The 115,343-nt window shown below is 33.5% G+C and carries 111 protein-coding genes and 1 tRNA gene (1 of these 112 running past the window's edge); 57 read left to right on the forward strand and 55 right to left on the reverse strand.

The window, feature by feature from the left end:
* The first annotated feature begins 338 nt into the window (after nucleotides 1-338).
* Nucleotides 339-1,958, forward strand: a complete 1,620-nt coding sequence (gene pafA / locus NU08_RS00005; RefSeq protein ID WP_129744967.1) for an alkaline phosphatase PafA — start codon at nucleotides 339-341, stop codon at nucleotides 1,956-1,958.
* Nucleotides 1,959-2,083: 125 nt separating this feature from the next.
* Here the strand turns inward: pafA and ald are convergent, their stop codons facing one another.
* On the reverse strand, nucleotides 2,084-3,202 hold the full coding sequence (gene ald, locus NU08_RS00010) for an alanine dehydrogenase (RefSeq protein ID WP_129744969.1): 1,119 nt from the start codon (nucleotides 3,200-3,202) through the stop codon (nucleotides 2,084-2,086).
* A 201-nt stretch (nucleotides 3,203-3,403) separates the two neighbouring features.
* On the opposite strand from ald, the gene NU08_RS00015 reads away from it, so the two are divergent.
* On the forward strand, nucleotides 3,404-3,862 hold the full coding sequence (locus tag NU08_RS00015; RefSeq protein WP_008467950.1) for an Lrp/AsnC family transcriptional regulator: 459 nt from the start codon (nucleotides 3,404-3,406) through the stop codon (nucleotides 3,860-3,862).
* 64 nt (nucleotides 3,863-3,926) lie between these two features.
* Here the strand turns inward: NU08_RS00015 and NU08_RS00020 are convergent, their stop codons facing one another.
* Both NU08_RS00020 and NU08_RS00025 read right to left on the reverse strand, forming a co-directional pair.
* A complete protein-coding gene (locus NU08_RS00020; RefSeq protein ID WP_129744971.1) occupies nucleotides 3,927-5,375 on the reverse strand; it encodes a glyceraldehyde-3-phosphate dehydrogenase in 1,449 nt (482 codons plus the stop codon).
* Nucleotides 5,376-5,577: 202 nt separating this feature from the next.
* The gene (locus tag NU08_RS00025) at nucleotides 5,578-6,978 is read right to left on the reverse strand and encodes a trypsin-like peptidase domain-containing protein (protein WP_129744973.1); all 1,401 of its coding nucleotides are present in this window, start codon (nucleotides 6,976-6,978) and stop codon (nucleotides 5,578-5,580) included.
* Between the two features lie 161 nt (nucleotides 6,979-7,139).
* Between NU08_RS00025 and dapF the strand changes: the two genes are divergently transcribed.
* The 4 genes from dapF to NU08_RS00045 all read left to right on the forward strand — a co-directional run bounded on the left by dapF (nucleotide 7,140) and on the right by NU08_RS00045 (nucleotide 10,670).
* A complete protein-coding gene (dapF, locus tag NU08_RS00030; protein ID WP_129744975.1) occupies nucleotides 7,140-7,922 on the forward strand; it encodes a diaminopimelate epimerase in 783 nt (260 codons plus the stop codon).
* Nucleotides 7,923-7,958: 36 nt separating this feature from the next.
* A complete protein-coding gene (locus tag NU08_RS00035; RefSeq protein WP_129744977.1) occupies nucleotides 7,959-8,492 on the forward strand; it encodes a GNAT family N-acetyltransferase in 534 nt (177 codons plus the stop codon).
* A gap of 10 nt (nucleotides 8,493-8,502) precedes the next feature.
* Nucleotides 8,503-9,543: an endolytic transglycosylase MltG gene (gene mltG, locus NU08_RS00040; protein WP_129744979.1), complete on the forward strand. Its 1,041-nt coding sequence runs from the start codon at nucleotides 8,503-8,505 to the stop codon at nucleotides 9,541-9,543.
* A gap of 485 nt (nucleotides 9,544-10,028) precedes the next feature.
* Complete coding sequence (locus tag NU08_RS00045; RefSeq protein WP_129744981.1) at nucleotides 10,029-10,670, forward strand: peptidoglycan-binding protein LysM; 642 nt, start codon at nucleotides 10,029-10,031, stop codon at nucleotides 10,668-10,670.
* A gap of 40 nt (nucleotides 10,671-10,710) precedes the next feature.
* Here the strand turns inward: NU08_RS00045 and scpA are convergent, their stop codons facing one another.
* The 10 genes from scpA to dnaA all read right to left on the reverse strand — a co-directional run bounded on the left by scpA (nucleotide 10,711) and on the right by dnaA (nucleotide 20,973).
* Entirely contained in the window at nucleotides 10,711-12,840 is a 2,130-nt protein-coding gene (gene scpA, locus NU08_RS00050) for a methylmalonyl-CoA mutase (protein WP_165352378.1), read from the reverse strand.
* A gap of 41 nt (nucleotides 12,841-12,881) precedes the next feature.
* Nucleotides 12,882-14,246 (reverse strand): methylmalonyl-CoA mutase subunit beta, encoded by a 1,365-nt coding sequence (locus NU08_RS00055; RefSeq protein ID WP_129744983.1) that lies wholly within the window; start codon nucleotides 14,244-14,246, stop codon nucleotides 12,882-12,884.
* 14 nt (nucleotides 14,247-14,260) lie between these two features.
* Nucleotides 14,261-14,593 carry an FtsB family cell division protein gene (locus tag NU08_RS00060; protein ID WP_091133698.1) on the reverse strand — a complete coding sequence of 111 codons (333 nt, stop codon included), beginning with the start codon at nucleotides 14,591-14,593 and terminating at the stop codon, nucleotides 14,261-14,263.
* Nucleotides 14,594-14,696: 103 nt separating this feature from the next.
* Nucleotides 14,697-15,305 carry a uridine kinase gene (gene udk, locus NU08_RS00065; RefSeq protein WP_008467967.1) on the reverse strand — a complete coding sequence of 203 codons (609 nt, stop codon included), beginning with the start codon at nucleotides 15,303-15,305 and terminating at the stop codon, nucleotides 14,697-14,699.
* A gap of 382 nt (nucleotides 15,306-15,687) precedes the next feature.
* Nucleotides 15,688-16,569, reverse strand: coding sequence for an SDR family oxidoreductase (locus NU08_RS00070; RefSeq protein ID WP_165352379.1), 882 nt, complete (start codon nucleotides 16,567-16,569; stop codon nucleotides 15,688-15,690).
* Between the two features lie 77 nt (nucleotides 16,570-16,646).
* Nucleotides 16,647-17,774, reverse strand: a complete 1,128-nt coding sequence (locus NU08_RS00075) for a methionine aminotransferase (RefSeq protein ID WP_129744985.1) — start codon at nucleotides 17,772-17,774, stop codon at nucleotides 16,647-16,649.
* Nucleotides 17,775-17,822: 48 nt separating this feature from the next.
* The gene (locus NU08_RS00080) at nucleotides 17,823-18,275 is read right to left on the reverse strand and encodes an energy transducer TonB (RefSeq protein ID WP_129744987.1); all 453 of its coding nucleotides are present in this window, start codon (nucleotides 18,273-18,275) and stop codon (nucleotides 17,823-17,825) included.
* Nucleotides 18,276-18,295: 20 nt separating this feature from the next.
* Entirely contained in the window at nucleotides 18,296-19,009 is a 714-nt protein-coding gene (locus NU08_RS00085; protein WP_119792665.1) for an SAM-dependent methyltransferase, read from the reverse strand.
* 60 nt (nucleotides 19,010-19,069) lie between these two features.
* The gene (locus NU08_RS00090) at nucleotides 19,070-19,537 is read right to left on the reverse strand and encodes a low molecular weight protein-tyrosine-phosphatase (RefSeq protein ID WP_129744989.1); all 468 of its coding nucleotides are present in this window, start codon (nucleotides 19,535-19,537) and stop codon (nucleotides 19,070-19,072) included.
* Between the two features lie 8 nt (nucleotides 19,538-19,545).
* The gene (dnaA, locus tag NU08_RS00095) at nucleotides 19,546-20,973 is read right to left on the reverse strand and encodes a chromosomal replication initiator protein DnaA (RefSeq protein WP_008467978.1); all 1,428 of its coding nucleotides are present in this window, start codon (nucleotides 20,971-20,973) and stop codon (nucleotides 19,546-19,548) included.
* Between the two features lie 187 nt (nucleotides 20,974-21,160).
* On the opposite strand from dnaA, the gene NU08_RS00100 reads away from it, so the two are divergent.
* Nucleotides 21,161-21,574, forward strand: coding sequence for an acyl-CoA thioesterase (locus NU08_RS00100; RefSeq protein WP_129744991.1), 414 nt, complete (start codon nucleotides 21,161-21,163; stop codon nucleotides 21,572-21,574).
* Nucleotides 21,575-21,598: 24 nt separating this feature from the next.
* On the opposite strand, the gene NU08_RS00105 is transcribed toward NU08_RS00100, so the two are convergent.
* The 3 genes from NU08_RS00105 to ribD are packed head-to-tail and all read right to left on the reverse strand — an operon-like array spanning nucleotide 21,599 to nucleotide 23,887.
* Nucleotides 21,599-22,231 carry an IMPACT family protein gene (locus tag NU08_RS00105; protein WP_129744993.1) on the reverse strand — a complete coding sequence of 211 codons (633 nt, stop codon included), beginning with the start codon at nucleotides 22,229-22,231 and terminating at the stop codon, nucleotides 21,599-21,601.
* Nucleotides 22,232-22,242: 11 nt separating this feature from the next.
* Nucleotides 22,243-22,845: an HAD family hydrolase gene (locus tag NU08_RS00110; protein WP_008467985.1), complete on the reverse strand. Its 603-nt coding sequence runs from the start codon at nucleotides 22,843-22,845 to the stop codon at nucleotides 22,243-22,245.
* Nucleotides 22,838-23,887 carry a bifunctional diaminohydroxyphosphoribosylaminopyrimidine deaminase/5-amino-6-(5-phosphoribosylamino)uracil reductase RibD gene (gene ribD, locus NU08_RS00115; RefSeq protein WP_129744995.1) on the reverse strand — a complete coding sequence of 350 codons (1,050 nt, stop codon included), beginning with the start codon at nucleotides 23,885-23,887 and terminating at the stop codon, nucleotides 22,838-22,840. Before ribD ends, NU08_RS00110 begins: the two co-directional genes overlap by 8 nt.
* Nucleotides 23,888-23,983: 96 nt before the next feature.
* On the opposite strand from ribD, the gene NU08_RS00120 reads away from it, so the two are divergent.
* Nucleotides 23,984-24,469: a GNAT family N-acetyltransferase gene (locus NU08_RS00120; protein ID WP_129744997.1), complete on the forward strand. Its 486-nt coding sequence runs from the start codon at nucleotides 23,984-23,986 to the stop codon at nucleotides 24,467-24,469.
* Between the two features lie 85 nt (nucleotides 24,470-24,554).
* On the forward strand, nucleotides 24,555-25,421 hold the full coding sequence (gene prmC / locus NU08_RS00125) for a peptide chain release factor N(5)-glutamine methyltransferase (protein WP_129744999.1): 867 nt from the start codon (nucleotides 24,555-24,557) through the stop codon (nucleotides 25,419-25,421).
* 66 nt (nucleotides 25,422-25,487) lie between these two features.
* Here prmC and NU08_RS00130 read toward each other — a convergent pair whose 3' ends face one another.
* Nucleotides 25,488-26,732 (reverse strand): ABC transporter permease, encoded by a 1,245-nt coding sequence (locus tag NU08_RS00130; RefSeq protein WP_165352380.1) that lies wholly within the window; start codon nucleotides 26,730-26,732, stop codon nucleotides 25,488-25,490.
* 183 nt (nucleotides 26,733-26,915) lie between these two features.
* On the opposite strand from NU08_RS00130, the gene hisS reads away from it, so the two are divergent.
* The 12 genes from hisS to NU08_RS00190 all read left to right on the forward strand — a co-directional run bounded on the left by hisS (nucleotide 26,916) and on the right by NU08_RS00190 (nucleotide 37,649).
* Nucleotides 26,916-28,343, forward strand: coding sequence for a histidine--tRNA ligase (gene hisS / locus NU08_RS00135; RefSeq protein WP_129745000.1), 1,428 nt, complete (start codon nucleotides 26,916-26,918; stop codon nucleotides 28,341-28,343).
* 254 nt (nucleotides 28,344-28,597) lie between these two features.
* A tRNA-Trp gene (locus tag NU08_RS00140) sits at nucleotides 28,598-28,668 on the forward strand.
* A gap of 323 nt (nucleotides 28,669-28,991) precedes the next feature.
* The gene (locus NU08_RS00145; protein ID WP_129745002.1) at nucleotides 28,992-29,570 is read left to right on the forward strand and encodes a nucleotide exchange factor GrpE; all 579 of its coding nucleotides are present in this window, start codon (nucleotides 28,992-28,994) and stop codon (nucleotides 29,568-29,570) included.
* A 76-nt stretch (nucleotides 29,571-29,646) separates the two neighbouring features.
* Nucleotides 29,647-30,753, forward strand: coding sequence for a molecular chaperone DnaJ (gene dnaJ, locus NU08_RS00150; protein WP_111363908.1), 1,107 nt, complete (start codon nucleotides 29,647-29,649; stop codon nucleotides 30,751-30,753).
* Nucleotides 30,754-30,914: 161 nt separating this feature from the next.
* The gene (locus NU08_RS00155; protein WP_129745004.1) at nucleotides 30,915-31,844 is read left to right on the forward strand and encodes an ABC transporter ATP-binding protein; all 930 of its coding nucleotides are present in this window, start codon (nucleotides 30,915-30,917) and stop codon (nucleotides 31,842-31,844) included.
* 77 nt (nucleotides 31,845-31,921) lie between these two features.
* Nucleotides 31,922-33,238 (forward strand): ABC transporter permease, encoded by a 1,317-nt coding sequence (locus NU08_RS00160; RefSeq protein WP_129745006.1) that lies wholly within the window; start codon nucleotides 31,922-31,924, stop codon nucleotides 33,236-33,238.
* 96 nt (nucleotides 33,239-33,334) lie between these two features.
* Nucleotides 33,335-34,498 (forward strand): sigma-54-dependent transcriptional regulator, encoded by a 1,164-nt coding sequence (locus tag NU08_RS00165; RefSeq protein ID WP_129745008.1) that lies wholly within the window; start codon nucleotides 33,335-33,337, stop codon nucleotides 34,496-34,498.
* Between the two features lie 102 nt (nucleotides 34,499-34,600).
* Complete coding sequence (locus NU08_RS00170; protein ID WP_129745010.1) at nucleotides 34,601-35,266, forward strand: DEAD/DEAH box helicase; 666 nt, start codon at nucleotides 34,601-34,603, stop codon at nucleotides 35,264-35,266.
* Nucleotides 35,267-35,306: 40 nt separating this feature from the next.
* On the forward strand, nucleotides 35,307-35,927 hold the full coding sequence (locus NU08_RS00175) for a hypothetical protein (protein WP_129745012.1): 621 nt from the start codon (nucleotides 35,307-35,309) through the stop codon (nucleotides 35,925-35,927).
* A gap of 82 nt (nucleotides 35,928-36,009) precedes the next feature.
* Complete coding sequence (locus tag NU08_RS00180; RefSeq protein WP_111363916.1) at nucleotides 36,010-36,228, forward strand: putative signal transducing protein; 219 nt, start codon at nucleotides 36,010-36,012, stop codon at nucleotides 36,226-36,228.
* A gap of 80 nt (nucleotides 36,229-36,308) precedes the next feature.
* Entirely contained in the window at nucleotides 36,309-37,112 is an 804-nt protein-coding gene (locus tag NU08_RS00185; protein ID WP_129745014.1) for a Cof-type HAD-IIB family hydrolase, read from the forward strand.
* 6 nt (nucleotides 37,113-37,118) lie between these two features.
* Nucleotides 37,119-37,649, forward strand: a complete 531-nt coding sequence (locus tag NU08_RS00190; protein WP_129745016.1) for a GNAT family N-acetyltransferase — start codon at nucleotides 37,119-37,121, stop codon at nucleotides 37,647-37,649.
* A gap of 67 nt (nucleotides 37,650-37,716) precedes the next feature.
* Here NU08_RS00190 and NU08_RS00195 read toward each other — a convergent pair whose 3' ends face one another.
* Complete coding sequence (locus NU08_RS00195; protein ID WP_129745018.1) at nucleotides 37,717-38,241, reverse strand: hypothetical protein; 525 nt, start codon at nucleotides 38,239-38,241, stop codon at nucleotides 37,717-37,719.
* 487 nt (nucleotides 38,242-38,728) lie between these two features.
* Here NU08_RS00195 and mtaB point away from each other — a divergent pair, with 487 nt between their 5' ends.
* Nucleotides 38,729-40,063, forward strand: a complete 1,335-nt coding sequence (gene mtaB / locus NU08_RS00200; RefSeq protein ID WP_129745020.1) for a tRNA (N(6)-L-threonylcarbamoyladenosine(37)-C(2))-methylthiotransferase MtaB — start codon at nucleotides 38,729-38,731, stop codon at nucleotides 40,061-40,063.
* 173 nt (nucleotides 40,064-40,236) lie between these two features.
* Here the strand turns inward: mtaB and NU08_RS00205 are convergent, their stop codons facing one another.
* The 9 genes from NU08_RS00205 to NU08_RS00245 all read right to left on the reverse strand — a co-directional run bounded on the left by NU08_RS00205 (nucleotide 40,237) and on the right by NU08_RS00245 (nucleotide 48,185).
* Complete coding sequence (locus NU08_RS00205; protein WP_129745756.1) at nucleotides 40,237-40,743, reverse strand: hypothetical protein; 507 nt, start codon at nucleotides 40,741-40,743, stop codon at nucleotides 40,237-40,239.
* 130 nt (nucleotides 40,744-40,873) lie between these two features.
* On the reverse strand, nucleotides 40,874-41,590 hold the full coding sequence (locus NU08_RS00210) for a 3-ketoacyl-ACP reductase (protein WP_129745022.1): 717 nt from the start codon (nucleotides 41,588-41,590) through the stop codon (nucleotides 40,874-40,876).
* Nucleotides 41,591-41,704: 114 nt separating this feature from the next.
* Entirely contained in the window at nucleotides 41,705-42,292 is a 588-nt protein-coding gene (locus NU08_RS00215; RefSeq protein WP_129745024.1) for a phospholipid scramblase-related protein, read from the reverse strand.
* Between the two features lie 100 nt (nucleotides 42,293-42,392).
* The gene (locus NU08_RS00220; RefSeq protein ID WP_119792632.1) at nucleotides 42,393-42,752 is read right to left on the reverse strand and encodes a hypothetical protein; all 360 of its coding nucleotides are present in this window, start codon (nucleotides 42,750-42,752) and stop codon (nucleotides 42,393-42,395) included.
* Between the two features lie 5 nt (nucleotides 42,753-42,757).
* Nucleotides 42,758-44,878: a vWA domain-containing protein gene (locus tag NU08_RS00225; RefSeq protein ID WP_129745026.1), complete on the reverse strand. Its 2,121-nt coding sequence runs from the start codon at nucleotides 44,876-44,878 to the stop codon at nucleotides 42,758-42,760.
* 70 nt (nucleotides 44,879-44,948) lie between these two features.
* Complete coding sequence (locus tag NU08_RS00230; RefSeq protein WP_129745028.1) at nucleotides 44,949-45,920, reverse strand: hypothetical protein; 972 nt, start codon at nucleotides 45,918-45,920, stop codon at nucleotides 44,949-44,951.
* A 2-nt stretch (nucleotides 45,921-45,922) separates the two neighbouring features.
* Entirely contained in the window at nucleotides 45,923-46,423 is a 501-nt protein-coding gene (locus tag NU08_RS00235) for an RNA polymerase sigma factor (RefSeq protein WP_129745030.1), read from the reverse strand.
* A gap of 192 nt (nucleotides 46,424-46,615) precedes the next feature.
* Nucleotides 46,616-47,239, reverse strand: coding sequence for a hypothetical protein (locus NU08_RS00240; protein ID WP_129745032.1), 624 nt, complete (start codon nucleotides 47,237-47,239; stop codon nucleotides 46,616-46,618).
* 109 nt (nucleotides 47,240-47,348) lie between these two features.
* Nucleotides 47,349-48,185 (reverse strand): DUF6929 family protein, encoded by an 837-nt coding sequence (locus tag NU08_RS00245; protein ID WP_129745034.1) that lies wholly within the window; start codon nucleotides 48,183-48,185, stop codon nucleotides 47,349-47,351.
* Nucleotides 48,186-48,278: 93 nt separating this feature from the next.
* Here NU08_RS00245 and NU08_RS00250 point away from each other — a divergent pair, with 93 nt between their 5' ends.
* The 3 genes from NU08_RS00250 to NU08_RS00260 all read left to right on the forward strand — a co-directional run bounded on the left by NU08_RS00250 (nucleotide 48,279) and on the right by NU08_RS00260 (nucleotide 51,485).
* Nucleotides 48,279-49,157, forward strand: a complete 879-nt coding sequence (locus NU08_RS00250) for a PPK2 family polyphosphate kinase (protein ID WP_129745036.1) — start codon at nucleotides 48,279-48,281, stop codon at nucleotides 49,155-49,157.
* A 255-nt stretch (nucleotides 49,158-49,412) separates the two neighbouring features.
* A complete protein-coding gene (locus NU08_RS00255; protein ID WP_242502464.1) occupies nucleotides 49,413-50,432 on the forward strand; it encodes a sensor histidine kinase in 1,020 nt (339 codons plus the stop codon).
* Between the two features lie 339 nt (nucleotides 50,433-50,771).
* A complete protein-coding gene (locus tag NU08_RS00260; RefSeq protein ID WP_129745040.1) occupies nucleotides 50,772-51,485 on the forward strand; it encodes a LytR/AlgR family response regulator transcription factor in 714 nt (237 codons plus the stop codon).
* A gap of 2 nt (nucleotides 51,486-51,487) precedes the next feature.
* On the opposite strand, the gene NU08_RS00265 is transcribed toward NU08_RS00260, so the two are convergent.
* Complete coding sequence (locus NU08_RS00265) at nucleotides 51,488-52,423, reverse strand: DUF6268 family outer membrane beta-barrel protein (RefSeq protein WP_129745042.1); 936 nt, start codon at nucleotides 52,421-52,423, stop codon at nucleotides 51,488-51,490.
* Between the two features lie 165 nt (nucleotides 52,424-52,588).
* Entirely contained in the window at nucleotides 52,589-53,107 is a 519-nt protein-coding gene (locus NU08_RS00270) for a hypothetical protein (protein WP_111289173.1), read from the reverse strand.
* 189 nt (nucleotides 53,108-53,296) lie between these two features.
* On the opposite strand from NU08_RS00270, the gene NU08_RS00275 reads away from it, so the two are divergent.
* From NU08_RS00275 to NU08_RS00285, 3 genes are all read left to right on the forward strand, one after another.
* Nucleotides 53,297-54,679 carry an MATE family efflux transporter gene (locus NU08_RS00275; RefSeq protein WP_129745044.1) on the forward strand — a complete coding sequence of 461 codons (1,383 nt, stop codon included), beginning with the start codon at nucleotides 53,297-53,299 and terminating at the stop codon, nucleotides 54,677-54,679.
* Nucleotides 54,680-54,748: 69 nt separating this feature from the next.
* On the forward strand, nucleotides 54,749-54,976 hold the full coding sequence (locus NU08_RS00280) for a hypothetical protein (RefSeq protein WP_008468034.1): 228 nt from the start codon (nucleotides 54,749-54,751) through the stop codon (nucleotides 54,974-54,976).
* Nucleotides 54,977-55,022: 46 nt separating this feature from the next.
* Nucleotides 55,023-56,960 (forward strand): LTA synthase family protein, encoded by a 1,938-nt coding sequence (locus NU08_RS00285; RefSeq protein ID WP_129745046.1) that lies wholly within the window; start codon nucleotides 55,023-55,025, stop codon nucleotides 56,958-56,960.
* A gap of 110 nt (nucleotides 56,961-57,070) precedes the next feature.
* On the opposite strand, the gene meaB is transcribed toward NU08_RS00285, so the two are convergent.
* From meaB to NU08_RS00300, 3 genes are all read right to left on the reverse strand, one after another.
* Nucleotides 57,071-58,165: a methylmalonyl Co-A mutase-associated GTPase MeaB gene (gene meaB, locus NU08_RS00290; protein ID WP_129745048.1), complete on the reverse strand. Its 1,095-nt coding sequence runs from the start codon at nucleotides 58,163-58,165 to the stop codon at nucleotides 57,071-57,073.
* 321 nt (nucleotides 58,166-58,486) lie between these two features.
* Nucleotides 58,487-59,128, reverse strand: coding sequence for an NAD(P)-dependent oxidoreductase (locus NU08_RS00295; protein WP_111378401.1), 642 nt, complete (start codon nucleotides 59,126-59,128; stop codon nucleotides 58,487-58,489).
* A 58-nt stretch (nucleotides 59,129-59,186) separates the two neighbouring features.
* On the reverse strand, nucleotides 59,187-59,594 hold the full coding sequence (locus tag NU08_RS00300) for an RrF2 family transcriptional regulator (RefSeq protein WP_129745050.1): 408 nt from the start codon (nucleotides 59,592-59,594) through the stop codon (nucleotides 59,187-59,189).
* Between the two features lie 117 nt (nucleotides 59,595-59,711).
* Here NU08_RS00300 and NU08_RS00305 point away from each other — a divergent pair, with 117 nt between their 5' ends.
* Nucleotides 59,712-60,623, forward strand: coding sequence for an AEC family transporter (locus tag NU08_RS00305; protein WP_129745052.1), 912 nt, complete (start codon nucleotides 59,712-59,714; stop codon nucleotides 60,621-60,623).
* A gap of 111 nt (nucleotides 60,624-60,734) precedes the next feature.
* The gene (locus NU08_RS00310) at nucleotides 60,735-61,373 is read left to right on the forward strand and encodes a peroxiredoxin (protein ID WP_129745054.1); all 639 of its coding nucleotides are present in this window, start codon (nucleotides 60,735-60,737) and stop codon (nucleotides 61,371-61,373) included.
* Nucleotides 61,374-61,556: 183 nt separating this feature from the next.
* Here NU08_RS00310 and NU08_RS00315 read toward each other — a convergent pair whose 3' ends face one another.
* The 4 genes from NU08_RS00315 to NU08_RS00330 form a co-directional block, all read right to left on the reverse strand.
* Nucleotides 61,557-63,794 carry a cation:proton antiporter gene (locus tag NU08_RS00315; RefSeq protein ID WP_129745056.1) on the reverse strand — a complete coding sequence of 746 codons (2,238 nt, stop codon included), beginning with the start codon at nucleotides 63,792-63,794 and terminating at the stop codon, nucleotides 61,557-61,559.
* Nucleotides 63,795-63,963: 169 nt separating this feature from the next.
* On the reverse strand, nucleotides 63,964-65,310 hold the full coding sequence (gene purB, locus NU08_RS00320; RefSeq protein ID WP_066033777.1) for an adenylosuccinate lyase: 1,347 nt from the start codon (nucleotides 65,308-65,310) through the stop codon (nucleotides 63,964-63,966).
* A 69-nt stretch (nucleotides 65,311-65,379) separates the two neighbouring features.
* A complete protein-coding gene (locus NU08_RS00325) occupies nucleotides 65,380-66,072 on the reverse strand; it encodes a sterol desaturase family protein (protein WP_129745058.1) in 693 nt (230 codons plus the stop codon).
* Nucleotides 66,069-66,770 carry an SIR2 family NAD-dependent protein deacylase gene (locus tag NU08_RS00330; RefSeq protein ID WP_129745060.1) on the reverse strand — a complete coding sequence of 234 codons (702 nt, stop codon included), beginning with the start codon at nucleotides 66,768-66,770 and terminating at the stop codon, nucleotides 66,069-66,071. Before NU08_RS00330 ends, NU08_RS00325 begins: the two co-directional genes overlap by 4 nt.
* Before the next feature lie 166 nt (nucleotides 66,771-66,936).
* Here NU08_RS00330 and cysC point away from each other — a divergent pair, with 166 nt between their 5' ends.
* The 4 genes from cysC (at nucleotide 66,937) to NU08_RS00350 (ending at nucleotide 69,853) form a co-directional block, all read left to right on the forward strand.
* Nucleotides 66,937-67,464, forward strand: a complete 528-nt coding sequence (cysC, locus tag NU08_RS00335) for an adenylyl-sulfate kinase (RefSeq protein ID WP_129745062.1) — start codon at nucleotides 66,937-66,939, stop codon at nucleotides 67,462-67,464.
* 5 nt (nucleotides 67,465-67,469) lie between these two features.
* The gene (locus NU08_RS00340) at nucleotides 67,470-68,159 is read left to right on the forward strand and encodes an aspartyl/asparaginyl beta-hydroxylase domain-containing protein (RefSeq protein ID WP_129745064.1); all 690 of its coding nucleotides are present in this window, start codon (nucleotides 67,470-67,472) and stop codon (nucleotides 68,157-68,159) included.
* Between the two features lies 1 nt (nucleotide 68,160).
* Nucleotides 68,161-69,129 carry a sulfotransferase family protein gene (locus NU08_RS00345; RefSeq protein ID WP_129745066.1) on the forward strand — a complete coding sequence of 323 codons (969 nt, stop codon included), beginning with the start codon at nucleotides 68,161-68,163 and terminating at the stop codon, nucleotides 69,127-69,129.
* A gap of 61 nt (nucleotides 69,130-69,190) precedes the next feature.
* Nucleotides 69,191-69,853 (forward strand): TrmH family RNA methyltransferase, encoded by a 663-nt coding sequence (locus tag NU08_RS00350; protein ID WP_129745068.1) that lies wholly within the window; start codon nucleotides 69,191-69,193, stop codon nucleotides 69,851-69,853.
* Between the two features lie 88 nt (nucleotides 69,854-69,941).
* Here NU08_RS00350 and NU08_RS00355 read toward each other — a convergent pair whose 3' ends face one another.
* The 7 genes from NU08_RS00355 to NU08_RS00385 all read right to left on the reverse strand — a co-directional run bounded on the left by NU08_RS00355 (nucleotide 69,942) and on the right by NU08_RS00385 (nucleotide 79,698).
* Nucleotides 69,942-71,537: a PepSY-associated TM helix domain-containing protein gene (locus NU08_RS00355; protein ID WP_129745070.1), complete on the reverse strand. Its 1,596-nt coding sequence runs from the start codon at nucleotides 71,535-71,537 to the stop codon at nucleotides 69,942-69,944.
* A gap of 82 nt (nucleotides 71,538-71,619) precedes the next feature.
* Nucleotides 71,620-73,776 (reverse strand): TonB-dependent receptor, encoded by a 2,157-nt coding sequence (locus tag NU08_RS00360; RefSeq protein WP_129745072.1) that lies wholly within the window; start codon nucleotides 73,774-73,776, stop codon nucleotides 71,620-71,622.
* 85 nt (nucleotides 73,777-73,861) lie between these two features.
* The gene (locus NU08_RS00365) at nucleotides 73,862-74,239 is read right to left on the reverse strand and encodes a hypothetical protein (RefSeq protein ID WP_242502465.1); all 378 of its coding nucleotides are present in this window, start codon (nucleotides 74,237-74,239) and stop codon (nucleotides 73,862-73,864) included.
* Between the two features lie 173 nt (nucleotides 74,240-74,412).
* Complete coding sequence (gene secA, locus NU08_RS00370) at nucleotides 74,413-77,757, reverse strand: preprotein translocase subunit SecA (RefSeq protein WP_129745074.1); 3,345 nt, start codon at nucleotides 77,755-77,757, stop codon at nucleotides 74,413-74,415.
* Nucleotides 77,758-77,844: 87 nt separating this feature from the next.
* Nucleotides 77,845-78,066 (reverse strand): DUF2795 domain-containing protein, encoded by a 222-nt coding sequence (locus tag NU08_RS00375; RefSeq protein WP_007138072.1) that lies wholly within the window; start codon nucleotides 78,064-78,066, stop codon nucleotides 77,845-77,847.
* Nucleotides 78,067-78,352: 286 nt separating this feature from the next.
* Nucleotides 78,353-78,922: a cob(I)yrinic acid a,c-diamide adenosyltransferase gene (locus tag NU08_RS00380; RefSeq protein ID WP_129745076.1), complete on the reverse strand. Its 570-nt coding sequence runs from the start codon at nucleotides 78,920-78,922 to the stop codon at nucleotides 78,353-78,355.
* An 83-nt stretch (nucleotides 78,923-79,005) separates the two neighbouring features.
* Nucleotides 79,006-79,698, reverse strand: a complete 693-nt coding sequence (locus NU08_RS00385) for an ABC transporter ATP-binding protein (protein ID WP_129745078.1) — start codon at nucleotides 79,696-79,698, stop codon at nucleotides 79,006-79,008.
* A gap of 291 nt (nucleotides 79,699-79,989) precedes the next feature.
* On the opposite strand from NU08_RS00385, the gene NU08_RS00390 reads away from it, so the two are divergent.
* Nucleotides 79,990-80,649, forward strand: coding sequence for a DUF6565 domain-containing protein (locus NU08_RS00390; protein ID WP_129745080.1), 660 nt, complete (start codon nucleotides 79,990-79,992; stop codon nucleotides 80,647-80,649).
* A 57-nt stretch (nucleotides 80,650-80,706) separates the two neighbouring features.
* Here NU08_RS00390 and NU08_RS00395 read toward each other — a convergent pair whose 3' ends face one another.
* The 4 genes from NU08_RS00395 to NU08_RS00410 form a co-directional block, all read right to left on the reverse strand.
* Nucleotides 80,707-81,498, reverse strand: coding sequence for an O-methyltransferase (locus tag NU08_RS00395; RefSeq protein WP_129745082.1), 792 nt, complete (start codon nucleotides 81,496-81,498; stop codon nucleotides 80,707-80,709).
* A gap of 22 nt (nucleotides 81,499-81,520) precedes the next feature.
* Nucleotides 81,521-81,991: an FKBP-type peptidyl-prolyl cis-trans isomerase gene (locus NU08_RS00400; RefSeq protein WP_129745084.1), complete on the reverse strand. Its 471-nt coding sequence runs from the start codon at nucleotides 81,989-81,991 to the stop codon at nucleotides 81,521-81,523.
* A gap of 100 nt (nucleotides 81,992-82,091) precedes the next feature.
* Nucleotides 82,092-83,954, reverse strand: coding sequence for an ABC-F family ATP-binding cassette domain-containing protein (locus tag NU08_RS00405; RefSeq protein WP_129745086.1), 1,863 nt, complete (start codon nucleotides 83,952-83,954; stop codon nucleotides 82,092-82,094).
* An 89-nt stretch (nucleotides 83,955-84,043) separates the two neighbouring features.
* Nucleotides 84,044-85,009: a T9SS C-terminal target domain-containing protein gene (locus NU08_RS00410; RefSeq protein ID WP_129745088.1), complete on the reverse strand. Its 966-nt coding sequence runs from the start codon at nucleotides 85,007-85,009 to the stop codon at nucleotides 84,044-84,046.
* A gap of 152 nt (nucleotides 85,010-85,161) precedes the next feature.
* Between NU08_RS00410 and NU08_RS00415 the strand changes: the two genes are divergently transcribed.
* Nucleotides 85,162-86,580 (forward strand): undecaprenyl-phosphate glucose phosphotransferase, encoded by a 1,419-nt coding sequence (locus tag NU08_RS00415; protein WP_129745090.1) that lies wholly within the window; start codon nucleotides 85,162-85,164, stop codon nucleotides 86,578-86,580.
* A 6-nt stretch (nucleotides 86,581-86,586) separates the two neighbouring features.
* Here the strand turns inward: NU08_RS00415 and NU08_RS00420 are convergent, their stop codons facing one another.
* A complete protein-coding gene (locus NU08_RS00420) occupies nucleotides 86,587-87,324 on the reverse strand; it encodes a tyrosine-protein phosphatase (RefSeq protein ID WP_129745092.1) in 738 nt (245 codons plus the stop codon).
* A 111-nt stretch (nucleotides 87,325-87,435) separates the two neighbouring features.
* Between NU08_RS00420 and NU08_RS00425 the strand changes: the two genes are divergently transcribed.
* Entirely contained in the window at nucleotides 87,436-88,626 is a 1,191-nt protein-coding gene (locus NU08_RS00425; protein ID WP_129745094.1) for a DUF5009 domain-containing protein, read from the forward strand.
* A 291-nt stretch (nucleotides 88,627-88,917) separates the two neighbouring features.
* Here the strand turns inward: NU08_RS00425 and NU08_RS00430 are convergent, their stop codons facing one another.
* Complete coding sequence (locus NU08_RS00430; RefSeq protein ID WP_129745096.1) at nucleotides 88,918-89,496, reverse strand: hypothetical protein; 579 nt, start codon at nucleotides 89,494-89,496, stop codon at nucleotides 88,918-88,920.
* 157 nt (nucleotides 89,497-89,653) lie between these two features.
* Here NU08_RS00430 and NU08_RS00435 point away from each other — a divergent pair, with 157 nt between their 5' ends.
* The 11 genes from NU08_RS00435 (at nucleotide 89,654) to ftsY (ending at nucleotide 98,797) form a co-directional block, all read left to right on the forward strand.
* Entirely contained in the window at nucleotides 89,654-90,802 is a 1,149-nt protein-coding gene (locus NU08_RS00435) for a hypothetical protein (RefSeq protein WP_242502466.1), read from the forward strand.
* A gap of 31 nt (nucleotides 90,803-90,833) precedes the next feature.
* The gene (locus NU08_RS00440) at nucleotides 90,834-91,997 is read left to right on the forward strand and encodes a glycosyltransferase family 2 protein (protein WP_129745098.1); all 1,164 of its coding nucleotides are present in this window, start codon (nucleotides 90,834-90,836) and stop codon (nucleotides 91,995-91,997) included.
* Between the two features lie 84 nt (nucleotides 91,998-92,081).
* The gene (locus NU08_RS00445) at nucleotides 92,082-93,437 is read left to right on the forward strand and encodes a dihydrolipoamide acetyltransferase family protein (RefSeq protein ID WP_129745100.1); all 1,356 of its coding nucleotides are present in this window, start codon (nucleotides 92,082-92,084) and stop codon (nucleotides 93,435-93,437) included.
* Between the two features lie 221 nt (nucleotides 93,438-93,658).
* Complete coding sequence (locus tag NU08_RS00450; protein ID WP_129745102.1) at nucleotides 93,659-94,429, forward strand: 3'-5' exonuclease; 771 nt, start codon at nucleotides 93,659-93,661, stop codon at nucleotides 94,427-94,429.
* Between the two features lie 88 nt (nucleotides 94,430-94,517).
* Complete coding sequence (locus NU08_RS00455; protein ID WP_129745104.1) at nucleotides 94,518-95,129, forward strand: fumarylacetoacetate hydrolase family protein; 612 nt, start codon at nucleotides 94,518-94,520, stop codon at nucleotides 95,127-95,129.
* Nucleotides 95,129-95,473, forward strand: a complete 345-nt coding sequence (locus NU08_RS00460; RefSeq protein ID WP_008468078.1) for an Hpt domain-containing protein — start codon at nucleotides 95,129-95,131, stop codon at nucleotides 95,471-95,473. The genes NU08_RS00455 and NU08_RS00460 overlap by 1 nt, the downstream gene beginning before the upstream one ends.
* 183 nt (nucleotides 95,474-95,656) lie before the next feature.
* Entirely contained in the window at nucleotides 95,657-96,910 is a 1,254-nt protein-coding gene (locus tag NU08_RS00465) for a competence/damage-inducible protein A (RefSeq protein WP_129745106.1), read from the forward strand.
* Between the two features lie 71 nt (nucleotides 96,911-96,981).
* Nucleotides 96,982-97,218 (forward strand): 50S ribosomal protein L28, encoded by a 237-nt coding sequence (rpmB, locus tag NU08_RS00470; protein ID WP_008468080.1) that lies wholly within the window; start codon nucleotides 96,982-96,984, stop codon nucleotides 97,216-97,218.
* A 27-nt stretch (nucleotides 97,219-97,245) separates the two neighbouring features.
* On the forward strand, nucleotides 97,246-97,428 hold the full coding sequence (gene rpmG / locus NU08_RS00475; protein ID WP_008253902.1) for a 50S ribosomal protein L33: 183 nt from the start codon (nucleotides 97,246-97,248) through the stop codon (nucleotides 97,426-97,428).
* A 73-nt stretch (nucleotides 97,429-97,501) separates the two neighbouring features.
* On the forward strand, nucleotides 97,502-97,654 hold the full coding sequence (locus NU08_RS00480) for a DUF4295 domain-containing protein (RefSeq protein WP_008468081.1): 153 nt from the start codon (nucleotides 97,502-97,504) through the stop codon (nucleotides 97,652-97,654).
* Nucleotides 97,655-97,843: 189 nt separating this feature from the next.
* Nucleotides 97,844-98,797, forward strand: coding sequence for a signal recognition particle-docking protein FtsY (ftsY, locus tag NU08_RS00485; protein WP_129745108.1), 954 nt, complete (start codon nucleotides 97,844-97,846; stop codon nucleotides 98,795-98,797).
* Nucleotides 98,798-99,039: 242 nt separating this feature from the next.
* Here ftsY and NU08_RS00490 read toward each other — a convergent pair whose 3' ends face one another.
* On the reverse strand, nucleotides 99,040-100,110 hold the full coding sequence (locus NU08_RS00490; RefSeq protein WP_129745110.1) for a serine hydrolase domain-containing protein: 1,071 nt from the start codon (nucleotides 100,108-100,110) through the stop codon (nucleotides 99,040-99,042).
* Between the two features lie 266 nt (nucleotides 100,111-100,376).
* Between NU08_RS00490 and NU08_RS00495 the strand changes: the two genes are divergently transcribed.
* The 3 genes from NU08_RS00495 to NU08_RS00505 all read left to right on the forward strand — a co-directional run bounded on the left by NU08_RS00495 (nucleotide 100,377) and on the right by NU08_RS00505 (nucleotide 101,944).
* Nucleotides 100,377-100,817, forward strand: a complete 441-nt coding sequence (locus NU08_RS00495) for a lipocalin family protein (protein WP_129745112.1) — start codon at nucleotides 100,377-100,379, stop codon at nucleotides 100,815-100,817.
* Nucleotides 100,798-101,094 carry a DUF721 domain-containing protein gene (locus tag NU08_RS00500; RefSeq protein ID WP_129745114.1) on the forward strand — a complete coding sequence of 99 codons (297 nt, stop codon included), beginning with the start codon at nucleotides 100,798-100,800 and terminating at the stop codon, nucleotides 101,092-101,094. The genes NU08_RS00495 and NU08_RS00500 overlap by 20 nt, the downstream gene beginning before the upstream one ends.
* 130 nt (nucleotides 101,095-101,224) lie before the next feature.
* Nucleotides 101,225-101,944 carry a hypothetical protein gene (locus NU08_RS00505; protein ID WP_129745116.1) on the forward strand — a complete coding sequence of 240 codons (720 nt, stop codon included), beginning with the start codon at nucleotides 101,225-101,227 and terminating at the stop codon, nucleotides 101,942-101,944.
* 65 nt (nucleotides 101,945-102,009) lie between these two features.
* Here NU08_RS00505 and NU08_RS00510 read toward each other — a convergent pair whose 3' ends face one another.
* The 3 genes from NU08_RS00510 to bshC form a co-directional block, all read right to left on the reverse strand.
* Complete coding sequence (locus NU08_RS00510; protein ID WP_071634812.1) at nucleotides 102,010-102,429, reverse strand: nucleoside-diphosphate kinase; 420 nt, start codon at nucleotides 102,427-102,429, stop codon at nucleotides 102,010-102,012.
* A gap of 173 nt (nucleotides 102,430-102,602) precedes the next feature.
* Nucleotides 102,603-103,874, reverse strand: coding sequence for an acyltransferase family protein (locus NU08_RS00515; RefSeq protein ID WP_129745118.1), 1,272 nt, complete (start codon nucleotides 103,872-103,874; stop codon nucleotides 102,603-102,605).
* A gap of 124 nt (nucleotides 103,875-103,998) precedes the next feature.
* The gene (gene bshC / locus NU08_RS00520; RefSeq protein ID WP_129745120.1) at nucleotides 103,999-105,588 is read right to left on the reverse strand and encodes a bacillithiol biosynthesis cysteine-adding enzyme BshC; all 1,590 of its coding nucleotides are present in this window, start codon (nucleotides 105,586-105,588) and stop codon (nucleotides 103,999-104,001) included.
* 267 nt (nucleotides 105,589-105,855) lie between these two features.
* On the opposite strand from bshC, the gene NU08_RS00525 reads away from it, so the two are divergent.
* The 3 genes from NU08_RS00525 to NU08_RS00535 all read left to right on the forward strand — a co-directional run bounded on the left by NU08_RS00525 (nucleotide 105,856) and on the right by NU08_RS00535 (nucleotide 108,154).
* A complete protein-coding gene (locus NU08_RS00525) occupies nucleotides 105,856-107,133 on the forward strand; it encodes an MFS transporter (RefSeq protein ID WP_129745122.1) in 1,278 nt (425 codons plus the stop codon).
* Between the two features lie 103 nt (nucleotides 107,134-107,236).
* Nucleotides 107,237-107,491, forward strand: a complete 255-nt coding sequence (locus NU08_RS00530; RefSeq protein ID WP_129745124.1) for an autorepressor SdpR family transcription factor — start codon at nucleotides 107,237-107,239, stop codon at nucleotides 107,489-107,491.
* Nucleotides 107,492-107,494: 3 nt separating this feature from the next.
* On the forward strand, nucleotides 107,495-108,154 hold the full coding sequence (locus NU08_RS00535) for an SdpI family protein (RefSeq protein ID WP_129745126.1): 660 nt from the start codon (nucleotides 107,495-107,497) through the stop codon (nucleotides 108,152-108,154).
* A gap of 113 nt (nucleotides 108,155-108,267) precedes the next feature.
* On the opposite strand, the gene NU08_RS00540 is transcribed toward NU08_RS00535, so the two are convergent.
* The gene (locus NU08_RS00540) at nucleotides 108,268-110,868 is read right to left on the reverse strand and encodes a T9SS type B sorting domain-containing protein (RefSeq protein WP_129745128.1); all 2,601 of its coding nucleotides are present in this window, start codon (nucleotides 110,866-110,868) and stop codon (nucleotides 108,268-108,270) included.
* 134 nt (nucleotides 110,869-111,002) lie between these two features.
* Between NU08_RS00540 and NU08_RS00545 the strand changes: the two genes are divergently transcribed.
* Entirely contained in the window at nucleotides 111,003-113,228 is a 2,226-nt protein-coding gene (locus NU08_RS00545) for a B12-binding domain-containing radical SAM protein (protein WP_129745130.1), read from the forward strand.
* Here the strand turns inward: NU08_RS00545 and NU08_RS00550 are convergent.
* Nucleotides 113,225-113,989, reverse strand: coding sequence for an MBL fold metallo-hydrolase (locus tag NU08_RS00550; RefSeq protein ID WP_129745132.1), 765 nt, complete (start codon nucleotides 113,987-113,989; stop codon nucleotides 113,225-113,227). The two genes, NU08_RS00545 and NU08_RS00550, sit on opposite strands and share 4 nt — an antisense overlap.
* A gap of 95 nt (nucleotides 113,990-114,084) precedes the next feature.
* Here NU08_RS00550 and NU08_RS00555 point away from each other — a divergent pair, with 95 nt between their 5' ends.
* Both NU08_RS00555 and NU08_RS00560 read left to right on the forward strand, forming a co-directional pair.
* A complete protein-coding gene (locus NU08_RS00555; RefSeq protein ID WP_129745134.1) occupies nucleotides 114,085-114,390 on the forward strand; it encodes a GIY-YIG nuclease family protein in 306 nt (101 codons plus the stop codon).
* A gap of 240 nt (nucleotides 114,391-114,630) precedes the next feature.
* Nucleotides 114,631-115,343, forward strand: the 5' portion of a protein-coding gene (locus tag NU08_RS00560; RefSeq protein WP_129745136.1) for an integrase core domain-containing protein. Its footprint extends 262 nt past the window's final position; 713 of the gene's 975 nt are visible here — the first part of the coding sequence; its start codon is at nucleotides 114,631-114,633; the stop codon falls past the right edge of the window.

Consider the following 115,343-nt stretch of genomic DNA (forward strand, 5'->3'; position numbering starts at 1 on the left):
ATGTGGGAGAGTATGTCGTCGCCTTTCTTTTGAAAACCCTATCCAAATCGGATAGGGTTTTCTGTTTTTATATGGTTTTGGAAAAAAACTGTTTCGGCCAGCCGCGTTAGTGATGGAAGCGGCATCCTTTTGCGGGACTTGAAAGCTTCTTTCTTCCTTATGTGTTCTCCCGCAAAAGATACAGCGGACAGCACGGCCCGAAGGGAAACGCCATAAGTATCTGCAGTCTTGAACCTATAAGTGTTAAATTATAGTCAATTGTTGACGGTTAAATATTGATACTTTAGACTTTTTGAATTTGAATGAGTATTTTTGTGTTTCAATTATTTTATTTAAACATGAAGAAAAATATTTTATTGTTAGCACTTCTTGCTATTACAGGCTTAAGTGCGCAACAACGTCCAAAACTAGTTGTGGGTATAGTTGTCGATCAAATGAAAATGGAATATTTATATCGCTTTTCAGATGATTTTTCTCCTAACGGCTTTAAAAGATTAATGAATGAGGGATTTACTTTCCAGAATATGCATTACAATTATATGCCAACTTACACTGCTCCTGGACACGCTTCAATCTACACAGGTACGACTCCAGCGACTCACGGAATTGTTGGTAATGAATGGTTCAGTAGAACTCTTGGTAAAGAAATGTATTGTACAGATGACGCTGGTGTTAAAACTGTAGGTGATGGTACGGCGGAAGAAGGTGCAATGTCTCCTAAAAATCTTCAAAGTACTACAATTACAGATGAAGTTAGAATGGCAACTAATTTTACTGGAAAAGTTATTGGACTAAGCTTAAAAGATAGAGGTGCTATATTACCAGCAGGACATTTTGCTAACTGGGCATTCTGGTATAGTAAAACTGGTTCTTTTATTTCTAGTACTTTTTATGGTGAAAAACTGCCAGAATGGGTTATTGAATTCAATAATGAAAAAAACTACTTAAAATATATTAATAAAGGATGGGATTTGTATAAGCCTGCTTCGGTTTATAACGAAAGTCTTCCAGATAATAACCCATACGAAGGTAAACTATATGGAAGTGCTGCTCCTGTTTTTCCGTATGATTTAAAATCAATGTATGAGAAAAATGATGCTGGAGTTATAAGAGCTACTCCTTTTGGGAATGATCTTTTAGCTGAGTTTGCAAAAAGAGCTATTGAGAAAGAAGAATTAGGGAAGGATAATGTTACGGACTTCTTAACAGTTAGTTTTTCTTCTACAGACTATGTGGGACACTTACTTGGCCCAAGATCTATGGAACTTCAAGATACTTACTTGAGATTGGATCAAACGATTGCTGATTTTTTAGCTTATCTTGATAAAACAGTTGGTAAGGGTAATTATTTACTTTTCTTAACGGCTGACCACGCTGGTGCTGAGAATGTAATTTACTTGAAAGACCGTAAATATAATGTAGATAATTATCCTTCTAAAGAGGTTAAGAAAAGCTTACAGGATTTCTCTACTAAGACATTTGGTGTAGATTTGATTCAAAATTACTCAAACTTTAATGTTTTCTTCAATAAACAAATTATCAAGGACAAGAAATTAGACCTTGATAAAGTTAAAGATGCTTTTAAAAAGTTTTTAATCACTCAACCACAAGTTAAAAAAGTTTATACAGAGGAAGAAGTTTTGGCTAATGCTGGAAATGATTACGCTCTTAATTTTGTAGCAAAGGGTTATGATGTTACACAAAATGGTGATTTAGTTATTGTAGATAAACCTGGAATGATAGAATATACACCAACAGGAACATCACATGGTACTATTTATAGCTACGATACGCATGTTCCAGCTATTTTCTATGGTTGGCACATCAAAAAGGGTGAATCGTATGATAAAAAAGCGATTACGGAAATTGCTCCAACAATTGCTCAAAAAATTAAAGTTACTTTTCCTAATGGAACCGAAGCTAAAGTTATGACTGAAGTTCTAGATAATAAAAAATAAAAGATTATACTATTTTAAAAAACCTGTCTTCGTGACAGGTTTTTTTATGCCATAAAAAAAGGCTTTTCAATTAAGAAAAGCCTTTTGTAATAGTGACTTAGTAAGCACTTGTTTAAGTATTAGCACTATGCGTTTGCTAATACTATTTCTTCGTTAAAAGGAAGATTCCAAGCTTCTGCAACTCCTTTGTAAAGGATTTTTCCATTAGCTACGTTTAATCCTTTTTTCAATTCTTCATTTTCTGTACAAGCTTTTTCCCATCCTTTGTTTGCTAATTGTACAGCATATGGTAAAGTTGCGTTTGTTAATGCTAAAGTAGAAGTGTAAGGAACAGCTCCTGGCATATTAGCTACACAGTAGTGAACGATATCGTCAATAATGAATGTTGGGTTTTCATGAGTTGTTGGAGTACAAGTTTCAATACAACCTCCTTGGTCTACAGCTACGTCAACAACAACAGTTCCTGGGCGCATTAATTTAAGCATATCACGAGTGATTAAGTGAGGTGCTTTTGCTCCTGGAATTAAAACTGCTCCAACAATTAAGTCAGCATCTTTAATTGCTCTTGTAATGTTGTAGTGGTTAGACATTTCTGTGTTTACGTTTGCTGGCATGATGTCATCTAATTGACGTAAACGTGGCAAGCTTAAGTCCATGATAGTAACTTGAGCACCTAAACCAGCAGCCATTTTAGCAGCTTGAGTTCCTACGATTCCTCCACCTAAAACCAATACTTTTGCTGGCGGAACACCTGGAACACCACCTAAAAGAATTCCTCTTCCTTTTAATGGTTTTTCAAGGTATTTAGCCCCTTGTTGAATTGCCATACGACCAGCAACTTCAGACATTGGAACTAATAATGGTAAACTTCTATCTGTTTTTTCTACAGTTTCGTAAGCTAAACAAACAGCTCCTTTTTCTAACATTGCATGAGTTAATTCTTCTGAAGAAGCAAAGTGGAAGTATGTGAATAATAATTGATCTTTTTTGATCAATGGGTATTCAGAAGCAATTGGCTCTTTTACTTTGATAATCATTTCTGCAATAGCATAAACTTCTTCAATAGTTGGTAAAACAATTGCACCAGCTTCAGCATATTCTGCGTCAGCGAAACCGCTTCCTAAACCAGCAGTAGATTGAACATACACTGTATGTCCGTGTTTTTTCATTTCAGAAACACCTGCAGGAGTTAGGGCAACTCTGTTTTCATTATTTTTTATTTCTTTAGGAACACCTATTATCATTTTGTTATATTTTTTTGTTTTTATTGAAATTGTTTTACAAATCTACAGATAGAGAATAAATTATGGTTTAATGCTTAATAAATAAGAAAATATTATTTTATTTTTTACTTTTACAGAAAAATATTCTGTTTTGGGTCTGAATTTATTCTTTAAAAAGAAAAAATGACTAAATCGGACTAATTTTAATAAAACGTTTTCGTTATGGCTTTAGATGAAATTGACAAAAAAATCCTACGTCTATTACAAGAAGATGCGCACTACACTTTAAAAGACATCGCAAACAAAATAAATTTGTCTTTGACGCCTGTTCATGATCGGGTGAAACGTCTTGAAAAAGATGGTATTATAGAAAAATATGTGACACTTTTAGACAAGAAAAAATTGGGGAATAATTTGACCGTTTATTGTCAAGTTACACTGACAAAACAGACTTATGACACATCAGAGGGATTTAACCAATCGATTTTGAATTTACCTGAGGTTGTTGAATGCAATTACGTTTCAGGAAACTTCGATTATATGCTGAAAATCATAATTCCAGATATGGAAAGTTATCATCACTTTCATCAGAAAAAATTATCTGTTTTACCTGAAGTTTCTTTAATAAATACCGTTTTTGTAATTTCAGAAGTAAAGAGTACTACTGTTCTTCCTATTTAAACTAAAACAAAAAACCATCAAGAAAATCCTGATGGTTTTAAGAAAAAAAGTTAGTTTGGTTGAATTAATAATATGTATAACGTCTTACTTTGGCAATATATTTTGCTAAACGAATAACTTGATGACTATATCCATATTCATTGTCATACCAAATATATAGCACTATATTTTTTCCATCCTTTGAAACAATGGTAGCATTACTATCATAAATAGATGGAGCAGAAGTTCCAACTATGTCAGATGAAACCAATTCGTTATTTAAAGAATACTTAATCTGCTCTACAAGTTCTCCTTCAAGAGCATATTTCTTCATAATTTTATTGATTGCAGTAATCGATGTCGCTTTCTTAACTTCTAAATTTAAAACAACAAGAGAGCCATTAGGAACAGGAACGCGAATCGCATTTGAAGTTAATTTACCTTCCAATGATGGCAAAGCTTTTGCCACAGCACTTCCTGCGCCAGTTTCGGTAATGACCATGTTTAAAGCAGCAGCTCTTCCACGACGATATTTTCTATGCATATTATCAACCAGATTCTGGTCGTTGGTGTAGGCATGAATGGTTTCTAAATGACCTTTTACAACACCAAGAGTTTCTTCAACTACTTTTAAAATTGGAGTAATAGCATTTGTTGTGCAAGATGCCGCAGAAAAAATATTTACTTCATCAGGATTAAATTCATTGTGATTAACACCGTGTACAATATTTGGAACACCTTTTCCGGGAGCAGTTAGCAAAACTTTACTTGCTCCATTTGAAGTTAAATGTCTTCTAAGGGCTTCTTCAGTTGTAAATGCACCAGTGTTATCAATTACTAAAGCATCATTGATTCCGTAAGTAGTGTAATCAATTTCTTCTGGAGAATTGGCAGTAATGATATGAACAGTTGTTCCGTTTATAATTAATGCATTATTTTTAGTGTCTGCAATTACAGAACCTTGAAAATCGCCGTGAATTGAGTCATATCGCAATAGAGAAGCTCGTTTCTCTAAGCTTGTTGCATCATTTTTATCACGGGTTACAATGGCTCTCAGACGCAATTGATCTCCTTTTCCAGTTTTAGACATTAGCTCTCTCGCCAACAAACGTCCAATTCTTCCGAAACCGTACAAAACAATATCTTTTGGTTTGATTTCTTTTGAAGATTTTGCTTTTTTCAATTTTTCAATAACAAAATATCTCGCATCAGGATATTTTTCATCTTCTAAACGATATTCATAAGTTAGTTTTCCTAAATCTATTTTTGCTGGTGGAAGATCTAAAGATAAAACGACTTTTGCGATTTCAACCGAATCAAAAATGGTGATTGGTTTACCTACGAATTCTCCAGCATATTGATGAAGATTGATAATATCGCTCACGTTTTTATCCAATAACTGATTCTTGAATAAAACCATTTCGATTGATTTGTCATACCATAAATCGCTTATGACTTTAATTAATTCTACACCGGCTTTTCTTCGGTCGACTTGTAATGATACCTCTTTTTGGTACAATGATTTGTTACTCATAATTGAAAAAATAAAATGCTCACTATTTTAAAATTTTGCGCAAAAGTATCTATTTCAATCGATTTCGTAAACTATTTTAGCATTTATTTTTGAAAATAAAAAAGCCACCTTAATTTTCTTAAGATGGCATTTTTTGAAGTTTTCAGTCGCAGTCACAGTTTGCAGTTTTTAGTAATTGAAAACTGTGACAGAAAACTGAGATTTAAATTATAATTCTGAAAATCTCTCCATTTCTGTTGATCATTTCAATTCGAACGCTTTGTCCTTCGTCTTTTTTACTTAAAAGTTTTGAAACTGTTTCAACGTTTGTTGCTTTTACATTGTCAATACTTAGGATAATATTTCCTACTAATTCGTTTTGATATTGCATTAAATTCTCATTGCTGATGTTTTTAATTTTAACACCGTAATCGATTCTGAATTTTTTCTTGTCAGCAGCATCAATGTTTTCTAATTCAATTCCTTTAAATTCAGCGCTGTAAAACTCATTTTTGCTTAAAGTTACAGGAACTGTTTTAGTTTTTCCTTCTTTAATATAAGTTACTTTTACAACATCGTTTGGACGTTTTGTATTGATATAACCTGATAAATCTGCATAAGTTGCAATGTTTTGATCATCTAGTTTTACAATGATGTCACCTTTAGTTAAACCAGCTTTTTCTGCTCCAGAATTTTTAGAAACTCTATTAATATAGAATCCTTGTGTTTCTGTCACTCCCAATTCTTTAGAAGCTGTTGCATTCAATTCGCCTCCTTCAACTCCAAGAATACCTCTTTGAACATTTCCGTACTCCATAATATCCTCAATAATTTTTCGGGCAATATTAGAAGGAACAGCAAAAGAATATCCGACATAAGAACCCGTCATAGAAGAAATCATGGTATTAATTCCGATTAATTCACCTCTTGCGTTTACTAACGCTCCACCGCTATTACCAGGGTTTACCGCAGCATCAGTCTGAATGAAAGATTGGATTCCGCTTTGATCTAAATTTCTCGCTTTTGCTGAAACAATTCCGGCAGTTACAGTAGAAGTCAAGTTATAAGGATTTCCAACAGCCAATACCCATTCGCCAACTTTTACGTTATCAGAATTTGCAAAAGCAGTGTAAGGAAGTTTTTCATCAGCATTGATTTTCAAAAGAGCAATGTCCATTTTAGAATCAGTACCAATTAACTTCGCTTTGTATGATTTTTTATTGTTTAAAGTAATTTCTATTTCTGTAGCGTCTTTAATTACGTGATTATTAGTAACAATGTATCCGTCTTCAGAAATAATTACACCAGAACCAGTTCCTACTTGTTCTTGTTGCTGTTGTCCGCCATAGCCATAGAAAAACTCAAGCATCGGATTGCTTACAGTTCTTCTAGAAACATTTTTTACGTGAACGACAGTATGTACAGTTTTGTCTGCGGCTTCGGTAAAATCTAATGTTTCAGCACCTAATCCAACATTTTTTCCATAAGTGTTAGGGGCAAGAGTTACAACAGAATTTCCTTTTCCAAAAAAAGAATTGTTGCTTTCAAATAATAACTTGTAAGCACCAAGAGTAATAGCACCACTTAATAATGACACTAAAAATAAGGCTGAAAATCTTTTCATATTAGAATTTGTAATTAAGTTATTAGAATTTAAGTTTCATGTTTTATTTAACGTAAAATTACTTCAAAAAATTATTTGTAAAAACGGTTTAACGCTCTTTAACAATGATTAACATTTCATTAATTAATAGTTCGTACTTTTGTATTTCTAACAACTAAAAAATGCAAATAGAATTTTATAAATATCAAGGTACAGGAAACGATTTTGTAATGATAGATAACCGTACAAATTTCTTTCCAAAAGAGGATGTAAAACTTATTGAGCGTCTGTGTGACAGACGTTTCGGAATTGGAGCAGACGGATTAATTTTACTTGAAAATGATTCTGAAACTGACTTCAGAATGGTTTACTATAACTCTGATGGAAATCAAAGTTCAATGTGCGGAAACGGTGGTCGTTGTCTTGTCGCTTTTGCTAATCAATTAGGAGTAATTGATGACAAAACGACTTTTATTGCAACCGACGGATTACATCATGCTTCTGTAAATGCCGATTCGATTGTTTCTTTGCAAATGATTGATGTAAACGAAATTCAGAAAAAAGATTCTTATACTTTCCTAAATACAGGTTCTCCGCATCATGTTCAAATTGTTGATGATTTGGAACATTATAATGTAAAAGAAAACGGAGCTGCAATTCGATATGGTGAATTGTATGGCGAAAAAGGAAGCAATGTCAATTTTGTTAAAAAAGTAGACAACGACACTTTTTCATTAAGAACATACGAAAGAGGTGTTGAAGATGAAACTCTTGCGTGCGGAACTGGAGCGACAGCAGTTGCGATTGCGATGAATGCGATTGGAGAAACAGATAAAACTTCGATAAACTTAAATGTTGAAGGAGGAAAACTGGTAGTTTCTTTTGATAAAGATAATGATGGTTATACAAATGTTTTTTTAACAGGTCCTGCGAAATTTGTTTTTAAAGGAACAATCGAGATTTAAATCTAAAATCTGCAATCAAAAATCTAAAATATCCAGATGATTACATTAAAAGGCGATTCGATTTATTTGCGTGCACTTGAACCTCAAGATTTAGAGTTCATTTATTCTATAGAAAATGACGAAAATATTTGGGAAGTAAGCAATACGCAAACTCCTTATAGCCGTTTTTTGATTAAACAATATTTAGAAAATGCACATCAGGATATTTATGAGGCAAAACAGCTTCGTTTAGCAATTTGTCAAGATGAAGATTTTCCTGCTATCGGATTGATTGATTTATTCGATTTTGATCCGAGAAATAATAGGGCAGGAATTGGCATTGTCGTTCAGAAAGAAGAAAATCAAGGAAAAAAGATTGGTTCTGAGGCTTTAGAGCTTTTAATAAAATATTCTTTTTATAATTTAAATCTGCATCAATTATATGCAAATATTGGAGTGCAAAATGTAGCGAGTATTGCACTTTTTACTAAATTTGGTTTCAAGAAAATCGGAATAAAAAAAGACTGGATTTTGTATCATAACCACTATCAAGATGAAGCAATTTTTCAGCTAATTAACAAACAAATTTAAATTTTAAGCTTTGAGTCTAAAAAAAATAATCACAATAAGTGCCGTAGCCATTATTTCAGTTTTATTGATTTATGGTTTTATATTAATCAGTAAAATATTTAGTTCGAACACTAAATTTGAAGAAAAAGAAGTGTACGTTTATGTGCCAACAGATGCAAATTATGCTGATGTAAAAAAGATTTTGGCGCCTTACATCAAGAATTTTGACAACTTTGAAATGGTTGCAGAAAAAAGAGATTATCCAGAAAATGTAAAATCTGGTCGTTTTCTTTTGAAAAAAGACATGAACAACATTGACTTAGTGCGAGCAATGCGTTCTAATATTCCAGTTAAGTTGGTTTTTAATAATCAAGAGCGTTTAGAGAATTTTGCAGGAAGAATCGGAAAAGAAATAGAAGCGGATAGTTTATCTTTATTAAAAGCGATTAAAGATTCGACTTTCTTAGCAGCAAACGGATTTAATGAAGAAAACGTTTTTGCAATGTTTATTCCAAATACTTATGAGATTTATTGGAATACTTCAGCTGAGAAGTTCCGTGATAAAATGATTAAAGAATATCACAATTTCTGGACAGCTGATAGAATCGCTAAAGCAAAAGCACAAGGTTTAACACCAGTGCAAGCTACTATTTTAGCATCAATTGTTCATAAAGAATCGGTTAAGAAAGACGAAAGACCGCGTATTGCGGGAGTTTATCTAAACCGTTTACGTTTAGAAATGCCTTTGCAAGCTGATCCAACCGTCATTTATGCTTTAAAATTAAGAGATAACAATTTTGATCAAGTTATAAAAAGAGTTTTTTACAATGATTTGGTAATGAGATCTCCATATAATACTTATGTAAACAAAGGACTTCCTCCTGGACCAATTGCAATGCCTGATATTACAGCATTAGAGGCGGTTTTAAACCCAGAGAAGAACGATTATATTTATTTCTGTGCAAGTGTTGATCGTTTTGGATATCATGAGTTTGCGGCAACATTGGCAGAACATAACGTAAATGCAAAAAAATATTCTGATTGGATCGCAAGTCAGGGAGTAACGAGATAATTTTATTATCGATTTAAATATTTAAAAACCGAAGTAAATTTTACTTCGGTTTTTTTATTTCTTTTTAATGCAAAATTGTTCTTGAAATCGAATAATTACGAATTTGCTATTTTGGATATTTTTTAGATTGAAGTAATAAAAAAATAAACATTTTTTAATGTTGATTTTTATAAAATTCAAAAACTGGTTTTCAAGATTTGCATAAAAAAACAAGATTTTATTATAAGAAAATTCTTTCTTTTTAATAGAATTTGCTTAAAATTTATATAAAATACGATTTTTTTTTGGTCTTAATTGTTGGTTTTTAAAGTGAAAAAACGAGAACTAAAATCTCTCGGAATCCATTACTATAACTGGGATGGAAGCAGTTTACGATTTTACGTAAAAAATGCTAAACGATTGATTTTAAGCATATTTTTAAAATAACTTATCTTTGCACCGTAGAAATTTCAAGAGGGTGACAGTGTCTTGAAGAAAAACAATTTATGATAAAGAAATGGTATTTTTATGCGAGTTTAGTCGTTATTATTACATTTTTAAGTTTGGGATTTATTCCCTCTAACAACGAAACCAAACCTTGGTTTTTAATTGAAAAAACAGATGGATCAGAATACATTTTTCCATCTAAAGAAAAAGATGATTATCCTAAAATCGCAAATGTCCCATTCACAGGAAATCGTCTAATAGGATTTAAAGAAGCAGTCGCTTTTAAAGAATCACAAGGGCAGTACAGATTAGTAAATACCCTTGGTTATATGGGTAAATATCAATTTGGTTCTAAAGCTTTGAGAGCAATTGGAATTAATGATACTAAAGCCTTTTTAAAAGATCCTGCTCTACAAGAAAAAGCTTTTATGGCTTTACTAGCCAAAAACAAATGGATTTTACGTAACGAAATCGAAAAGTACGAAGGCAAAATCGTCAGCGGTATTGAAATTACCGAATCTGGAATTTTAGCAGCGGCACATCTAGGTGGTGCAGGTTCTGTAAAGAATTTTTTCAAAAACAAAGGAAGCAGACATTTTAGAGATGCTTTTGGAACTTCATTGAAAAGCTACATGAGAGATTTTGCAGGTTACGATCTTTCTTTTATAGAAGCTGACAGTAACGCAACAGTAAACGACTAAATGAAAAAAGAAAAATCCCTTGTAAAAAGGGATTTTCTTTTTAATCTATTAAAGCTTCTAAGATTTTTATAGCCGCTTCACTTATTTTAGTTCCAGGTCCAAAAACGGCCGATGCACCTGCATCAAACAAGAATTGATAGTCCTGAGACGGAATAACACCCCCCACAATTACCATTATATCTTCGCGGCCATGTTTTTTTAATTCTTCTATAACTTGAGGCACCAATGTTTTATGTCCTGCAGCTAGAGATGAAACACCTAAAATATGAACATCATTCTCCACAGCTTGTTTTGCTGCTTCTGCTGGAGTTTGAAATAATGGTCCTATATCAACATCAAAACCAACATCGGCGTAACCCGTAGCGACTACTTTTGCGCCTCGATCGTGACCGTCTTGCCCCATCTTTGCAATCATAATTCTAGGACGTCTTCCTTCTTGTTTAGCAAAAACATCCGCAAGTTGTTTTGCCTTTTCAAAATTCTCGTCATTTTTTATTGCTGCACTATACACTCCGCTAAAAGATTTAATTTGTGCTTTAAAACGGCCAAAAACTGTTTCCAATGCATTACTGATTTCGCCTAATGTTGCTCTGTTTCTAGCGGCTTCAATAGCATTTTCTAATAAGTTTCCTTGTCCAGTCTGAGCACAATGGATTAATTTTTCTAGTGACTTATTTACTTTTTCAGAATCTCTGCTTCGTTTTATTTCTTCAAGACGTTCAACCTGTTGCTTGCGAACCAATTGATTGTCTACATCTAGAATATCCAACGGATCTTCTTTTTCTAAACGATATTTATTTACACCGACAATAATATCTTGTCCGCTGTCAATTCTAGCTTGTTTTCTTGCTGCAGCTTCTTCAATTCGAAGTTTCGGAATTCCAGCTTCAATTGCTTTGGTCATTCCACCAAGCTCTTCTACTTCTTCAATTAGCTTCCAAGTTTTTTCAACAATGTCATTTGTTAGACTTTCAACATAATAACTTCCAGCCCAAGGATCGACTGTTTTGGTTATTTTAGTTTCTTCTTGAAGAAAGATCTGAGTATTTCTCGCAATTCTAGCAGAGAAATCTGTTGGAAGTGCGATTGCCTCGTCTAAAGCATTTGTATGTAAAGATTGTGTTCCGCCAAAAACGGCAGCAGCTGCTTCAATACAAGTTCTGGCAACATTGTTAAATGGATCTTGTTCTGTCAAACTCCATCCGCTGGTTTGGCAATGTGTTCTTAATGCCAAAGATTTATCACTTTTTGGATTAAACTGCTGTAATAATTTAGCCCAAATCATTCGGCCAGCTCTCATTTTAGCGATTTCCATAAAATGATTCATTCCGATTGCCCAAAAGAAAGATAATCTTGGCGCAAATTCATCAATCGTCATTCCTGTTGATAATCCGGTTCTGATATATTCTAAACCATCTGCCAAAGTATACGCTAATTCAATATCAGCTGTTGCACCAGCTTCTTGCATATGATACCCAGAAATAGATATCGAATTGAATTTTGGCATTTTTTTGCTCGTAAATTCAAATATATCAGCGATAATTTTCATCGAAGGAGTAGGAGGATAGATATAAGTATTTCTAACCATAAACTCCTTTAAAATATCATTTTGGATTGTTCCCGCTAGTTTTTCTGGACTAACACCTTGTTCTTCGGCAGCAACAATATAAAAAGCCATAATAGGTAAAACAGCACCATTCATGGTCATGGAAACCGACATTTCGTCCAACGGAATCTGATCAAAAAGCACTTTCATGTCTTCAACAGAATCAATGGCAACTCCAGCTTTTCCAACATCACCAACAACTCTTTCATGATCTGAATCGTAGCCGCGATGCGTTGGTAAATCAAAAGCGATCGAAAGTCCTTTTTGGCCTGCAGCTAAATTTTTTCTATAAAAAGCATTACTTTCTTCTGCTGTAGAAAATCCAGCATATTGACGAATAGTCCACGGACGTCTCACATACATCGTTGCATATGGTCCGCGTAAATTTGGTGCAAAACCAGCTCCGAAATCAAGAAAATCTAAATCTTCGATATCTTTCTCAGAATAGTTTTTTTTAATTTCGATTCCTTCAGCAGTCGTAAAGTTATCTGCCAAGTTTTCTTGACTTTCAGCTTTCAGTTTTTGACTTTGAAGAGTAATATGTTTAAGGTCTTTTCTGATCATTGAGACACTTTTTTTGAATTTTTAATTAATTACGTTAGAGATTATTCTAATTCCAATCGTTCTTGCTCCATTTTTTCAGCCAATCTCTTTTCGATAATCGGTGTAATTAATGTTTTTCTTGGTTTTATTTTTACAAAAGGAAACAATTCTAAATCGTGTTTCATTCTGTCTTCTTTGTTTGGATATTTATTTGTGCCTAAAAGGATTTCCTTTTTAGAATCGAATAATTCCTGTTCTTTATTAGCACTTTCCTGAATTTTCTTTTTGATTGTGCCATCATTTAAAAGTTTTAAGAAACCACCATTGGCTTCAATATCTTTAAATAATGCCAAACTTTTTTCTGCCAATTGCATTGTTAAACTTTCGATGTAATAACTTCCGTCAGCTGGATTGTCTACTTTGTCAAAATAACTTTCGTGTTTTAAAATTAAAAGCTGATTTCTAGCAATTCGGTCTCCAAATTCATTGTCTTTATGATATAATGCGTCGTAAGGCAAATTGGCAATCGCATTTGCACCGCCTAAAATTGCTGACATACATTCGGTTGTCGTACGCAACATATTGACATTATAATCGTAAATGGTTTTATTGCGTTTTGTTGGCGTTACCAATAAATGGCATTTTATTTTTGAATTATATTCTGAAGCAATTAAATCAAAAAGCATTCGAAGTGCACGAAGCTTTGCAATTTCGAAGAAATAATTTGTTCCAACAGAAACTTGAAAAACAATAGACTTTGCGGTTCCAGCAAAACGATTTAAATATTCGTTTGCATGCGCTAAACTATAAGCGATTTGCTGAGTGATGTTAGCGCCAGAATTTTGGTACAATCCCAAATCTACACTGAGAAGATTTAAATTGGTTGTATTTTTTAAAAGCAAATCTAAAGTTTCAAAATTATTTTTCTCTGAAGTGGTAAACCAATTTCCTTCTCGTGCCAGTTGTCCGATTGGGTCAAAATTACAGTAAAAATTAGATTTTTTCTGAATCGAAATTGTGTCTAATTTTTTAACGAAATCGATTGAGATGAAACTGAAATTAAAGTAAACGTTTTTGTTTTCTAAAGGAAGATTTTCCAATAGTTTTTCAACATCAATTTTATCATTTTCAATTGTAAAACGAAGACTTTCTGCACCTCTTTCTAAAGTGTTTAAAGCGCGTTCTATAGATTTTTCTACATCGAAAACAAAGATATTTTGGCAGATTTTAAAATCTGAGGCTTGCGTATTTACATTTGCAGCTTTTGTAAACTCATCACTGTGATAAAAAGGTTTTACCTGAATATCTTCTGGAGAATTCCAAATAACAGTTTGATTGTAATCGGCTCCATCTAATTCAAACTGAATTTTTTGTTTCCATTGTTTGGATGAAATCGGATTAAAATCGTCGAATAGGTTAGTGGCCATTGTAGTTTTTTTGATTATTCTTTTTCTTGAATCGTGTCTCCTTCAAATTGTATGATATAAATATCTTCGCTGTCCTTTTTCATAAAATACTTTTCGCGAGCGTATTTCTCAATTTGTTCTGGATTTTTGAGTAGCTTAATTTGCTCCTGATCTTTTTTGATTTCTTCCTGATAATACTTTTTATTATCTTCTAGTTCGTGTATCTGCTGATCTAGAAAGCGATGATCAAAATAGGAGTAATTGTCTAAAAATAACATCCACACTATGAAAAACAGCAAAACCCAAACATATTTATTGCCTAGATATTTAAACCACTTTTTGTCTTTATATGGATTCTTAAATTTCATATAAGATAATTTCTTTTGAATTGTTTTTTTTAGACCTGTTAGAGAGCAAACCCGACCTTCGCCGGGCTGCATATAATTTTATGGTTTAAATTTACGATAAAAATTATGAAATTCTCTGATTAATTACGGCACGAACGACATCAATTGCTACCGTATTATATTTGTCATTCGGGATGATAATGTCTGCAAAAGCCTTCGATGGTTCGATAAATTGCTCATGCATAGGTTTTAAAGTCGTTTGGTAACGGTTTAAAACTTCATCAATATCACGTCCGCGTTCTGAAATATCTCTTTTTAAACGACGAATTAATCTTTCGTCAGAATCTGCGTGAACGAAGATTTTAATATCAAACATATCACGCAATTCAGGATTTGTCAAAATTAAAATTCCTTCCACAATCATAACTTTTCTTGGATGAGTCGAAACAGTATCGTCTGTTCTATTGTGTTGGATAAAAGAATAAACCGGCTGATCTATTGTTTCTCCTGCTTTTAAAGCTTTTAGGTGTTTTACCAATAATTCAAAATCGATCGCACGCGGGTGATCAAAATTGATCAATGCTCTTTCGTCAAACGATAAATTATCGGTTTGCTTGTAGTATGAATCCTGAGAAATTACCCCAACTTCTGTGTCTGGTAATTCATTCATAATTTGGTGTACTACTGTAGTTTTTCCACTTCCTGTTCCTCCTGCAAGTCCGATAATGAGCATAAAATTTTTGTTTGATATTTGTTTGGCAAAAATAATAATTTAACTGAATCGCTAAACATATAATGTAATTTAACCATATAAGTAATGTAAGTAAATGTAAGCTAGAAAATATTTAAACAAAATGTTACTTAACTGAAATTACTGCTGTTATATTGATAAAAGACCGAATTATTTGTTTTAAATCATTTGAGCATTATAAGTAAATATAAATAGTGCTTTTTGACCTAAACGAGCTTTAAAAATTTCCACTAAACTTATAATCTCTTAAATGAACTTACATGGTGAAAAATATAAAAAAAAAATCCCGAAAGTGGGACCTTCGGGATTTCGTGCAATCAGTATAGTTTAAAAAAAATATTCTGAATTTAGTAAGCACTTGTAATTATTTATTCTTTTTTGCTTTAATCATCATTTCAAGCTGATCCCAAAGTTCTTCTGGAATTGCTTCTAATAAATTGAATTGTCCGGCACCTTTTAGCCATTCGCCACCATCAATTGTGATGACATCTCCATTAATGTATGAAGAGAAATCTGAAACTAGATATGCTGCCAAATTGGCTAATTCTTGGTGATCTCCAACTCTTTTTAATGGCACTTTTTTCGCCATGTCAAATTTCTCTGAAAGATCTCCAGGCAATAATCTGTCCCAAGCACCTTTTGTAGGGAATGGTCCAGGAGCAATTGCGTTAGAACGAATTCCGTATTTTGCCCATTCTACAGCAAGACTTCTTGTCATGGCTAGAACTCCTGCTTTTGCAGTAGCACTAGGAACAACATAAGCCGATCCTGTCCAAGCGTAAGTAGTTACTATATTTAAAATCGTTGCCGAAGTTTGTTTGGTATCAATCCAGTGTTTTCCAAAAGCAAGCGTACAGTTTTTAGAACCTTTCAGTACTATATCTATCACAGTATCAAATGCATTTGCGGATAATCTTTCTGTTGGCGAAATGAAATTTCCTGCTGCATTATTTAAAAGAACATCTACTTTTCCGAAAACTTTTAAAGTTTCTTGAAGCATATTTTCTACTTCCTCGTAATGACGAACATCACATTGAAGAGGAAGACAATTGCCTCCAGTTTGGCTTTCCAGTTCGGCAGCAGTAGTTTTTAACTTATCTAAATCTCTAGAAGTTATCGCTACTTGAGCTCCTAATTCGAGAAAATATTTGGTCATAGCTTTACCTAAACCGCTTCCGCCGCCTGTAACGACAATGACTTTACCTTTTAAAGCATCATCACGTAACATTTTATCTGTGTAGCTCATATTTTTTCTTTTTTTTACAATATTAATTAAATAAAATAGGATGCACGCATAATAATGTTATAAAATTTCAATAAATTTTATATATCACATAATTTTTTTGCTGCAGATTCTAACGTGAAGTCGTCTTTTGCGAAACAAAAACGAATTAATTTTTGATCTTTATGATCTGAATAAAAAGTTGAAATTGGAATTGCCGCAACACCATGATCGATAATCAGATTTTTACAGAAAGTAACATCATCTTCATTTGAAATAGTGGCATAAGAAGCAACTTGAAAATAAGTTCCCTGGCAAGGTTTCAATTCAAAACGGCTATTTTGGAGTAGTTTCTGAAAATAATCTCGTTTTTCTTGATAGAATTTTCCAAGAAGATTAACGTCAACAACATCAAGATATTCGCTAATTGCAAACTGAGAAATGCTGTTTACGCTGAAAACCAAAAACTGATGCACTTTTTTGATTTCTTTCATTAAATGTTCTGGCGCAATGGTGTAGCCAATTTTCCAACCTGTAATATGAAATGATTTTCCGAAAGAAGAAACCATTACACAGCGGTCTAAAAGAAAATCTTTTGTATGTGCCGAAATATGTTTTTCTTCAAAAGTAATGTATTCATATACTTCATCAGACAAAACGATAATGCCTGGATATTTTTCAAGAAGATTTTTTAACTGTACAAAATCATTTTCAGTTAAAATTTTTCCCGTCGGATTATGCGGATTATTGATAATCATCATTCTTGTTTTGGTAGAACAAGCTTTTTCAATTCTTTCCCAATTTGGTGTGTAATCGTCATTCAAAGCTACTCGAACAGGTTTTGCTTTGCAGAGTAAAACAGGAGATTCATAAGAATCATAACTCGGATCGAGAATAATTACTTCATCATTTTCTTTTACTAAAGCTAAAATTGTGGTGAAAATTCCTTGAGTTGCTCCAGCTGTAACCAAAAGTTCTGTATCTGGATTGATTGTTCTATTATAAGAACTCAGAGTTAAATTCGCAATTTTGTTCATCAACGGAGGATAGCCTGCCATTGGTGTGTATTGGTGAACATTTTCTTTCGCTAATCTTGCTACAATATCTGTCAGTCTTTCGTCAACAGGAAAATTTGGAAATCCCTGCGAAAGATTTATAGCATTGTATTCTACTGCCATTTTTGACATTACCGTAAAAATGCTTGTGGTTACGTTTGGGAGTTTACTCATGATAAAGTTTTTTGATTAGGGAAAAACTTGGGAGTGAATAAAATAAACTTAATTGATTGTCATAGGAATGGAATACAGAACTCTAACAATTTTATTATTTTGTTTTCCTGGATTCCATTTAGGAAATAGTTTTAAAACTCTGATAGCTTCGGCACCTGTTTCATATCCAAGGTCTCTTAAGATTTTAATATCGCTTAACGATCCATCTTTTTCAATAATAAAAGTGGCATATATTCTTCCTTTTAAGCCTTCCTTACTGCTTTTGAAATTTTGTTTTATAAAGGCGTTCATTGCGTCTACTCCGCCAGGAAATTCAGGTTTTACTTCTATGCCAGCTGTGTTGTATACAGGGTTTTCTTCCTCTACGACCACTCCGATAGGTATATAAGGTATTTCTTCGGTATTCTTAGAAGGTGTTTTATTTGAAGAATCTTTTGTTTTTGTTTGAGAAAATATATTTTGAGAGCAAAAAATAATGATTAAGATTAAAAGTTTTTTCATAAGGTGGTTTTAAGGTTAGCTTACATTTTATGAATAATAAAAATCGCAGGACGTTTATCAATGTCGATTTTTAATTTTTTCCAATCAGAAACTTTCATCGTTTTTATGAATTCTGTTGGCAAAGTAATATCTGCTGCAATACAAAGATGAGTTGCCGGACTTAAAATCTGCAAAAGATCTTCAATCAGTTTATTGTTTCTGTATGGAGTTTCAATAAATAGTTGAGATTGATTTTTATCATAAGATAATTTCTCAAAATGACGAATTGCCGATTTTTTCTCGTCTTTATCAATTGGCAAATATCCGTTGAAAGTAAAACTCTGGCCATTCATTCCAGAAGCCATCATGGCCAATAGGATAGAAGATGGTCCAACCAAAGGCACAACCTGTATTCCTTTTTCGTGCGCCAATTTCACAATTGCAGCACCAGGATCGGCAACGCCAGGACAGCCTGCTTCACTCATTAATCCCATATTTGTTCCTTCCAGCAAAGGTTTAATGAAATCATTGTGTTCGCTGGTTTCTGTTCTTTTGTTTAAAGTAAAAAGAACCAGTTCAGATTGCTTTTTTTCTGGATAAACGGCTTTTATAGATTTTCTTGCAGTTTTGTCGTTTTCAACAATATAATGGTCGATAACTTCTATCGTTCTTCTAACGGTTTGAGGTAAAACATCCATCGGATCGCTTTCGCCCATTGTTGTTGGAATTAGATATAATTTTCCGAAAGATTTCATGTGCTTTTGTTTAAAATTAAAAAATTCAATTATCTCTTTTTTAGAAACAATTGAATCGAATTAGGAGTGTTTTTTAAGAAGCTGATCTGCAATTAAATCAGTCACTTCGTCCAGCATTTTGTAAACGTTTTCAAAACCGTTGGCAGAACCATAATACGGGTCAGGAACATCTACATTTTCGTCTGGAAATAAATCGTTTAAAATCAAACGGACTTTATTTTTGTGTTCTGGAGTTTTGGCTAAATGAATAACATCGCGAAAATTCGAATTATCCATTACATAGATATAATCAAACTCATCAAAATCGGAAACTTTTATTTGTCTTCCTTTTTGTTCGCCGATATTGATTCCGTATTTTTTGGCAACTTCAATAGAGCGTTTGTCAGGGCAATGGCCAATATGCCAAGAACCTGTTCCTGCAGAATCTACCAAGAATTTGTCTTCAGGAAGCTTAGAGGCCAAAATCCCTTCTGCTAAAGGAGATCTGCAAATATTTCCTAAACAAACCATTAAGATTTTTACAGGCATGGCGCGTCTTAAAGCGTTAGTTTTTTATTGATGTCTTCAACAAACTTTTTAAATTGTTTGTCTGTAGAAACTAAGTTATCGACTGTTTTACAAGCGTGAAGAACAGTTGCGTGATCACGATCTCCAATTTGCGAACCAATATTGGCCAAAGAAGCTTTAGTGAATTTTTTAGCAAAGAACATAGCTAATTGTCTTGCTTGCACAACGTGCCTCTTTCTGGTTTTAGATTGAAGTGTTTCAATGTCTAATTGGAAATAGTCTGAAACAATTTTTTGAATATAATCGATAGAGATTTCTCTCTTAACATTTTTGACAAATTTCTCTACAACGCTTTTTGCGAGTTCAATCGTAACTTCTTTTTTGTTGAAAGAAGACTGAGCGATCAATGAAATAATAGCTCCTTCAAGTTCTCTTACGTTTGTTTTGATGTTACGGGCAACGTATTCTAAAATATCTTCTGGCATTTCTACACCATCGCGGTATAAAATATTTTTTAAGATTGAGATACGAGTTTCGTAGTCAGGCTGATGCAATTCTGCAGACAATCCCCATTTGAAACGAGATAATAATCTTTGCTCGATATCCTGCATATCAACAGGAGCTTTATCAGAAGTCAAGATTACTTGTTTTCCGTTTTGATGCAAATAGTTGAAAATGTGGAAGAATACGTCTTGCGTTCCTGATTTTCCAGATAAGAATTGAACATCGTCAATAATCAAAACATCGATTAGCTGATAAAAATGAATAAAGTCATTACGATTATTCTTTTTTACAGAATCAATGTATTGCTGTGTGAAAATCTCAGCAGAAATATATAAAACGGTCTTTTCTGGATATTTATCTTTTACTTCTACACCTATAGCATGCGCTAAGTGTGTTTTTCCTAAACCAACTCCTCCAAAAATCAATAACGGATTAAATGAAGTTCCTCCTGGTTTGTTGGCAACTGCCATACCAGCAGAACGAGCTAATCTATTTGAATCTCCTTCTAAGAAATTGTCAAAACTGTAGTTTGGATTTAACTGAGACTCAATTTTTAAATTTCTAATTCCAGGAATTACAAAAGGATTTTTAAGTTCAGGATTTAAGTTTTTAAACGGAGCGTCAACTTCTTGCGGTTTCATTGGCACTCTGTTGGCACTTGGCAGCTGCTCGGTAAACGGCTGTTTATTGCCATAAGTGTTCTCCATTTTAATTTTATAGAGTAACTTTGCGTTTTTTCCCAGTTCTTTGGTAAGCGCAACTTTCAATAATTTTACGTAATGCTCTTCGAGCCATTCGTAGAAAAATTTACTCGGAACCTGAATGTATAATGCGTTATCGGTTAGCTCAACTGATTTGATTGGTTCGAACCAAGTTTTATATGCTTGGTCTTGAATATTATCCTTTATAAAGGACAAACAGTTTTCCCATACCGATTGAGCAGTTTTAGTCATAGATTCAGATAAATTTTTATTATTGTTATAAAGATTCTCCTAATAAAAATGGAGCAATTTTATTCCGTATTTCGGGATAACAAATATGTGAACAAATTTCTGTAAAAAAAAATATTTTGGTATCTAATTTTATAAAAAAAAGTTGTAAAGAGCCTTTTTAAATTCGAATTTTTTTAATATTTTATAAATGAAAAATCACCAGACTCAAGTACGAGTTCGTTACTCAGAAACTGACCAAATGGGAGTCGTTTATCACGGAAATTATGTGCCTTATTTTGAGATAGGACGCGTGGAATGGCTTAGAAATAAAGGGGTTTCGTATAAAAGCATGGAAGAAAGCGGAATTGGCCTTCCAATTGTCAACATGAATATCAACTACAAAAAATCGGCGCGCTACGACGAACTTTTGACAATTCACACCACATTCAAAAGTCACTCTTCTGTTAAGATCGAATTTGACTGCGCAATCTTTAATGAAGCAAATGAGTTATTAACAACGGCAACGTTTATTTTAGTATTTGTTGCGTTAAAAACGGGTCGTCCAACAGCTCCTCCAGAATACATTTTAGACATATTCAAATCACTTGAAGAAAAGTGTTAAAACTGCCTTCATTTTGATGTTAAATTATATAATTTTAATATCAATTTCGAACATTAAATCAAAAATGCTGAAGATCGTTTCGGCATTTTTTTTTCTCGTTTTTGTCACAATTTTACCAATTGGCAATCCAGAAACTTCATCCATTTCCATTTCCTGAGATACGATTTCTAATTTTTTTTCTTTGATCACTCGCATTACTTTATTCATGTTTTTGTAATCAAATGAAATTAAAAACTCGACGTCAATAGTTTTTTCAACTATTTCACAAATTTCCAAAGTCTGTTGTGCAGTTGTTCGATATGCCGAAATTAAACCGCCAACGCCTAATTTTACTCCGCCAAAAATACGAACAACTACAACTAGAACGTTAGTTAATCCAAAAGATTGTATTTGGCCATAAATTGGTGCTCCAGCCGTGTTGCTTGGTTCGCCATCATCATTGGCGCGATACGAAATTTTATTTCCCACACCCAATTGGTACGCATAGCAATAATGCACCGCATGCGGATGCTGCTTTTTTAGCTCTTCAATAATGGGCTTTACTTCATCTTCGTGATCTATTGGAAAAGCATAACCAAAGAATTTACTGCCTTTTTCCTTAAACAGTATTTCTTCAGATGCAGCCGCAATAGTTTGATAAGTATCGTTAATTTCCAAAAGCAGTATTCTTAAAGTATATTTTTTTTATAAAGATCGACCACATCTTCTTTCCCAACTTGAAGATTCCAAACTTTGATTCCTAAAGCCGCGGCGCTATCTGTATTTTCTGTCTTGTCGTCAATAAATAAGGTGTTTTCAGCAACTAGATTGTTTTGTTCAAGAACAAACTGATAAATTTTCGGATCTGGTTTTCTCATTCCGATATCAAAAGAAAAATATACTTTTTCAAAACAGTCATAAAAATCCTTATAAAAAGAAACGCCACTTTTTTCTTCAAATGTATTGATGTGAATAGAATCGGTATTGCTTAACAGAAACAATCGGTATTTTTTTGATAATTCCTGAAGAAATTCCAAACGATAAAATGGAAAATCTGCCAAAACAGCATTCCAAGCTTTTAGAATATCTTCCTTTGAAGCATTTGGCAATTGTTTTTGAAAACCGCCGATGAAATCTTCTGGAGAAATAGCGCCTACTTCAAAAGAAAGATTTAATTGTTCAAATTCATTATTCCACTCCTTCATTCCTAATTTTTGTAAACCAGAAATTGTGGCAGGTTTGTCTAAATTGATAAAAATGTCTCCGAAGTCAAAAATTATCGCATTAATCATGATTTTTAATCTGTATTAGTTCGTCGCTTAAAATGTTGGTTTTGATGCTGTTTTTTCTTGAAATATTTGGAGCTTTCGTTCCTTTTTCAAAACTTGTTTTTCCAATAAAAATTCGTGCCTCGTCCCAAAGATTTTCATCGATAAAAGATTGAAGCGTTTGTCTTCCGCCTTCAATAATTACAGATTGAATTTGATTTTGGTATAAAACATCTAAAATCTGAGGCACAATATTTATGCTGAAATCAATTGCCTCAAATTGTGTGTTTTCTTTTGATGAATTTTCTGTTTCACTAGAAAAAATAATAGTTTTCACAGTATCATCAAAAATAAAACTATTTGGATCAATTCTATTGTTTCGATCTATAACAACTCTTGTCGGATTATTTCCATCCCAATCTCTGGCATTTAATTTCGGATTGTCATCAACTACGGTTTGTGTTCCAACCAAAATAGCTTGTTCTTCAGTTCGCCATTTGTGCACTAATTGCCTCGAATATTGATTTGTAATCCAAACTGGTTTGCGTTCTTGATCGATTTCTTTTTCTGGAGCCAGAAAACCATCCTGACTTTCTGCCCATTTTAAAATTACGTAAGGTCTCTTTTTCTGATGAAAAGTAAAAAAGCGTTTATTCAGTTCGTTGCATTCATCTTCTAAAACTCCAACCGTAACATTTGCGCCTGCTTCAATTAATTTTAAAATTCCTTTTCCAGCTACTTTTTCATTCGGGTCAACCGTGCCTACAACTACATTCGGAATTTCATTTGCAATTATTAAATCGCAGCAAGGAGGAGTTTTGCCAAAATGACTGCAAGGTTCTAGGCTTACATAAATTGTGGCCTTTTTTAGCAATGATTTATCTTTTACAGAATTCACCGCATTTATCTCTGCATGTGGCTCACCAGCCTTCTTATGCCAGCCTTCTCCAATAATCTGTCCATCATAAACAATCACACTGCCCACCATCGGATTCGGATACGTTGTTCCAAGTCCATTTTGTGCTAGTTCGATGCAGCGTTTTATATATTTTTCATGTATATTCACAGTGCAAAAGTAGTTATTTTTGAGTTTATCACTAAGTTAAGGAACTATAGAAAAAGTATATTTACTTTTGTATTTATAATGATTTAGAATAAAAAAATGGCAAATTGGCTTATACGAGAAATTAAAGAAGAAGACAATCAGGCAGTTGCGAGTTTGATACGTTCGGTTTTTGATGAAATGGAAATTCCAAAAGTAGGAACCGCATACGAAGATCCTTATCTAGATTTAATGTTTGAAGAATATAATAAACCCCAATCGGTGTATTTTGTTGTAGAAAATGATGGAGAAATTGTTGGATGTGCGGGAATCGCGCCTTTAGAAAATGGAGATCCTGAAATTTGCGAATTGCAGAAAATGTATTTCCTTCCAAAAACAAGAGGGTTAGGAATTGGAACTCAAATGATGGAAAAATGTTTGGAAAAGGCTAGAGCTTTTGGTTTTAAAAAATGCTATATCGAAACCATGCCATTTATGCATGCCGCACAAAAACTTTATAAAAAATCGGGTTTTGAGTATTTAGATGATCCAATGGGATGTACTGGGCATAATTCTTGTCCTGTTTGGATGCTAAAAGTTTTGTAACTTTAAAGTAACAAATTTAAACAAACAAGACTTATTGAAAGATAAATGTCAGTTTCGGCTGATGTAAAATGCTCAAAAAATAAAAATGAAAATTAAACAATATCGTACTCAGTTTATTAAAGAATTATCTCCTTTTTACGATGCGTACGAAGCAGAGAGCTTTTTTTATTTAATTCTAGAAGATAAACATAAACTTCGCCAAATTGATTTAGCCTTAAATCATGAATTGGTATTTGAAGAAAATGATTTTATGATATGGGACGAATTGCTAAAACAGCTTAAGAAAGAAGTTCCAATTCAATATTTGCTTGGGAAAACAAACTTTTATGGTTTGGATTTTGAGGTAAATGAAAATGTTTTAATTCCGAGGCCAGAAACTGAGGAATTAGTCGAATGGATTATTAATGAAAATGTAAGTCCAGATAAGAATAAAAAAATAAGAATTCTCGATATCGGAACAGGAACGGGTTGTATTGCCATTTCGTTGGCGAAAAATCTCCCGAATGCTGAAGTTTTTGGTGTTGATGTTTCTAAAAAAGCGATTGAAACAGCAAAAAGAAATGCAGTTAGGAATGATGCTGATGTGACTTTTATGTTTTTGGATATTTTAGAAACAGAAGAATTTACCTGTCAGTTCGATATCATCGTTTCCAATCCGCCATATGTTCGAAATTTGGAAAAAATAGAAATAAAAAAGAATGTTCTGGATTACGAACCGCATTTGGCGCTTTTTGTAGAAGACAATGATCCACTTATTTTTTATAGAAAAATTGCTTCCTTGGCACAAAACGGACTTCTGAAAAACGGAAAACTATATTTTGAAATCAATCAATATCTTGGAAAAGAAATGATTGATTTGCTGGAAAGTATGAGTTTCGAAAACGTGGAGCTTAGAAAAGATATTTACGATAACGATCGTATGATTTCCTGCAAGGTTTCAAAAACCTTGTAGGTCTTTTTTTAAATATCTATAGTTTAAACTTACAAGGTGAAACCTTGCAGGAAAGTGAGTATGAAGTTATTCGTAGCGCAACGCTTCAATAGGATCTAATTTTGATGCTTTAATAGCTGGATATAAACCAGAAACTATTGCTACGCAAAAACTTGTTGCAAAAGCGGCAAAAATCGCCATCCAAGGAATTACAAAAGAAAAACTCATTGCAGTTGCAATTGCAAAGCCAAGCAGAATTCCTAAAATAATTCCAACCAAACCTCCAATTTGTCCAATCAATAAAGTTTCGATAAAAAACTGAAAAGCAACAGTTGATCTTTTGGCTCCCAAAGCTTTACGGACACCAATTTCGCGGGTACGTTCTGTAACCGAAACAATCATAATATTCATTAAAGCGATTGACGATCCTAAAATAGTGATGACAGAAATAGTCCAAGCTGCTATTCCTAGATATTGAGTGATGCTTAGAATACGGTTAATCAAATCATCGCTTCGAACTACGCCGAAATTGTTGTCTCGAACAGGGCTCAATTTGCGGACTCTTCGCATAGTGCTGGTCGCATTATCTATGGCTTCGTCTAAAACTTCTTTTTTAGAAACCATAACGCTAATAGTGTAATTGATATTTGGAGCTGTAAATAAAGATCTTGCCACTTGAATCGGAATTAAAACTCGTAAATCCTGGCTGTTTCCAAATGTTGAGCCTTTTTCTTTCAGAACTCCAATTACTTTAAATCGTGCGCCCCTAATAGAAATTACTTTGTCAATTGGGTTAACATCTTTCAAAAGTCCTTTTTCAAAATCAGAACCTACAATGCACGAATATGTGTTGTTTTCAATATCAAACTGATTAAAACTTCTTCCTAAACTGGTTTCCAATCCTGAATTGGTAATAAAATGTTCATCAACTCCAACAATGGTAATTTCGGGATCTGTTTTTTCGCCTAAATATTTTACTTCTGCTGTTGTAGTTGCAGTAAAAGACAAAGAAGTTTCGGTAAACGGATATTTGTATTTGTTTTTGAATGCCACCGCTTCCGGATACGAAATTATCGGATTGATGACTTCTCGTTCTCTTCCGCCACGGTTTCGAACTTTATTTTCGTATTGATTGATGTTAAAAGTATTCGCTCCCATAGAAGCAAAATCGGTAGAAATAGTATTTTCTAAAGCAGAAACCACGGTCAAGATGCCAACCAAAGCCGTAATACCGATAGCAATAATTAAAACGGTAAGAATAGTACGCAGAATTTGTGTTTTGATAGAACCAAAAGCAATTCGGATATTTTCTTTAAATAATTTTAGCATCATGACCAATTTGTCACGAAAATACGGTTTTTGTTACAAGTTTGTTTTCCAAGTGTTATTATTTATTTTAAAAAGTAAGATATTTGCATTCGCTTAAAATTAAAAGAAATAATGTCAAAGAATTTTAGGCTTTTAGTTTTCAAAGGAAATCTAAAATCTAAAATCAACAATCTAAAATAAAAAAAGATGGCTTCAAAACCAAGTATACCAAAGGGAACAAGAGATTTTTCACCAGCTGAGGTGTCAAAACGTCAATATATTATTCAGACTATAAAAGCTAATTTCGAGAAATTCGGTTTTCAGCCAATCGAAACGCCTTCGTTTGAAAATTCAGATACCTTGATGGGGAAATATGGAGAAGAAGGAGATCGTCTGATTTTTAAAATTTTAAATTCAGGTAATTTTTTCTACAATAAAAGTAAAATTGAATTGCCAGAATCAATCGAAGAATTACAGCTGAATTCTGCTGAAAAAATAACTTTAGAGCAAAGAATCGAATTAAATAAATTCACAGGAAAAATTTCTGAGAAAGCTTTGCGTTATGATTTGACTGTTCCGTTTGCAAGATACGTGGTACAGCACCAAAGTGAAATTGAATTTCCATTCAAAAGATATCAGATCCAGCCGGTTTGGAGAGCAGATAATCCGCAGAAAGGACGTTTTAGAGAATTCTTTCAATGTGACGCCGACGTTGTGGGTTCAAAATCACTTTGGCAGGAAGTAGAATTGGTTCAATTGTACGATACTGTTTTTACCTCGTTAGGTTTAGAAGGCGTTACAATTAAAATCAATAACAGAAAAATTTTATCTGGAATTGCTGAGGTTATTGGCGCTTCAGATAAATTAATTGATTTTACAGTTGCTCTTGATAAATTGGATAAAATTGGAGAAGACGGCGTTAAAAAAGAAATGATCGAAAAAGGAATTTCTGAAGAAGCGTTGGTAAAAGTGCAGCCACTTTTCAGTTTCTCGGGAACTTTTGCAGACAAAATTGAACAGCTTTCAGACTTATTGGCATCTTCTGAAGAAGGAATGAAAGGTGTTGAAGAATTGAAATTTATTTGCGACAATGTGGCCGATTTAGGTTTGTCGACGGCAACTTTAGATTTGGATGTGACATTAGCGCGTGGTTTAAATTATTACACAGGAGCTATTTTTGAAGTTGCAGCTCCAAAAACAGTTGCAATGGGTTCTATCGGCGGCGGTGGAAGATACGACGATTTGACGGGTATTTTCGGATTGAAAAATATGAGCGGTGTCGGAATTTCTTTTGGATTAGATCGAATTTATCTGGTTTTAGAAGAATTGCAATTATTTCCAGAAACGGTAGCGGCTACTTCAAAAGCAATATTTTTAAATTTTGGAGACAAAGAAGCTTTGTACGCTTCGCAGGCAATTCAGAAATTGAGAAAAGAAAATATAAAAGTAGAATTATATCCTGATAATGTGAAAGTTGGAAAGCAATTTCAGTATGCAGACAAACGTTTGATTCCGTTTGCAGTGTTGGTTGGAGATCAGGAAATTAATTCAAATTCGTATGCGCTTAAAAATTTAGTGACAGGAGAGCAGGTTTCTGTTGATTTTGAAGGATTGAAGAATGCTTTACAGGCATAATTAAATTTTTGTTTCACGCAGATTATAGAGATTCGAGCAAATTTAGTTTGATTTTTATATTGAAGAAATCTCCTTTAATCTGTCTAAATCTTTTTAAATCTGCGTGAAATATTAAAAAATATTTTATGAAGTAACTGTCTGGAACAAAAGTTTTTGCTTTAGATTCCGCAGATTTAAAGGGTTTTCTTTTAAAATCTCTTCATGAAATAGTTGCTGGTGAAGAAAAAAAACTCTTAATTTGCCAACCTTAAGTTACGGGCGTAGTTCAAGGGTAGAATAGCGGTCTCCAAAACCGTTGATGGGGGTTCGAATCCCTCCGCCCGTGCAAAAATATAAAATGACAACCCGTCATTGAAAGCATAAAAAAAAGCTTCGTCTCTATAGGCGAAGCTTTTTTTAATATAAGGTAAACTTGAATTAATAATTATTTAGAGGCCAAAGCCAACCCTTAAATTCAATTTTTGGTGGTAATAATTTATGTTTTATTGGCCTCAAAGATAAGATAAACTAAAACGTAATAGTCTTAAAATTATAATAAATTTTTTCTGTGCAATTATGTTTTTTAAATGTCTCATAATTAATAAAGTGACAATTTGACATTTTATAAGATTTGGCAGTACTTTTGCAATCCAACAGAAAGAAATAAAAATGAAGTTTAAAAATATTTTTAAAAATAAAAGTAATATGACTACGGAAAATACAGAATTCGATCAGGAATTAGATGATGTAACGTTAGAGAACAATGCCAACGGAGAACAGTTAATTGTTGAAGAATTAAGTGTTGAGGAGCAATTAGCTAAAGACTTGGCTCACGAAAAAGATAAGTTTTTGAGATTATTTGCTGAATTTGAAAATTACAAAAAAAGAACTTCAAAAGAGCGTCTTGAATTATTTAAAACAGCAAACCAAGAAGTTTTGTTGGCTATGCTTCCAGTTTTAGATGATTTTGACAGAGCGACAGTAGAGATCAACAAATCTGAGGATGAGAATTTGAAAAAAGGTGTTGAGTTGATCCACGAAAAATTGAAAAGCACTTTAGTTTCTAAAGGTTTAGAGCAAGTTGAAATTCAAGCAGGAGATGCTTTCAATGCTGATATTGCTGAAGCAATTACCCAAATTCCAGCTCCGTCTGACAAATTAAAAGGGAAAATTGTTGATGTTATTGAAAAAGGATACAAATTAGGAGACAAAATTATTCGTTACCCTAAAGTTGTAGTTGGAAACTAAAAGCAATTAAGATTCTGAAATTTAGTTTTTTTAAAATTGAAATTTGGAATTTTAGATTTGGAATTTAACCTAAATTATGAAAAAAGATTTTTACGAAATACTTGGCATTTCAAAAAATGCTGATGCTGCCGAAATAAAAAAAGCGTACAGAAAAAGTGCTTTAAAATATCACCCTGATAAAAATCCAGGCGACAAAGAGGCAGAAGAAAACTTCAAATTGGCGGCAGAAGCTTATGAAGTTTTAAGTGATCCGCAGAAAAAAGCAAAATACGATCAGTATGGTCATCAAGCATTTGATGGTTCTGGCGGATTTGGCGGTCACGGAGGTATGAATATGGATGACATTTTCAGCCAGTTTGGTGATATTTTCGGAGGTGGATTTGGCGGTTTCGGAGGCGGAGGTGGAGGTCCTCGCCGCGCGAAAGGAAGCAATCTTCGAATTAAAGTAAAATTGACTTTAGAAGAAATTGCAAATGGAGTTGAGAAAAAAGTAAAAGTAAAACGTAAAGTTCAGGCAAAAGGTGTAACGTATAAAACTTGTACGACTTGTAATGGTCAAGGACAAGTAATGCGTGTAACCAATACCATTTTAGGAAGAATGCAATCTGCATCTACTTGTCCTACTTGTGGTGGTTCTGGTCAGATTTTAGATAAAAAACCGTCGGAGGCAGATGCTCAAGGAATGGTTCAAGAAGACGAAACAGTATCAATCAAAATTCCTGCGGGAGTTGTTGACGGAATGCAGTTGAAAGTTGCCAACAAAGGTAACGATGCTCCAGGAAACAGCATTCCAGGTGATTTAATTGTAGCTATTGAAGAAATTGAGCACGAATTCTTGAAGCGTGAAGGTGAAAACGTTCACTTCGATTTGTATATCAGTTTCCCAGAAGCAGTTTTAGGAGCTTCAAAAGATATTGAAGCAATCAACGGAAAAGTGCGTATCAAACTAGAAGAAGGAATTCAATCTGGAAAAATCTTAAGATTGAAAGGAAAAGGAATTCCTAGTTTAAACGGTTACGGAAGCGGAGATTTATTGGTTCACGTAAATGTTTGGACTCCAAAAACTTTAAATAAAGAGCAAAAACAATTCTTTGAAAATGCTTTAACAGACGAGCACTTTGCTCCAAGTCCAGAGAAATCAGAGAAATCATTTTTTGAGAAAGTAAAAGATATGTTCTCATAATCTTAACTTTTTTAAAATACTATAAATAATCAAAAACCCATTCTAGCATAAAATAGAATGGGTTTTTTGCGTAATATGACACAGATTCGCTAGTAATTATTTACTTTTACAGTCGCTGAACCGTAATGGGAGAAGCAACGCAGTAAATCCTTAAAAATAACATGAGTAACTTACTAGAAGTACATAAAGTCATAAAAAAATATGGCGACTATGTAGCACTTAACGAAGTTTCATTAAATGTGCCAAAAGGCAGTATATATGGGCTATTAGGTCCGAATGGAGCAGGAAAAACTTCCCTTATCAGAATTATAAACCAAATTACAATGCCTGACAGTGGCGAAGTAATTTTGGATGGAGAACGATTACAGCCAAAACATGTGCAGACAATTGGCTACCTTCCAGAAGAAAGAGGTCTGTACAGTTCAATGAAAGTAGGCGAGCAGTGTCTGTATCTGGCGCAAATGAAAGGTCTTTCTAAAGCTGAAGCTAAAAAACAATTAGATTATTGGTTTGACCGATTAGGAATTCAAGGCTGGTGGAATAAAAAAATTCAGGAGCTTTCTAAAGGAATGGCGCAGAAAATTCAGTTTGTGGTTTGTGTATTGCATAAACCAAAATTGCTGATTCTAGACGAACCGTTTTCAGGATTTGATCCCGTAAATGCAAACATTATTAAAGACGAAATTTTAGCATTAAAAGAGCAAGGTTCTACGATTATTTTTTCGACTCACAGAATGGAAAGCGTAGAAGAACTTTGTGAAAATATCGCTTTAATTCATAAGTCTAATAAACTGATAGAAGGAAAAGTCGTAGATGTAAAACGTCAATTTAGAACTAACAGTTTCGAAGTTGGAATTTTGACCAATAATGTTGAAGGATTAATGTACGATATCACTCAGAAGTTTACTGTTTCGCCTGCTAACTTCAAATCATTAAATGACGATTTAAAATTAAATATTCAGATCGGAAATGCTTCTCCAAACGAATTATTGAATGTCTTAACGCAACGCGGACAAGTAACGCACTTCGTTGAAAAAATTCCGAGTATAAACGATATTTTTATCCAAACGGTTACTGAAAACAAAATTTAAAAATTCCAATATAGAAATTCCAAATTTCAAGCTTATAAATTGGAATTTGGGATTTAAAATTTGAAAATTAATTATTTATGAGTATTATCTCGTTGATTATAAAAAGAGAATTTATCGCAAAAGTCCGCAATAAATCTTTTGTTGTCATGACTTTCTTGAGTCCGCTTTTATTTGTGGCTATTGCTATTTTTATTGGGTATTTGAGTACCATGAAAGCAGAAACAAAAAGAATTGCGATTCATGACGAAACTGGACTTTTTGCTTCAGATTTTTTAAAGGAAAATAAAAAGGGAGCAGAATTTAAATATCTCAATCTATCTGAAATTGATGTAAATGCTTTAAAAGACAGTATTACAAAAGAAAATTTCAGCGGATTAATTGTTATTCCGAAAACCGAAAATAGAAAAGATTTAGAAAGTAAAATTGAATTTATTTCTAACAATAGTCCTAGTATTTCTTTTATTGAAAACACTCAGGATATTATCGGAAATAAAATCACAAAATTAAATCTGGAAGAAGCAAAACTAGATACTCTTGCGATTCAGAAAGCACAGTCAGATGTAAATATTCATTTGGTTAAAGCCTCTGGAGAAGAGAGTTTAAAAGGATTAAACGAAATTAAAATAGGAATCGGTGGTGCATTTGGTTATTTGATTATGATGTTCATTATCATTTACGGAAACATGGTAATGCGAAGTGTAATCGAAGAAAAAACAAATCGTATTATCGAAATCATTATTTCATCAGTAAAACCATTTCAGTTAATGATTGGAAAAATTGTCGGAACTTCACTAGCAGGAATTTTGCAATTTGTAATCTGGGCAATTATCGGTTTAGGGTTAATGTTTGCCGCTTCGGCATTCTTTGGCGTAAATGTTGGTCCAACCGCTAGAATTTCTCCAGAAATGATGCAAGCGGCTCAGCATGAATTTTCAGGTTCAGCGCAAATGTATATTGCCGAATTATGGAATCTGCCAATTGCAAGCATTATAATCGGATTTGTGATTTATTTTATTGGAGGATATTTTTTGTACAGCTCATTTTATGCGGCAATTGGAGCAGCTGTAGACAATCAAACCGATTCTCAACAGTTTTTGTTGCCAATTTTAATGCCTCTGATTTTAAGCGTTTATATCGGATTTTTTACTGTAGTAAATGATCCTCACGGAAGTGTTGCGGTTATCTTTTCGATGATTCCGTTAACCTCGCCAATTGTAATGCTAATGCGTATTCCGTTTGGCGTTCCGTGGTGGCAAATTGCAATTTCGGTATCATTATTGTTTGCTACATTTTTCTTTGTGGTTTGGTTCGCTGCCAAAATCTACCGAATTGGTATTTTAATGTACGGCAAAAAACCGACTTGGAAGGAATTGTATAAGTGGCTAAAATATTAACTTGAGATTCTAAGATTCTAAGTTTCTGAGATGCTAAGATTTTAGCAAAAAAACTCAGAATCTTAGCATCTTAGTATCTTAGTATCTTTAAAAAGAATGAGTAAAATACTAATTGTAGAAGACGAAGCAGCAATCAGAAGAGTTTTGGTAAAAATTTTATCAGAAGAAAATGATTCGTATCAGGTTGATGAAGCAGAAGATGGAGTTGCAGGACTTGAAAAAATAAAAAACAACGATTACGATTTGGTTTTGTGCGATATCAAAATGCCAAAAATGGACGGTGTTGAGGTTTTAGAAGAAGTGAAAAAGATAAAACCAGAAATTCCGATGGTAATGATTTCGGGGCACGGCGACATGGAAACGGCTATTCAAACCATGCGTTTAGGAGCTTTTGATTACATCTCGAAACCGCCAGATTTGAACCGTTTGCTCAATACAGTTCGTAATGCTTTAGACAAAAAACAATTAGTAGTTGAAAATAAAATCCTAAAGAAAAAAGTTAGTAAGAACTACGAAATGATTGGTGACAGCGAATCGATTAATCATATAAAAGTGATGATTGATAAAGTGGCTCCAACCGAAGCTAGAGTTTTAATTACAGGTCCAAACGGAACTGGAAAAGAATTAGTGGCACATCAACTACACGAAAAAAGTGAGCGTTCTAGTTTTCCTTTAATCGAAGTGAACTGTGCTGCGATTCCAAGCGAATTGATCGAAAGTGAATTATTCGGACACGTAAAAGGCGCTTTTACATCGGCAGTGAAAGATCGTGCAGGAAAATTTGAAGCTGCTGATAAAGGAACTATTTTCTTGGATGAAATTGGAGATATGAGTCTGTCAGCTCAGGCAAAAGTTTTGCGTGCACTTCAGGAAAATATGATTACTAGAGTTGGTGCTGATAAAGACATAAAAGTGGATGTCCGTGTCGTTGCTGCAACCAATAAAGATTTAAAAACAGAAATTGCAGAAGGACGTTTCCGTGAAGATTTATACCATCGTTTGGCAGTAATTTTAATTAAAGTACCGCCATTGAATGAAAGACGCGATGATATTCCGGCTTTGATTTCTCATTTTACGGAGAAAATAGCTTCAGAACAAGGAAATGCGGTTAAATCATTTTCGGCGCAAGCCATAAAATTATTACAGGAGTATGACTGGACAGGAAACATTCGCGAACTTCGAAATGTGGTAGAAAGATTAATCATTTTGGGAGGAAACGAAATTTCTGAGACAGATGTAAAAATGTTCGCAAGCAAGTAAGATGCTTCGCGCAATAAGCTTTAAGCTTTAGGCTTTAGGCTAAAAAAAACAAAATAATTTTGGCCTAAAGCTTATTGCCTAAAGCCTAAAGCTCAAAAAAAAATGAAACTAAAAAAGATAAACGAGAAATTACAAGATGGTTTAATTGAGAATGGTCTGACAGAAGCCAATGCTTTACAGATGGAAACTTTTTCAACCATAAAAAGTGGTGCTGACTGTGTAATTGTTTCGCCAAAAGGAAGCGGAAAAACTACGACAATTGTATTGAATGTAATTCAGCAATTAGCAGGAAAAACAGAAGAATCGCCTCGTGCTTTAATTATTGTTGAAGACAAAGCAAAGGTTTTGGAAATGGTTGCGCTTTTTGAGAAATACGGGAAATATACCAATTTGGAAGTATATGGCGTAAACGAAAAAGGCGATATGGATTACGATAAAAACTATGTTTCTACAGGAATTGATGTTTTAATTGGAACACCAACGAAATTAAACGATATGTTTAGCACAGCGGGTTACAACGTAAATCGTCTTAAAATGTTTATCATAGACGATGCCGATCCGATTTTGAAATTACGTCATGATGCTAAAATCACTCGTATTTCAAACAGTATTGCCAAAGTGCAGCGAATTATTTTTACAGAAACTCTGACAGAACGAATTGAAATTTTGGCAGACAAAATCATGATCGAACCTTATTTATTTGATATGGATGAAGAAGGTGAAGAGGAACTTGATGAAGACGAAGACGATATTGAAGAAGAGGAATAAGAATGTTTGAAATAAACTTGAATTTTGTAATAAACATTGAATGAGAAAACATACTCTATATTTTTTAACTACAATGCTTATTGCTGCAAGTTTTTTGGGCTGTGCCAGATTTTCAAAAAAGACGTTTCGTAATGAATTGCAAAAGCTGGAGCGTAAGGATATTTCTGGACTTGAAGGAAATTATTCGCTTAATCCGGGAATAGAATATAGATATGATAAACCGGAAGAGCTAGATTTAGAAAGTAAAATTCCAGATACATTAATCAACAATAATGCTTACCAATTTATGGTAACGCCAAATCTAAGCTCAAAAAAGAATTTGCATCAAAGAAAAACTGAAAATACTGATCGTTTGATTAATCTTAAATTTCAAAATGAAAATTTATTATCCATAAAAGTCTACGAAAAAGGAGCTGTTATTAAAGATACGGTGCTTTCTGGAAAATATAAAAAAGGAATGTTTTACCTCGATAACAAGTTCGTAAAATGCAATGGCATTCCGTTTCTTTTTGGTGGATGTCAAAGCAATAAGAGAAGAATTGGCTTGAGTAAAAATGGTGGTCTTTTAGTAAATGAAGCTTATGATAACACTGGTGCTTTTTTATTTTTCTTCTGGGCAGGAAATGATTATAATGCAGCTTATGAGTATCCGAGGAAATAATTGCGGTATTCTTTTTAATTTGACGAATTGCCAAAGAAATTTCCATATCATTTTAAAATAATAAATATAAAAAAATAACGTCATGGGATTAATGAAAGTGTTTTCGGGAAGTGAAGTATTAGCAATCGCTTTGCAGGAAAGATTAGAAGAAGCGGGAGTAGAAACAGTTAAAAAAGATAATATTCAATCGGCACGTTTAGGAGGTTTTGGACAGACAGATTTGGCAGTTGAGGTTTTTATTCAAGAAACCGATTTTGCAAAAGCAAATCCTGTTATAGAAAATTTTAGAATGAGTCTTTAAAAAGTATTCAGTCGCAGTTTTCAGTTTTCATTGTAAACTGTGACTGAAAACTGTGACTGCGACTGTAAACTAAAAAAAAAATGCAATACAAAATGTTAGTGCTCGACATGGATGATACCTTGTTGACAGACGATCATAGAATTTCAGATTTAAATAAAAAAGTAATATTAGAAGCACAAGCTAAAGGTGTTTATGTAGTTTTGGCTTCAGGAAGACCAACTATGGCAATGACAGCTTACGCAAAAGAGTTGAAACTCGATTTGAACGATTCGTATATGATTTCGTTCAATGGAGCGATAATTAGTCGTGTTAAAGACGATTTGGTTTTGTTTGAGCAGAAATTGACTGTAGAGCAAATTCATGCGTTGTATGATTATAGTGTGAAGAAAAATGCACATATCATTACCTATTTAGATGATCAAATCATTAGCGAAACAGATTCTGAGTTTATTGAAGTCGAAAAAGAAATTACAGGAATGGCGCATCATAAAGTTTCAAGCTTTAAAGATTATGTAGACAGACCAGCGGTTAAATGTATTTTGTTGCAAGATCCAGCGTATTTAAAAACGTTAGAAAATGATTTAAAAGATACTATGCCACATTTAAGCGTTTCGATGTCAAAGCCATTTTTCTTAGAAGCCGCACAGCAAGGAATTGATAAAGCGGCAAGTTTGAAGTTTTTGGCTGATAAATTAGGAATTCATCAAAGTGAAATTATCGCGGTAGGAAACGCCGGAAATGACTTAACAATGATTGAATATGCCGGTTTAGGAGTTTGGGTTGATAATGTGACTCCCGAATTACGTGACAAAGCCGATTTAATCGTAGCTTCAAATAATGATGATGGTGTTGCTGAGGTTGTAAATCGTTTTATTTTAAACTAAACTAAAATGAAGAATCAAATAGAAACGGAACGTCTTATTTTAAGGCCACTTGAGCTTTCAGATGCCGAAGGAATGTTTGAATTGGATTCTAATCCGAATGTGCATTTGTTTGTGGGAAATAGACCCGTAAAACATATTGATGAAAGCATTGAATACATCAAGTTTGTTCAAAAACAATACAAAGATCTTGGAACAGGCCGATGGGCAGTTGTTCTCAAAGAAACAAATGAATTTATTGGCTGGTCTGGAATTAAATTTATTACAGACGAAGTTAATAACCACAAAAACTTTTATGAGTTAGGATATCGTTTTATCGAAAAGCATTGGGGAAAAGGTTATGCTACTGAAGCTGGAAAAGCTTTTATTGATCATGCCTTTAACAAAATGAAAGTAGAGATGCTGTATGCTTATGCAGATGCAGGAAACGAAAATTCTAGAAAGATTTTAGAAAAACTAGGTTTCCATTTTGTGAATTCTTTCGAATATCAAGAAGAATTAGAGGTTTGGTACGAACTTAAAAATCCAAACTCCAACTAAGAAATGTGTTCCAAATCTTTACATACTTAAAAGTCAGTAAAGATTTGGAAACAAATCAGAGTTATAATTATTTTTTAGCTACAGAAACAAAGTATTTATTTCCGTCACCCATAGTTAATTTTACACGCTCGTCGCAAAGATCGATTGCAAAATTTGCACTTTCGTAACAGCTGCAAGTTGTATTTTTGTCTTTAGACATTTCAGTTTTACAGTTGTTGTTTTTAAAGCTTGCCAATTGTGGAGTGTATAAACTAACCAAATCAGTAGAAGCAGTTACTAAAGAAATGATACTTGCAGAATTATTGTTTGTAATTCTGTATACAATTCTATCCGTATAGTTTACATCGTTAACAGTTACTTTACGAATGTAGGTATAAGCTGTAGATCCTTCACCTGGTTCTTTAACTTCAAACTTAAACCCAACAGCACGAATAGCAACATCAAATTGCTGTTGTGAGTTAAAGCTCGCCCAAGTCGTCAATGTACTGATAGTAGGAAATGGATTTGCATTTGCGGCTGGAGTATTAGTTTGCGCTTGCGAACTAAATAGGGTTAAGAACATCAAGCAGATCGTGGGTAAAAATGCTTTCATAAAGCGTGGTATTTGTAATTTAATTTTGCCTACTCTCTTTGGTTTTCGGCTTTCCCATTTCATTTTGTAACACAAAACAACAACATAACGAGTAAAATTCAAAATTGTTATGCCTGAATTATTATTAAATTAATTAAAGCTTATTAAAATTCTTTAATATGAATTTATTGGCAACTGGATTCATAACAATGGTAAATGTAAGAAATTTTGAATTTAAAATCGATAAAAATGTATTTAATCGATGAAAATTGCATTTAGTCGATTATTTTGTCATTTTATTCTTATCTGAATGCTAAAATCTGATAAATTGAAAAATTTTACTTTTTAAAAATAAAACAAAAAAGGTTAACTTTTAAATGTTTCTAAAATTAATATTACTTCAAATTATTGATTCGAAGTGCATTAATTGTTTTCTTTTGATGAATATTGTTTGTAAATTTGCAGCCTTAAATTTTTTGACAACGATTTCATCAATTTAAGACAAATTATGGAAAATAGAAAAAAAGTTGCCTTTTATACGCTGGGTTGTAAACTGAATTTTTCAGAAACCTCTACAATTGCCAGAAGTTTTAATGACGAAGGTTTTGACCGCGTCGATTTTGAAGATGTTGCAGATATCTATGTGATTAATACCTGCTCTGTAACAGAAAATGCCGATAAACAATTTAAACAGGTTGTCAAGAAAGCAATGAAGCTTAACGAAAAAGCTTTTGTTGCTGCTGTTGGTTGTTATGCACAATTGAAACCAGAAGAATTAGCCTCAGTTGATGGAGTTGATTTGGTTTTGGGAGCTACAGAAAAATTCAAAATCACAGACTATATCCATGATTTGAGCAAAAATGATATGGGTGAAGTTCATTCATGTGAAATTGCCGAAGCCGATTTCTATGTAGGAAGTTATTCTATTGGAGATCGTACTAGAGCATTTTTGAAAGTTCAAGATGGTTGCGATTATAAATGTACCTATTGCACAATTCCGCTGGCAAGAGGAATTTCTAGAAGTGATGCTTTAGAAAATGTATTGAAAAACGCCAAAGAAATCTCGGCTCAAAATATACGTGAAATTGTTTTAACGGGTGTAAATATCGGTGATTACGGAAAAGGGGAGTTTGGAAACAAAAAACACGAGCATACTTTTCTAGATTTAGTTCAGGCTTTGGATAAAGTAGAAGGAATTGAGCGTTTACGAATTTCGTCAATCGAACCAAATCTTTTGAAAAATGAAACAATCGAATTTGTTTCTAAAAGCCGAACTTTTGTACCGCATTTTCATATTCCGCTGCAATCAGGAAGCAATGATATTTTGAAATTAATGAAACGCCGTTATTTGCGAGAAGTATACACGGAGCGCGTTGCTAAAATTCGCGAAGTAATGCCTCACGCTTGTATTGGTGTTGATGTTATTGTTGGTTTTCCTGGAGAAACAGATGAGCATTTCTTAGAAACCTATCATTTCTTAAATGATTTGGATATTTCTTATCTACACGTTTTTACATACTCAGAAAGAGACAATACAGAAGCGGCAGATATGGAAGGCGTAGTTCCTTCAAATGTTCGTGCTAAACGCAGTAAAATGCTACGCGGTTTATCAGTAAAAAAACGCCGAGCTTTTTACGAAAGCCAATTAGGAACCAACAGAACGGTTCTTTTTGAAAGTGAAAATAAAGAAGGATACATTCACGGATTTACTGAAAACTATGTAAAAGTAAAAACACCGTGGAATCCTGAATTGGTAAATACGCTTCAAGAAATCAATTTAACTAAGATTGATGAAGATGGAAGTGTTCGTATAGAGTTTTTGAATAAACTGGCGGAAGCTTAAAAAAAAATAAACAGACAAAGTATTGTCATTTCGACCGAAGGGAGAAATCACACTAGTTTGTCGACAAAGATTGGAGATTTTCTATGCGTAATTGCTAGTGCGATTTCTCCCTTCGGTCGAAATGACAAAAAAATCCCTTTTCGTAAAAAAGGGATTTTTTTGTTTTATAAGAATTACTCATTATCCTGAACAACCAATTTCAAAGAATTAATATAATCAGTATCAAATTCTATAACTCGAATTTTTTCTGGATTAAAACCTAGTTCTCCTCCAAACTGACCTCTTGTATCTAAGAAATCTATAGTCAGTTCTTCTTCATTCAATGCTATTAGTTTTCCTAAGTAAGCAGATTTAGATGATTTTTTCGCAATTTGAAAAATGCCGTATTTCTCTGAAACGTAATTAATAATCGAACCTAAATCTTTGATTGGGATAATATCATCAGAATTAATTTTTAATCCCTTCAAACGAATTACTTTTTCTGTAAAAGCTAGATCATGATCTCGGTTTACGGCTTCAATATTTTTATTTCTCAGGATAACAAAACCATCCAAAACAAAATCTACAGGATTATTTCGAAGCAAAATCCAATCATCAGAATAATCAATTAAAAACCCGCTGAAGATTTCTTTTTTATCCTGAAATTCTATTTCGACCAATTGTCTTAAATATTGTTCCATCATGTTTTTTTGAAATTCCAATAATTAAATTCCAAACACTAAACTCCAAAAATCAAATCCCAAATTCCAAATGCTATGAGATTGGAATTTGGAATTTCATCCCGATAGCTATCGGGATGGAATTTGTTTTTTAAGGATTAGTAGACCAAATACTGCTGTTTTTGATAAACACTCTTCGGTTTAATTTTAACTGTGCAATAATTAAATCTGCCATATCTTCAGACTGCATTACTTTTTCTGGGTTTCCGTCAGTTAAGTTTAAGTCTTTTGCCATATCTGTTGCTACAGTACTTGGCGTTAACGCCGTAACTCGAATATTGTGTTTTCTCATTTCCTGCATTAAAGAATCGGTTAAACCTAAAACAGCAAATTTAGAAGCGCTGTAAGCACTTGTCAATGCATTTCCGTTTAATCCGGCAGTTGACGAAATATTGATGATATCTCCAGTTTGTCTTTCGATCATGTTTGGAATAATCGCTCGAGTTGTATAATACGTTCCCATTAAATTTACCTGAATAATTCTTTCCCAAGCTTCTGGTTCCAATTCTAAGAATTTTCCAAAAGAAGCAATTCCGGCGCTGTTGATTAAAATGTCGATGTGTTTAAATTCAGCGATTGCTTTTTCAGCAGCAGCATTTATAGAATTGATATCAGATACATCAGCAGACAAAGCCAGAGTTTTTACACCCAATTTAGCAGTTTCCTCTGCTAATTGATCAATATCACTTTTGGTTCTAGAGACCAAAATTAGATTTACACCTTCTTTTGCCAAAGCAATTGCTACAGCTTTTCCTATTCCTTTTCCTGCGCCGGTAATAAAGGCATTTTTATTTTTTAAGTCAGTCATGATTGTGTTTTTAGAAATGCAGAAAGCATCATTTTAAGTCTTACAAAAATAAGCTTTTGAAAACTAAAATGATGCTTTAAAAGGTATTCTTAATCTAAGTTTAACAACTTTTTGTTATTCTTTCAGAACCATATCAATACACATGACAGCTCCTAAAATCAATTGTCTCAACGGACTGTCAGCAGCAACTGTTTCTTCAATTTGAAGCACATAATTGTCGGCACTTGTAAAAAACTCTTTTCCTAATCCTGCCCATTTTTTACTTACTTGTGCCAATTGCTTGTTTTCGTGTGAGAATTTAAAATCCCAGCCAGTCCATTTTCCTTGCAAAGTAGCCACAGGTTTTTCATTTTTATCTAGGATGTTAAATTTTCCTCCGATTGAAAAGAATTTCTGTTTGAAAGTTCCAATCAAACGATCTTTTTCGTCTAATACTTCAACAGTAGATCTAAAGATGGCAACACCTCTTCTTACTGTAATTAACTTTTCTCCAGAGGCAGTTGTAATTTCAACATTAAACGGAGTTGCTCTTTTGTAATCTGTAAAACGAAATACTTTTGTGAAGAAGCCAAGATTGTTCTCTCGGCAGTTCATGATGATTTGATTGGTTTCTGGATGATAGATATCGTAGTTGTTTGCGGCTTTGAACATTCCAACATGTTCTTTTACTAAAAATAGATTTTGGCTTAAAATAGGATTCATACGTGTGTAAAATAAGTTTTAGAAATAAAGCCGCAAATGTAATACAATATTTATTAATTGCTAATTGCCCAATCAGACAAAGAACTTCAATAAACCATCTTTAATCTGCCTTCTTTTTACTAATTATGACAATCGCACCATTTGCTCCTTGGTCTCCATAAATTAATTTAGCTTCATTTGGTTGTAATGCTTTCATAGACTCAATAGCATCGGGTTTAATTTTGCTAATCTTTTCTTTATCAATGATTTTTCCGTCCAAAACATATAAAACTTGAATGAGTGAAGCTCTGTTAGGTCCGCATATAATTACTTTAGCTGGCTGAACTTGCTTGGAATCACTAATGGTTAGTTTTTTTGTTTCTTGAATCGTGTCTTTTTCTACCTTGGAAGCTGTTTTATCCTGAGCCTTTGCTATATAGCTTATCAGAAAAAGGAATGAAAGAAATTTTATTGCTCTCATGTTTATTAATTATACTGTTTAGAAGTTTCAACCAAACGAATAAACTCAGCTTTGTAACCTTCGCCATCATTTGAATTTCCTTGCTTCGCCAATTTTACAATTTCTTCAGAAGACTTGTCTGCAATTAATTTTGAATCTCTTAATTTCAAACCAAACCAAGCTACGGCAGAACTAAATTTCATATCATCGCTCGCTTTATCCAAAGCAACCGATTTGTTCTCGATTACCTGAACCATTTCAATACTTTTATCGCCATCAGGTTTTTTGTAACGGAATTTTATAGTTGCCAATTCGTTGCTGTAATTGTTTGAACTGGTTTCAGTTTTAGTGTATTTTAAAGGATCTGGCTGTTCAGCTAAATAATCACTTTTTACACCAGCAGGAATAATTTCATACAAAGCCGTTACCGTATGATTGCTTCCCAATTCACCCGCATCAATCGCATCATTTTTAAAATCTTCTGGACGTAATTTTCTGTTTTCATAACCAATCAAACGATACGCTTGAACTTGTTTCGGATTAAATTCGATCTGAATTTTTACATCTTTCGCGATAGCAAACATCGAACCTTTGAATTCTTTTCCTAAAAAGCGATTGGCTTCCTGAATGTTATCGATATAAGCGTAGTTTCCGTTTCCTTTATCGGCCAAGATTTCCATTTTGCTGTCTTTGTAATTCCCCATTCCGTAACCTAGACAAGTCAAGAAAACGCCTGTTTTTCTTTTTTCTTCAATGAGTTTTTCCATATCTGAATTAGAAGAACTTCCGACATTGAAATCTCCGTCCGTTGCTAGAATTACACGATTGTTTCCGCCTTTAATAAAATTTTCAGTTGCCGTTTTATAAGCCAGTTCAATTCCTGCTCCTCCAGCTGTACTTCCTCCAGATTGTAATTTATCCAAAGCATCAATAATTGTTTTTTTCTCATCTCCAGAAGTTGGAGGTAAAACCATTCCTGCCGCACCCGCGTACACTACAATGGCAACTTTATCTTTTGCGCGTAATTCATTTACCAATATTTTTAAAGATTGTTTCAATAAAGGCAATTTATTCATGTCGCTCATTGAACCCGAAACATCAATTAGGAAAACAAGATTTGAAGCAGGTAAATCATTAGTTGGAATGTTTTTTCCTTGCAAACCAATCTTTAAGATTTTGTTGTTTTTATTCCAAGGCGAGTCGCTCACTTCTGTATTGATAGAAAACGGATGCTCATTCTTTGGCTGCGGATAAGTATATTTAAAGAAATTTACCATTTCTTCTACACGCACTGCATCTTTCGGTACTTGTTGTCCGTTGTTTAAAAAGCGTCTGATATTGGTATAAGAAGCATTATCAACATCTATAGAAAAAGTGGATAGCGGAGCTGTTTTTGGACTTTCGAAAGCATTTTCAACAAAAGCATCATAATCTTCCTGAGTTGGTTCTGTTGGAATTGGCATAATATTTAATTTTTTATCCAATTCTTTTTCAGAAAGATTTTTATAGATTTCATTTTTAGTTGAAATAACCACAACGCCATTCGAAGCTTTACTGCCATAAATTGAAGTCGCAGCTTGGTCTTTTAAAACCGAAACATTATCGATATCATTCGGATTAATTTTTGCCATTTGATTGGCTTTTGCTGGAACTCCGTCAATAATATACATCGGTTCACTTTTTGGAGAAACTGATTCATTTGCTCGAATAGAAACAGTTGGACTTGGAGCGTAAAGGGAATTACTTTCAGCTTGAACTTTTGCTCTTTTTCCTTTGCGTTCCGAGACAGAACCGGTTAGCATTGATTTTTTTTGGACACCATAACCAACCACTACAACTTCGTTTAATGTCTGATTATCTGGAAGAAGTTTGATATTAATTGTATTTGAATTTTGAACCTTTTGACTTTGGCTTTTATATCCAATGAAGCTGATAACCAACATGTCACCTGTTTTTGCTTGAATACTGTATTGGCCATCAAAATTTGTATAAACAGTGGTTTTTGTGTTCTGATTTAAAACGGTTACACCTGGAAGTGGCTGTTTTGTTTCATCTGAAACGATTCCAGAAATGGTTCTTTCTTGTGCTATGGTTACGAAACATATAAGCATAGCAATGGCTGATGAAATAAGTTTTAGACTTTTCATGATAATAAGTTTTAGAATTAATGTTTGGGTTTTGCTTTGTCAAAGCTGCAGACTTTGACAAAGCATAAGATTATTTTTTCGGAGCTGGTTTTCCGTTTTTTGTAGTAATTATAACAACTCCTTTTTTGCCTCTTTCGCCATATTTTTCGGTCGCTTCAAGGTCTTGCAAAATGGTTATGGTTTTAATGTCTTGTTTGTCTAAAGGCGCATATGGGCTTGTTGGATTTTTGCCAAATAAGTCATTTTCTGAATAGTAAATTCCATCAATAATGTACAAAGGTTCATCAAGGACAACAAGAGAATCTACATTTTCTGGATTTAGATTTGGAAGCTCATCTCGCATCATTTTGTCTTTTTTTGCATCGTCGCTGTGAGCCATTGCATTTCCGTTAAGAATTACTAAAGGTGCACTCTTTTTTGCTTTTTGCGTTGGAGCGGCCGAATAGGCAACTTTTGCAGATTCTCTTTGAGAATAACCTGAATAGCCGATATCTGAAGTCACTTCTTTTTTTGAAGAAACATTATCTTCTTCTTCAAAAGTTTCATGTAATAATGTTTGAGCTGGCATTGTCGTTTCTGCCGTAATTTTTGGTGTCGGAGCAGACTGAAAAGCTTCTGCCTGTGGAACTGCTATTTCTTGAACAGCAACTCGTTGTTTGTTTTTAGTTTGATTCTCCAAAATTTTAACCGCTTCTTCGTTTGAAACTATCCCAGAATCTGAAGATGGAGTTGCATCTTTTTGAATTAAAACAGGCTCTTCGGTTTGAGGCTGTTCTAATTTTTTTTCTTCCAAAACTACTTTTGGAGTTTCTGTTATGTTTTCTTTATTAGAATGCAAAAACTGAAAGCCTAAAGAAAGCAATAATAGAAGAGAAGCCGCAACTGCGATTTTTTTCCATAATGCTATTGTTTTTTTGTCTTCTTTTTTGTCCAGTTTTTCTTCTACGCGCGCCCAGACTTTTTCCATTCCCGGGAAATCTTGAAACTCGGCTTTTTGCGAAGCTTCTTTTATTTTATCGAATAATTTATCTTGATTGTCCATGACTATTTTGCTTTTTGATAATACAGTTTGTTAACCAGTTCTTTCAGTTTGGTCTTAGCGGCATTCAATTGTGATTTTGAGGTGCCTTCAGAAATCTTCAGCATTTCGGCTATTTCTTTATGTCCGTAACCTTCAATGACAAAAAGGTTAAATACAGTTTTACAGCCATCAGGAATATGGTTTAATAAATTAAGTAAATCTTCTTCTTCCAGTGTATTTAGTTCGTCTACAGAAGGTTGCGAAAGCAGTTTCACATCGTCTAAATACATATTAAAGTTGGTTTCTTTACGAATTGTCGCCAAACAATGATTTACAGTTATGCGTCTTGCCCAAGCTTCAAAAGCATAAGCTTCTTTTAACTGTTCTAGTTTGGTGAAAATAGTAAAGAAAGAATCGGCCAAAGCTTCTTCGATTTCCTCTTCCTTTTTTAAGTATCTTTTGCAAAGGCGGTACAACTTTGGCGCCATGTATTCGTACACCTGACGCTGGGCATCGCGATGCATTTTTTTACAGTTTGCTATTTGAGTCTCGTTTATCACAATTGTTGTCTTTCTTGTATAGAGAGTAAAAAAGATAAAAAGGTTGGGACGGGGGTGAAAAAAATATTAAAATATTTTTTTTAGGTTCAGAGTTGCAAAGATTCAAAGTTACAAAGGTTTTATCGTAGAGACGCACTGCTTTGCTTCTTATCGTAATTATTCTCCTAAGCAAACATCATTATAAAATTCTACAATTTCTTTAATGTCTTCGAAAATCCATTTGTCGCTTTTTAGTTTTTTTACGATAAAATCGCAGTCAGCAAAAACTTTCGAAGTGTTTTTTCGCCATGAGTTTACAATCCCGCAGTTTAAACATGTTGGATATTTGTCTTTTTGTTTTTTGACATAATAAAATTCAGAAGATTCAGTTGGTTGGGAAAAAGAATTGGTTTGAGGATTGTAAGTTGCCGGTCGTTCATCATGAGGATTATAAATTTGATCGAGAAGACTAAAATCTGAACCAAATTTTTTATATAAGGTAGCTTCTCCTTTAATAATGATCTCGACCAGTTTTGGCTTGTCTAATGAATTTAATTTCACATATTCAAAAGTCCGTCTAGCATTAAAATTAAGAAACGTGATTTTTTTAACAAACTCTTCATTCCAAGTATCAGGCTTGTCTTCGGGCGCAACCTTAAATTTTATTTTGTTGAAATTTAAAGAAGCAAATCCTTCAATAGAATCTCCATCTTTGAAGTAAATTATTGCTTCTTCTGTTTGAGAATAAATTTTAAGGCTGATAAAAAATAGGATGAATATAATTCTGTAGAGTTGTTTCATTTAAGGGAGTATTTTTAACCTTTGTGTTTCTCTGCGAATACCTTTGTGAATCTTTGTTTAATAGCTCTTTCGCAAAGATTCACAAAGCGACAGAGAGATTCGCTAAGTTTTATTTAATCGGCAAAGTCAATTTATAAATCTTCGTTTCTAAAACTTCTGTATCATTATCTTCGCAAAGCAAAAATTCGATTTTATTATTTTCTTTTTTATAGAAAGTCAGACCTTCAAATTTATTGGCTGCCGTAATTTTTTGAGTAAAATCGATTTTCATGGTTTTTACATCAATTCTTCCGATGAAACTTCCTAGAATTTCTCCGTCATCATAAGTCGATTTAGTGTCTTCGGCAGTTGAGAGGAAATAGATTTTATCGTCGACCAAAACAGCATCTGTAAAACTGGAACGAACGCCTTTTATTTTTGGCAGTTTGTAATTCACCGAAATCAGAGCAAATTCTTCTCCCAGATTTTTCGCATGAATGGTAAAAATGGTGTTTTTGTTTGAAACGCCATTTCCGCGATTGAATAAATACCAGTTTTCGCCATCAAAAATAGCGCCTTCTAGATTAAAATCTTCTGGTTTAATTTCTCCGAAATTCTGCATTACGGCATATAGATCGACTAAATTGTTTTTTTGTAAAACGGTTTTCGATTTCAAATCAAATTCAATCATTTTGTTTCGGTTTTCGGTTGAACCAGAACCAAAAACATAAAGCGTATCATTATGATGTGTAAGTGACTCAAAATCGGGTTTTAAGTTTTTCGGAATATTCTGCGTTGGATTGTCAATCAAAGCATGCTGATTCAATTGCTGATTTTGCATATTGTATTCGTAAAGAAATCCGCTGTTGTCACCAATTACATAAATCGCATCGTTATTGTAAAATAATCCCGATGCCGAGCCGATTCCGATAATTTGAAATAATATTTCTAATGTGAATTTTTCCATGAAATGTTGTTTTTTATTGCAATGAATAGCAGTTCCGATAGCTATCGGAATTCGTAAAATTACTATATTTATAAGACAAAAAATGAAAAAGATATGAAATCAATAGACCCGAAAGATTTTAAAGTTGTAGATAAAATAAAGCTCAAAGAAATTCCAACTTTATTAGATGTAAAAGCTGACGATGACGAAAAAGAAGAAAAATTAGATAAGGTTCAAGCCAAATTGAGCGATTTGCAAGACGTAATGTATGCGCACAATAAATACAGCGTTTTGATTTGTCTTCAAGGAATGGATACTTCGGGAAAAGATAGTTTGATTCGAGAAGTTTTTAAGGAGTTTAATCCGCGTGGAGTAGTAGTGCATAGTTTTAAAACGCCAACGTCTACAGAACTGGAGCATGACTATTTATGGCGCCATTATATTGCACTTCCAGAAAAAGGGAAGTTTGCCATATTTAATAGAACACATTATGAAAATGTTCTCGTAACACGCGTACATCCAGAATATGTGCTTTCTGAAAATCTTCCGGGTATTAATTCTGTAGATGATATAACACCAGATTTTTGGAAAAATAGAATTGAACAGATCAATAATTTTGAAAAACATATTTGCCAAAACGGAACAATCGTAATGAAATTCTATCTGCACTTGAGCAAAGAAGAACAGCGCCAGCGTTTGTTGCGCCGTTTGGAAGAGGAAAAACACAATTGGAAGTTTTCGCCAGGAGATTTGAAAGAACGCGGTTATTGGGATGAATACATGAAGTATTACGAAGAAGCGATCAATAAAACATCGACACCGCATGCTCCATGGTATATTGTTCCTGCTGATGATAAAGAAATGTCACGATATATTGTAGCGAAAATTATCTGGGAAGAAATGAAAAAACACACCGATATTAAAGAACCTGAATTGGACGAGAAAACGGCTATAAATATAGAATTATATAAAAAAGAATTAGGAGAGAAGTAATTGCGTAATTGAGATAATTAGTCAATTAGATAATTTTTTGAACCCGATAAGTTTTTTTAAACTGTCGGGGTTATTTTATATTGCTTTTAAATTCCATTTGTCAAAATAAAAACGCAGTTCGTCAAACTAATTTGAATAACGCTTGTGGTTTATGCTACTTTGCTGTTTGTTTAAAAAATATAGAACTACTTTTGAAGTTAAATTTTCTCAATAAATTATTTATAAATGATTGCAATCAATAAAAATAGGCACAGGATGTTTTTAGTCTTTTTCTGGTGTCTGTTAGGTTTTACAATTTGGGGGCAGTTAATAGAAGATTACAGTTTTTGGTCTGCTTTTTCCCAGTCCGTTTTAATTTTATTTTGTTCAACCGCTTTAGCGCATTTTTTAAGTGATATATTATTGCCTCGCGCTTTGCGAAAAAATAAAATGGCTTTGTTTGCCCTGCAAGGTATTGTGGTGGTTCTTATTCTGTCATTTTGCCTCGCAACCATATATGCCGTTTTTTCAAATCGAGAATCAAGAAGCAGGTTATATCCCGATCAAGCTGATTTGAGTACACTTCAGTTTTTGTGGACACAATTTTATGGCAGCATTCCAGCGGCAATTTTAATAAGTAGCACAGCCTGTGGACTTCGATTTTATCAGGAACATAATGTTATCGAAAGAAGTCATGCAGAATTGAAACAAGTGCATTTAGAAGCGCAAATCAAGATTTTGCAAGATCAGATCAATCCGCATTTGATGTTTAATGTGTTAAATCATATCCATATTCTAATGCAAAGCGATGTAAAATTAGCTTCAGATTTATTGGTTCAGTTTTCGGATATTTTGAGGTATCAATTGTACGAATGCAATAAGGAATATGTGTCTTTGCATCTTGAAATCAAATATTTAAAAGATTTAATTGCTGTTGAAGAAACTCGTTGGGGAAATGAATTGGAAGTGAAAAGCAAATGGAACATTGAAAATGGACAGCTTCAGATTGTGCCTTTGCTTTTGGTTCCGTTAATCGAAAATGCTTTCAAACATGTTTCCCGGCTTCCAAATCAAAAAGGATTTGTGCATTTGTCTTGTGAACAGATTAATAAACAATTGAATTTTAAAATTGAAAACTCTTATACCGAGCAATACAAAATACCTTCAAAAAATCAAGGATTAGGTTTAGAGAATGTAAAGAAAAGACTGGAAATACAATATCCAGAAAAACACAAATTAGATATCCATAAAACTGATTCTGATTTTACAGTTACAGTGACTTTAGATTTGAAATAATTTTTTAGCCACAAATTGCACGAATTAGCACGAATTTTAAATCTGCAATGCTTTGTGTTCTAAGCATTCTTTACAAAAATTAAAACTTTGCGTAAAACCTTTGTGAACTTTGCGGTTAAAATTTTTAGCCACAGATTAAAAGGATTAAAAATGATTTTATTTTAGCCACAAATTACACAAATTAGCACAAATTTTAATTTACAGCTTAGCGATCTTAGCATTCTTTTTAAAAACTGAACCTTTGCGAACTTTGCGTAAAACCTTTGCGTTCTTTGCGGTTAAACAAAAAAATCTGCTAAATCTGCGGGAAACAAAAAACAAACCAGCAACAAAAAAACTATGAAAATGAAATGTCTTATTATCGACGATGAACCTATAGCAAGAAACGGAATAGCAGATTTTGTTTCTAAAATTGATTTTCTCGAAACTGTTGGCACTTGTGCTTCGGCTCTAGAAGCCACTTCATATCTTCAAGAAAAACAGATAGATTTATTATTTCTGGATATAAATATGCCGTATTTGTCTGGATTGGAGTTTTTAGAATCTTTAGAAAATCCGCCATTGGTGATTTTTACAACCGCTTATTCAGAACATGCTTTAGACGGATATCGACTTCAGGTTGTGGATTATTTATTAAAGCCCATTACTTTTCAGCGTTTTTATCAGGCTTCGTTAAAAGCAAAGCAATGGCATCAAATGCTGAATTTTCCAAAACAAAATCAATTGGATCCTTTTTTATATGTGCGTCAGGAAGAAGGATTTCAGAAAATTTCTTGGATCGATATTTTATATATCGAAGGAATGCAAAATTATGCTAAACTTCATTTTAAAGATAAAGTGCTGATTATTCATCAGACGATGATTTCATTAGAAGAAACACTTCCAAAAGAAATTTTCTTTCGAATCCATAAATCATTTCTCGTAAATGTTACGCATATAGATTCTATTTCTGGCGGACGCTTATTTATAAAAGGACAAGAGCTACCTATTTCAAGAACACGCCGTGAGGAATTATTGAAAGAGGTAGTCTATAAAAACTTACTGAGCAGATAGCTCTAGAATTTCCATTTTAGAGCTATTGCTCCATAAAAAGTAGTCGTGAATCTTGGATCTGCAATATCTTTTTCTTTAAAGATTTCTTTAATTTTTCGGTTAGTTGTTGAAAAACTTCGAACAAGAGTAGTTCCTCCCGTTGGTTCTAAAGTCCAATGTTCTCCAAATTTTATCTGAGGTCTTAAACCTGCAATTATTTGCTGATATCCCAGTAAGGTAGATTTATTTCCAATTTTGGTTTCGGCAGTCATTCCGCTTAATTCTACTACTGCTTTTAAGTCAAACGTATCAGACATTCGATAGCCAACTTCTGCGCCTTCTGGAAAAGTAATTTTAAAATGTAATGCTCCTGTAGTTTCCCAATTAAAATAAATTCCAGGAAGAACCATCGGCACACCAAAACTATTAGTCAAGACCGGACCTGCCCCCAAAGCCAGTTTAGGATTAAATTGTTTGATAAAAAGAATTCCGCCTTGAAGCAAGACATCATCTTTATTAATTTCGACCATATCTGTATAAACACCTACAGAAGCCATTATTAATAAAGACCAAGAAGAAGAAATAGAACGCAAATGTTTGACTCCAACTTGCGTATTGAGCAATTCATTCGGAAATCCGCCTTGAAATGCTACTGGAAGATCTTGAATATTGTAATTCCTGTTTTCCATTTTGGCATAACTTCCATTAAAAAATACTGACCAAAGTTTTGGATGATCGTATTTGTCCATTTTTAAAGACAATGGCACTTCAAAAGCCAGCTGTGCTCTTTTAAAATTACTTTCTGCATTTGTTTTTGTGCTGTCCATTGGCCGTACATATTTAGAAAATGGGACATAATCGAGTTTAAATTCACCTGAAATTCCTGATTGTGAACGTGCAGCTAGGGTAGCCAATAAAAAAAGAAAAAGCTGCGATAGATAAAAGATTGTTTTGTTCATGATTTGATTAATTTTTCTGCGAATTACCACCTTCTAAATCAATCCTAAAAAATCATTTGACTACTAGCACTTTTCTTTTGACCAATGGCATAAAATAAAAAATCCGACAACTATATAAGCTGTCGGATTTTTACCAAAAACAAAATAATAAATTAAACCTATTTTTTATAGTTTAAAACCATAAGCAACACGCAATGCTACTTGATTGGTTCTAAAGTCATGATAATCTTCGTAACGAACACTTAAATCGATGTACTTGTTGGCATAACCAATTCCTGGAGCCCATAAAAAGGTAGTTTTATCGTAACCGTTTGTTACAGCAAAACCTGCACCCAGCTCTCCTAAAACATAAAATTGATCTTTTAAGACAAAAGCTTTAAAACCTGCTTTTGCTGGAATGAATCCAAGATCTTTTATATCATTTCCAAGATCGTCTTTTCCCATAAATAAATTTGTAAATCCCGTTGTTAAGGTCAAAGATGTTTTTTTGGAAAGATCATACTGTAAACGAACGTCTCCCCCAAGAGACCAGTCGTAATCATTGTCGGTTGGCAATCCCCCATTTAAGCCAAAACCTAATCTAAAACCTTGATCGTAATTTGTTGCTTCTGTTTCTTGAGCAAATGTGGTGTTGGCAAATAAAAATGTGAAAGCAGCTAGGCATAACATCTGTAATTTTTTCATGGCTTATATTTTTGAAATTTCTATGATGTAAAATTATACGCAAGGCGTTTGGAGATTGTTATACAATTTTTAAAAATCGTTACATAATATTGAGTTCGTCTTATTTTTGTCTTAAAATTGGGATATATTTTTATTGATAGGATAGAATTCGAAGCTTCTGACTATCTTTGCGCACAAAATAGAATACAAGTGAATTTAAAGCAGTACACCAAAGAGTTTTCGTATAATTTAAGGCTGGCATATCCTGTTATTTTAGGAATGGTCGGACATACCTTAATTGGTATTGTCGATAATATAATGGTTGGTAAAATAGGAAGTACAGAATTGGCGGCAGTTTCGCTTGGAAATAGTATGATTTTTATCGCCATGTCTTTAGGAATTGGTTTTTCTACAGCCATTACGCCAATTGTTGCCGAAGGTGATGCAGAGAAAAATGATACTAAAATTCGATCTGCTTTTCATCATGGATTATTTCTTTGTACAATTCTAGGATTGGTGCTTTTTACCGTAATTATGTTTGCAAAACCCATTATGGAATTGCTGAAACAACCTGCAGATGTAATTGTGTTGGCAAAACCCTATTTAGGATGGGTGGCTTTTTCTCTAATTCCGTTGGTAATGTACCAAGGATATAAGCAGTTTGCAGACGGAATGTCGTTAACCAAATATTCTATGTATGCCATGGTAATGGCAAACGTTCTTCACGTTGGTATAAACTATGTTTTAATTTATGGGATTTGGATTTTTCCAAAAATGGGAATTATCGGTGCCGCTTTAGGAACGGTAATTTCTAGGATCTTTTTAGTAATGTTTATGCATATCATGCTTTCGCGAAGAGACGATTTAAAACGCTTTTTTAAAGGTTTTAGTTTTAATGAAATAAAAAAAACAACCATAAAAAAGATCATCAGTATCGGATTTCCTTCTGCAATGCAGATGCTTTTTGAAGTAGTTTTATTTACGGCTTCAATCTGGCTTTGTGGAAATATCGGGAAAACAAGTCAGGCAGCAAATCAGATTGCTTTAAGTTTGGCGTCGATGACTTTTATGTTTGCAATGGGATTGAGCGTAACTTCTATGGTTCGTGTAAGTAATCAAAGAGGATTGATGGATTATAAAAAACTGATTGTTGTAGCGCGTTCTATTTTCCTTCTTGCTATAATCTTAGAAACGGTTTTTGCCATTTTCTTTATCGTTTTCCACGATTATCTGCCTTATATTTTCTTGAATATGGAAAATACAGGACAAATTTTGGATAATGAAGAAGTAATTGCCATTGCATCAAAACTGCTTTTAATAGCTGCGATTTTCCAGATTTCTGACGGAATTCAAGTTGTGGTTTTAGGTGCTTTACGCGGATTACAAGATGTAAAAGTGCCTATGTACATTACCTTTGTAGCCTATTGGGTTATTGGTTTTCCTATTTCGTATTATTTAGGAGAACACACAGAATTGAAAGCTCAAGGTGTTTGGGTCGGACTTTTGGCTGGATTAACTGCGGCTGCAATTTGTTTGTATGCTCGTTTTCATTACTTAACAAAAAGATTGGTTAAGAATTCAGATGCAGAATAATTAAATTTGAAAAAATAAAAGGCTGATTTTAGCAAAACAATAAATAATCAATTACTAAAAAATAAATATATGGAATTACCTAAATTTTTACTTGGAGACAACACTGATTTCCCAGATGATATTTTTATCATCCACCTAGATTATCCAAGATTTATTATCAATTTGAAAGATGATGAGGTTGAATTTTTAGAAGAACCTGAAGATTTGGATGAAGCAGAATTAAACGCCGAAATGGAAAGTTTAATTGAAAAGGCAAATGAGTTTTATGATAGAGAAATAAACCGTTACGAAGAGTAATCGTGTTTTTTGAAAATCACTTTTACGTTCTTAATATTTTTTATTGATGAAGAAATTATCTTTTTTAAGGCCTATATTAAATTTTATAGCAATCGGATTATTGATAACCACTCTAAGCCGAATCTTTTTGTTTTTTCTTTTTAAAGAAAGAGTAGAGCAGACACCAGATTTCTGGTATATTTTTCCAATCGGTCTTCGAATGGATTTGATATTGCTTTGCTATTTGTCGTTTCTACCCGCATTGCTAATTACTTTTCTGCCGAATAAATGCATAAAATTCACCAACAAATTTCTGGTAATTTATAGTTTTCTATTTCTGTTTTTAATTCTTTTTGTGGAATTAGCTTCGCCAGATTTTGTAAAACAATATGACACGCGTCCAAATAAGATTTTCTTAGATTATCTTATTTATCCGAAAGAAGTGGTTGGAATGCTTTTAAAAAGCTATCTGACTTCTATCGTCGTGACATTCCTAATTTTGGGAGTTGTGATGTATTTTGCTTTCAAAAAGGGGAAAAAATATTTTCATACAACCAGCGCAGATTACAAATTCAAATTAATGGTATTTCCATTAGTGGCTTTTTTATTGTTTTTTGGAGCGCGTTCGAGTCTGACTTCAAAACGTCCTATTAATGCGAGTAATGCTGTTTTCTCGACAGATCAGCTTACAAATACTCTTGGGTTAAATTCATTTTATACGGTTGCATTTGCGGCGTATTCAATCAAAAATGAAGGAAATACCAAAATGTATGGTAAAATGGACGAAGCCGAAGCGATTGCTCGTGTGAAAAAATATATGATCGCTGGGCCAAATGATTTTACCGATAAAGATATTCCGTTTTTACACGTACAGCAGCCAGATTCTGTTGTGCAAAAGCCATACAATCTAGTTATCTTTTTACAAGAAAGTTTAGGTGCAGAATATGTTGGGATTTTAGGAGGAAAACCATTAACTCCAGAATTTGATAAATTATCGAAAGAAGGAACATTATTCACCAATTTATATTGCACAGGAACCAGAAGCGTTCGCGGAATTGAAGCGGTTGTAACTGGATTTTTGCCTTCGCCATCAGAAAGTGTTGTAAAGCTTGGAAACTCACAACAAGGATTTTTTACATTGGCAGATGCGTTAAAACAAAAAGGTTATGACACGAGTTTCATTTATGGAGGAATGGCCAATTTTGATAACATGGCTTCATTTTTTAACGGAAATGGTTTTACAGACATCGTAGACCAAACCGATTTTGATTCTGATGGAAATAAGTATGCTTTCAAAGGAACTTGGGGCTATTCTGATGAAGATTTGGTAACTAAAGCCAATCAATATTTTAAGTCAAAAGGAAACAAACCGTTTTTCTCTTTGATGTTCTCAACTTCTAATCATGAGCCTTTCGAATATCCTGCAGGAAGAATTAAGCCATACGATAAAAAACCTGCAACGGTAAATAACGCCATGAAATATGCGGATTTCTCTATAGGGAAATTCTTTGAATTGGCTAAAAAAGAAGATTACTTTAAAAACACGATTTTCATTGTAATTGCTGATCACAATACTAGAACATATGGTAAAAATTTAGTGCCAATTAATAAATTCCATATTCCAGCATTTATCATGGGACCAGGAGTTCCAAAAGGAGCAGTTTATGACAGACTGGCAAGTCAGATTGATATTCCGCCGACATTATTAGGATATTTGGGTATGCCGTTTGAAACACCAATGGTAGGACGAAATCTAACTAAACTAGATCCGAAAGTACAAGGAAGATCAATTATGCAGTTTAATGATATCAATGCATTTAGAGTAGAAAGCCAAGTGGTGATCATGCAGCCAAATTTGAAACCACTTCAATTTGAAATTAAAAACGATACCACTTTAATTCCTGTAAAACTAAACGAAGATTTAGCAAAAGATGCTTTAGCGCACGTTATTACAGCAGGAAATTTGTATAAAGAAAGTAAGTATAAGCTTAGACCTAAGAAATAAAGATGCTAAGGGACTAAGTTTCTAAGTTTTGTCACATGGAGTGAAGTCGAAAAGACAAGATTGTGGTTAAGTAATGCACTAAAAACTTAGCAACTTAGAATCTTAGCATCTTAGAAGCTTTTTTCAAAATACAATTTTAATAACTCAGCAGCAGCTGCAAACGATGAAATTTCATTGTTTTGCACTGCTTTTTTGTTTTTTTCTAAAAGCGAAATTATTTCAGGCTGATTATAGAAATTCTGTTTCAGTTGTTCGTTGATGGTTTCCATCATCCAGAAGTGATTTTGCTCATTTCTTTTTTCTTGGAAAAACCCAGTTTCTTTCGTCATTTCAAAATAATCAGAAATAGTGTTCCAAACTTCAGGAATTCCATCTTTTGTCAACGAACTGCAAGTAGTTACTTTCGGTTGCCAATTTGATTTTTTTGAAGGAAATAAATGCAAAGCGCGATTAAATTCTACTTTCGCCTGATTTGCTTTTTTTACATTATCGCCGTCAGCTTTGTTAATGACAATGGCATCTGCCATTTCCATAATGCCGCGTTTAATGCCTTGAAGTTCGTCGCCAGCACCAGAAATCTTTAAAAGTAAAAAGAAATCGACCATGCTATGAACGGCAGTTTCACTTTGGCCTACACCAACGGTTTCAATAATAATAGTGTCAAAACCTGCGGCTTCACAAAGAATGATAGTTTCTCGGGTTTTGCGAGCTACACCGCCTAAAGTTTCTCCAGAAGCACTTGGACGAATAAAAGCATTTTCATCTTTCACCAATTCTTCCATTCGGGTTTTGTCGCCGAGAATACTTCCGTGCGAAAGCGAACTGCTAGGATCAACCGCTAAAACGGCGACTTTTTTTCCTAATTCTGTCAAGTGTTTTCCAAAAGCCTCGATAAAAGTGCTTTTCCCAACACCTGGAACGCCTGTAATTCCAATGCGAATTGATTTATTGGCATGAGATAAACAGCCTTGAATAACTTGGCCAGCTTTATCAAAATGGTCCGGATTGGTGCTTTCAATTAAAGTAATCGCGCGACTGAGAGAAGTTCGGTTTCCTTCTAATATACCATCAATTAATTCTTGAGAAGTGGGTTGTTGCCTGCGTTTGCTTTTAATTTGATTGATAGCCGAAATATTGGTGATTTCAGGAGGTGAAATTCCAGCTTTTTCAGATATGCTGCCAGTTTGTTTATTAGAATTTGACAAAACGCACTTTTTAGAAATGTAAAAGTACAGAAAACAAAAACAGTTTCAAAAAGTTAGTTTGCCACGAAGTACACTAATTAGCACGAATTTGTTCTAGCTTTTTTGTCTTCCTGAGCGAAGTCGAAGGACACGCAAGTAGCTCGATAAAGATTGGTTACATGCAAAGAGACCCGACAGGTTTTAAAACCTGTCGGGTCTAAATGGTATTGCGGAATTACTTTGTGTGTCCTTCGACTTCGCTCAGGAAGACATCGCATTTGCGAAAAGTTCTGAAAAAAAACTTAGAATCTTAGTGCCTTAGCAACTTAGCATCTTTAAAAATTAATATCCAGCTGTAAAGCGTACTTGATGATGTTTTGGAGTTTCTACTTCATCAGCAATAACAACAGCCAAATCTTCTACAGATAAAATGCTTCTTTGTTCGTCATTGAAAACAGGATTTTCTAAACCTAAACGGTATTTTCCTGTTCTTCCTGTTTTGGTTCCAGCGTGCATTTCGAAAGCAGGACTAAAGAAAGCCCAGTCTAAATCTTTTTCTTCTTTAATAATATTTAAGTAATGTCTTGCAGCATTAGCCCCAGGGAAGATTTCTTTTGGAAAATCTGGAGTGTCAACTGCTTGCAAGTCTGGAGCAACATATAAACTTCCAGCTCCACCAATCGTAATAAAACGTTTAACGCCTGATTTTTTAACTGCTTCTTGAATCGCTTTTGAACCCGCTAAAAAGTCATCATAAATATTTGGGTTTGTCCAACCTGGATTATAAGCATTGACAACAGCATCGTGACCTTTTAAGATTTCTGCCAAAGCATCAACATTAAAAATATCTGCAGCAACCCAAGTAGCATTTGCTGTATCTTTTGGGGTTCTTGCAATAGCAGTAATTTCATGTTTTCTGTCTGCTAATTCGTTTAAAATTGCTGAGCCAACAAATCCTGTAGCTCCAATAAGTGCGATTTTCATAATATATAAATTTATTTAGTAATAAAAAATGTTACAGTTTTGGATAAAAAAATAGCTTTTAAAATTGATTCGAAAAATCTTCCAATGAAATTCCTTCCAGCTGTTTGCTGACGTTTTGATTCATTTCGCTATACAACATTTCCAAATGCTGATTGATGTTTTTTCCAACAGGACAATCAGGATTCGGCTGATTTTTTGCAAAACCTAAACCAATAGTTTCAAAGGTCATTTCGAATATCTGTTTTAAAGTCAGATCAGCAGCGTTAACTGCCAATTTTGTACCGCCATTTTTTCCTTCTTTACTTTCTACAATATGATGGGCTTTTAAATTGGCAATTTCTTTTCGAACCAAAACAGGATTTAGATTAATACTTCCCGCAATATATTCCGATGATAAATAATCATTTGGGAATTTATGCAACAAAGTAAGAATGTGAATCGTTATGGCAAATTTACCTGAAATCATACTGTAATAAAATATGTTACAAATTTACATCTTTTTGTAACACAAAATACTAATTTAACTAAAAATTAATTCTTTACCTCAAATTTTAAATACTTATTTTTGCGATGATCTTGCTATATGAACAACTTTATACTAATATTTCTCTTTCTTTCGCTGGGTTTAGTTTTACAGCATGTAAAACAATTTCCCACTCATATTTATAAGACGCTCAATAAAATTGTTATTTATTTCTGTCTTCCTGCGATTACCTTATATCATATTCCTAAAATAAAATGGAGCAGCGAATTGCTATTTCCGATAGGAGCGGGGTGGATTACTTATATTTTGGCCTTTATATTTTTTCATTTTTTAGGAAGAAGAAATGGCTGGTCTAATAAATTGATTGGATGTCTGATTTTAACTGCAGGATTAAGCAACAGTTCTTTTCTTGGATATCCAATTATTGAAGCTTTATTTGGAAAAAAAGGTTTAGAAACGGCTGTTTTGGTAGATCAGCCAGGAACTTTTGTAGTGGTTTCTACACTTGGAGTCTTTACTGCTGCTTTCTATTCTAAAGGCAGTCCGAACGCATTAGGGATTTTCAAAAAGATTATTACGTTTCCACCATTTCTGATGTTTGTTTTGGCGTGCCTGATGAATATTTTTGATTATAGTTTAAATGAAAACTTTCAATCTGTATTATTGAAAATCGGAAGTTTGGTAACACCTTTAGCTTTGCTTTCTGTTGGTTTGCAATTGACTTTTGATCGAAAAAGCCAGCATTGGAAATTTTTACGTCTAGGACTTTTCTTTAAACTGCTTTTGATACCTTTTATAATTTTTGTGCTCTATGTTTTCATTTTTAACCAGCATTCTGAAGTTATAAAAATTACGATAATGGAAACCGCCATGGCACCAATGATAACGGGCGCAATTTTGGCTTCAACATACGGATTAAAGCCAAAACTAAGCAGTATGATGATTGGTTTCGGAATTCCAATTTCTTTCATAACGCTCGCTTTCTGGTATCTTGTTTTGGGTTTTATTTAGATTAAAATATTAATTAGATAGATAAAGTAGAATTTTAACTTTTTTTTACCTTTTGAATGTTTTCTAAATGTATTTTTTAGTTAATTTTAGAGGAACTAAAAAAGATAAATTATGTCAACATTAAGATTAGGCGATATAGCACCAGATTTTCAAGCAGAAACCACGCAAGGACCAATCAGTTTTCATGAATGGTTAGGAGATTCTTGGGGTGTTTTATTTTCGCATCCAGCAGATTTTACTCCTGTTTGTACAACTGAATTGGGAACTGTGGCGAATTATGTTCCTGAGTTTGCCAAAAGAAATACAAAAGTTATTGCTTTAAGCGTAGACGGTTTAGACTCACACAAAGAGTGGATTAAAGATATTAACGAAACTCAAAATACAGAAGTAAATTTCCCAATCATTGCAGATGAGGATAAAAAAGTGGCAAATCTATATGATATGCTTCATCCAAATGCAAGTGATAAATTTACAGTTCGTTCTGTTTTTGTTATCGGACCAGATAAAAAAATCAAATTAACGCTGACTTATCCAGCTTCAACAGGAAGAAATTTTGACGAATTACTTCGTGTAATTGACAGTTTACAATTGACAGCAAATTACAGTGTTGCAACTCCAGCAAACTGGAAAGATGGAGAAGATGTGGTAATCGCGCCTGCAATTCCAGACAGCGACATTCCTGCAAAATTCCCAAAAGGACACACGCCAATAAAGCCTTATTTGAGGTTGACTCCGCAGCCAAATAAATAATTTTAAGGTTCTGAGATACTAAGATGCTAAGGTTCTAAGTTTTTTAGAATTTTAGCATTTTTTGTTTTTAAGAAAAACAAAGAAAATATAAAAGCGTTGAGATTTTCAATTTATGAAAATTTCAACGCTTTTATAGAAAACTTAGAATCTTAGCGCCTTAGAACCTTAGCATCTTTAAAAAACTTACTTGGCCGCCAACAAAGCATTCATTCTTTTTTTGTCTCCTACAACCCAAAGAATATCATTTTTCTCTAAGATCAAACTAGATTCTGGATTTAGGATACGGTTTCCGTTTCGTTCAATTCCTACGACCATTCCGTCTGTTTTGGCTCTGAATTGCCCGATGCTTTTTTGAATGAATTCGTCTTGAGAAACTTCAAGCTGACGCAAAACAATATCGGTTTCTTCTACTTTTGTAGGAGGTTCTGTTTCGTTTTGAGTTAAGAATTTTGTGAATTCTGCGATTTGTGCATCAGTTCCGATTACACAAATTTCATCGCCTGGAAACAAGCGTTCGGTTTTGGTAGGAATCGGAATGGTGACTTCTCCTCGTTTTATGTAAGCAATATTAATTCCCAATTGCTCGCGGATCTTTAATTCCTGTAAAGTCTGCCCCACTAAATTGGATTCTTTTTTAATTTCGAAGAAAGACATGTGTCCGTCCCACGGCATTAAATTGGCATATCTTCTGTCGATCTTTTTGTTTTCGCGATCGTTGAGGTTTTTCAAAAAGTGATTTTCAATTTTATGGTATTGCTCATTTAGTTTTTTAGGGAAAATTTGATACGCTCCAATTGCAATAATCAGCGCAACGAAAGCGACTAAAGGAGAGAAGAAAATATTCAATAGGAATCCGACAAAGAATAAACCAAGACTCATTCTTATCAGGATTAGCATTAAAAGTGCACCGCGGTATTTGCGTTCTTCCCATAGCGCTTCGACTTCATCAACTTTTACGCGACGAAGCGAAAGTGCCCATAAAAATGGTGCAATTACAACTAGAGTCAGTAAAGCTGCTAAAGTATTTCCGAATCTTGTGTCGGCAACCAATGGCGCTACGAATTTTGATGACAATAATATAATGGCCGTAATAATAATAGTATGAAGAATAATTTGCGTAATCGAAGAGCGAAGTACAATCTGCCAAGTACTGACAGACTTAATGGCTTGCGCATTCACACTATAACGGTTAATGTTTTTAACCCATCTTTTAGGCATTTTTGCTTCTAAAAATAAAGCAAATCCTTCTGAATATTTAATTAAAAATGGAGTTGTAAATGTGGTAATGGCAGATACAGCCACAATAATTGGATATAAGAAATCGCTTGTAACTTTTAATGACATTCCGAGAGTAGCAATAATAAACGAGAACTCTCCAATTTGTGCCAAACTCATTCCCGTTTGAACCGATTGTTTTAAGGGCTGACCAGAAATCAAGGCTCCGATAGAAGAACTAAAGGCTTTTCCAAATATGGTCAATAAAGTAATTATGGCAACAGGAAGTGCATAATTTACCAATGTTACAGGATTAATTAACATTCCGACTGATACAAAGAAAACAGCGCCAAAAAAGTCTTTTACAGGCTGAATTAAATGTTCAATTTTTTCTGCCATCGTAGTTTCAGCAATAATAGATCCCATGATAAAAGCACCTAAAGCTGGAGAAAAACCAACATTTGAAGCAAAAATTACCATCATTAGACATAATGCTAATGAGATGATGAGTAGCATTTCATCTGTCATCAGATGTTTAGCTTTTTTGAAAATAGTTGGAATAATAAAGATTCCCCCTAAAAACCAGATAATTAAAAAGAAAATAAGTTTTAAAACAGATTGTAATAATGCTGTTCCCGAAACCTGATCGCTCACAGCAATAGTTGATAGCAAAACCAGCATCAGAATGGCCACAATATCTTCGACAATTAAAGCCCCGAAAACAATTCCAACGAACTTTTTTCCTTTTACGCCCAATTCGTCAAAAGCTCTGATGATAATGGTTGTAGACGAAATAGAAAGTGTTGCTCCCAAGAAAATACTGTCCATTTTTCCCCAGCCCATCCATTGCCCGACTGCATAACCAATTACGGTCATAAACAAAATCTGGGTTATGGCGGTGACAGATGAAGTCCCTCCAACCTTCATTAGTTTCTTAAAGCTGAATTCGAGTCCTAAACTAAAAAGTAAAAATATAACCCCAATTTCTGCCCAAACTTCGACACTTTTCATGTCGGTTATAGATGGGAAAAAATCAAAATGGTTTCCGGCCAAAAATCCTGCGATTAGGTAGCCCAAAACCAAAGGCTGTTTCATTTTTCTAAATAATAGAACGGCGATTCCGGCGGTCATCAGGATTAATCCTAAATCACTAATTAAAGGTTGTAAGTGGTGTGAAGTTTCCGCAGCGGCATTTAATGCAATCATATAAAAACGTGGTATTTTTTTAGCGGCTGATCCAGCTTTTTATTTCAAATGAAATTCATTGGCTCCTATTAAAATAAAAGGAGTCTAACCTGGATTTGCCTCTGGATTTAATAAAAAAAAGCTATCTCGATAAAGATAGCTTTTTTTGGTAAAATATTTGGTATTTTTCTTAAATTCCTGTGTAATTACTAGGCGTTATAGCCAATAATTCTGCTCTAACGGCATCTGAAACTTCTAGAGTCGCAATAAAGTTATGAATCGCATTTTTGTCAATCGCTTCATTAGTTCTTGTTAATCCTTTTAAAGCTTCGTAAGGATTTGGATATGCTTCGCGACGTAAAATAGTTTGAATAGCTTCAGCAACTACTGCCCAGTTTTTCTCTAAATCTTCAGCAAATTTACTTTCGTTTAAAAGCAATTTATTTAATCCTTTCAAAGTAGCTTCAAAAGCAATAACTGTATGTCCAAAAGGAACACCAACATTACGTAAAACAGTACTGTCAGTTAGGTCACGCTGTAATCTTGAGATTGGTAATTTTGCAGAAAGGTGTTCAAAAATAGCATTTGCAATTCCTAAGTTTCCTTCTGAGTTTTCAAAATCAATTGGATTTACTTTGTGCGGCATTGCAGAAGAACCAATTTCTCCAGCTTTGATTTTTTGCTTGAAATAATCCATTGAAACGTACGTCCAAATATCGCGATCTAAATCAATGATAATCGTGTTGATTCTTTTTAAAGCATCGAAGAAAGCAGCAAAATGATCGTAGTGCTCAATTTGAGTAGTTGGGAAAGAATGTTTTAAACCAAGATCAGTTTCAACAAATTTATTTCCGAATTGTTTCCAGTCAATTTGCGGGTATGCTACGTGGTGTGCATTAAAGTTTCCTGTTGCTCCTCCAAATTTAGCTGCAAATGGAATGTTGAATAACAAACGCATTTGCTCTTCTAAACGCTCTACGAAAACCAAAATCTCTTTTCCTAAACGTGTAGGAGAAGCAGGCTGTCCGTGTGTGCGTGCCAGCATTGGAATGTCTTTCCACTCAACGCTTAATTCTTTTAATTTTGCAATTACGGCAATTAAAGTTGGCATATAAACTTGCTCAAACGCTTCTTTTGTAGAAAGCGGAATGGCAGTATTATTAATGTCTTGAGATGTTAATCCGAAGTGAATGAACTCTTTGTATTGAGATAAACCTAATTTTTCAAAAGCATCTTTAATAAAATATTCAACCGCTTTTACGTCGTGGTTGGTTACTTTTTCTGTTTCTTTAATCCAAAGAGCATCTTCAGTTGAGAAGTTTTTGTAAATGTTTCTCAAGCTTTCAAATAAACTAGAATCAATACCTTGCAACTGAGGCAACGGAATTTGGCATAAAGCAATGAAGTATTCCACTTCAACCAAAACACGGTATTTTATTAAAGCTTCTTCAGAGAAGAAAGGTGCTAAATTTTGAGTTTTATTTCTATATCTTCCATCAATTGGCGATATAGCATTCAATTCGTTTAGAGTAGTCATTGTGATGTTGTTTTTTCGAAAGGTGCAAATATAAGGTATTGTTAAAACTTCTGAAAGCTATATTTGAGCTTAAATCATGGTTTTGAAAATTTTATCCCAAATGGTAAAGTAAAAACCGTAATTGTGAGATTCATTTTTATGATGATCATTATGAAATTTCGTGGTAGAAATCCATTTTGTAAAGGAATTGCGGTACCAAAAAGATGGAAATATGTCTTTTTTTAAATGTCCAAATATTCCATAAGAAAGATTTAGAACCAGATAAATAATGATACTTAAATAATTAAACTTCAAAATCGTAATTAAAAACAGCCATATAAAACCAAAACCTAAAGTTTCTATTGGGTGAAGAACATATAAACTGTAAACGTTGGTTTCGATATGTGTATGATGAAGTTTATGAATTGGGTAAAGCCATTTTAAATGATGAACCAGGAAATGAAAAATGAACATGAAAAGATCCATCAGAAGAATTAACAGAAGCGTATCAAAAATGATAAGTTTAATAGATGCTGAAAAATCGATTTTCATGATTCCGTAGCGATACAATTCAAAACCGATTAAAGTGATGAATGTGTTGCAAAGCAGCGTAGAAAGCATCCATTTTCGATCTTTATTCTTTAAAAAAGTGTTTTCAGTTTCCAGTATTTTTCCAATCAAAATAGATAAGCCGACCAACACTGAGTTTTCTATTAAAAAGAAAACAAAGAGCCAGAATAGATTAAATTGAGTTAGTTGCTGTAACCAGCTTTCAAAAATCATGTTGTTTTTTCTAAATCCAGTAATTTTTCTCTTAAATCGGCAACTCCTTCAGAAGCAAATTTGGCAATGGTTTCAACTTTATTTCTAAGATTCGGGATCGAAATTGGTTTTGGATCAATATAAAAAACTGGTGTAGTGCTTGGTGTGTAAGCAATTAATCCGGCAGCGGGATAAACTTGCAGTGATGTGCCAATAACAGCAAAATAATCTGCAGTTTCTGTAATGTCAATAGCTTCTTCGAGTGCAGGAACTTCTTCGCCAAACCAAACAATATGCGGGCGCAATTGATGTCCGTTCAAGTCTAAATCTCCAGTAAGTAAATCTTCTGTCCAATCTAAAATCAGGTTTTTATTTTGAGTGCTTCGCACTTTTAGCAGTTCGCCATGCAAATGCAAAACGTTTGTGCTTCCCGCACGTTCATGAAGATCATCAACATTTTGAGTGATAATTTGCACGTCGAAATCTTTTTCTAATTCTGCCAAAATAGTGTGTCCAAGATTCGGATTTACTTCTTTTAACTGTTGGCGTCTTTTATTGTAGAAATCTAGAACCAGCTCTTGATTTTTATGCCAGCCTTCTGGCGTGGCAACCTCCATCACATCATGTCCTTCCCATAAACCATCACTGTCGCGAAAAGTTTTTATACCGCTTTCAGCACTGATTCCTGCTCCTGTTAAAACAACAAGTTTCTTTTTCATTCTTAGTTTTATTAAAAGATAAAAATAGTGATTTCTTTATTTAAATGCTTAGTAAATAATAAGGAGTAGCTATACTTTTTTAGATAAAAGAATGGGGGTTTATACGCTGTGTCTCTCTTTCTGAATTATTTAATTTTAATGTCAAGTTTGGTAAAAGCAATTCAAGATGATTTTAATTCAATTTACAGGGCTTTCTGGTTCAGGAAAAACGACTTTGGCGGAAAATGTCAGACATCTGCTGCTTCAAAACAATTACGAAGCTGAAATAGTAGATGGCGATGTTTACCGACAGACTATTTGTAAAGATCTGGGATTTTCTAAAGAAGACCGATGCGAAAATATAAGACGACTTTTTAATGTTGGCCGAAGCATGATTGAAGAAAATAAAATTGTTCTGATGTCGGTTATAAATCCCTATGAAAATGTTAGAAGTGAATTAAGAACTTTTGAATTTGTAAAAACAGTATTTCTAGATTGTTCTATTAGCAATTTGATTGAAAGAGACCCGAAAGGATTGTACAAAAGAGCTTTGTTGCCAGACCATGATCAAAATAAAATTAGAAGTTTTACAGGAATAAGTGATGTCTTTGAAACTCCAGAAAAAGCAGATTTGGTATTAAAAACAGATTCAGAATCCGTTTCGGTTTCTGCCAATAAGCTATACAATTTTATAATTAGCAATTTAAATTCTTAAGGTTTATGAATCCTTCATCCTGTCAGCTTCCCATTTCTTTTTCGATAGAAAAACTTCAAAACGATTTATTGACTTGTGAGACTAATTTGTGGACACCGCATTTTAATACTTATCGTTATGAGGGAAAATGGACAAGCGTTTCTTTACGATCGCAATCGGGTTTAGAAAACGATATTCTTTCTTTTCCTGATAAAGAATATAAAAATACGCCTTTGTTGGATAGCTGCCCGTATTTTAAAGAAATAATGGACTGGTTTGAATGCGAAAAAGAAGCGGTGAGATTATTGAGGCTTGGCCCAAATAGCGAGATAAAAGAACATGTTGATAATGATACGTCGTATGAAGATGGTTTTTTTAGAATTCACGTTCCTATTATAACCAATTCTGAAGTTTATTTTTATGTTGATGAAAAATTAGTTCCAATGAAAATGGGAGAGTGCTGGTATGCCAATTTTCAATTGCCGCACAGTGTTCAGAATAAAAGTTCGGAGCCTAGAATTCATTTGACTTTGGATTGCATGAGAAATGCTTGGTCTGATGAATTGTTTTCTAAAATGGGTTTTGATGTGAATTTCGTGCCTAAGAAACAATATTCAGACGATGTAAAACAGCAGATTATTGCAGAACTTTCTAAAAATCCTTCTGAAACTAATGCTAAGATTATTGCCGAACTTCAATCACAAATGAATTTATAAAATGGAAAATGTAAAAGATTGTATTGCAAATTGGATTCCGATTAAATTGATTGAAAAAGAGAATAAAGTTTATTTTGAGTGGCTTTATTTATCAGATATTCCTTTTGCAGATCCTTTTTTTGAAGAAACAATTGCAAAATGCAGAAGTCACAGCTATAATTCAAAACCGTTTAAATTAATAAGTACAGCAGAAAATCTGATTGATTGGTCTAAAGAACTCGATCATGTAGAATTGAAAGGATTGGTTTTTCATGTATCAAGATGCGGTTCTACTATGCTGAGTCAGTCTTTGGCCACTTCGTCTGAAAATATTATGGTCTCTGAAGCTCCTATTATTGATCAGATTTTAAGAAGCGATGCTTTTGACGCAGATACCAAATCGGTTTTGCTTAAATCGGTTATCAGATTGCTTGGGCAGAAACGATTTTCTGAACAAAAAAATCTGATTATAAAACTAGATGCATGGAGTATTTTTAAGGCTTCTTATTTAAGATCGGTTTTTCCTGAAATTCCTTTTGCTTTATTGTATCGAAATCCAGGAGAAGTTTTAAGATCGCACCAAAAAATGGCGGGTATGCATATGGTGCCAAATATAATTCCGTTGAGTGTTTTTGGAATTATTCCTGAAAAAATTCAAGAGGTGAGTTTTCAGCAATATCAAGCTTTAGTTTTAGAAAAGTATTTTCAAGGTTTTCTAGATTTTTATGAAATTGACAATAAGGTAATTATGCTCAATTATAATGATGGAATGAAAAATGTCATAGAACGATTTATATCTTTTATTGATGTCAGTTTTTCTAAAAACGAAATAAATCTAATGCTGGAACGTCTTAAAAAACACTCTAAAAATGAAAATGCGGTTTTTGCGGGAGATTCTTATAAAGATGATGTTTTGTCTGTTAATTTGGATGAAGTTAATCTGCTTCACGAAAAGCTTAATGCTAATTTCATTGAATATTTAGCTCGTTGAAAATTTAGGCGAAGACGTCTTTCTCTTTAATTTATGTATTTTTGCGCCAAACATAAATAAAATGATTGATTTAGATTATCTCGCATTCTTAGAAAACATATTAACTGAAAATAGAAAAGCTAATTTTTTAAAAGTACTAGAAAATAGAACAAAACATTTTACAGTTGCAGTAGAAGATGTTTATCAGATGCATAATACAAGCGCGGTAATGCGAAGCTGCGAAGTTTTTGGAATTCAGGAATTGAATGTAATCGAGCAGCGTTTTGGAAAAAGAATCGACAAAGAAATTGCCTTAGGTGCTCAAAAATGGGTTGACATTAATCGATTTGATTCGGTTTCAGGATGTCTTTCTGATTTAAGAAGCAAAGGATATCAAATTATTGCTACAACTCCACACGAAAAAGATTGCATGTTGGAAGATTTCGATATTACAAAACCAAGCGCTTTATTCTTCGGAACAGAAAAAGAAGGTTTGTCAAAAGAAATTATGGATAATGCCGATGGTTTCTTAAAAATACCAATGGTAGGTTTTACAGAAAGTTTGAATATTTCAGTTTCAGCAGCAATTATCATTCAGAGCTTGACAAACAGACTTAGAAGATCTGATATCGATTGGAAATTAAGCGACGAAGAAATTTTAGCAAAACGTTTGGATTGGGCTAAAAACTCAATTCGAGATATTAAAAGAATTGAAGAGCGTTATTACCAAGATAATCCAAGATAAATTTTTTAAGATTCTAAGATACTAAGATTCTGAGATGCTAAGTTTTTTTCTTAGAGCCTCAGAATCTTAGTCTTTCAGAACCTTTTATTTACTTTTTCAGAAAAAGAATAAAACCTAAAATACTAACAATTAGAATCGACAAAGCAGCTAAAACTGTTGCGAGATCGCGAATATTTTTTCCAGCCCAATCCATAAATAGAAATTTATGAAGAATGGCAAAAGAATAGCCTTCAACTCGATCTGAATTATTGACAACTGCAGCCAATCTTGATGTTGAAGTTTCTATAAAATAAGTTGCTTTTTCTGGCGTGTCGTAAGCCAATTTTACTACAGGAAGCCTTTTGTTGACAAAACCGTATTCTCTGCTATCAAAATCGGTTAACACTTTTGACTCAAGCAATTTTATGTTTTCGAATGAAGGTTGAGAATCATCTTCTGAAGTTTCGATCATTTCGCAACAAGACGCTTTTGGAGCTCCATCCGTAAAATAATACGCTAAAAATTCGGCATATTCTAAATCCAGATTTGGGGCAACTTTATTTGTTGTTGCGTTAATGTAAATCACTTCAGATTTTGGATCTTCTTTTTTATTCCATTTCGAATCTGATTTTGGTATTTTGAATCTTTTTGTTTCTTTTTCAAGTAATTGACATCTGTAATAAGTAGTGTCATTCAGCGTAATTAAACTCATATTTTGAAAGCGAGACCAATCTAAATTTAAATTATTATTTGCTCCAGGAATTTCTTTGGTTTCAAAAGTCGGTTCGTAAACCATTTGCGATAATGTATAAGGCGTCCATTTTGTAGTAGCATGATAAGCACCACTAAAAGCAAAAGTCAATGTAAAAAGTGAAATCCAAATTCCAATTTGACGATGGTACTTTCTCAATCCTTTTTTTGGCGTTAAACTATCTGTTTTTTTGAATTTTTTCCAAAGCAAGCCGTAAATGAGAATCCCGCTCAAAGCAGAAAACCCAATAATAGACAAAAGAAAAATCATGGTAATAATTCGGATGCTATTGTTGCTTATGGCATCTATAAAAGACCAATTGTGAAAAGTGTCGAAAAACCAGATAAAAGCTTGTCGAGAAATCGGATTATAAGTCGCCAATTTGCTCGATGAGGTTTCTACATATACCTGCATTGCATCTGGACGGTCAAAGCTTAATTTATAAACTGGCAAATAACGGTTGACATATTTGTATTGCGATGTAAATTCCGTTACAACTTCGCTGTTTTTTATTTTGCTTTTTTGGTCATCTAAGAAATACCGAGAAAGCCATTCTGCATATTTTTGATCTCCGTTTTCTAGTTTTTTAGCAGTCGAAACATCGTAATACCAAAGTTCACCAAGAATAGTTTTGACCTGATAATAAGTCGTGTTATTGAAAGTGACAATTCTGAAATTTTTGAATTGCGATATTTCATTCTTCAGCAAAACTTCCTGAATAGAATAATGCAATTGGCTTTTGTCAATGATGGGTTGTTCAATTTTATCATGAGCAATTTCGGGTTTGAAAAAGTGCGCCATAAAAGGATGCATTAAACCAGAAAATGTCCAGAAAATTACAGGAACAATTGTAATCAATCCAATAACACGATGCCATTTGTACATGTTTTGTTTGATTTTTTTGATGAATTTGGAATCTTTCTTAGAAGATTTTTTATGTGTTTCTTTACTCATGGTCAATTTTTTTTGCCACAGATTTAAAAGATTAGAAAAGATTATTTAATCTGTGTTAATCATTTTAATCTGTGGCGAAATTTTATTTTTTTAATGAAAAATTATATTGAATTCCGAATACAAAAGTTCTAGGTGCCGCAGCAGTATAAGTTGGCTGTGCATTGGCAACATTGGTTCTTGTAACATTGTAAGCGTATAATTTGTCAGTAAGATTTAGCACGTTTCCGTAAACCTCAATTTTTTTCCATTGGTAACCAATTCGGGCATTGAAAATATTGTAGCCATCATATTTTACCGTATTGATTTGATCTTGGTAGTAACTGCCTACAAGTTGCCATTCTATTGAAGTTCTTAAATTTGGAAGCCAGTTTGGATAATAACTTACTTCTGAATTTCCTGACCATTTTGGAGCAGATGGCATTTCTTTTCCGTTCAGATCCTGAATTGGATCTGATGGTTTGTCTGAAAGTTTGAAATCAATATAAGTATGCTGTGCATAAGTTCCGCCCAGACGGATATTGAATTGTTTGGATGGCTTGTATGAAGCACCAAACTCGATTCCTTTATGACGTGTTTCTCCAGCCGAACGATAATCAGTCGAATTATCTGGAAGTTTGATGTTTAGCAATTCATTTTTGCCTTCCATATAATAAAAAGCGTAATCGAAATTTAATTTGTTTTCTAAGAAAGAAAACCATCCGCCAACTTCATAATTGTCAAAATCTGCCGGTTTTAAGTTATAATAAAATTCGGCAGGAATACCTGATGTACCGCCAGTTCCTGGTTTAGCTCTAAAAATTGAAGTAATTCCCGGAGGCGCAAAACCTTGTGAATAATTGCCATAAAATCCAGCAAATTCTACAGGATTATAATTAGCTCCAGCCTTGAAAGTAAATTTGTCATATATTTTGCTTCCTGTAGAAAGATCAATTGCATTATCATAATTCACTTTCATATTATCATAACGACCTCCAAAAGTGACAATTAATTTTTTAATCGGATTAAAGCTGAGTTGTGCGTAACCAGCAGTGTTAAAAATATCAGCTGTATAATCTGAAAGTTTAGAATCTGGATGTTCCGCAATGATTTCATACGAATCTACCGTTTGTTTTCCTGGCTGTCCTGGATTTAAATTGGCTTTTAAATCAATTACATACGACCAATAAGTCACAGGAGAATAATCGTATAAAGCTCCAGCCACAATTTTCGTGTTTAAAAAATCAAATTTTTGAGTATGTTGTCCAATTGCACCATAACTTTTAAAGTTGTTCGAATTTACTTCGCCTTTAGCCGTCGTCGGATTTACTGTAGGGCTCCATTTGATTCCGTATGATGGATTTTGCCCTAATTTATTGTCACGAAAATAAGCTGTAATGTAACTGCTAGAATTGCTATTCCAGTCATGTTCTAATGTTAAACGAGTTCGTAAAGCATCCGATTTTCTATAAGTAAAATCAGAAGTGCTTTTATAAGTTCTATTGTTAAAAGCTTCTTCGTTTACAGTGCCACTCATGTCCGAATAATATTTTCCGTACATCGTATTGCTGATCAGTCGGGTAGAAGGCGAGATGTTGTAGTCAATTCTCGCATTCAAATTGTCTTTATTGTAATCAGAATACGTCATCCAGCCATTTTCCTGTAAACTTGAAATTCCAGCAATATGAAAACCGACTTTTCCGATTGTGGCACCTCCAGCCGCCTGAAATCTTCTGTAACCATAATTATCGGCCTGAATTCCAAATTTAAGCTCAGGATCAACAGGTGGTTTTAAAGAAATTAAATTTATAGTGCCACCAACAGCTTCGGGCCCGTATAAAGAAGAAACCGGACCTTTTACAACTTCAATACTTTGCAGATTATATTGGTTTATTTCTAATAAAGCATTATGATTGAAAATTCCCATTGGTCGAATCGGCAATCCGTCTTCAAGGTATAAATAATAGGCATTTGTAGTCATAGGTTGGCGAATAGACATCATATGCTGTTCGTTTCCTAAATTCACCATTAATACACCTGGCGTTTTATTGATAATTTCGTAAACCGCAGTTGCTTTTGTTTCGTTAATCGTTTTGGCGGTTAATTTGCTTATAGCAACTGGTGTTTCTTTTCTTAAAGTTGCTGTACGATTAGCCGTTACAAAAACATTTTCAAGTTCTTGCTTTGTTGTGTCTTGCTCGGTTTTGTTTTGTGCAAAGACACATTGCCCTATGATTAATAGGGTAAAGTATATTTTTTTCATTTGGAATTATATAAATTAAAGCTGTAAGCTATAGGCTTTAGGCCGTAAGCGAACTGCAAGTCTTAGAATTTTGACTTTTTAAAATTTATATAAAATAGGATGGAGGATGAAAAATTGAATTTGCGATTGCAATAGGCTTTTTATCAAATGAAGCGAAAATTTTTGCTTTTGATTCGATAAGTCCTGTTAATTTAAAATTGTTTAAGATTGAAGTCTGAATGTAAACTACCTCTGCTTTTTCTTTCAGATTGTTTTGCATTCTTTTTTCGTTATCTGCGTATTTTTTTAAGCTTTTTTGAAGTTCACAACGACCATTACAGCTGTTGAAAACCATTTTGCGTTGTACACAGATTGTTTTCGAAATTTCTTCCTGATTTAATTTGAATGAGGTATAAACAAAGAAACTGCCAAAAGAAGGAACTAATAGCATGCAAGAAAGAAATATGACGAAAAGTCGTTTCAAAATATGTTTCGTTGTTTTTGAGAGCAAAAGTACATTTTAAATTTATTTACAAGAACGATTTTTGTCATTTAATTAAAAAAAAAAGGACAACTGGAGGCATTAGAAAAGAAAAACCCGACAGATTTCAAAAATCTGTCGGGTCTACTTATGTTTGCTATTTGAAATAGAAATTATTAGTTAATTAAAATCCAAGTTCCTTCAGCAATTAAAGCTTCAGCTTTTTTATACTTCATTGTTTCTGTTTTACCAGTAGCAACTTCTTGAACTACAACAGTATCGTTTCTATTGATTTTTGGCATATCTCTAACGATAGTTTCAGTAACCTGACGTTGTTGGGTTTCTCCAGCCTCACGGTTCATGCTTTCGCTATTTGGGATTTCGTCTTTACTTAACTGTAAGTTTTCTTTTGGACGAGCTACTTCTCTTGCTTCGTGAATTTCAGGAACGTTTTGAGCTGGTAAATCACCTTTGAATAAGAATGAAATTACTTCTTTGTTAACGTTGTCTAACATTCCTCTAAACAAATTAAAAGCTTCTAATTTGTAAATAAGCAATGGATCTTTTTGCTCGTGAACAGCCAATTGAACAGATTGTTTCAATTCGTCCATTTTGCGTAAATGCTTTTTCCAAGCTTCATCAACAATAGAAAGCGTGATGTTTTTCTCAAAATCAGCGATTAATTGAGCACCTTCGCTATCATAAGCTTTTTTCAAGTCAGTTACCACATTCAAAGTTTTGATTCCGTCTGTAAAAGGAACTACAATTCTTTCGAAATGATTGTTTGGCTCTTCGTAAACTCCTTTGATAATTGGGAAAGCTTCTCTTGCGCTTCTTTCAGTTTTTTCTGTGTAGAATGCTAAAGCTTCTTTGTATACTTTTCCAGTAACTTCGATATCATTTAATTTTGTGAAATCTGCCTCAGAAATTGGAGAAGTGATTCCGAAATAACGAATTAAATCAAATTCAAATCCTTTGAAGTCATTCGCCACTTTATTGTTGCTTACGATTAATTCGCAAGTATCATAAAGCATATTGGCAATATCTAGTTTCAAACGCTCTCCAAACAATGCGTGACGACGACGTTTGTAAACTACTTCACGTTGAGAGTTCATTACGTCATCATATTCTAATAAACGTTTACGAACACCAAAGTTGTTTTCTTCTACTTTTTTCTGAGCACGCTCGATAGATTTAGTCATCATAGAATGTTGAATAACTTCACCTTCTTTCAATCCCATTCTGTCCATCACTTTCGCCACTCTTTCAGAACCGAATAAACGCATTAAGTTATCTTCAAGAGAAACGTAGAATTGAGAACTTCCTGGATCTCCCTGACGACCAGAACGACCACGCAACTGTCTGTCTACACGACGAGAATCATGACGCTCTGTACCAACGATTGCTAGACCTCCCGCAGCTTTTACTTCTGGAGATAATTTAATATCGGTACCACGACCAGCCATGTTTGTAGCAATTGTTACAACTCCAGCTTTACCAGCTTCTTCAACGATTTGTGCCTCTTGCTTGTGCATTTTAGCATTCAATACGTTATGAGTGATTCCTCTCATTTTAAGCATACGGCTTAATAATTCTGAAATCTCTACAGAAGTTGTTCCAATCAATACTGGTCTTCCAGCTTTTGATAATTCAGTAACATCTTCGATTACAGCGTTAAATTTTTCACGTGTAGTTTTGTAGATGTAGTCTTCTTTATCTTGTCTTGCAATTGGACGGTTTGTCGGAATTTCAACAACATCCAATTTATAGATTTGCCATAACTCGCCAGCTTCTGTAACAGCAGTACCAGTCATACCTGCTAATTTGCTGTACATTCTGAAATAGTTCTGTAATGTAACTGTTGCAAAAGTTTGAGTTGCAGCTTCGATTTTTACGTTTTCTTTTGCTTCGATCGCTTGGTGAAGACCGTCAGAATAACGACGTCCGTCCATGATACGACCTGTTTGTTCATCGACAATCATAATTTTGTTGTCCATGATAACGTACTCTACGTCTTTTTCGAATAAAGCATAAGCTTTTAAAAGCTGAGTAAGAGTGTGGATACGTTCGCTTTTTACACCAAAATCTTGGAATAATCTTTCTTTAGCTTCCGCTTCAGCGTCTTTGTCTAGTTTTTGTTTTTCAATCGCAGCGATTTCTGTTCCAATATCTGGTAAAACGAAGAAATCTGCATCAGTATCTCCAGAAAGGTATTTGATACCATTGTCTGTTAATTCTACTTGATTGTTTTTCTCTTCAATCACAAAGTATAAAGCCTCATCAACTTTATGCATTTCGCGATTGTTATCTTGCATGTATTGATTTTCAGTTTTTTGAAGCAATTGTTTAATTCCTTCTTCACTTAAAAATTTAATTAATGCTTTATTTTTAGGTAAAGATCTGTAAGCTCTCAATAATAAGAAACCTCCATCTTTAGTATTTCCTTCTTTGATTAATTTTTTAGCTTCAGCTAAGAAACCATTTGCTAACTGACGTTGTTGTGAAACTAAGTTTTCAATTTTTGGTTTCAATTCATTAAATTCGTGACGGTCTCCTTGAGGAACTGGTCCAGAAATAATAAGCGGCGTTCTCGCGTCGTCAATTAATACAGAGTCAACCTCGTCGACAATGGCAAAATTGTGTTTTCTCTGAACTAAATCGCTTGGCGAATGTGCCATGTTATCTCTTAGGTAGTCAAAACCAAACTCATTGTTAGTTCCGTAAGTGATGTCAGCGTCGTAAGCTTTTTTTCTAGCTTCTGTACTTGGCTGGTGATTGTCAATACAGTCAACAGATAAACCGTGGAACTCGAATAAAGGAGCTTTCCACGTGCTATCACGTTTCGCTAAGTAGTCGTTGACTGTTACTAAGTGAACTCCGTTTCCTGTCAAAGCGTTTAAGTAAAGTGGAAGAGTAGCTACCAAAGTTTTTCCTTCTCCCGTTTGCATTTCGGCAACTTTACCTTCGTGCAGTACCATACCACCAATTAATTGAACATCGTAGTGAATCATGTCCCAAGTGATATCTTTTCCTGCAGCATTCCATTTGTTAGCCCAAATAGCTTTATCGCCATCAATAGTGATGTATGATTTTGTTGCTGAAAACTCGCGGTCTTTTGGAGTTGCTGTAACTTCAATGTGTGAGTTTTCTTTAAAACGACGAGCCGTTTCTTTTACAACAGAAAACGCTTCTGGAAGAATTTCCAATAAAGTTTTTTCAGAGATTTCATAAGCCTCTTTTTCAAGAGCATCTATTGCATCATAAATATCTTCTCTTTTATCGATGTCTTCGATGTTTTCTACTTCAGCTTTTAGTGAAGCAATTTTAGCATCTTTATCAGCTCTAGCTTCTTTGATTCTATCTTTAAAATAAACGGTTCTTCCTCTTAATTCGTCGTTTGTAAGACTCATTAAAGGAGCTTCGAATGTTTTAATTTTATTTAAGTAAGGTTGTAAAGCTTTGACATCTTTCTGCGACTTATCGCCGACAAAGACTTTAATAATACTGTTTATGAAACTCATGATTTATTGTATTTCTTTTATTATATAATATGTATTTGAACCAAAAAAAAAGTCTCTATGATGAGACTTTTTCCTTTGGTTTATTTTTTAATATTCATCCTCATTCCAAAGATAATCTTCGTCTGTTGGATAATCAGGCCAAATTTCTTCCATTGATTCATATATCTCCCCTTCATCTTCGATTGACTGAAGGTTTTCTACTACCTCTAATGGAGCACCAGCTCTAATGGCGTAGTCAATAAGTTCATCTTTGTTAGCAGGCCATGGCGCATCACTTAAATAAGATGCTAATTCTAATGTCCAATACATCTGTTATCTGTTTAGTTTGTGCAAAAATAAATTTTTTACTGAAAAAGACAAGTAAATTTTGATTTATTTTAATAAAATTTAAGAACGTCTTTTTTTAAATCCCAAAAATGAATTTTAAATCCCAAAATTTAAATTCCAAATTCCAATCAAAAGCCTTTAAATACCAGTGATTTAAACTCCAAACTCCAATTTGTAATTGAAGATTTTTTTCTTTTTTTAAATTCGAAAAGAATTTAATTTTTCCTTTGGAATTTAGGATTTCAAAAATTTGGAATTTCCAGAAAATTTATTTTCTGGGTATCCATTTCACTTCATCCGCTTTTAAGTCTGAGGACAACTTTCGTGCCAAGACAAAAAGGTAGTCAGAAAGTCGGTTTAAGTACTGTATTGCTATTTCCGGAACGTGTTCATTGTGACTTAAATGCACTGCTAAACGCTCTGCGCGACGGCAAATACAGCGTGCTATATGACAATGTGACACGGTTGGATGGCCACCAGGTAAAACAAAATGAGTCATTGGCGGAAGGCTTTCGTCCATTTTATCTATTTCGTTTTCGAGTAATTCGATATCCGAACCAATTATTCCGAGATTTTCCAAGCGAAGTTTTCCGTTTTTTAAAACTTCTTTCTCTTGTGGAGTTGCCAAAATGGCACCAACTGTAAAAAGACGATCTTGAATTTCGATTAAAATGGTTTTGTAATGCGAATCCATTTCCTGATCGCGAATTAATCCGATATAAGAATTTAATTCGTCAACAGTTCCATAACTGTCAATGCGGATATGGTCTTTTGGTACACGGGTTCCTCCAAAAAGGGCCGTTGTGCCTTTATCTCCAGTTTTTGTATATACTTTCATTTTTTTTTAAGATGCTAAGGTTCTGAGATACTAAGATTCTAAGTTTCCTCTTTTTGCGATTAAACGATTAACCAAATAAACGATTAAACAGTTTTTCTCGTGTCGCTTTCAATTAAACCATCTCTTAAGCGAATAATTCTGTGCGCGTAAGCGGCAATATCTTCTTCGTGAGTTACCAGAATTACAGTATTTCCTTGTGCGTGAATATCTCCAAAAAGTTTCATGATTTCTACAGAAGTTTTACTGTCTAAGTTTCCTGTTGGCTCATCGGCCAGAATTATAGAAGGCTTGTTGACCAAAGCGCGGGCAACAGCAACACGCTGGCGCTGTCCTCCAGAAAGCTGATTGGGCTGGTGATCCATTCTGTCGGCAAGATTAACCTGTTTTAAAACTTCAGTTGCGCGGGCCATTCTTTCAGATTTTCCGTAACCGGCATAAATCATTGGCAAGGCAACATTATCTAAGGCAGTTGTTCTTGGTAAAAGATTGAAGGTCTGAAAAACGAAACCAATTTCTTTGTTTCTAATTTCGGCCAATTCATCATCTTTCATTTTGCTGACATCTTTTCCATTTAAAATATAACGACCCGAAGTTGGCGTATCTAAACAGCCCAATAAATTCATTAATGTAGATTTTCCTGATCCGGAAGGTCCCATTAAAGCAACATATTCGCCTTTTTGTATTTCTAGATCTATTCCCTTTAAAACATAAACTATCTCATTTCCTAAAGTAAAATTTCGTTTGATGTCGGTTATTTTAATTAATGGTTCAGCCATTTTAGTTTACAATTTTGGATTTAAAAGTACAAAACACTTTTGAATAAGTAGTTGATAATTGGTTTTTGTTACAAATCGTTTTGGCGTATAAGAAAACCGAGATAATTAATAAATAGATTTTTTTAAACAAAAAAGGTTATATAATTCAGATTTAATTTTGCGTAATTCTCATTATTTGTGATAATTTATAGTTTTAAAATGTTTTTTATTTTAAAAATGTGATAATAATGTAATTTATTGGAATTGGTATTAAGTAAATTTGAATATATCAATTAATTAATAACTAAGATTATGAAAAACATAAAAATAACTACAGGAATTGCAGTATTAGTATTAGCATTAACATCATGTAAAGATGAAAAACAAGAAAGAGCTCAGAAAACAGTAGAAAGTTATGTAGTGTATGTTGACTCTGTTAAAAATGTTGCGGCTGCCGATTTGAAAGATAATTGGAAAAGTGTAGAAGCTGAATACGACAGAAGATCTCAAGAAGCTCAAGCTGCTTTGGCTGATATCAAAGACAATGCTGCTGCGACTGAAAAAATAAATGCAAGTAAAATTAAATACGAAGAATTTAAAAAAGAATTGACCGCCCAATTTGCCCCTCCAGTTCCTAGTCCGAAACAGCAATTAAGAGATGCTTTGTTTGGTGCAGGAAAAATTGGTGATGATATGAATTTTAATTGGGTAAATGCCCAAAATATTCATAGCGTTTATCAGCAGTTTGTTCATACTGTAGAAAATAATAAAGACAAATATTCTAGAGAAGACTGGGATGAAGTTAAATTAATGTATGAAGCTCTTGACAGCCGTAAAAATACAGTTGAGAAAGAAGGTTTATCAGCCGAGGATAACAGAAAAATTGCTGGTTTGAAAATTAAGTTTGCACCAATGTACACGGTAAACAGAATGGGAGCTAAATCTGAAGAAAATAAAGAAGCTAAAAAATAGACTTTTAAAAATTTTGAATTAGAAATGAAAAAGACGATCAGAAATGATCGTCTTTTTTTATGCTCGTATTATAAAATGTTCTTTCGGCTGTTCTCGTCTAAAAAATACAAATCCCCATTGAAAAGTGTCAATTGTGACTTTTACTTTTGGATGATTTTTAATCATTCCCCAAGCTTCTTCCATGTCTTCTGACCAATGAATATCATCGAAAATCCAAACAGAATCATTGTTGATTGTTGGCAATAAAAGTTCAAAATAAGCTAAAGTGGCTTTTTTAGAATGATTTCCGTCAAAATATATTAAATCGAAGTTTTCAGTCTCAGTTTTCAGTCTCAGCTGAATATCTTGAAGATAATTTTCAAATTCTGTTACAACTGAATCTACATTATGGCAATCAAACGCTGCGAATTGATTTTGAGCAACATTTGCCGTATTCGGACAGCCTTCTAATGTAATAACTTTTGCATTTTTATTTCCTAAAGCCAATGCAGCAGTCGCCAAACCTAAAGAAGTTCCAATTTCTAATACATTTTTAGGTTTGAAATAATTGGAAACTCTAAATAACAATTCAGCACGTTTTGGCGAAATTCCTGCTGTTTGCGCAATTTTAGAAATCTGTCTTCTGTTTGATTTAAAAACTCTCGATCCTGCTCCAAAATCAGTCATTTCAATGAAGTTTTTATTCTCTAAAAGCGTTTTTCTATACTTTTTAAGAATCTCATATTCTGGTTTAGATTTCTTATCATAAAAACATTTTGTAAGCAGACTAAAAACAAATGGCGAATGAACCGCGTGTTCGTTTTTAGAATGCCAAAGAAATTTTAAATAAGATTGTATTTGAAACAGCACTCTTGAATGTTTTGTTCTTCTATTAATTTACTGAAATTAGTTTTATTTCAAAAATTAGTACAGAGCCCGCAGGGATGTTCTCAACTTTGCTGCTTCCATACCCTAAATGCGCGGGAACAAACAAAATACCGCTTCCGCCTTCTTTAAAAAATGATAACCCTTGCTGCCATCCTAATATTAATTTGCTTAATGGAAAAGTTGCTCCAGAAGCATTCTGATCAAAAACAGTTCCGTTGGTAAGGGTGCCTTTATAAGTAACAGTAACATTTGACTGCGATGTAGGTTGCTTTCCGGTTCCTTCTTCTGTAATAATATAATGTAAACCAGTACTCGTTTTTTGTGCTGTTAGATTATTTTTAGTCAAATAATCTGTAATTTCTTTTTCGTTTTCAACACTATAGTCTATTTTATCTGGAATTCTTTCTAATCCTGAGTCACTTGTGCAAGAAATAAAAAATGTAAGAATAGAAAATGCTACTAATAATTTTTTCATGTGGTATTTATTTTTAAAAGTCGTAAATATATAAATTAGTTTTTTAGTTGCAGTCATGGTTTTTAGATATTAACATTCAAACTTGGTGTCTGAAATAAAACTATCCTTCAAGCTTAGCAGAAAGTTCAAACCAGCGTTCTTCTTTTGCTTCTATTTTGTTGATTATATTTTGAAGTTCATTGGCTTTTTTTTCGATATCAGCATCGGCAACTTTTCCGTCAGAGAATAATTGTTCGATTTTAGCTTTGTCAGCTTCGAGATCTTTAATTTCTCTTTCGATTTTCTGATATTCTTTTTGTTCGTTAAAGCTTAAATTTCCAGTCGGATTATTTTGTTTCCAATCTTTCTTTTCAGCTTTGTTTTCTTCTTTTTGAGCAACATCGGCACTGTCTTCATAAGCACGGAAATCAGAATAGTTTCCTGGGAAATTTTCTATTTCGCCCTGTCCTCTAAAAACAAATAAATAATCGACAATTTTATCCATGAAATAACGGTCGTGAGAAACCACCAATAAACATCCAGGATAATCTAAAAGGAAACTCTCCAAAACGTTCAACGTAACAATATCCAAATCGTTTGTTGGTTCATCGAGAATCAAGAAGTTTGGATTCTGAATCAAAACCGTACATAAATACAAACGTTTTAATTCACCACCACTTAATTTCTCCACATAATCATATTGTTTTTTCGCGTCAAAAAGAAAACGCTCTAACAATTGTGAAGCCGAGATAATCTTTCCTTTAGTCAGCGGAATATATTCTCCGTATTCTTTTATAATGTCAATAACACGCTGGCCTGGTTTCGGGTTGATTCCTGACTGCGTATAATATCCAATTTTAATAGTGTCTCCTTTTACAACGCGCCCGCTGTCTGGCGGAATTGTTCCTGTAAGCAGGTTTAAAAAAGTAGATTTTCCAGTTCCGTTTTTACCGATAATTCCGATTCTTTCGCCACGTTGAAAATCAAAACTGAAATTATCCAAAATAACACGGTCTTTGAATTTTTTAGAAAGTTTATGAAGCTCGATAATTTTGCTTCCCATTCTTTCCATATTAATTTCAAGCTCAACTTTGTTTTCTTTTCGTCGGCTTTGCGCTTTTTCTTTAATAATGTAAAAGTCATCCTGACGCGATTTAGATTTGGTTGTTCTCGCTTTTGGCTGACGGCGCATCCATTCTAATTCTTTTACAAAAAGGTTTTTCGCTTTGTCAATACTGGCATTTTCAGAAGTAATTCTTTCTTCTTTTTTCTGCAAGTAATAAGAATAATTTCCTTTGTATTGGTATAATTTCCCGTTGTCTAATTCTATAATTTCGTTGCAGACACGCTCCAAAAAGAAACGGTCGTGCGTTACCATAAACAGCGTAATGTTTTCTTTAGCAAAATAACTTTCAAGCCATTCAATCATTTCTAAATCTAAATGGTTGGTTGGTTCATCTAGAATCAATAAATCTGGGCGATTGATTAGAATTATTGCCAATGAAAGACGTTTTTTCTGCCCTCCAGAAAGATTTTTTACTTTAAGTTTAAAATCTTCCAGTTTTAATTTAAAAAGAATCTGTTTGTATTGCGTTTCAAAATCCCATGCATTATGCTGATCCATGGCGTCGAAAGCTTTTTGGTAAGCTTCTTCGTCAGAAGGATTTTCTAAAGCCTTTTCATAAGCTTCAATAACTTTAAGCGTTTCATTGTCTGAAGCGAAAATACTTTCTTCAATCGTAAGTTCATCCTGAAGATTGTTGTCTTGCGAAAGAAACGCCATTCTGATTCCTTTTCTTAAAACAACTTGTCCTGTATCTGGTTCTTCCAATCCGTTAATGATGCTCATCATCGTGGTTTTTCCAGAACCATTTTTGGCAATAAAAGCGATTTTTTGGTCCTTGTTGATTCCAAAAGAAATGTTGTCAAAAAGGACTCTTTCGCCAAATGACTTCGATATATTTTCTACAGATAAGTAATTCACTTTGTAAGTATAAGTTATAAATTATGAGTTATGAATGTTTCTAAAACATAACTTTCTGCAAAAGTAAACTATTATCTTGCATTTGCGAATTATTTATGGAGATACGAACCCAATGCAGAACTCAAATCTAAATAATGAATTTGCTGCGGATTGTTTAAAACAGGTTTGCGAACCAAAGATTCATTCGTAATAAAATAATGAAGACCGTCTTTTGTTGCAATTCCTTCTACTTGATGAAAAGGAAGTTTTAAATCGATGCGTCTTTTGTTTCCAGACAAAAAATCCTGATTTTTAAAATCGTAAATCAGATATAAAAACGGTTTTCCAACTTTGGTATAGCCGCACAAAGTAATGAGTTTTTTATCTTCCAAATAAGTGGCGCCAGTAACCAGTCCTTTGGTATCGAGAGTTGCTTTCAATTTTGCGTTTTGTGTTCCTTCTTGTTTCGACAAAACATAAATATTGGTTTTAGACGATTTCCATTGTTTGGCAAATAGGTAAATACTGTCTTTAGAAACAATAAAAGCTTCGCAGTCAAAATCGGTTTTGTTAGGTTTTGAAGGAGAAAAATCGGTTTGATCAGAATAGGCAAACGAAATAGTTTCAATATTAGGACTGTCTTCCATAAAAGATTTTTTTTCGATTTTAAGAATTTTCAAATCCGATCTGTTTCCAGAATAATTATTTCCAAAATCTCCAATATAAATATGAGTATCATCTTGTGATATTTCTTCCCAGTCGTGATTTACTGCGTGTTCCAAAATGATTTTCTTTTTGATTTTTCCTAAAGAATCTAATCCGTAAATCGTTTTGTCATGATCGTCATTATGTGTCCAAAACAGATTTTCAAAATTAATTAATCCAGAAGTTTCTTTTAACGAATCACTCAGTTTAAAAGAATATTCAGGCTTTATTTTTAGGTTTTTGTAATTGCAGCTTCCATCATTTTGTCCAAATGCAATATTGTAATTTTCTGCCTGCGGATCTGTACAGCCAGAAGTTTGGGAATAAACTGAAAAGGTGATGGTCAGAAAGAAAAATAGAATTTTTAGCATGAGTGCAATGTTAAGTCTGCATAAGATAAAAGTAAAGTTTTAAATAAATAGAATGAAATAAGTATTAAAAAAATATAATTTAAGTGTTATTTTGCATTCACTTTAAGTGTAAAAGTCTTTTTTATTCTTTTGGATAAAACGAAGCCCCCGCAATGAAAATTTTACAAAAATTATCACATTACCGTATTTCTCGTTATTACAAACTTTTGTTTGTAGTAGTTGATATTGTATTATTAAATCTTGCGACTATTCTTTCTGCATTGGCTAGATTTGGCAATTTAGAAAAACTTTTATCTAAAGACGAAAGAACCATTTCGCTTTTGGCTGTTTTAATATGGGTTGCTTTACTGCTCCAAAAAGATTCCAATCGAAGCGTGAGGGTAGAACCAATAGAATCGATCTTATGGAGAACAATCAAAAAAATTTCTATTCATGCGGCCTTAGTGTCGATATTTGTCGTTTACCTAAAATACGTTGATATTTCAAGACTTCGCTTGGTTTATTTTTATCTGATATTTTTTGGATTGCTAATGATTTCGCGCTATTTTTCAATGAAGCTTTTAAAATATGTTCGCGCAAAGGGGTACAATTTTAAAACTTTTATAATTGTAGGAGCCAATAAATCAGGTGAAAAAATTCGAAAAGTGCTTGCAAAAGATCTAACGTTCGGATATCGTTTTTTGGGTTTTTTTGATGAAACAGAAAATAATCAAGATGTTGATTCAGATTTAATTGTTGGAAAATTCGATGACGTTGAAAAGTTTGCTGTCGACAAAAAAATTGACGAAATGTATGTGGCGCTGCATATTGACAATATCGAAATCATTAATGAATTGACCAGAATTTGCGAACAAAATATGATTCGTATCAAATTCATTCCCGATTTTCAGCTTTATACAAAAGCAAGCAAAGTAGAAGTTGCTTTTTATGAAAATACGCCAGTTTTAATGTTTCGTCCTGAACCTTTAGAATTTGCTTCAAACAGACTTTTAAAGAAAGCATTTGATGTTTGTTTTTCAAGTCTGGTCATTTTGCTTGTATTTCCGTGGCTTTTCCCGATTATTATGCTCATTATAAAATTGGAATCGCCAGGGCCTGTTTTTTTTAAGCAGGAAAGATCAGGAAGAGACAACAGATCGTTTATGTGCATAAAGTTTCGAAGTATGTATGTAAATGGTATGGCTCATAAAAAGCAAGCTGAAAAAGGAGATAGCCGAATTACCAAATTTGGTGCTTTTATCCGAAAAACGAGTATAGACGAACTGCCGCAATTTTTTAATGTCTTTCTTGGCGATATGTCTGTCGTAGGTCCAAGACCTCACATGGTTAATCTTGCAAAAGAATATAGCGATCTTATCAATAATTATTTGGTACGTCAATATGCTAAACCTGGAATTACTGGCTGGGCGCAGGTCAATGGTTTTCGAGGAGAAACAAAAGTCTTAAGCGATATGGAAAACAGAGTGGAATATGATATTTGGTATATCGAAAACTGGAGTTTTCTGCTTGACATTAAAATTATTGTAAAGACTATTATCAATATTTTTAAAGGTGAAGAAAACGCCTATTAAGCTTTTTTAGAATTTAAAAAACTGATTATTAGCAATAACTTCTTTTAAAGGAGCAAGATTTTTAATTTTTATTTTGTCTTCAAAAGCGGCAATATGCTTTTTATGATGAACATCGGTTCCACAAAAATTATACATTCCTTTTGCTAAAAGATCGTCGGCAGTTTTAGCAATCTGCGATCCATAATATTCTACTGTCGAAAGCAGATTCAATTGAAAAAGACAGCCTGCATTTTTCAATTTTTCATATTCCGAAAACTTATTGTGGTAAAAAACATATCGTTCAGGATGCGCCAAAACCGGAATGTAACCCGCTACTTGTATCTCAAAAATAGTTTTGTAAATATTTAGTGGAGCATTTAAATATGACATTTCCACCAAAACATAATTGTCTTTTAAAGCCAGCAATTTTTCTTCTTTAAAATGATTTTCGAACCAGCTGTCAATAAAATATTCGGCTGCAGCCTGAACGGGCATTTTAATTTTATTTTCTTCTAGTGTTTTTTGGGTTTCTTTGAGTTTAGACTGAATAATTTCAGGAGAATTATCCCAAACATAATGGTTGATATGCGGCGTTGTTACCATTTGAGAAACTCCAAGTTTTTGCAAAGCCGAAACCAATTCAATTGATTTTGTTATGTTTTTTGCTCCATCATCAATTCCTGGCAAGATATGAGAATGAATATCGACAAAAGTGCCATCAAGCAGTTCTTTTAATGCGGGTTTCGATTTGAGGAATGAAAGCATGTAACAAAAATGTATAAATCAGTTTTATAACGCGCAAAATTAATCTAGAATTTGTAACAAGACATTTTAGAATTATGTTATATTTGATTTTTAGTAAAAAAGTAAAAAATTATGAAAATAAAAGAGAATTTGTTTAATCAGCGTATTATTTCCATTGATGCTTTGCGTGGAATTACCATTTTTGTAATGATTTTTGTAAACGAACTTGCAAGTATTCAAAATGTGCCTCAATGGATGAAGCACATGCCCGCAGATGCTGATGCAATGACTTTTGTTGATTTAGTTTTCCCTGCTTTTTTATTCATCGTCGGAATGTCGATTCCGTTTGCTTTTAATGCCCGACTTATAAAAGGAGACAGTCCAAAAACAATCTGGACACATACTTTAAAAAGAGCAATTGCACTTATTGTAATTGGTGTTTTTATGGTCAATGCCGAATATGGATATGATGCCACTAAAATGATTATTGCACCAGCATTTTGGGGACTTTTGGCTTATAGTATGCCAATCCCGATTTGGAATAAATATCCAAAAGATTTTCCTCTTTGGTTAAAAAACGTATTGCAATACGGAGGAATTTTAGTTCTCATAGCACTTTATTTTATATATGTTCAAGATACGGGAGATCGCGGAATGACGCCAAAATGGTGGGGAATTCTCGGTTTGATAGGTTGGGCGTATCTTTTTACAGTTATTTATTATTGGCTGGTTTCAGGTAATTTATGGGCTATGATTGCTCTTTTGGTTTTTGCTGTGGTTATGAACTCTCTTAATTTAACCGAAAACTCTTTTGTTCGAACTACTTCTTGGTTGAGTTTTATAGCGGGACATCTTACGCATGTTTCTTTGACTTCGGCAGGAATAATCATTTCTTTATTGTTTTTTGATCGAAAAATAAATTCCAAAATCAACTGGCCGGTAATTGGCTTTGTTGTTCTGTTTACTGTAACAGCAATTCTGCTTCGTCCTTATTTCGGAATTTCAAAAATAAAAGGAACGCCATCGTGGACAATGTTCTCTGCAGCGATTTGCACCGCTTTGTTCTATTTTCTGTATTGGCTGATGGAAGTTAAAAAACAAACCAAATGGAGCGAATTCTTTATGCCTGCAGCGGCAAACCCATTATTGATTTATATTTTGCCAGGCGTTATTTATTATTTCTGTAAAGCTTTCAACCTTCATATTATACCGGGATATTTTAGAGTGGGAGTTCCAGGAATTTTGTGGTCTTTAGTGTTTTCAATAATTATGCTTTTTGTAATGAAAATTTTAAACAGATATAAAATTCAGTTGCATCTTTAAGGTTTCAAGTTTCAGGTTTCAAGGTGATGAACTTTACCGCAAGTGCGCAAAGAATTACGCAAAGTGCACAAAGATTTTTTTCTAACGCAAAGCTCGCAAAGGTTTACGCAAAGTGCGCAAAGATTTTTTAAGCAAAATGTTTATAAACACAAAGTTCGCAAAGCTATGTCAACACAAAGCTTTGCGAACTAAAATATTCTCAAAGTATAACATGAAGTAAAAAAAATCTTAGCGTACTTTGCGTTAAAAATTACGCGTTCCAACAAAACCTGAAACCTGAAACAAAAAAAACTAATATATAACCGATTTAATCTTTAGAACCGAACCAGAAACAGGGTTATAATTAACAAAATTGAATTTGCATAAATTGTGGATATTCAAAAGTTTTCCGTAAGGAAGTTCATCTTGTCTAAAATCTGACCAAGGAATTTTTACGGTAGAAAAATGTTTTGGAGAAGCGGGAATACTTACTCTTGGATGTGAACCTCCATGCACACAACCCGTTCCCTCGTCATTTCCCTCTCTTGCCTGTAGTTTTATAATTTGGGTTGATTGATAAGTAATTTCCACCAATTTAGAATCATCAGAAAGATCGGTCGGAACACCATCATTGGTTTCAGAAGGCGTAATCATGACATTCAATTCTATTTCCCCCTTCGGATTGTCTTTTGCTGTAACAGCAACAATTCCTTTTTCTAGTCTAATTTTGTTTATTTCTTCTTCGCTTTCTATTGCAGGCCCAGCAATAAACCATTTATTCGATTTTACAAGATTTACTCCATTCTTTTGATGCTTTGCAGAAAAACCAAAAAGCAACAGTAATGGTAAAAATATAAAAATTCGTAGCGTTTGCAAGTTTTTCAAAATCATAAGTTTATCATTTCAAATATAACTTTTTTGCTTCATTCAAAAATCTTTTTAATTCAGATAAAATTTTGATTTTATTCTTAATAAAATTTTAAATTTGTAAGAGACGGTTTTTAAGATATTGTGCGTGAATAGTTTAAGAATTATATACATCTTAGTTTTGTTTTTAATAGGATCGTTTTGTCAGGCTCAAAATGATAGTACAGCCGTGGGAACTCGAGATATCTTAGATGTTATTCATAAAATTTTTGATAAACAGGATACAATTCGTCCAGATAGAAAACGAAAGCTAACTTTTTCTTTGTTGCCTGTTCCAGTTGGTGTTAATTCTAGCAATGGTTTGGTGGTTTCTTTTCTGACTACCTTTTACTTGGGAGATGCAGAAAAAACTAAAATGTCTCAAATTACCTTTTCGCCTTATTTTAGTTTCAGCAATCAGTTTGTATTTCCGATTCAATCTTATATTTATACAAGTGACAATAAATGGAATCTTATTGGAGATTATCGGTATATGATTTATCCTCAGGATACTTACGGATTGGGCGCGGACAATTCTGATAAAGAAATGTCAACTCTCGATTACAAACAGTGGCGTTTTTATCAATTTATAACAAGGCAGATTGTAGGAAATTACCGTTTGGGAGTTGGTTTTCTTTTCGATAATTATAAAAATATTTCTGAAGAATCTTATATAGACGGAGAAACCGATTATTATAAATATATGAATGGCGATTATTCCGATGAGACTTCTTTCGGATTTGCAATTCAAGGTTTGTATGACTCAAGAGAAAATATTATTAACCCAGAACAGGGTTTATATGTCGAAGCCGATTTACGGCTCAATACCAGCGGAGTAGAAGATGACAAGTGGCAGTCTATCTATTTTGATGCCCGAAAATACCATTCTTTTAGTAAAACCAAACATCGGGTTTGGGCTTCTAGAGCTTTTTTTTGGTCCACTTTTGGAGGAAAACCACATTATCTGGATTTGCCAAGTATTGGCTGGGATCGTGAAGGAAAAACGGGCCGCGGATTCACCAAAAATAGATATCGAAGCAATGCTTTAATTTATTTTGAAACCGAATACAGAACCGATATAAGCCGAAACGGATTTTTTGGCGCTGTTTTTTTTACCAATGTTTCGTCAGTTTCCAAACTTGATACGTATGAATTTAAAAAATGGAATCCTGCGGTTGGAACCGGAATTCGTATTAAATGGAACAAACGCAACGGCAGTAATTTGGCTTTGGATTACGGAATCAGTAAAAACGACTGGTCGTTGCGCTTAGGGTTATCAGAAAATTTCTAACTTCGGCCAAAATCTACAGACTCAATTATTCATGCAGTTATCGGTTGTTATTTTAAACTACAATGTGCGTTACTTTCTCGAATTATGCCTTTTAAGTGTTCAGGAAGCAATTGCGTCAATCGATGCAGAAATTATCGTGGTGGATAATAATTCATCAGACGGAAGTGTTTTGATGATGAAACAAAAATTCCCAGACGTAAAATTGATTGAAAACAAAGAAAATTTTGGTTTTCCAAAAGGCAACAATATTGGTGTTCGTCAAGCGAATGGAAAATATGTTTGCATTCTAAATCCTGATACTGTTGTTGCAGAAGATACCTTTACAAAGATTCTGGCTTTCGCCGAAAGGCAAAATAATCTCGGAATCATTGGCTGTAAATTAATTGATGGAACTGGAGCATTTCTGCCAGAGAGCAAACGCGGAATTCCAACGCCATGGGTTGCCTTTACAAAAATATTAGGATTGTATAAAATCTTTCCTAAAACCAAACTTTTTAATCAATATTACGCTCAACATCTCAATGAAAATGAAACAGGAAAAGTCGATATTCTTGTTGGCGCTTTTATGTTTTTAGAAAGAAAATTGTATGGAGACTTGAATGGTTTTGATGAAAACTGTTTTATGTATGCCGATGATATTGATTTGTCATATCGTGCTTTGCAAATGCAAAAAACAAATTATTACTTTCACGAAACCACTGTTTTGCATTATAAGGGAGAAAGCACCATAAAAGACGAAAAATATATGATGCGTTTTCAGGAAGCTATGAATTTCTTTTATCAGAAACATTTTAAGAAATCGCAGTTCTTTAGTATCTTTATTCAAATTGGGGCTTTTTTGTTTTCTATTGCTAAAATGTTTCAAGGAAAACCAAAAGAAAACCCATTGCCGGAAAGTTATTTTTTATACTCCGAAAATGAGAATTTCGCTAAAAAACTGGCTTCGATTTTGGAAAATAAAGTTGCTTTTTTAGATTTCAAAGGAGAAAAAATGGTAAATTCGTGCCTAATTTTAAAGGGTAAAAAGGCAGAGATCATTTTGGATAATCACTATATTTCATTCAAAAAATGTATCGAAATCATAGAAACTCTTAAAGATAAGCAGGTTACTTTTAAAATTTTTCCCAAAAATACGGGTTTTATTATTGGAAGTAATTCAAGGAATGACAGAGGGCAAATCGTGAAAATTGAGTAAAAAATTATATTAAGTGTAATTTATATTTAAAAATTTCATTAATTTCGCAATCTGAAAATCAAAAACATCTTTTAGATTAACAATATGGCAAGATTTGAATTAAAGCTTCCTAAAATGGGAGAAAGCGTCGCTGAAGCAACCATTACAAACTGGTTGAAAGAAGTTGGAGACAAAATTGAGGCTGATGAAGCCGTACTCGAAATTGCAACAGATAAAGTTGACAGCGAAGTGCCTAGTGAAGTATCAGGAATTTTAGTTGAGCAATTGTTTGGTAAAGATGATTTAGTGCAAGTGGGGCAAACTATTGCCATTATTGAAACTGAAGGCGGAGAAACAGCAACTCCAGAAGCTGTAAACGCAGTTCAAGAAACTGCTGCTCCTGCAGAAGCTGCCGAAATCGAAAAAACAATCGAATCGGTTAAAGAAACGGTAACTTCTCATGATTTCTCAGGATCAGATAAATTCTTTTCTCCTTTGGTAAAAAATATTGCAAAAGAAGAAGGTCTTTCTTTAAGTGAACTTGAAAATATTGCTGGTTCTGGAAAAGACGGACGAGTAACAAAAGAAGATATTCTGAAATATGTAGAGGCTCGTAAATCGGGTTCTGTTCAAGCGCCTCAAACAGTTGAAGCTCCAAAAGTAGTTGTTGAAACTCCAAAAACTGAAGCTCCAAAAGCAGTTGAGCCAATTGTTCAAAAAAGCCAACAAGCGGTTCCAGTTTCTGTAAACGGTGCTGACGAAATTGTTGAAATGGACAGAATGCGTAAGTTGATTTCAGGTTATATGGTGGCTTCGGTTCAGACTTCGGCTCACGTACAATCTTTTATTGAAGTTGACGTAACGAATATTGTGAAATGGAGAGATAAAGTAAAAGCTGCTTTCGAAAAAAGAGAAGGTGAGAAATTGACTTTTACTCCAATTATGATGGAAGCTGTTGCAAAAGCTTTAAAAGATTTCCCTGGAATGAATATTTCAGTTGACGGAGATTATATCATTAAAAAGAAAAATATCAATTTAGGAATGGCGGCGGCATTGCCAAACGGAAATTTAATTGTTCCTGTAATTAAAAATGCAGATCAATTGAATTTGGTTGGAATGGCAAAAGCGGTGAACGATTTAGGAAACCGTGCAAAAGCTGGAAAACTAAAACCAGACGATACTCAAGGTGGAACTTATACTGTAACGAATGTTGGTACTTTTGGAAGTGTTTTCGGAACGCCAATTATCAATCAGCCACAAGTAGGTATTCTAGCGCTTGGAGCAATTCGTAAAGTTCCTGCGGTTATCGAAACTCCAGAAGGAGATTTTATCGGAATACGTCAGAAAATGTTCTTGTCACACTCTTACGATCATAGAGTAGTTGATGGAGCTTTGGGAGGAAGTTTTGTGAAAAGAGTAGCAGAATACTTGGAAGCTTTTGATGTCGATAGAGATTTCTAAAAATCGATTATAAAATAAATTCAAATCCGATAGGTTTAAGACTTGTCGGATTTTTTTCTTTTGTAAGAAAAGAATTAAGTGGAAATGCGTGGTAAGGTTGTGAGCTTATTTTGGAAAAAGTTAAAATCACAAATTGAAAGCTTTTTTTAGGCAAAAAAACTTAGAATAAGGGAAGATATTCCGCTTTAAAAATTACATTTGTAAACTTATAAAAATTAGAAATGGAATTAAAACTTAACAAACCAATTTGCTTTTTTGATCTCGAAACAACGGGAATTGATATCGGTAAAGATAGAATCGTAGAAATTTCAATATTCAAAGTTTTTCCTAACGGAAACAAAGAAAGTAAAACTTGGCTGGTAAATCCAACAATTCCAATTCCTCCACAAACAACTGCAGTTCATGGCATCACTGATGAGAAAGTAGCTAATGAGCCAACCTTTGCAGAACTTGCTCCGCACATTCATAATATGATTAAAGATAGTGATTTGGGCGGATTCAACTCAGATCGTTTCGATATTCCGCTTTTAGCAGAAGAATTGCTTCGTGCAGGAGTCGATTTTGATATGAAAAACAAAGTTTCTGTAGATGTTCAGACTATTTTTCATAAAATGGAAGAGCGTACATTAAGTGCTGCATTTAAGTTTTATTGCGGAAAAAGTTTGGATAATGCTCACTCTGCAGAAGCTGATACAATGGCAACTTATGAAATTTTAAAAGCTCAGTTAGATCGTTATCCGGAATTAGAAAATGATATGAAGGCATTGTCTGAATTTACAACTCGTAAAAAAATAGCAGATTTTGCAGGAATGATCGCTTTTGATAAAGATGATGAGGAAATTTTTACTTTTGGAAAACACAAAGGGGCAAAGGTGGAGAAAGTTTTAGAAGCAGAACCAGGATATTTCAGCTGGATTCAAAATGCTGATTTTCCGTTGTACACCAAAAAAGTTTTGACAGCAATTAAATTAAGAAAATTAAATACGAAATAAGTTTCTAAGATGCTAAGGTTCTGAGATTCTAAGTGTTTTTAGATTCTTAGTGTCTTAGCATCTCAGTATCTTAGCAACTTGAAAAAGAATGAAAATAGTTTGTGTCGGCAGGAATTATGCCAATCATATCGAAGAGTTGAAAAACGAGCGTCCGAGTGAGCCTGTTGTTTTTATGAAGCCTGATTCTGCTGTTTTGCTGAAGCAGCATCCGTTTGTTATTCCCGAATTTTCAGAAGATGTTCATCATGAAATTGAAATAATCGTAAAGATTAATAAAGTCGGAAAATATATTGAGCCGAAATTTGCTCATAAATATTATGATGATATAAGTGTAGGAATTGATTTTACTGCGAGAGATTTGCAAAGTAAATTGAAAGAAAAAGGACTTCCGTGGGAAAAAGCTAAGGCGTTTGACGGTTCAGCGGTTATTGGAGATTTTTTGCCAAAAACTGACTTTGTTTCTATGGAAAATCTTAATTTTGAATTGAAAACAAATGGTGAAACAGTTCAAAAAGGAAATTCAAGCATGATGCTTTGGAAGATTGATGAATTAATCTCTCATGTGTCTCAGTTTTTTACTTTAAAAATTGGAGATATTATTTTTACAGGAACGCCGGCAGGTGTTGCAGCTGTAAAACCAAATGATGTTTTAGAAGGCTTTTTAGAAGATAAAAAATTATTCAGAATACAAGTAAAATAATGGCTTTAAAGTACAACCTTTCGAAAGTATATGCGCTTTCAGATAACGATCCTGAATTTGTAAATCAAATTTTAACTTTATTTGTTACAGAAGTTCCGGAAGATTTAAAACAAATTAAAGAAGGAATTAAAAAGAAGGATCACAAATATGCCTATTCGTATGCGCACAAAATAAAGCCAACATTAGACTTAATGGGTTTAAATGTGGCTTTTGAAGAAATCTTGCAGGTAGAAGCATGGACAAAAGCCGAAGGCAAGAAAAAAGATATTATCGAAACTTTTAAAAGTATTAAAGTACAGGTAAAAGAAGCGATTAAAGAAATTAAGAAAGATTTTGATCTTTAATATAAAATTTGGCTTATTCCTGATTTCTTTAAATTAAGGAATAAGTCAAAATCATTTTTTAAATTTTGTAAGCGGCTTATAGTCTGTAAAAGCTGTTAATACCTTCCTCCAAGACAAAATTTAAATTTTCTACTTATAAATTATAGTCTTGCTTAATGTAAGAATCAAAAATATTTCACTGATATGAAAGCAGCAATTATTACTATTGGAGATGAAATCTTAATTGGCCAAATCGTAGATACAAATTCGGCTTTTATTGCTAAATCACTCGATAGAATTGGAGTTGAGGTGGCAGAAATGCTATCGATAAGCGATGATAAAAAACATATTTTAGACACTTTTGCGCAATTGCAAAACAAAGTAGATGTTGTTATTGTGACAGGCGGATTGGGGCCAACGAAAGATGATGTTACAAAGAAAACATTCTGTGAATACTTTGATGATGAGTTGGTTGTAGATCAAAAAGTTTTAGCTCATGTTACAGAACTGATAGAAGGTTTTTACAAAAGGCCAATTTCTCAAATGAACAAAGATCAGGCTCTGGTTCCATCAACTTGTACGGTGTTGCATAATAAAGTGGGTACAGCACCAGGGATGTGGATGAAAAAAGAAAATACGGTTTTTATCTCGCTTCCAGGAGTTCCTTACGAAATGAAATATTTGGTTGAAGAGGAGATAATTCCAAAAATCGTTCGCGAATATAAACGTCCTTATATTATTCATAAAACCATTTTAACTTATGGTCAGGGAGAAAGTTTAGTTGCAGAACGTATTGAACAATGGGAAAACAATCTTCCTGAATTTATAAAATTGGCTTATCTGCCAAATCCAGGACGAGTTCGTCTCCGTCTAACAGCCCGCGGAACGAATAAGGAAGAATTAGAAGAGGCTATAGAAAGTAATGTGCAATCATTGGACGCCATAATTCACGATATAATTGTGGGTTACGACGAAAATGAAACAATTGAAACTGTAATTGGCAAATTGCTTTCTAAACAAAATAAAACAATCTCAACAGCAGAAAGTTGTACAGGAGGAAGGATTGCTTCTCTACTGTCATCTGTTCCAGGTTCATCAAGCTATTTTAAAGGAAGCGTGGTGTCTTATGCGACAGAGGCAAAAGTAAATGTTTTGGGAGTTGCTCAAGATTTGATAGATCAATTTTCTGTAGTTAGCGCTGAGGTTGCGTCAGTTATGGCTTTGAATGTTAAAGCATTGCTGAAAACCGACTATGCACTGGCAACGACGGGCAATGCAGGGCCTTCAAAAGGTGATTCTGATGCTGAAATTGGCACTGTTTTTATCGCTTTGGCGACGCCAGACGGAGTAATTGTAGAGGAATTTAGCTTCGGACAACCTCGTGAAAAAGTGATAGATAGGGCATCTGTTAAGAGTTTGGAAATACTGCAGAAAGAAATTTTAAAATTTGTGCAATAATTTTTTGCTACAATGGTTTATTTTTCTTTTCTTTGCACCCTGATTTTGAATAACGATAAAAGATAAGTATAATGTCAAGAGTTTGTGACCTTACAGGTAAAAGAGCGATGGTAGGAAATAACGTTTCTCACGCTATGAACAAAACTAAGAGAAAGTTTTCTGTAAACTTAGTTAAAAAGCGTTTTTATCTTCCAGAAGAAGATAGATGGATTACTCTTAGAGTAGCAGCATCTACGATAAAAACAATTAATAAAAATGGAATCACTGCAGTTTTGAAAAAAGCGCAGTCAGAAGGATTTATCAAATAATCTTTTCCTAAATAAATATATAGCAAGATGGCAAAGAAAGGTAATAGAATCCAAGTAATTTTAGAATGTACTGAGCACAAAACTTCTGGTGTTCCAGGAACTTCTAGATATATTACAACTAAGAACAAAAAAAATACTCCAGATAGATTAGAGATTAAAAAATTTAATCCAATCTTAAAAAGAGTAACTGTTCACAAAGAAATTAAGTAATAATTAGAGATTTTGATAAAATCTCAAATGGTTTTTCATTTGAAGATTTATTGAATTCCAAAACATTTGAATCATGGCAAAGAAAACCGTAGCATCGTTACAAACATCTTCTAAGAGATTATCAAAAGCCATCAAAATGGTAAAATCTCCTAAAACTGGTGCATATACATTCGTAGAATCTATTATGGCTCCTGAAGAAGTTGATGAATTCTTGAAAAAGAAATAATTACAATTACATTATATAGAAAAGCTACTTTCATTCGGAAGTAGCTTTTTTATTACCTATATTTGTCTAAAAATTTAAAGAATCGTAACAATTGGCCTTTTTTTGAGAAACAATTGCGCTTTCTTTAAAGATTTGGATTTCTTGTCTAGAAATCAAGAAATCTAGTAAATCTAAATAATCTACAAAAAAATGAGTTTTTTTAAAAAATTATTCTCTACCGAAAAAAAAGAGACTTTAGACAAAGGTCTTGAAAAAACGAAAACTACTTTTTTCTCGAAGTTAAGCAAGGCGGTTGCAGGAAAATCTAAAGTTGATGATGATGTTTTGGATGATCTTGAAGAAGTTCTTGTAGGTTCAGATGTTGGAGTTAATACGACATTAAAAATCATTGAAAGAATTGAAAAACGTGTTGCTGAAGATAAATATCTAGGAACAGACGAATTAAATCAAATTCTTCGTGATGAAATTGGCGCTTTGTTATCTGAAACTAATACAGGTGAAGCAACAGAATTTGAAGTTCCGAAAGATAAAAAGCCATATGTTTTAATGGTTGTTGGAGTAAATGGAGTCGGAAAAACAACTACGATTGGTAAATTGGCTTATCAATTTAAAAAAGCGGGCCATAAAGTGGTTTTAGGTGCGGCAGATACTTTCCGTGCGGCTGCTATTGATCAGTTGCAGGTTTGGGCTGATCGTGTAAATGTGCCTATTGTAAGACAGCAAATGGGGAGCGATCCCGCTTCTGTAGCTTTTGATACTTTGCAGTCGGCAGTTGCTCAAAACGCAGATGTTGTAATTATTGATACTGCTGGCCGTCTTCATAATAAAATCAACTTGATGAATGAGCTTACAAAAGTAAAACGTGTAATGCAGAAAGTTGTAGCCGATGCTCCTCACGATGTGCTTTTAGTTTTAGATGGTTCTACAGGCCAAAACGCTTTTGAACAAGCGAAACAATTTACAGCTGCTACTGAGGTTACTTCATTAGCTGTTACTAAATTGGACGGAACTGCAAAAGGAGGAGTTGTTATTGGTATTTCTGATCAATTTCAAATTCCGGTTAAATATATTGGTGTTGGCGAAGGAATTGAAGATTTGCAAGTCTTTAATAAATACGAATTCGTTGATAGTTTCTTTAAATAATTTATAATGAAAAATATATCAGCTTTAACGTTCTATTTTGCTAGTGTAATATCTTTTGTTCTGGCAAACGTTTTAAAGGATAAAAATCTTTCAGTGTATTATATTCTACTGGTTTTAGGAATTGTTTTATTCTTTTTGGGAGTGCTTAAAAGAATAAAAACTAATCGATAGTTTTTTATCTAAAAATATTTGAGCTTTTAAATAAAAGTGTTTTTTATGACTTTTATTTAAAAGCTATTTTTTTATTGATATAGTGCATTAATTTTCTCCCACAACGTTTTGTCAAAATCAGAAAGCGCAAGATTTACATTGTCGGCGGCATCTCCCATTCTGATTACAACCATTTTTCTGCTTGGAATTACATAAATCTTTTGGTCGTTTTTGCCTAAAGCCATAAACATATCGCTTGGTCCAGTTGGGATTACACTTCCTTGAAAAGTTAATTGCGATTGAGGCAAATGATAACTTGATTTTCCGTTTAGCCACCATAAATACCCATAACCTAAATTGATGTTTTGAGAAGTAGTGGTTGCTTCATTAAAGAAAGCTTCATTTAGAATTACATTGTTTTCCCATTTTCCTTTATTCAACATTAATAATCCGAAACGTGCCATGCTTCTTGTTGTGCTTGTATAAACGCTATTTACGCCAAGTTGAATCCAAGTGCCGTTCATGCCGATTTTGTCTCTTAATTTGGTGTTGAAATAATCCTCCCAAGTTTGTCCACTTGCTTTTGCTACAACGTCCTGAAGTTTTACATATACATTATGATAAGCCCATCTTGTTCCTGCGTCGGCTTTGTAGATTAAATCTTCTGGATCAACTTCGTCTGAGGTATCATCAAGTCCGGAAGTCATGGTTAAAAGATGCTTGCAGGTTATCAAGTTTTCTTTTGGCAGAGTTTCACTTGTCCAGCCAGTTCCAATATAATCAGATACTTTATTGTTAATGTTTAAAAGCCCTTCTTGTTGAGCAATTCCTGTCATTGTTGAAGTTAATGTTTTTCCTGCACTTGCCCAATACCAATTTGATGTGGCTGTATGGTTATTGAAATAGTTTTCTAAAACAATTCGGCCATTTACAAGTATGATGAAAGATTTAGAATGTTTGAGTTCTAGGTAATCTAAAAGTGGTCGTACAGCATTTTGATTCCATTTTAGATCAGCAATAGATTTTGTTTCCCAAGTTGTTCCTGTTAAGGGAGGAAAATACATTTTTTCTTCAGGAGTTGGAACGGGATCTGGTTCGACTGAATCTTTACTGCATGCAGTTAACGACAAGAATGTCAGGATTGTGTAAAATACTCTGTTCATATTTTTTTGCTTTTGGTTTGGGGTTTGACCAAAAATATGCAAAATAGTTTAATGTGTTTTTTGATTTTTTATTTCTTTTGATGATTATAAGGTTATCTTTGTAGTCCGAGAAAAATTTCTTTTGAAAACGGGAGCCCTAGCCCTGATGGAAGCGGCATCCTTTTGTGCTGGGGTTCGGCACAAAAGATACAGCGGACAGCAGGAATAAGCTCCTAAATCTTCGACTTCATTTAAAGAAAAAAGAATAAATTTTAATATTTTTATTTATGAAAAATGCTTTCATAGTTTTGTTTTGTTCGCTTTTGTTTGTGAGCTGTAAACAGGAAATACAACCTGCTGATATTGCTAAACTAAATGGCTATTGGGAAATTGAAAAAGTGGTTTTTGAGAAAGGCGAAGAGAAGGAGTATAAAATGAATGAAACTTTTGATTTTTTTCAAATCAAGAATAATAAAGGTCTTCGAACGAAAGTGATGCCGCAATTTGATGGCACTTTTTTGACAACAGATACTTTTGAAAATGTTGCAGTTCGTTTTGCAGGAGATCAGGTTTTCTTATATTATAACACGAAATATACGAAATGGAGTGAGGAAATTATTTCGCTTTCGGATGACAAATTAGTGGTGAAAAACCCTCAAAAAATAGAATATCATTATAAAAAAGCTGGACCAGTAAATCTTTTGAACGATGGCGAAAAGACTAAATAACGAAACAACTATTGGCGCTGTTTTACAGCAAATTATTCAGGTTAATAAATTACAGCCTGGAATGGATCAAATTGATGTTCGTGAGGCTTGGCGACAGCTTATGGGAAATGGTGTGAATACCTATACCCGAAATGTTGTTCTTAAAGGCAGTACGCTTTATGTTGAGTTAGGTTCTTCTGTTTTACGTGAAGAGTTAACTCACGGAAAATATAAAATTGTGAAAATGATCAATGAAGAATTGGGACGTGAGGTGGTGAAAGACGTTATATTGCGGTAATATTTTTTAGTAAGATAAATTTTAAAAATAATTAACACTTCTATTGCGGAGTGTTTTTTTTTACGATACATTTGGGCAGTTATTTCTTTAAAATAACATCTTTTTATAAACCCAAAATAATAAAAAATCAATGAAAAAAATTTTACTAATTTTAACCGTACTATGTACGTTAACTGGTTATTCGCAAAAGAAAAAAGTTGCTGTTGTTGCTTTTTACACTGACAAAACAATTGATCTTTCAGAGCTTGGTTTAAGTGCCGTTGCTGCAGTAACAGATTTAGGAAATAATCCAAATTTTAACCTGCAGCCAATTTTGGAAAAGTATCACAATGCTTTTTTTAATGATTATTCTAAAAAGTTTCCATTTGATTTACTTCCTGAAACAGATATAACTCAAAAACAAGAGTATATTGATTATATTCCTCATTTTGATAGAGAGGGAGAAAAGGGAAAATATATTATCAATTACCCTGGATATAAATATATATATGAAGGAATAAATGGTTCTGCAAATGAAGTAGCAACCGCTACGATGTTTAAAGATAATGCTGATGGTGTCTTGTTTACAGAAATTCATTTTGCTGTAGTAAAAGGGTTTGCAGTTGGAGGAACTGGAACTATTAAGATGAGAGCTTATGCAAGAATCGCTTTGTATGATAAAAATGGGAAAAAAGTTTTTGCTTTTAACGAAGGGGCAAATTCAAAGAAAACGGGAACAATAGTAGGAGGAATTCCTGTTTTATCTTTTGATAAAGTATTGCCAATGTGTGAAAGTGCATTAGACGAACTTTTAAAAGATTTGGATGGCAGAGTTGAGAAAATGGTAAAGAAGACTTCTGAAAGTCTTTAATTATTTTAAATCATAAAAAAAACCGCTTCAGTTATGGAGCGGTTTTTTTTATGATTTAAGAAGTCTTAGAACTGCTCTCTTCCTGCAAAGTGGAAAGCACTTTCGATAGCAGCGTTTTCGTCGCTGTCAGATCCGTGAACTGCATTTTCTCCGATTGAAGTAGCGTATGCTTTACGAATAGTTCCTTCAGCAGCTTCAGCAGGGTTTGTAGCTCCAATTAAAGTTCTGAAATCTTCTACAGCATTTTCTTTTTCTAAAATAGCAGCAACAATTGGTCCGCGAGACATAAATTCAACTAATTCTCCGTAGAAAGGTCTTTCTGCGTGTACTGCGTAAAATGCTTTAGCATCAGCTACAGTTAATTGAGTTAATTTTAATGAAACGATTTTGAAACCACCATTAGTAATCATTGCTAAGATATTCCCGATGTGTCCGTTTGCAACAGCATCTGGTTTAATCATTGTAAAAGTTCTATTTGTTGCCATTTTGTATTTTATTAAATTTTGTGCAAAAGTATACTTTTTTTATGAATTGATTTTAATAAATTCATAATTTAAACATGCTAGAATGATGTTTTGATTAAGAAAGAAGGAAGCGGTGAGTCTTGGTCAAAAAAAAGACGCACAATTGCACGTCTTTAAAATGTTTTTTATTGCTTTTATACTTTAAAAATCAGCTTGTTTCTGTAGAAAATCCATAATATAAATGTCCAAATTCCAACATAAGTTAGCGCACCGGCTAGAGAAGCTGTCATCGGATTGCTGAAAAATGGCGCAATTCCGAAACGGTATAGATAATCTAGAAGGTTAATTTGTTCACCAAGAAGAGATGGATGCTGAAAACGAATCAGTACCAAAGCTTGCGGAATAATCTGCGAAGCAAAGAAAACTATCATCGGGTTTACTCCCCAAATGACAAATAATTTGAATCCTTTTTTATATTCGGCAATGTCAATTATGTAATACAATACAGTTAAACATACTGTTGCCAATCCTGTTGTGTATAAAACATAACTGCTTGTCCAGATGGATTTGTTTATTGGAAAAACTAAATCCCAGATTAATCCGAAAAAGATGAGCGATGTACCAATCATTCCCATTCTTTGCGCTTTCTGGATTTTCGCTAAACTAAGAAGCAGAATCTGCCCAATAAATAACCCGATAATTCCGTTTACAATTGAAGGTACTGTGCTTAAGATTCCTTCAGGATCCCAAGTATTGGTTTCATGATACATATGGCCTTTTAGTAATATACTGTCAACCCAAGCGGCTAAATTAGTTCCTCTTTCAAGATTTGCTTCTCCAAATTCGGGAACTGGAATTAAGGTCATAACTGCCCAATATCCCAAAAGTAAAACAGCTCCTGTAATTAATTGTGTTACTCGAGATGTTTTTAGATAAAGTAATGAAACCACAAAATAAACTACGGCAATACGTTGTAGAACTCCAGGAAGTCTTACATCTGCATAATTTTCAAAACCTCCGTAAGCTAGAATGATATATATGGTTAATATGCTAAAGGCAAAAATGTTTTTTAGTTTGTTGCTGAAATTTCCCATCAAAGCGTAGCCAACAGCAAACGTGATAATCAATCTGCCTATCAGAAGTGGGATTCCATCAAGACCAAACAATTGGATTTTGCCAAAGAAATTAAAGAAAATCCCCAAGCAGAGCATTCTTAAAGAACGAATCAGAATTTTGTTGAATGTTGTTTCGTCATATTTTTTTTCTGGCATTGCAAGCGGTACGGCAACTCCCATTATAAAAATGAAAAACGGAAATACAAGATCTGTTGGTGTGCAGCCATTCCATTGTGCGTGCAAAAGCGGCGGATAAACATTTCCCCAATCGCCAGGATTGTTTACAATAGTCATCAATAGAATAGTCAGTCCGCGAAAGACATCAAGCGAAATTAGGCGTTCTCTTACCATTAGGTTAGTTCGTTAAATAGGTTATAAAATATAATTCTATTTGGTTTGAGAGAGCAATAAGATCGGAAATGAGCTGGTTATTTGTTCCTAAATTATCGCTTTTGAATTTCTAAAGATAATTATTTTAGATTATTATGATGTCAAAATTATGTTCTAAAGGTTTTAATTTTTGAATTAAAAGCGGAATTAATTGCTCGCCTTTTTCTAGATAAAATTCAGAAAAATTGGTCTGACGTTCTTGTAAACTTTGATTTGGAAACAATTCGCACTGTAAATCGGTTACGCGCTGTAACTGATCATGCAATTTTCTTTTTTGTGCTTTTAGCAAACGTTTTTCCAGATTTTCAAGTCCTTTCTTTTGCTTCACTTCTTGAGCTTTTACGGCTCCAGAGAAAGATTTGTCTGTCTTTTCGGCCAATTCAAAAAGATAAGCAAACTGTTTTTCAAGAGCTTCTTTTTGTTCTGTTAAATTAATTGGAAAAGGAGAAAGTTTATGAGTAATTTCATTAACTAAATTCTCTGATTTACTGAATAAATCTTTCCAGCTTAAACCTAAATTATCTGCTTTTTTTGCTTGTTTTTCGGTTGCCAATAGAACAGAATTTCGAACCAGTAATATAGGAAAAGTGATATTTACGGCTTCAAAGAATGCTTTTAATTCTAACCAATAAGCAATTTCTCCGCCTCCGCCAATGTAGCAGAGATTTGGTAAAATAATCTCCTGATATAGTGGACGCATAATTACGTTTGGACTGAATTTTTCAGGATTGCTTTCTAACAATTTGAAAATTTCATCTTTAGAAAATGAGATTTTGGTGTTGTTCACAAAATATTTATCATTCTCAAAAATGATTCTTTCGCGCAGTTTATCTTCAATGTAAAATAAATTGATCTCACGCGGATTTACTTGAACGGTATAATCGGCAAGTTCTTCAATTGATTTTTGAACTGCTTTAAACGAAGTCTGGTTTTCTAATTCTTCTTTTGCATACGGAATAAAAGCACGTTTTAAATCGGCATCGTCTGCTTCTATAATGACCAAACCGTAATTTGCAAAAAGAGCATTGGCTAAATAACGTGTTGCATCTGCCAGATTTTTGTGCTTTAAATATGCATCTTCAAAAAGTTTTTTCAACGTATTGGCATTCGTACTTGAACCTAGTTCTTTAGAATAAACTTCAAATAAATCTTCTAAGCCTTCAGTTGAAAGTCTTCCAACTGGGCCAGTACTTTCAGCATTCCAGCGGATTTTTTTTCCTTTAAAATTAAAATAATTAATTTCTTCAAAATCATGATCTTCCGTTGCCATCCAATAAATTGGAACGAAATTGTATGAAGGGTATTTCGACTTTAATTCTTTTGTTAAATTAATGGTAGAAATAATTTTATACAAAAAGTATAACGGCCCGCTAAAAAGATTTAGCTGATGGCCAGTTGTAATGGTAAAAGTATTTTCGAGTGCTAAAAGCGAAATATTTTGTCTGGTTAAATCAGAAATTTCGATGTTTTGATATTGCTTTTGCAAAGTGTCAACCAAAACTTTTCGATTATTATGGTCAAAATTGGCTAATTTTTCAGCAATTTGTTTTTCGAAATTTTCTAAGGTTGGAAAATTATTGTACAGCGGTTTTAATTCTGGCTTTTGATCTAAATAATCCTGCATTAGTTTAGAGAAATATCCAGAAGATTGAAAGCTGATACAGTCGGTAGGCATAATTTTAAATTTATTTTTGACAGCTGTAAATTTAATGAAAATAAGTAGTTAAAAACGCTATTAACAATTGCTTATGATTTGATTTTTTTCTGATGCTTTTAAAAGCGTTGTAATCAGGATTTTAAAATTTGATTTTATAAGGTTGCTTAAAATTGAAAATTTAGATAATTTGTTAAAATTATAAAGTAGTGGCAAAAGTAATTTGTATAAACATGAGTTTTTAATAATGAAACTCTATTTTTGCAAATAAAAAAGATATCATTTTTCATGGAAAGTAGCCCAAGTAAGAAGAACTCATTAAAACATGTTCTTTTTGGAAGCCTTATTGGCACCACAATCGAATTTTTTGATTTTTATATTTATGCTAATGCAGCCGTATTAGTTTTTCCTCAATTATTTTTCCCTAGTTCAGATTCGACAATGGCGACTCTGGAATCTTTAGCAACTTTCTCCATCGCCTTTTTATCGCGTCCGTTAGGCTCTGCATTTTTTGGACATTATGGAGATAAAATTGGACGAAAATTTACTCTTGTTGCAGCTTTACTGACAATGGGAATTTCTACTGTGACAATTGGTTTTCTGCCAAGTTATGAAAGTATTGGTGTTGCGGCTCCGTTACTATTGATGCTTTGCCGATTCGGACAAGGAGTTGGTCTAGGAGGAGAATGGGGCGGAGCCGTCTTGCTTGCAATCGAGAATGCGCCTCCAAATAAACGTGCTTGGTATGGAATGTTTCCGCAATTAGGCGCTCCAATTGGATTGTTGCTTTCAGGCGGAACTTTTCTATTGCTGACTGATTCGATGAGTAACGAAGATTTTATGAATTATGGATGGAGAATTCCTTTTATTGCCAGTGCGCTTTTGGTAATAGTTGGTTTTTATATTCGAACAAAAATTACTGAAACGCCTTCGTTTGAAAATGCTAAAAAACAGGAAGAAGAAGTAAAAGTTCCATTTTTAGAGTTGGTGAAATCATATAAAAATCAGTTGATATTTGGAACTTTTGCAGCCATTACAACATTTTTGGTTTTCTATTTAATGACAGTATTTACATTAAGTTGGGCAACTTCAGATTTAGGAATTGTTAAACGTGATGGATTGCTAATACAATTATTCTCTGTATTGTTTTTTGCGCTTTTTATTCCAGTTTCGGCTGTAGTGGCAGATAAAATTGGCCGTCGTAAAATGCTTATTGCAGCGACAGCGGCAATTGCTGTTTTTGGATTTTTCTTTTCGTTTTTCCTGAAAGAAGGTAATATTCCATTGATTGCTACATTTGCCTGTATCGGAATGTCTTTGATGGGATTCACGTACGGACCTTTAGGAACTTTTCTTTCTGAATTGTTTCCAACCAATGTTCGCTATTCGGGAGCATCATTAACGTTTAACATGGCAGGAATTTTGGGAGCAGCTTTTGCGCCAATGATTGCAATTTATTTGGCTAAGACCTATGATGTTAGTTATGTCGGCTTTTATTTAATTGCCGCTGCAATTATATCTTTAGTTTCCTTTTTGGTGATTAGCAAGGACGAGCATAAATTCTAAACGGTTTATTTCAAAATATTTCAAAAGCAGTAATGTAAAAAATTACTGCTTTTTTTGTTTGTTTTAAAAAGTATTTAGATATTTGTCTAAATATTTAAATGATATGAATGAAATTTTCAAAGCATTGAATGATGCAACCAGAAGGGAAATTTTGGATTTGTTAAAAGAAAAAGATATGTCGGCAGGGGAAATTGCTGATGCTTTTAATATTTCAAAGCCAAGTATATCTCATCATTTAGATATTTTAAAACGAGCCGATTTAATTACATCTGAAAAAAATGGGCAATTCATCATTTACTCCATCAATACCACCATAATGGAAGATGTTTTGCAATGGATACTAACCTTTAAACAATAAAAAATGAATTTAGAATTTAAAAAAGAGCTTCCTTTAATTGGAATTGTTTTGATTCCTTTTGTTTATTTAGCAACGATTTGGAAAAGTCTGCCAGAGATAGTTCCAATTCATTGGAATTCTAGAGGAGAAATAGATGGCTGGGGAAATAAATTGACTCTGATCGCTATACTTTTTATGCTTCCAGTTTTAACTTATATCGTTTTGTCTTTTATCACAAAGATTGACCCTAAGAAAAGAATGTCTTTGATGGGAGGGAAATTGTATCAGCTTAAATTTATTTTGGTTTTATTTATGTCTCTTTTAGCCTTATTTATTATTTACAGTACAAAAAGTCAATCTGTTTCCAGTCCAAGTTTTGTTTTCGCTTTAGCAGGCGCTTTGTTTATGATCTTGGGCAATTATTTTAAAGTAATACGCCCTAATTATTTTATTGGAATAAAAACACCATGGACTTTAGAAAATCAGGAAGTATGGAAAACAACACATGTATTTGCTGGAAAACTTTGGTTTGTTGGTGGTTTAATTATCATTTTAGGAAGCTTGATTTTTGAAAGTTCTGTTTTCTCCAAAGCATTTTTAATCATTGTATTTACTATAGCAATTGTTCCTATAGCGTATTCTTACTTAAAGTATAGAAGTTTGAAAAAGAAAGAGCAATTATAAAATTAGAAATTATGATAAAAGTAATAGTTATCCTAGTAGAATTGGTAATGCATTATATTGTAAAGGTTTAACAAAAAAGGTTCACTTATACGAACCTTTTTTGTTACAGAGAATTATCGTTTTAAAGAAAAATGCCCTCGAAATTCTGTTCCATTTATTCTGGTAGCAGTAAACCAATAATCTGAAGCAGGTTCTGGATTTCCTATATAAGTTCCGTCCCAAGAATTATTTAATCCTAGTTCTTTAATAAGTTTTCCGTAGCGATCGAATATTCTAATAGACGAATTTGGAGCCAAATAATCAGGATCGATTGTCCAAGTGTCATTAAAACCATCGCCATTTGGCGTAAAGAATTTTGAATAGGGAAGGTCGTTAACCAAATGATGACAATCTCCAGCTGTGGCCTCTAAAATGTTTATTGTTACAGGAATTCTGTCGCTTTCACAAGTGTTTATTGTTTGAGAAGCGTAATAAGTAATTCCATTTTCTAGAGAAGTTGATTCTGATAAACTATTTGTAGAAGAAGAACCTTCATACCATTTGATGTTTTGACCATCAATTTGAATATCACTAATTTTTGCATTTTTCTGAATGCAGAATTGTTGTGGAGAATCTGCTATTGGAACTTGAATTTCATCTATTTTTACTTTAACAGCAAATAGCTCACTTTCACAGTTGTTCAGAGTTTGTGTAACATAATAAGTATTATTTTGTAACAAAGTCGTTTCTGGTAAAATATTTCCATTTGACGGAGCATCATACCATTTAAGAGATGTTCCAGTTATATCCAGATTTGCTAGTTTGGCAAGTTCGTTACTGCAAAATTGCACATCATTATTTCCAACTGGCGTAGGAGTGTCATACACATGAACTAGAATTGGCGTTCTATCACTTTCACATGCGACGGTCTGCGATACATAATATACTTTGTTATCTTCTAAGAGAGTTGTGCTTGGCAAAACGCTAGCAGACATATAAGTGTCGTACCATTTTAGATTTTGACCAGTTACCTGAATTTCGCCTAAAGTAGCATTTTGCTTTTTGCAGAATGAAGGAGACTTCGTCTCTGTTGGTGGCGCTGGAACATTAGTAATAGTTACTTTTACGGCTAATCTTTCGGTTTCACAATTATTTGATATCTGAGAAGCATAATAAGTTTTTCCATCTTCTAGATTGGTATTGCCAGATAGAATATTTCCATTTGTTAAACTATCATACCATTGAATTTCACTGAAATTAGGTACTAAATTGGAAACAGTAGCATTTTGACTTGCGCAGAAAAGCTGATTTTCATCTCCTTCAGGTTTTGATGGGTCACACGGACTAAGTCTGAGCACAAAACCATCAGAAGTAGTAACGATTCCTCCATTCAAAGAACTTAATGAGTAAGTGGCAGGTCCGGGATCAAAATCACAATTCCAATTAAAATCGCCTAAAACATAAATGTTTTTATTTTTAATTTGAATATCTTTTACCAACGAACGATAATTAGAAATAAACATATACGCTTTTTCAAAATTTCGATTAGAATCAAATTTTATTACATAACCAGATCCATATTGAATTGACCCATTTGGATTTTCTAAGAAAAAAGAATTTGCAGAAGGATCGGCATCTACTTTACCCGCAAAAGCTCCAGCAACATATATATTGTTTTGAAAATCACTTTCAATTTTCCATATTTGAAAGTCTGCAGAAAACTGAGCGACAAAATATTCTTTTACATCCAAATAATTACCATTACTATCTAGCCATAAGACAAATTTTTGAGCTGATGTATTTACGACATTCGGTGAAGGGTCGACATCTATAGCGCCTTGGTAAACATTATTGGTTCCGGCTATAATAATATTTCCTTTTTTATCTATATGAAAAGTATTTTCAGATTGTTGTAAAAGTTTTTTCTCCCAAATGACATTTGCATTGTTAGTGTTTATATTAAAAACAGTGGAGGTATAATTACCTTGGTTATAATTATTTAATATAGCGATAATATTTCCATCGGCTTTTGTCTGAATTTTGATATCGCTTGAACCTGGATCATCAAATATCTTTTTCCAAATAAAATTTCCTGAGTTGTCTAGTTTTAATATATATAGACCAATATTATTTTGCGATTCAAATTTAACAGGGGTGTTATTTATTTCAATAGTTTTTGGGTTTACAAACCAGCCACTGATGATAAAATTATTTTGATTATCTACGTCAAAATTATAAATGAAAAATGAACCATTGTTTTTTATTCTGGTTCGGGATAACTCATTTCCATTTGCCGAAAGTTTTACAATTGTGTAGTAATAACTTATTTCATTGTTGACAAATTGAGAAGTTTGTAAAAAAAGATAGATATTGCCATCGCTTCCAATTTTAATATGATAAGCGTATTGGCCAGATTTTAAATCTCCAAAAGTCTTTCCCCAAACGTAATTACCATTTCGGTCAAGTTTTATTAAATAAATATCTCTGAAAGGGGAAAAAGGAGTAGACAAATTATTGATAATCTGAGTGCCATTTGGCGTCGGATCCAGATCGTATGTATAAGATTGTGCCACTCCGATAGAATAGGAATTGCCATTATCGTCAACAGCTAAGGCCTCTGCTTCATCGGTCTGTTGGTTTCCAATTTGTCTCACCCAGCTTAAATCTTGCGCCATAGTTGCATTTTGGAAGAAAATGGAAAACAAAACAAAAATAAAAAGTAATTTTTTCTTCATATAAGAAATTTAATTGTTCCAAATGTAATTAAATATCCACAAAACCGAATTAAAAATTAGAAGTCAGATGAATAAAATCTTTTCATTAAAAAGTCCTCAATAACCCGTATTTTTGCAAAAAAAATAATTCCCTTTTGAAAACGAAACTTTTTGTAATTACGCCGCCTTTTACCCAACTGAATACACCGTATCCGGCAACGGCGTATATAAAAGGTTTTCTGAATACCAAAAATATTGAATCGGTTCAAGCTGATTTGGGGATTGATGTGATTTTGGAATTGTTTTCGAAAAAAGGACTTATTGATTTGTTTGATGTTTCAGGTTTCAAGTTTCAGGTTTCAGGTTCTGAAATCTCAGACAATTCGAAGCGTATTTTTGCCCTTCAAGACGAATATGTCAAAACGATCGATTCTGTAATTCAGTTTCTTCAAGGGAAAAATCCAACATTGGCTTTGCAGATTTGTCAAGAAGATTTTCTGCCCGAAGCTTCTCGTTTTGCGCAATTGGAAGAACTCGATTGGGCTTTTGGAACAATGGGGACTCAAGACAAAGCAAAACATTTGGCGACTTTATATCTCGAAGATATTTCAGATTTTATTGTCGAATGTGTAGACGAAAATTTTGGCTTCAGCCGATATGCTGAACGTTTAGGACGAAGTGCCAATTCGTTTGACGAATTATATGCAGAACTTCAGAAAGAGCCAACTTATATTGATTCAATTTTAATTTCGCTTTTGAAAACTAAAATTGAAGCCATAAAACCGACTTTATTTTTAATTTCTGTTCCTTTTCCTGGAAATTTATATAGTGCGTTTCGTTGCGCGCAATGGGTAAAACAAAATCATCCTGAAATTAAGATTTCGATGGGAGGAGGCTTCCCAAATACAGAATTGCGTTCACTTTCTGATAAACGCGTTTTTGAGTTTTTCGATTTTATCACTTTAGATGATGGAGAAGTTCCAATTGAGGAATTAATTTTCAATTTAGAAAATCCAAATTCTGTCACTTCGACCGAAGTAGAGAAGCGTTATAAACGAACATTTTTATTAGAAAACGGAGAAGTTGTATATAAAAATAATTCTCTAAAACACGATTATAAACAATCTCAGGTCGGAACTCCGGATTATTCAGATCTTCCTTTGGATAAATACATTTCGGTTATCGAAATTGTGAATCCAATGCACAGAATGTGGAGCGACGGAAGATGGAATAAACTCACAATGGCGCACGGCTGTTATTGGGGAAAATGTACTTTCTGCGATATTTCTTTAGATTATATTAAAGTTTACGAACCTGTTGCTGCAAGTCTTTTATGCGACAGAATCGAAGAACTAATCGAGAAAACAGGTCAAAATGGATTCCATTTTGTAGATGAAGCTGCACCGCCAGCTTTAATGCGTGCTTTAGCGCTTGAAATCTTAAAAAGAAAACTAGCTGTAACTTGGTGGACCAATATTCGTTTTGAAAAAAGCTTCTCAAAAGATTTATGTCTCTTGTTAAAAGCTTCTGGATGTATTGCAGTTTCAGGGGGTTTAGAAGTAGCTTCGGATCGATTATTGAAATTAATTGACAAAGGCGTAACGGTTGAACAAGTTGCCAAAGTAACACGAAATTTTACCGAAGCCGGAATTATGGTTCATGCGTATTTGATGTACGGATATCCAACTCAGACGATTCAGGAAACAGTTGATAGCCTTGAAATGGTTCGCCAATTGTTTGAAGCGGGAGTTTTACAGTCAGGGTTTTGGCATCAGTTTGCTTTGACGGCTCATAGTCCAGTAGGATTATATCCAGAGCAATTTGGCGTGACCAAAAAAACGGAAGTAATTGGAACTTTTGCCAATAACGATATTGAATATACTGATGCAACAGGAATCAATCACGATAAATTTAGTTTCGGATTAAAGAAATCGCTTTTTAATTTCATGCACGGAATCTGTTTTGATTACGAATTGCAGGAGTGGTTCGATTTTAAAATTCCGAAAACCAAAATCCATCCTGATTTTATTTTTAATGCTCTCGAAGAACAAAACGATTTCAATACAAAACCAAATGCAAAAGTGATTTGGCTTGGCGGAAAACCTTCTGCAGAGACTTTTACAAAATCAAAAAAAGGAAGAAGCTGGGAAATGATGTCGCTCACTTTTCACGATAAAAAAGAAAGTTTCGATATTCAAACCAGTAAAGAAGAAGGCGAGTGGCTAGTTTCCATTTTGTCGAAAATAGGGGTTTCGGGTTCTAAAAATTATACTTTTCAAGAAGTCAAAAATGATTTTGAAACCGAATTGGAAGATTTCGAATTGTTTTGGTATTCTAAACCTGTAAATACTTTACGCGAATTTGGGTTATTGGTGCTTTAATATTCAATACATTCTCCGTCATTCGGAATAGAAGTCTTGGTTAAAAGACCATGATCTGAAAGAGCTGTTCTTAATTGCAGTCTTGTGGTTGGACAATGATTTAAAGCTTCTAAATGATTGGCGAGAACTTTTCCTGGCGCAAGTGTGACGAATTTCAAAATATCATCCATTCGCATTAATAATGGCTGACCGAAATCTAATCTTGCAGTTCCGCAGGCCACAATAGAAATATCGGGTTTAAATTGTGTTAGAACTTTTTCTACGTGTTCTGTATAAATGGTATCAGAACTAACATAAATAGACTTTTGATCTGCCAGTTCGATAAGAAATCCCATTACATTTCCCATTAATTTAGCAACAAATCCGTAGCCATGAATGGCTGGAATTCCAGTAATTTTTCCGTCTAGAAATTTTTGAGGTTCCCAATATTCCAAAGTCTGGATTACGCTAAGTCCTCGTTGTACAAGCGCTTTTTCATCTTTAGAACTGCAGATAACGGGAATGCTTTTTCTTCTCAAAAAAACTTCACCAGCTTTATCAATATGATCAGGATGTAAATGTGTAATCAAACAATGCGTTACACGACTCAAGATATCACGGCTATTTTTTGGCAAAGCCACCAGCGGATTTCGTTTGGGTTTATATCTGAAAATAGTAAAAGGCGGAATTGTTTTTCTTTTACCTAACATTGGGTCAACTAAAATGACATGCTTTTCTGTTTCAATTACCAAAGAGGCATTTCGCAAATGATGTAATTTCATATCCAGGAAAATTAGATATTAAAAATACAAAGTTTTCTGAAAAATAATTTACAGATTTTTCTTTATTTTTAGCAGAATTGTTATTATTTGAATTTATGCATTTACAAGAGGGTTTTCATACGTATTTTATTTATATTTTGACTAATAAAGCAAAATCTGTATTTTATGTTGGGGTTACTAATAATTTGAAAAATAGATTAATAAAACATAAAGACAATATTGCTTCTGGGAACAACACTTTTGCTTCAAAATACAATGTTGAGTTTTTATTGTACTTCGAAAAATTTACTTGGATTCAAGAAGCAATTGCAAGAGAAAAAGAGATAAAAGGCTGGAGAAGAGAGAAGAAAATAACGCTTATTAAAACGATGAATCCTAATTTAGAATTTCTAGATTATTAGTTGTGAAAAAAGTACTTCAAGTCTAGTTTGTCATTACTGAAAAATCTTTGAGGATACGGTATGTTATATAAAGTATTTCAAGTCTAGTTTGTCATTCCGAGGAACGAGGAATCTCCGTAAGTAGCTCGCCAAAGATTGGAATCACTTTACGTAATATTGTCGCGGAGATTCCTCCTTCGTCGGAATTGTAAAGGTTAGATAATTCGGTAACAAAATTTAACTTTAATAAATTTTGTTAAGATGAGAAATAATAGTCAAGATTCAACATTAGAGAGGAACTATTTAGAGAAGTATCGTTTTCTGATAAAAGAATATGAGCAGGTAAAAAATAAGACCCATCCAATGCATAAAAAAGCAATGGATTTTTACACAGCAAACGACACGTGCAGAAAAAGCTTCTTAAAGTATTATAATCGCTATAAGCAGAGCGGAAAACCTTTGGATCTGCTGCCGCAGAAGCGGGGGCCAAAATATAAAACCAGACGCCCTTTGCCGTTCATAGAGCAAAAAGTGATTGAATTAAGAGAAAAAGGAAACAACAGATATGAAATTGTTAGTATCTTAAATCCCAAATTAGGAAAACATACACCATCATATTCTGGAGTTTATAATATTTTAAAGCGGCATAAAATAAACAGATTAACTCCGAAGATTAAAAAGAATCATCAAAAAATAATCAAGGAAAGAATGGGACAGCTGGGTCATATTGATTGTCATTATTTAAGTAAAAGTATAATTCGTGGAGAAAACAAAAAACTCTATTTAGTTTGTGTAATTGATGATTACAGCCGTATTGCCTGGGCAGAACTGGTTCCCGACATTACCAGCTTAACCGTAATGTTTGCTTCATTAAAATGCTTAAACATCTTAAGCAGCCATTATGAAATAAAATTTGAAGAGATATTATCTGATAATGGAGCTGAATTTGGAATTAAAACCAGCAAGGTAAAAAA

Origin of the sequence: Flavobacterium anhuiense, assembly GCF_004151235.1 — a bacterium.
Classification (GTDB): domain Bacteria; phylum Bacteroidota; class Bacteroidia; order Flavobacteriales; family Flavobacteriaceae; genus Flavobacterium; species Flavobacterium anhuiense_A.

Coding starts and splice junctions, on each gene's coding strand:
- pafA (WP_129744967.1), top strand. CDS start 339: ATGAAGAAAAATATTTTATTGTTAGCACTTCTTGCTATTACAGGCTTA.
- ald (WP_129744969.1), bottom strand. CDS start 3,202: ATGATAATAGGTGTTCCTAAAGAAATAAAAAATAATGAAAACAGAGTT.
- NU08_RS00015 (WP_008467950.1), top strand. CDS start 3,404: ATGGCTTTAGATGAAATTGACAAAAAAATCCTACGTCTATTACAAGAA.
- NU08_RS00020 (WP_129744971.1), bottom strand. CDS start 5,375: ATGAGTAACAAATCATTGTACCAAAAAGAGGTATCATTACAAGTCGAC.
- NU08_RS00025 (WP_129744973.1), bottom strand. CDS start 6,978: ATGAAAAGATTTTCAGCCTTATTTTTAGTGTCATTATTAAGTGGTGCT.
- dapF (WP_129744975.1), top strand. CDS start 7,140: ATGCAAATAGAATTTTATAAATATCAAGGTACAGGAAACGATTTTGTA.
- NU08_RS00035 (WP_129744977.1), top strand. CDS start 7,959: ATGATTACATTAAAAGGCGATTCGATTTATTTGCGTGCACTTGAACCT.
- NU08_RS00045 (WP_129744981.1), top strand. CDS start 10,029: ATGATAAAGAAATGGTATTTTTATGCGAGTTTAGTCGTTATTATTACA.
- scpA (WP_165352378.1), bottom strand. CDS start 12,840: ATGATCAGAAAAGACCTTAAACATATTACTCTTCAAAGTCAAAAACTG.
- NU08_RS00055 (WP_129744983.1), bottom strand. CDS start 14,246: ATGGCCACTAACCTATTCGACGATTTTAATCCGATTTCATCCAAACAA.
- NU08_RS00060 (WP_091133698.1), bottom strand. CDS start 14,593: ATGAAATTTAAGAATCCATATAAAGACAAAAAGTGGTTTAAATATCTA.
- udk (WP_008467967.1), bottom strand. CDS start 15,305: ATGCTCATTATCGGACTTGCAGGAGGAACAGGAAGTGGAAAAACTACA.
- NU08_RS00070 (WP_165352379.1), bottom strand. CDS start 16,569: ATGAGCTACACAGATAAAATGTTACGTGATGATGCTTTAAAAGGTAAA.
- NU08_RS00075 (WP_129744985.1), bottom strand. CDS start 17,774: ATGAGTAAACTCCCAAACGTAACCACAAGCATTTTTACGGTAATGTCA.
- NU08_RS00080 (WP_129744987.1), bottom strand. CDS start 18,275: ATGAAAAAACTTTTAATCTTAATCATTATTTTTTGCTCTCAAAATATA.
- NU08_RS00085 (WP_119792665.1), bottom strand. CDS start 19,009: ATGAAATCTTTCGGAAAATTATATCTAATTCCAACAACAATGGGCGAA.
- NU08_RS00090 (WP_129744989.1), bottom strand. CDS start 19,537: ATGCCTGTAAAAATCTTAATGGTTTGTTTAGGAAATATTTGCAGATCT.
- dnaA (WP_008467978.1), bottom strand. CDS start 20,973: ATGACTAAAACTGCTCAATCGGTATGGGAAAACTGTTTGTCCTTTATA.
- NU08_RS00100 (WP_129744991.1), top strand. CDS start 21,161: ATGAAAAATCACCAGACTCAAGTACGAGTTCGTTACTCAGAAACTGAC.
- NU08_RS00110 (WP_008467985.1), bottom strand. CDS start 22,845: ATGATTAATGCGATAATTTTTGACTTCGGAGACATTTTTATCAATTTA.
- NU08_RS00120 (WP_129744997.1), top strand. CDS start 23,984: ATGGCAAATTGGCTTATACGAGAAATTAAAGAAGAAGACAATCAGGCA.
- prmC (WP_129744999.1), top strand. CDS start 24,555: ATGAAAATTAAACAATATCGTACTCAGTTTATTAAAGAATTATCTCCT.
- NU08_RS00130 (WP_165352380.1), bottom strand. CDS start 26,732: ATGATGCTAAAATTATTTAAAGAAAATATCCGAATTGCTTTTGGTTCT.
- hisS (WP_129745000.1), top strand. CDS start 26,916: ATGGCTTCAAAACCAAGTATACCAAAGGGAACAAGAGATTTTTCACCA.
- NU08_RS00145 (WP_129745002.1), top strand. CDS start 28,992: ATGAAGTTTAAAAATATTTTTAAAAATAAAAGTAATATGACTACGGAA.
- dnaJ (WP_111363908.1), top strand. CDS start 29,647: ATGAAAAAAGATTTTTACGAAATACTTGGCATTTCAAAAAATGCTGAT.
- NU08_RS00155 (WP_129745004.1), top strand. CDS start 30,915: ATGAGTAACTTACTAGAAGTACATAAAGTCATAAAAAAATATGGCGAC.
- NU08_RS00160 (WP_129745006.1), top strand. CDS start 31,922: ATGAGTATTATCTCGTTGATTATAAAAAGAGAATTTATCGCAAAAGTC.
- NU08_RS00165 (WP_129745008.1), top strand. CDS start 33,335: ATGAGTAAAATACTAATTGTAGAAGACGAAGCAGCAATCAGAAGAGTT.
- NU08_RS00170 (WP_129745010.1), top strand. CDS start 34,601: ATGAAACTAAAAAAGATAAACGAGAAATTACAAGATGGTTTAATTGAG.
- NU08_RS00175 (WP_129745012.1), top strand. CDS start 35,307: ATGAGAAAACATACTCTATATTTTTTAACTACAATGCTTATTGCTGCA.
- NU08_RS00180 (WP_111363916.1), top strand. CDS start 36,010: ATGGGATTAATGAAAGTGTTTTCGGGAAGTGAAGTATTAGCAATCGCT.
- NU08_RS00185 (WP_129745014.1), top strand. CDS start 36,309: ATGCAATACAAAATGTTAGTGCTCGACATGGATGATACCTTGTTGACA.
- NU08_RS00190 (WP_129745016.1), top strand. CDS start 37,119: ATGAAGAATCAAATAGAAACGGAACGTCTTATTTTAAGGCCACTTGAG.
- NU08_RS00195 (WP_129745018.1), bottom strand. CDS start 38,241: ATGAAAGCATTTTTACCCACGATCTGCTTGATGTTCTTAACCCTATTT.
- mtaB (WP_129745020.1), top strand. CDS start 38,729: ATGGAAAATAGAAAAAAAGTTGCCTTTTATACGCTGGGTTGTAAACTG.
- NU08_RS00205 (WP_129745756.1), bottom strand. CDS start 40,743: ATGGAACAATATTTAAGACAATTGGTCGAAATAGAATTTCAGGATAAA.
- NU08_RS00210 (WP_129745022.1), bottom strand. CDS start 41,590: ATGACTGACTTAAAAAATAAAAATGCCTTTATTACCGGCGCAGGAAAA.
- NU08_RS00215 (WP_129745024.1), bottom strand. CDS start 42,292: ATGAATCCTATTTTAAGCCAAAATCTATTTTTAGTAAAAGAACATGTT.
- NU08_RS00220 (WP_119792632.1), bottom strand. CDS start 42,752: ATGAGAGCAATAAAATTTCTTTCATTCCTTTTTCTGATAAGCTATATA.
- NU08_RS00225 (WP_129745026.1), bottom strand. CDS start 44,878: ATGAAAAGTCTAAAACTTATTTCATCAGCCATTGCTATGCTTATATGT.
- NU08_RS00230 (WP_129745028.1), bottom strand. CDS start 45,920: ATGGACAATCAAGATAAATTATTCGATAAAATAAAAGAAGCTTCGCAA.
- NU08_RS00235 (WP_129745030.1), bottom strand. CDS start 46,423: ATGCATCGCGATGCCCAGCGTCAGGTGTACGAATACATGGCGCCAAAG.
- NU08_RS00240 (WP_129745032.1), bottom strand. CDS start 47,239: ATGAAACAACTCTACAGAATTATATTCATCCTATTTTTTATCAGCCTT.
- NU08_RS00245 (WP_129745034.1), bottom strand. CDS start 48,185: ATGGAAAAATTCACATTAGAAATATTATTTCAAATTATCGGAATCGGC.
- NU08_RS00250 (WP_129745036.1), top strand. CDS start 48,279: ATGAAATCAATAGACCCGAAAGATTTTAAAGTTGTAGATAAAATAAAG.
- NU08_RS00255 (WP_242502464.1), top strand. CDS start 49,413: ATGTTTTTAGTCTTTTTCTGGTGTCTGTTAGGTTTTACAATTTGGGGG.
- NU08_RS00260 (WP_129745040.1), top strand. CDS start 50,772: ATGAAAATGAAATGTCTTATTATCGACGATGAACCTATAGCAAGAAAC.
- NU08_RS00265 (WP_129745042.1), bottom strand. CDS start 52,423: ATGAACAAAACAATCTTTTATCTATCGCAGCTTTTTCTTTTTTTATTG.
- NU08_RS00270 (WP_111289173.1), bottom strand. CDS start 53,107: ATGAAAAAATTACAGATGTTATGCCTAGCTGCTTTCACATTTTTATTT.
- NU08_RS00280 (WP_008468034.1), top strand. CDS start 54,749: ATGGAATTACCTAAATTTTTACTTGGAGACAACACTGATTTCCCAGAT.
- NU08_RS00285 (WP_129745046.1), top strand. CDS start 55,023: ATGAAGAAATTATCTTTTTTAAGGCCTATATTAAATTTTATAGCAATC.
- NU08_RS00295 (WP_111378401.1), bottom strand. CDS start 59,128: ATGAAAATCGCACTTATTGGAGCTACAGGATTTGTTGGCTCAGCAATT.
- NU08_RS00300 (WP_129745050.1), bottom strand. CDS start 59,594: ATGATTTCAGGTAAATTTGCCATAACGATTCACATTCTTACTTTGTTG.
- NU08_RS00305 (WP_129745052.1), top strand. CDS start 59,712: ATGAACAACTTTATACTAATATTTCTCTTTCTTTCGCTGGGTTTAGTT.
- NU08_RS00310 (WP_129745054.1), top strand. CDS start 60,735: ATGTCAACATTAAGATTAGGCGATATAGCACCAGATTTTCAAGCAGAA.
- NU08_RS00315 (WP_129745056.1), bottom strand. CDS start 63,794: ATGATTGCATTAAATGCCGCTGCGGAAACTTCACACCACTTACAACCT.
- purB (WP_066033777.1), bottom strand. CDS start 65,310: ATGACTACTCTAAACGAATTGAATGCTATATCGCCAATTGATGGAAGA.
- NU08_RS00325 (WP_129745058.1), bottom strand. CDS start 66,072: ATGATTTTTGAAAGCTGGTTACAGCAACTAACTCAATTTAATCTATTC.
- NU08_RS00330 (WP_129745060.1), bottom strand. CDS start 66,770: ATGAAAAAGAAACTTGTTGTTTTAACAGGAGCAGGAATCAGTGCTGAA.
- cysC (WP_129745062.1), top strand. CDS start 66,937: ATGATTTTAATTCAATTTACAGGGCTTTCTGGTTCAGGAAAAACGACT.
- NU08_RS00340 (WP_129745064.1), top strand. CDS start 67,470: ATGAATCCTTCATCCTGTCAGCTTCCCATTTCTTTTTCGATAGAAAAA.
- NU08_RS00345 (WP_129745066.1), top strand. CDS start 68,161: ATGGAAAATGTAAAAGATTGTATTGCAAATTGGATTCCGATTAAATTG.
- NU08_RS00350 (WP_129745068.1), top strand. CDS start 69,191: ATGATTGATTTAGATTATCTCGCATTCTTAGAAAACATATTAACTGAA.
- NU08_RS00355 (WP_129745070.1), bottom strand. CDS start 71,537: ATGAGTAAAGAAACACATAAAAAATCTTCTAAGAAAGATTCCAAATTC.
- NU08_RS00360 (WP_129745072.1), bottom strand. CDS start 73,776: ATGAAAAAAATATACTTTACCCTATTAATCATAGGGCAATGTGTCTTT.
- secA (WP_129745074.1), bottom strand. CDS start 77,757: ATGAGTTTCATAAACAGTATTATTAAAGTCTTTGTCGGCGATAAGTCG.
- NU08_RS00375 (WP_007138072.1), bottom strand. CDS start 78,066: ATGTATTGGACATTAGAATTAGCATCTTATTTAAGTGATGCGCCATGG.
- NU08_RS00380 (WP_129745076.1), bottom strand. CDS start 78,922: ATGAAAGTATATACAAAAACTGGAGATAAAGGCACAACGGCCCTTTTT.
- NU08_RS00385 (WP_129745078.1), bottom strand. CDS start 79,698: ATGGCTGAACCATTAATTAAAATAACCGACATCAAACGAAATTTTACT.
- NU08_RS00390 (WP_129745080.1), top strand. CDS start 79,990: ATGAAAAACATAAAAATAACTACAGGAATTGCAGTATTAGTATTAGCA.
- NU08_RS00400 (WP_129745084.1), bottom strand. CDS start 81,991: ATGAAAAAATTATTAGTAGCATTTTCTATTCTTACATTTTTTATTTCT.
- NU08_RS00410 (WP_129745088.1), bottom strand. CDS start 85,009: ATGCTAAAAATTCTATTTTTCTTTCTGACCATCACCTTTTCAGTTTAT.
- NU08_RS00415 (WP_129745090.1), top strand. CDS start 85,162: ATGAAAATTTTACAAAAATTATCACATTACCGTATTTCTCGTTATTAC.
- NU08_RS00420 (WP_129745092.1), bottom strand. CDS start 87,324: ATGCTTTCATTCCTCAAATCGAAACCCGCATTAAAAGAACTGCTTGAT.
- NU08_RS00425 (WP_129745094.1), top strand. CDS start 87,436: ATGAAAATAAAAGAGAATTTGTTTAATCAGCGTATTATTTCCATTGAT.
- NU08_RS00430 (WP_129745096.1), bottom strand. CDS start 89,496: ATGATTTTGAAAAACTTGCAAACGCTACGAATTTTTATATTTTTACCA.
- NU08_RS00440 (WP_129745098.1), top strand. CDS start 90,834: ATGCAGTTATCGGTTGTTATTTTAAACTACAATGTGCGTTACTTTCTC.
- NU08_RS00445 (WP_129745100.1), top strand. CDS start 92,082: ATGGCAAGATTTGAATTAAAGCTTCCTAAAATGGGAGAAAGCGTCGCT.
- NU08_RS00450 (WP_129745102.1), top strand. CDS start 93,659: ATGGAATTAAAACTTAACAAACCAATTTGCTTTTTTGATCTCGAAACA.
- NU08_RS00455 (WP_129745104.1), top strand. CDS start 94,518: ATGAAAATAGTTTGTGTCGGCAGGAATTATGCCAATCATATCGAAGAG.
- NU08_RS00460 (WP_008468078.1), top strand. CDS start 95,129: ATGGCTTTAAAGTACAACCTTTCGAAAGTATATGCGCTTTCAGATAAC.
- NU08_RS00465 (WP_129745106.1), top strand. CDS start 95,657: ATGAAAGCAGCAATTATTACTATTGGAGATGAAATCTTAATTGGCCAA.
- rpmB (WP_008468080.1), top strand. CDS start 96,982: ATGTCAAGAGTTTGTGACCTTACAGGTAAAAGAGCGATGGTAGGAAAT.
- rpmG (WP_008253902.1), top strand. CDS start 97,246: ATGGCAAAGAAAGGTAATAGAATCCAAGTAATTTTAGAATGTACTGAG.
- NU08_RS00480 (WP_008468081.1), top strand. CDS start 97,502: ATGGCAAAGAAAACCGTAGCATCGTTACAAACATCTTCTAAGAGATTA.
- ftsY (WP_129745108.1), top strand. CDS start 97,844: ATGAGTTTTTTTAAAAAATTATTCTCTACCGAAAAAAAAGAGACTTTA.
- NU08_RS00490 (WP_129745110.1), bottom strand. CDS start 100,110: ATGAACAGAGTATTTTACACAATCCTGACATTCTTGTCGTTAACTGCA.
- NU08_RS00495 (WP_129745112.1), top strand. CDS start 100,377: ATGAAAAATGCTTTCATAGTTTTGTTTTGTTCGCTTTTGTTTGTGAGC.
- NU08_RS00500 (WP_129745114.1), top strand. CDS start 100,798: ATGGCGAAAAGACTAAATAACGAAACAACTATTGGCGCTGTTTTACAG.
- NU08_RS00505 (WP_129745116.1), top strand. CDS start 101,225: ATGAAAAAAATTTTACTAATTTTAACCGTACTATGTACGTTAACTGGT.
- NU08_RS00510 (WP_071634812.1), bottom strand. CDS start 102,429: ATGGCAACAAATAGAACTTTTACAATGATTAAACCAGATGCTGTTGCA.
- NU08_RS00515 (WP_129745118.1), bottom strand. CDS start 103,874: ATGGTAAGAGAACGCCTAATTTCGCTTGATGTCTTTCGCGGACTGACT.
- bshC (WP_129745120.1), bottom strand. CDS start 105,588: ATGCCTACCGACTGTATCAGCTTTCAATCTTCTGGATATTTCTCTAAA.
- NU08_RS00525 (WP_129745122.1), top strand. CDS start 105,856: ATGGAAAGTAGCCCAAGTAAGAAGAACTCATTAAAACATGTTCTTTTT.
- NU08_RS00530 (WP_129745124.1), top strand. CDS start 107,237: ATGAATGAAATTTTCAAAGCATTGAATGATGCAACCAGAAGGGAAATT.
- NU08_RS00535 (WP_129745126.1), top strand. CDS start 107,495: ATGAATTTAGAATTTAAAAAAGAGCTTCCTTTAATTGGAATTGTTTTG.
- NU08_RS00540 (WP_129745128.1), bottom strand. CDS start 110,868: ATGAAGAAAAAATTACTTTTTATTTTTGTTTTGTTTTCCATTTTCTTC.
- NU08_RS00550 (WP_129745132.1), bottom strand. CDS start 113,989: ATGAAATTACATCATTTGCGAAATGCCTCTTTGGTAATTGAAACAGAA.
- NU08_RS00555 (WP_129745134.1), top strand. CDS start 114,085: ATGCATTTACAAGAGGGTTTTCATACGTATTTTATTTATATTTTGACT.